Source organism: Burkholderia sp. ABCPW 11 (assembly GCF_001523445.1).
Classification (GTDB): Bacteria; Pseudomonadota; Gammaproteobacteria; order Burkholderiales; family Burkholderiaceae; genus Burkholderia.
In genome coordinates, this window is sequence record NZ_LOVM01000046.1 from 228,114 (window position 1) to 341,793 (window position 113,680).

Here is a 113,680-nt window from a genome sequence, read left to right on the forward strand (position 1 = left end):
CGCTCGACCGTCGAGCGGATCGTCGCCACGCTCACGCAGGACCTGGCGCGCGACGAGCTGGCGCGCGAGCACCGTCAATGGTTGCAGGCGACGCTCGATGCGCTCGCGAGCCATTCGCCGACGATGCTCGCGGTGACGCGCGAAGCGCTGCTGCGCGGCCGGCAGATGACGCTCGCGGAATCGTTCCGGATGGAGCTCGGCATCGTGGCGCGCGCGATCGAGGAAGGCGATTTCTGCGAAGGCGTGCGCGCGCATCTCGTCGACAAGGATCGCAAGCCGCGCTGGGCCCCTGCGTCGCTCGTCGAGCTGCGCCCCGAGCGCGTGCGGCATTTCCTGACGTCGCCGTGGAAGCTGTTCGCACATCCGCTCGCCGATCTCGGCGCGGCGTGATGCGCCGACGCGCCGTGCGGCGCGTCGGCTTTCACGCGTCTCATCGCGCTTCGTCCGCTCGCTCGATCATCGGCGGAACCGCCTGCGCGAGCGCATCGATCACGCAGCGCGTCTTGCGCGGCAAGTAGCGCGTCTTCGGCCAGATCGCGTGAATGTCGCCTTCGCAGACGAAGCAGCGATCCAGCACGACCGCCATCTCCCCGCGCTTCACGTAATGGTCGAGCAGCCAGCTCGGCAGCCACGCGATCCCGAACCCCGACGCACCGGCCGCGGCGATCGCCTGCACGTCGTCGAAACTCAGTTGATGCGGCATGTCGATCCGTACCGTCGAGCCGTCCGGCGCGCGCAAGTCCCACGGCTGCACCACGCCCGAACGCGAATAGGCGATCGTCCGGTGGTGCTTCAGGTCGTCGAGCGTCTTCGGTGTCCCGTAACGCGCGAGATACGACGGCGCCGCGCCGAGGCTGCCGTATTGCGTGCCGAGCCGCCGCACCGCGAGGCTCGTGCTGTCCGCGAGCGTGCCGATCCGCACCGCGAGGTCGATCCCTTCCTCGACGAGATCGACGAAGCGGTCGGTGATCGACACGTCGATCCGCAGGTCAGGGTAATTGCGCGCGAGGTCGAGCACGATCGGCGTCACGCAGTGGTGCCCGAATGCGAGCGGCACGCTCAGCCGCAGCTTGCCGCGCGCCTCGTGGCGGCCGCAGTCGAGATCGGCTTCCGCCGCTTCGAGTTCCGCCAGCGCGCGCACGCAGCGGTCGTAGTACGCCTGGCCGTCGTCGGTCAGGCTCTGGCTGCGCGTCGTGCGTTGCAGCAGCCGTGCGCCGAGCCGCTTCTCGAGCCGCGCGATCGCCTTGCCGACCGCGGAACGCGTCATGTCGAGCCGCTGCGCGGCCAGCGCAAAGCTGCCCGATTCCACGACCTGGACGAAGGTCGTTACGCCGTCGAGTCTGTCGGTCATGGCGAGATTGCGTCGATTGAGTCCTGAGATTCCCCAGTGCATGGAAATGCGTACGCCAATGGGGAGGTGAATTCTCACTATAGTACCGATTCCCGCTCAGCGTGCGTCGCCGGCCGCACGCGGCGAATCCTACTCAACCTGGAGGCGCGCGGCCTGTCGTCGAGCCGCCGCGCAATACGCATGACGCTATCCGACTCTCGCAGGAATGCGGTCGCACTCGCGGCCGTCTGTCTCACGTCGCTGATGTTCGGCCTCGAAATCTCGAGCGTGCCGGTGATCCTGCCGACGCTCGAACACGTGCTGCATGGCGATTTCAACGGCATGCAGTGGATCATGAACGCGTACACGATCGCATGTACGACGGTGCTGATGGCGGCCGGTACGCTCGCGGACCGGTTTGGCCGCAAGCGCGTGTACGTGATCGGCACCGTGCTGTTCGGCGCGACGTCGCTGCTCTGCGGGCTCGCGCCGAACGTGCCGGTGCTCGTGGCGGGCCGGCTGCTGCAAGGCGCGAGCGGCGGCGCGATGCTGATCTGCCAGATCGCCGTGCTGTCACACCAGTTTCGCGAAGGGCGCGAGCGCGGCCGCGCATTCGGGATCTGGGGGATCGTGTTCGGCATCGGCCTCGGGTTCGGGCCGATCGTCGGCGGCGCGATCGTCGCGCTGGCGAGCTGGCCGTGGGTATTCCTCGTTCATGCGCCGCTCGCGGCCGTCGCGCTCGTGCTGATCGGCGGCGCGGTGCAGGAATCGCGCGATCCGCATGCAGGCTCGCTCGACGTCGCGGGCATCGTCACGTTGTCGCTCGCGGTGCTCGGTCTCGCGTTCTACATCACCCAAAGCGCGGAACTCGGATTGACGAGCAGAGCCGGCCTCGGCGTGCTCGGCGCGACCGTGCTCGCGCTGGTGGGCTTCGTTGCCGCGGAGCGCCGCAGCGCGCGGCCGATGTTCGACTTCTCGGTGTTCCGGATTCGCGCGTTCACCGGCGCGATCTTCGGCTCGATGGGGATGAACTTCAGCTTCTGGCCGTTCATGATCTACCTGCCGATCTGGTTCCAGGTCGCGCTCGGCTACGACAGCGTGACGGCCGGCCTCGCGTTGCTCGCGTATACGCTGCCGACGCTGATCGCGCCGCCGTTCGGCGAACGGCTCGCCCTGCGCTACGGGCCGGGTGTCGTGATTCCGGGCGGCCTGTTCACGATCGCGGCCGGTTTCGTGCTGATGCGGTTGGGCAGCGCGGCCGATCATGCGAGCTGGCTGACGATGCTGCCGGGCTGCGTGATCGCCGGCATCGGGCTCGGGCTGACCAACACGCCCGTCACCAACACGACGACGGGTGCGGTGCCGAGCGCGCGCGCCGGGATGGCGTCGGGCATCGACATGAGCGCGCGGATGATCTCGCTCGCGCTGAACATCGCGGCAATGGGCTTCGTGCTGGTGGCGGGGATCGTCGCGAGCCTGAAGCGCGGGCCGGCCGGTGCGATCGGCGACGCGGCGCTGCGCCGGCTCGCGCAGGAAATCGCGTCGGGTCGCACCGACGGGCTGCAGGCCGTCGCGCCGGCGCTCGCGCAGGCCGACCCGACCGGCGCGGCGCTGCACGCGGCGCTGGTGCATGGGTTCGGCTGGGTGATGGTGTACGGAGCGGCGGGCGTGGCCGTGCTCGCGACCGCGAGCATGGTGGCGTTCGCGCCGGCGCGGCGCGGGGCGGCCGTGTGCGAGTGACGCAGCCGGCGTGCGGCATATGGCGGCCGGTCAGGACGTCCCGCCGCCAAGTGCGCGGTAGAGCTTCATCTGGTTGTTGAGCCGGTTCAGGCGCGTCAGTTCGTCGGCGCTCTGCGCGCTCCTCAGGACCTGCTGCTGGTCGAGCCACGGCTGCACGGCGGTCGCGCCGGCCGCGAAGCGCGCGGCGGCCAGCCGCTCGGCGCGCTGCGCCTGGGCGAGCGACAGCGCGCGCTGTTCGGCCTCGCGTTCGAGCTGCACGCGTGCGGACAGCGCGTTCTCGACTTCCGCGAGCGCCGTATGGAGCCGCTGGCGGAACCCGACCACCGCTTCCTCGTACTGCGACTTCGACACCTTGATCTGCAGCTGCATCGTGTTCCACTGGATGAACGGCAGCGCGAGGCCGAGCCCGAGCGTGCCGATCGGGTTCGTCAGCACACGCTCGAGGCTCGTGCTCGTCGTGCCGGCGCTGCCGGTCAGCGTGAAAGTCGGGTAGAAGCTCGTGCGCGTCGCGTCGACCTGAGCGAGCGACTCGCGCAGCCGGAATTCCGCCGCACGCAGGTCGGGACGCCGGCCGAGCAGGCTCGCGGGCAGGCCGGCCGCTACGTCGGGCGGCGCAGCGTCGGGCAGTGCCGCCGGCTCGGCCGCGAACTGCTGCGGCGGCCGGTCGAACAGGATCGCGAGCGCGTGCCGGTTCTCGGTGCGCTGCTGGATCAGTTGCGTTTGCGCCGCGCGTTGCGCGGCGAGGCTCTGTTCGGCCTGCGCGACATCGAGCCCCGACACGGCGCCGGCCGTGTGCCGCGACCGGACGAGCGCGAGCGTGCGCACCGCATACGCGATGTTCGCTTCGCCGAGCGCGATCTGCCGGTTCAGATAGCCGATCTGCCAGTACAGCGCCGCGGTCGTGCCGATCAGCGACAGCCGCGCGGCTTCGAGATCGGCGGCCGTCGCGTCGGCTTCCCAGTGCGCGGCATCGCGCAGCGCGGCCAGCCGGCCCCACAGGTCGATTTCGTAGCTGAGCGAACCGGTGAGGCTGCTCGCTCGGCTCGTTCGGTGGGTATCGAGCGTGCGCGACACGGCGCCGTTCGCGCCCAGCGTCACGTTGGGCGTCAGGTTCGTGTCGACGAGTCCCGCCTGCAATTGCGCGCGATACACGCGGATCGCCGCGATCGCGAGATCGCCGTTGGCGCGTAGCGCGCCGTCGATCAGCGCATCGAGTTGCGGATCGCCGAAGCTGCGCCACCAGTCGCGCGCGGCGGCAGGCGCGTCGGCCGCGACCGGCGCGGCCCAGTTCGCGGGCATCGCGACGGCCGGCAGCGGATCGTGGCGCACGCCCGCGCAGCCGGCGAGCAGCGCGGCCGCGCACGCGAATGCGCCGAGGCGGTGAAGCGGGGAGGATTGCGTGATGGCCATGTTTCGTCAGTCGCGCGCGAGCGCATCGATCGGATCGAGCCGCGACGCGTTGCGCGCAGGCATGAACCCGAAAATCACACCGGTGAGCGTCGAGCACACGAACGCGGTCGCGATCGCGCCGGCCGAGAACACCATCTTCCACTGCGCGACGAACATCGAGAACAGCGCGCCGAGCCCGAACGACAGCGCGATGCCGATCGTGCCGCCGAGCAGGCACACGAGCACGGCCTCGACCAGGAACTGCTGCAGGATGTCGGACTGGCGCGCGCCGACCGCCATCCGGATGCCGATCTCGCGCGTACGCTCGGTAACCGACACCAGCATGATGTTCATCACGCCGATCCCGCCGACCACGAGCGAGATCACCGCGATCAGCGAGAGCAGCAGCGTCAGCGACTGGCCGGTCTTCTCGACGGTCTTGACCACGCTGTCCATGTTGTACGTGAAGAAGTCCTTGCGGCCGTGGCGCTGGATCATCAGTTTCTCGAGGCTTTTCTCGGCGGCGGCGCTCGGCTGCCCGTCGCGCACGCGCACGGTGATGCTGTCGAGATAGCGCTGGCCGAACAGGCGCCCGCTCGCGGTCGTGTACGGCACCCACACGTTCAGGCTCTTCACGCTGCCGAATGCGCTTTTCTTGTCGGCGGTCACGCCGATCACGACGCACGGCACGTTGTCGACGAGGATCGCTTCGCCGACCGGATTGCGCGTCGCGCCGAACAGCTTGCGGCGCGTGTTCTGGTCGATCACGACCACCTGCGCCTGGCGGCGCACCGCGTCGTCGTCGAACGCGACGCCGAGCGCGAAACGCATCCCGCGCGCCTGGAAGTAGCGGTCGCCGACGCCGCTGACGAGCGCATTCACGTTGATGTTGCGATAACGCAGCAGCAGCGTGCGCGACGTCTCGGGTGTCGCGCTGTCGACGTACGGCTGCTCCGCGAGCGCGGCGACGTCGTCGGGCACGAGCGTCTGGATCGTGTCCGCGCGGCTGTCGCCCCAGTCGGTGCCCGGATAGAGGCTGATCGTATTGGTGCCGATGCTGCCGATCTCGTCGAGCATGTAACGCTTCGCGCCTTCGCCGACCGCGACGATCGACACGACCGACGTGATGCCGATGATGATGCCGAGCATCGTCAGCAGCGTGCGCAGCCGGTGCGACACGAGCGCGATCCAGGCCATCCGGCACGCCTCGCCGAAGCGGCCGGTGCCGGCGGCGAAGCGTCGGGCGCGCGGGGCGGGAGCGGTGTCGGTGTCGGCGTCGGCGTCGGCGTCGCCGGCCGGCGGGGCATCCCCGGAAGCCGGTGCGGACCGCCCGTCGGGTGCCGTTTCGGCCGTTGCCGCTGGCCCGACGCCGGATTCCGCGAGCGCTTCCGCGTAGTGGCGGTTCGGCCGGTCGGCGACGATCTCGCCGTCGCTGATTTCGATGATGCGCCGCGCATGGCGCGCCACCGCCTTGTCGTGCGTGACGATCACGATCGTATGGCCGAGCGCGTTCAGTTCGTGCAGGATGCGGATCACGTCCTGGCCGCTTTTCGTGTCGAGCGCGCCGGTCGGTTCGTCCGCGAGGATCACCTGGCCGCCGTTCATCAGCGCGCGTGCAATGCTCACGCGCTGCTGCTGGCCGCCGGACAGTTGCCCGGGCCGGTGATGCGCGCGATCGGCGAGCCCGAGGCGCGCGAGCAACGCGCGGGCGCGGGCGTGCCGCTCGGCGCGCGGGGTGCCTGCGTAGATCGCCGGCATTTCGAGGTTCGCGACCGCGTCGACGTGCGGCAGCAGGTGATAGCGCTGGAACACGAAGCCGAAGTGCTCGCGGCGCAACTGCGCGAGCTCGTCGCTGTCGAGCATCTGCGTGTCGCGTCCGCCGACCGTGTACGTGCCTTCGCTCGGATGATCGAGGCAGCCGAGGATGTTCATCAGCGTCGACTTGCCGGACCCCGACGCGCCGACGATCGCGACGATCTCGCCCGCGTCGATCGACAGGCTGACGTTGTTCAGGACGACGACGTCCTTGTCGCCGGCCGGAAAGCGTCGCGTGACGGCGGCGAGTTTCAGCAGAGGCTGGCTCATCGTTACACCACGTCCGACAATGGCGCGCGCTCGTCCGCCGACGCTTCGCCGATCACGACGCGCTCGCCGTCCTTCAGGCCGGCCAGCACTTCGACGCGCACGTTGTTGTTGATGCCGATGCGGATGTGACGCGTTTCCGTGCTGCCGTCGGCGCGCAGCACGCGTACCGCGACGGTGCCGTCCTTGCGCTTCACGCCGAGCGCGGCGGCCGGAATGATCAGCGCGTTGCGCGCGTTGCCGAGCACGATGTTGACCTGCGCGGTCATCGCGATGCGCAGCCGGTGCTCGGGATTCGGCACGTCGAACAGTGCGTTGTAGAACACCGCGCTGTTGGGCTTCGCGCTGCCGCCTGCGCCGCCGAGCGTGCTTTGCGCGTCGGCGTAGTTCTGCGGTGCCGGTTCGATCGCGCGCAGCTTGCCGTAATGACGCTTGTCCGGTTCGCCGAGGATCGTGAAATAGGCGCTCTGGCCGGCGCTCACGCGGATCACGTCGGCTTCCGATACCTGCGCCTTCACGGTCATCGTGTCGAGATTCGCGAGCTTCAGGATCACCGGCGCCTGCTGCTGAGCGATCACGGTCTGGCCTTCCTGCGTGACGATCGCGACGACCTCGCCGTCGATCGGCGCGACGATGCGCGTGTAGCCGAGGTTGGCCTGTGCGGTCTCGATCTGGATGCGGGCCGAACGGATCTGCGCGGCGAGCGACGCGAGGGTGGCGCGCTGCACGTCGAGCGCCGCGCGCGCGGCCTCGAACGATTCGCGCGACGTCGCATCGTCGGGCAGCATCGCCTGCTGGCGGCGGAACGCGAGTTCGGCCTGTGTCAGTTGCGCGGCGGTCGATTGCTGCTGCGCGCGCAGGCTTTCTTCGCTGGCGCGCGCCTGGCGCAGCGCGTTTTCCGAGATCACGGGATCGATCTCGGCGAGCCACTGGCCCTTCGTGACCTTGTCGCCGAGCTTGACCTTCAGCGTCTTCAACTGCCCCGACACCTGCGCGCCGACGTCCACTTGCTTGAACGCCTGCAGCGCGCCGGTCGCGAGCACCGCATTCTCGAGATCGCCGCGCGTGACCGGTGCGGACAGGTACTGCGGATGCTTGTCGGGCGCGCAGGCCTTCAGCGTGACGCCGGCGGCGATCGCGACGATGGCAAGGGTGGCCAGCACGATGCGCCGGCGGCGATGGGTCTTCTGGATCATGAGAATGCAGCGAGGATGAAGCAGGCGCCGGCAATGCGTGCGGCCGAACGGAACGATCCGGTCGGTGTCGCATGCCGGACGCGTTGTCCGCGACGGGTTCCGCGTACGCATCGCGCGGGTGTGCCGAATCGAATCAGGCGCTCATGGTAAGCGAGGAATTCGCGCCAAATCGTGTGGAAATTGTGCTGAATTGTGTGGATGCCGGACCGACGCGCGGGCCGAACAGTGCAATTGTTTCGATCCGTGAAAAGGCGACGATCCGCCGCGCGACGACAATCGCCATCATCGGCCGGTCGCGTTTTTCGTCGAGCGGGGCAGCGCGTCGACTTGCTCGAGCGCCGGCCCCCATTCGTCGAGGTGCGTGACCGTGAAGCCGCTGCCGATCGGCAGGCTTACGAGCGTGCATTCGCGTTCGTACGAGCGGGGCGAGCGGGGTAGCCCGCGCGATCTCGCGAGCTCACGCGCGGTGTCCGCCCGCGTCGATCCTGCGCTGCGTATCGGCATCGACGATCTCGCGGATCGCGCTGAACAGCGGCGCGGCGTCGGTGTAGCGACGCCCGTAGCCGAGATTGAACGCATAGTCGAAATCGGGCGGATTGCTGCCCTGGTTGTGCTGCAGGATCGTTTCGAGCTTGTCGAGCGCCTTCGCCGCGCGGGCTTCCGGCGAGGCGGCTGCCTCGTATTCATCCCACAGCGCGACGATCTCGTCGCGCACCGCGCGGTCGAGCGGCGCGGTCAGCGTCAGCAGGTCGTCGCGTTCGTGCGCGCGCTTATCGGGGTATGCATCCTGCGCGATCGCGGGGATGTCGCCGTGCAGCGCCTCGCCGAGGTCGTGGACGACGCACAGTTTCAGCAGCTTCAGCGTGTCGACGGCGGGCAGTGCATCGGCGAACACGAGCGCCATCAGGCATAGCCGCCAACTGTGCTCGGCCGTGCTTTCGGGGCGGCCGGCCGACGTATGGCCGCTGCGCAGCACGTCCTTCAGGCGTTCGGCTTCGCGCAGGAAAGCAAGCCGCGCGTGGATCGTATCGGGATTCATGGTCGGCGTTCTTGCGATGAGTCGTCAAGCGTATGCCGGCCAACCGGGCTTCGTCCACGCATGAAATATGCGTGGACCGTCAGTGCACGTCGAGCGTTTCCACGAGCCGCACGGCCGAGCCGTCCGACAAGGTCATCCGTGTCCACCGGCACCGGCTGCCGCGAATCGGCACGACGCGCGACGCATTCGCGCCGGTGTCGAACTCGACGCTCGGCGGCCCTGCGCGTTCGTGCCAGCCGAGCCGGTCGAGCGCCGCTTCCATGCGGACGATCTCCGGCGTCGCGTAGCGCCACAGCGACGTGCCGAGCAGCGTCGAAAGCGGCCGCGAGAACTCGGCCGCGCGCGCCGGCGAGCTGGCAAGCAGACGGTGCGTGAGATCGCAAACGAGATGCATGCGGCCCGCACTGCCGGCGATCAGCCGCGCGAGTGCGTGGTCGCCCGCGGAATCGAGGCGCGCGGCGAGCAGCCGTTCGGCCGTCGCGCGTTCGTCGGGCGACATCTGCTGGAGGCCGGCCTCCCAGCGCGAGATCGTCGATTGCGCGACGCCGAACAGCTCGGCCGCATGGCTTTGCTTCACGCGGTGCAGCGCGCGCCAGCGCTTGAGTTGCGGGCCGAGCGAGGACGGATGAAGCGGTGAGGCATTCATGACGATGCTCCTGTGGCAGCGTTGCCGTGCGCGCCCCGTCGGAATTGTTTTCGCGAGGCTTTCAACCGGTCTCACCATATCTTATTATTCGGCCAGAGCGGTGCGTGCCGGCCGCCATCGATCATGTGAGCGACATGACGCGCTGGCAACGATGACCGCCTTCCGGCCGGCGCGTCGCCCGACGCGCGGTCGCAACGACAGGGAGCGCAAGGCCGCGCGTTTCCCGAAAAAAGATACGAGGGCGCAATGGTACGACTGGTGTTGCTGCTGCTGGGCATCGAATATCTGCGAACCCGCTGGCGCGGGTTGACCGTGCTCGGCTGGCTGTGGGTCGTCGCGGGCGTCGGCATTTTCGTCGATGCGCTCGACGGCGCGCTGCATTTTCCGATCGAACTGTTCGCATGGCTGTTCCTGATCGAGGGGCTCGCGACGCTCGCGGTGGCTGGCAGCGGGGTCGGCGGGCAGCGCATCCTGCGCTACGTGAAGGGCATCGCGGTCGTGGTGGCTGCGGGGCTCGTGTTTGCCGGCCATCATCACGGCCACTTCCTGCTGTCGATGATCTTCGGCACGCTGTTTCTCGTCGACGGGCTGTTGCAATGCACGTCCGCATGGATGGTGCGCTATCGCCGCTGGCACGTCGCGTTCGCGTGGGGCGTCGTCGAGATCCTGCTGGCGATCTTCTTCTTTCAGCCGTACCCGACGCACTACGTGGGCACCGTGCCGTACTGCCTCGGCCTGTTGCTGACGTTCGGCGGGATGCACATGCTGAGCCTTGCCGCACGCGTGCGGCGGCTGACACGCAACCCGGCGTTCGCGACGTCGCCCGCGCCGGCGCTGGCGCCGGATCTCGACGATGCGCCGAACCTGCCGCAGTTCGCGCAATCCGAATGGGACGGCCCGCCGGCCGACGGCGAGCGGGCGCTCACCGTGCACGTGTGGACGCCGACCGGCACGTCGAAGGCCGAAGCGCAGCGTTATCCGGTGATCGACCGCTACATCGCGGCGGTGGACGTCAACGGCGTGATCTCGACCGGCCATGCGGCGCTGGAGTCGCCGGAGGGTATCTACATCAGCCTGTATCCGGGCGTCGAAATCGATCGTTCTCCGGACGAATTCACGCGCATCCTGCGTGCGACGCGCGAGAACGACGTGCCGGGCCTGTTCCAGCCCGACTATGCGACCGAGTCGAAAGCGTGGTGTCCGTCGACGGTGCGCGTGCGCATCCGCAACTACGATCCGGCCAAGCTCGATGCGTTCTGGTCGTCGTACCGGCAGAACACGACGTACAACCTCACGCACCGCAACTGCTCGAGCTCCGTGTCGAATGCGCTCGAAGCCGCGCTCGACGGCGCGGTGTGGCGGCTGAAGGGCGCGCGGGCCGGGTGGGGCGCGTTCGTGCGGCTGCTGCTCACGCCCGAGCTGTGGGTGGCCGCGCAGATCCGCAAGCGTGCGGTGACGATGGCGTGGACGCCCGGGCTCACGCTCGACTATGCGCGCGCGCTCAGCATGCTCGCCGATCCGCGTCCGTTCGCGTGGTGGAAGGTTGCGCGCTCGGCCGTGAGCGCGATCATGGCGTCGCGCCGCGCGTGGCGCGAGCAGGACAGCGCGGCGCTGTCGCCCGGCGGGTCGGAGGCGGCGTCGATGAAGTGAACGCGTGGCGCCGGACGCGGGCCCGACGTCACGAGGGGCGCCTTCGCGCGGCGCCGCGATATTGCCTGCCATCAGCCCCCCACGGACGACGACGATGAATAACACGAGAGCGTTCCGCATCCTGATTCCGGCCGCGCTGACGCTGGCGAGCGCCGGCCTCGCGCAGGCGGACACGGACGAAGTGCCGCGCATGAGCAACGACGTTTACCGGATGTCGGTGTCGTTCTGCTCGAACGTCGCGGCCGCCGAGAAGGTCGCGTGCCAGGGCGACATGATCGCCGCGGGCAGCCGGATCGTCGCGGCGCTGGGCGGCCTGCCGCCGGCGTCCGCCACGGCGATCGACGAAGGCGCGCGCAACAAGCTGCCGCCGGCGGAGCGTAACGGGCTCGCGCCCGTCGAGCCGGCCGCGATCGACAAGGACGACGTTCTGGCCGGCCTCGCCGGCATGGTGCGCCTCTGCGACGTGTACGAGCCCGAACCGGCGTCGCGTGCGCGGCACCACGCGGCGCTGCAGCAGAAGGCGCCCGATGTCGCTCCCCGTGTCGAGGCGTTGCTGGCCGATGCGTCGACGGCGGCGCGCCGGCGCGTCAGCATCGGCGTGTGGCAGATTCTCGCGCTCGAGGGCCCCGAAGCGTCGGCGCGCGCGTGCACGCAGCTCGGCACCTGAGCGATCGCGCATTCTTTCGTCCACCTTCACATTCGTGCCATGTTGCGTCAGCAACAATCGCGGGCAGACATTCGACAACCTTGCGGCGCATCCCGCGACCGCAAGCCCTTTCCGAGGAAACACGCCATGCTCAAGACGCTCGCCCGCGCCGCTGCCGCACTCGCCGTCGCTTCCGTTTCACTGCACGCCGCCGCGCAGACCAGCTACGACTACCTGTTGCTCGCCGCATCGTGGGAGCCGGGCTTCTGCGCGTCGCACGACACGCCGGAATGCACGAACCTCGCCGGCTCGTATGCGGCGACGAGCCTGTCGCTGCACGGGCTGTGGCCGAACCGCTACGACGGCAATCAGCCGTTCTATTGCGGCGTGCCGCAGAGCGACATCGACCTCGACAACGCTCACCAGTGGTGCAGCATGGACGCATACCCGATCAGCAGCGCGACCCGCAACACGCTGTCGACGTACATGCCGGGCGTCGCATCGTGTCTCGACAAGCACGAGTGGTTCAAGCATGGCACGTGTTCGAATTCGGCGACGCCCGATGCTTACTGGAATCAGGCGTCGGGCATGATCAGCCGGTTGGGCAACACGTCGTTCAACGCGTTCCTGCAAGCGAACGCGGGCAAGACGGTCACGCGTAACCAGTTGCTGTCGGCATTCGAAGGCGCGTTCGGCAGCAACACGCGCAGCGCGGTGTCGCTGAAGTGCACGAAGACGAACGGCGTGAGCTACTTCACCGAAGCGTGGATCGCGGTGAAGACGAATGCGACCGCGCAGTTTCCGAGCGCGGCGTCGCTCGTGACGGACGGCAATACGCAGGGCACGTGCCCGACGTCGGGTGTGTTCATCGCGAAGTGACGGGGCGCGGCTGACGTGCGCGATATCGCGCACGTCGCGAACGGTCAGGGTTGCGGCATGACGGGTGGCATGGGCATTCCAGCATGTCGGGCGTGCCGTTGACGGAGCGCATGCGGGTTTGTCCGTCGGCTGCGCTCAACGCGTCGCGGACGGCACGCCGAACCACCGCATGGCCGCATGCGCGACTGCGTCCACGTCCGCATCGTCATTGCAGGCCCATGCGATGAAGCCGTCGGGGCGCACCAGCACCGCGCGCAATCCGAGCCGGTCCTTCGCGTCGCTCGCGAGATACGCGATCCGGTCGTGCCAACGGCTTGCCAGTGCCCGAAGCGACGGGTTCGCATCGAAGTCCAGCAGCATGCCCTTGCCGTGCCTGACGTGTTCGCCGAGCCGCGTGCCGTCGGCCAGTTCGAAGTCGGGAACGCCGTGGCCCACGAGTGGATGGCCGCCGCCGAGATCGTACGCGAGCGACACGCCCCACAGGCGCTCGGCGAAGTACGTCGCGCCGTCGCGCGTGTCGACGAGATCGCGAATGATCGCGGCGAGCGCGCGCGAACTCGGAGACGGTCGCATCAGCGCGACCTGCGCACGCGACCAGTCGAGCACGCGTGCGCCCACCGGATGCCGTTCGTTCGTATAGCTGTCGAGCAGCCCGTCCGGCGCGTCGCCGCGGATCGTCGCGGCCAGCTTCCAGCCGAGATTCATCGCATCGCCGAGCCCGAGATTGAGCCCCTGGCCGCCGAGCGGCGAATGGATGTGCGCGGCATCGCCCGCGAGCAGCACGTGGCCGTTGCGGTACGTCGATGCCTGGTACGCGCGATCGGTCCACGTGGCGGCGAGCCGAAGCGCGGTCAACGTGACGCCGGTGCCGGACACGCGGCGCAGCACGGCCTGCGCATGCTCGAGCGTCACCGGCCCGCCCCGGTGGAATGCGCCGCCGTCGAATTCGACCAGCGCGACGGTTCTGGGCGGCGTGTAGGTGTACATCCCGGCCGCCGTGTGGTGACGGCCCGGCAGCAGCGCGCCCGGATCGGCGAACTCGGCTTCGATCGAGTAGCCGGTGAACTCGGCGTTGGTGCCGGCGAACGCGAAGCCGCCGGCCTTGCGGACCGCGCTGCGCCCGCCGTCGCAGCCGACGAGCCAGCGTGCGTGGAATGTTTCGCCGCCGGCGTGCAGCGTGACACCATCGTCCGACTGATCGAAGCCTTCGACGGCGACGCCGCGCCGGATCTCGACGCCCGTTGCGCGCGCGCGGGCGCTCAGCACGGATTCGACCCGCGCCATGTCCGTCGCCATGTGCGTGCTGGCCGGGCCGGGCAGGTGATATGGCCACTGCGACGTATCGACGTCGTCGTGGAAGAACTGGATGCCGGCGAAATGGCCGGCCGGCCGACGCGATTGCTGCATCCAATGCGCGGTGTCCTTTGCACGGGACGGTAGCGCGATGCCGTCGAGCAAGCCGCGACGATAGAACGCGTCGATGGTCGGCGCGGACAGGCCGCGCATGCCGAACGGGAGATGCTTCAGCGGGGATTCCGGATCGTCCGCCTGTTCGACCACCAGCACGGAGGCGCCGGCGAGGCGTAATTCGCACGCGAGAAACAGGCCGACAGGGCCGGCTCCGGCGATCGCGACATCATGGGTCACGGGCTCGTTCATCGGTGGCTCGGTTTCGGGCCAAGGCGGCCCCGGTGTGATCGAGAGGGCGGTACGCACCGGCATTGCGCTCGCTTCGGGAAAGTAATGGAATGTCGTTCCATTGGCGAGATATTGGAACGATGTTCCAGATGTGTCAAGCTAGCACCCATGAAAACCAGCAACCGGACCGAGCGGCGCGCGGACGCGCTGTCGAAAGAGCGGATCGTCGAGGCCGCGATCGGGATACTCGACCATTCAGGCGAGGGCGCGCTGACGTTTCGCACGCTCGCCGCGCACCTGGCGACCGGAAGCGGCGCGATCTACTGGCATGTCGCCGACAAGCAGGACCTGCTCGCGGCGGCTGCGGATCAAGTGATCGAGGCTGCGCTGACGGACGTGCCGACGGAGCGCGACGGCGATGCGGCGGAAGCGATCCGGCGCGTCGCGCTGCGCCTGTTCGACGCGTTCGGCGCGCATCCGTGGGTGGGGGCGCAGTTGTTCCGGGAGCCGTGGCAGGACGCGGTGCCGAGGATCCTGGAGCGCATCGGCGGGCAGCTTCAGGCGCTGGGTGTGCCCGAGTCCGCGCAATTCAATGCGGCGTCGGCGCTGATGCATTACATCTTCGGGCTGGCCGGCCAATACGCGGCCGGTGCGCGGCTGCATCCGCGCGAGGCGGGGCAGCACGAGATCGTCGCGGCCGTGGCCGAGCGGTGGGCGCAGCTCGAACCGGCGCAGTATCCGTTCGTGCGGAAGGTGGCCGAACAACTGGCCGCGCACGACGAGCGCGCGCAGTTCCTGGCCGGCATCGATCTCATTCTGGCGGGCATCGGCGTGGCGGCTCGGTAAGCCCGCCATCGGATGCATGATTTCGAACGGCGGTGCGACGAGTCCGTCGTCACGCCAGCAGCCGCAGCGCATCCGCGAGCGACAACACCGTCGTGCGCGATTCGAACGCGGTGGCGAACAGATGCTCGTGGACGATCGGGTCCGGGTCGTAGCAGCAATCCTTGACCGTGTAGAGGCCGAAATCGGCGTCGCTCGCGTGGGCGATCGACGACAGCATCACGCCGGTCGACGCGATGCCGACCATGATCAGCGAATCGACGCCCTGCGCGACGAGCCGCGCCTGCAGATCGGTGCCGAAGAATACGCTCGCGCGGTGGGCGACGATCAGCGGTTCGTCGGGCTGCCTGGCCAGTTCGGGACACGGGGCGTCGTCGATGAAGAGGCCGAGCTGCTTGATGCCCTGGCCATTCTTGTTGCGCGGGCTGACTTCCGGATAGCCGGGGCTAAAGCGCAGATTCGCGAACCAGACGCCGATGCCGGCGGCTCGCGCCGCGTCGCAGAGACGGCGCGTGTTGGCGAGCAGCTCGGGCGCGACCGACGGGAAGAGCCCGAGAATATCGGTCTGGTAATGCATGACGAGCAGCGCGGTTTTTGATGGCACGATGGGCGGGATCGGCGAGGAGGAACGGCTGCCGGCGTGCGCGCGGGCGGAGGTTGCAATTTCTGATGCGTTGTCCGGATTCATGCGTGGTGTTCTCCAGTAATCGCTTCGGAATGTCGGAAAATCGGTGGTGCCGACGATGCAGCCCGGCATCGCCCCTTCAAAAAATCGACCGCCCCGTATAAGTCGTCAACCACTCCAGCGCCAGCGTGCCGGCCAACGAATTCCCGTTCGCATCCAGCCCCGGCGCCCACACGCACACCGCCATCTCCCCGGGCAGCACCGCGACGATCCCGCCGCCGACGCCGCTCTTCGCCGGCAGCCCGACCCGGTACACGAAATCGCCGGCCGCATCGTATGTCCCGCAGGTCAGCATCAGCGCCGACAGCCGCTTCGCGGAACTCGAATCGACGATCCGCTCGCCGGTCGCCGGCGCGACGCCGCCGTTCGCCAGAAACAGCGCGGCGCTGGCGAGCTCGACGCAGTTCATCGTGATCGCGCACTGCCGGCAATACGCGTCGATCACCGTGTCGGGCGGCATCTGCATGTTGCCGAAGCTTGCCATGAAGTGCGCCATCGCGCGGTTACGCTCCGCGTGCTGCAACTCCGATGTTGCGACGCGCGAGTCGTAGTCGATGTCGTTCGCGCCGATCAGCCGCCGCACGAATTCGACGAGCGCCGTCTCGGCCTTCACGAAGCGGCGGCACAGCACGTCGGTGACGACCAGTGCGCCCGCGTTGATGAACGGATTGCGCGGCTTGCCGCGCTCGCTTTCGAGCTGGACCAGCGAATTGAACGCGGTGCCGGACGGCTCGCGGCCGACCCGTTCCCACAGCGCGTCGCCCAGCAACTGGAATGCGAGCGTGCACGCGAACAGCTTCGAGATGCTCTGGATCGAGAAGCGCTCGTGCGCATCGCCGACGGTGTAAACGTTTCCGTCGAGCGTCACGACGGCCATCCCGAACTTGTCGGCGGGCACTTTCGCGAGTTCGGGAATGTAGTCGGCCACCCGTCCCTGGCCAATCCAGGGGGCGAGTTCGGTGTGGATGCGTTCGAGGATCGTCGGGTAATTCATCGCGTCAGGCAGGGTAGAGGCAGGCCGGATTCCGGCGAGCCCGTATGGAACCGTCCCGGCGCCGATTCGTCAAGCGCGGCCGAAATCGCGCCCTTATTTTCAAGACCGGCAAACAGGCGAGCGGCGGGCGCAGTATCATGCGGTACGTTTCGGCCGATGGCCGGCGTCCGGCACCGGCCGGCGCCGCCGCGGCTTCTCCGATGATCCGACCGCTGCCCATGTCTTTTCGCATTCTGCTCGTCGAAGACGACACCCGCTTGTCCACGCTGATCGCCGGCTACCTGCGCAAGAACGACTATGAAGTCGACACCGTGCTGCATGGTGACGCCGCGGTGCCGGCGATTCTGTCCATTCGTCCCGATCTCGTCATCCTCGACGTGAACCTGCCGGGCAAGGACGGCTTCGAGATCTGCCGCGAAGCGCGCAAGCAGTACGACGGCGTGATCATCATGGTGACGGCGCGCGACGAGCCGTTCGACGAGCTCCTCGGCCTCGAATTCGGCGCGGACGACTACGTGCACAAGCCGGTCGAGCCGCGCATCCTGCTCGCGCGGATCAAAGCGCAACTGCGCCGCGCGCCCGTGCGCGCGGCCGAGAGCGCCGCGCCGCAGCCGGAGCGCTACGCGTTCGGCAAGTTCTCGATCGACCGCACCGACCGCACCGTCGTGCTGCCCGACGGCAGCACACCCGACCTGACGTCGGCCGAATTCGACCTGCTGTGGGCGCTCGTGTGTCATGCGGGCGAAGTCGTCAGCCGTGACGATCTGATGCTGCAGCTGCGCGGCGTCGAATTCGACGGTCTCGATCGCACGATCGACGGGCGTATCTCGAAGCTGCGCCGCAAGCTGCGCGACGACGCGAGCAACCCGCAGCGGATCAAGACGATCCGCAGCAAGGGTTATCAATTCAGCAAGCACGCGTGGGAATGACGCCGCCGTCGCGCGACGCCGTCACGTTCCGCGCGGGCATTCCGCCCGCGGGCCGGGAGCCGCGATGATCCGACGAACCCGTTCGCACCCCGATGCGCCGCCGCTGCCGCCGCTGCGCTACGTCAAATGGCGCTGGCTGCATTTCCGACGCGCGTGGACCGACACGCGCGCCGATCGCATTCCGAGCTGGTCGCGCCTGTATGTGCGCACCTACGTGCATCTGCTCGGCCTCGTCTTGCTGACCGCGCTGGTGCCCGCGCTCGCGCTGTCCGTCGAATTGTCGCCGCAGGTCGTGTGGCATGCGTTCGACTCGCTGCCGGGCGACATCTGGATCGTGCTGGCGTTCGTGTTCACGGCGCCCGCGCTCGCCGCGTACCGGTGGATGCGGCCGGTGTGGTCGGATCTGGTGATGGTGCGCGAGCGCGCGATCGATTTCACCGGCGGCCGCTTCAACACGCGCGCGCGCGAATCGCACAGCGTGATCATCGGCCCGCTCGCGCGCACGCTGAATGCGCTCGCGATGCGCATGGAGCGGCTGATCGCCGCGCAGCGCGATCTGACGAACGGGATCTCGCATGAACTGCGCACGCCGCTCGCGCGCGTGCGCTTCGCGCTCGAAATGCTGCGCGAACCGGGTTCGGCGGCCGAATACCAGGGCGCGCTCGAGAGCATCGCGCAGGACGTGACCGAGCTCGAGGAGCTGATCGACATGAGCCTCACGTATGCCCGGCTCGAATACAGCTCGCTGCAGTCGAACCTCGAGATGACCGCGCCGGTCGCGTGGTTCGAGCACCAGGTGAACGACGCGCAACTGCTGTATCCGGACCGCACGATCGAGTCGCGCATCGCGATCGGGCCGGATCTGCGCGTGAAGATGGATCGGCGGCTGATGTCGTATGCGATGCGCAACTTGTTGCGCAACGCGAGCAAGTACGCGAAATCGCGGATCGTCGTCGGGATTTCGCTCTTGCACGGCAACATCGGGATCTTCGTCGAGGACGACGGTCCCGGTGTGCCCGAGAACGAGCGCGAACGGATCTTCGACGCGTTCGTGCGCCTCGACCGTCGCACCGGCGGCTACGGGCTCGGCCTGTCGATCACGCGGCAGGTGCTCCACGCGCACAACGGCCGGATCGCTGTCGTCGATCCGGTCGAGCTCGGCGGCGCGCGGTTCGAGATCAGCTGGCCGGTCTAGCGCCACGCTGCGCGCGGGCCGATCGACGGCAATCGCGAAGACGCAGGCCGCCGGCGGGCGCACGCGCGCCACGGATGCCGCCGAAGCGGCATCCGCGCATGCTCAGTAGGTGCGGCCGAGCTGCAGGTAGAAGTTGCGTCGGCCGCTGGGCGCGAGCGCCACGCCGATGTAGACGGGCCCGAACGCGGTCGACAGGCTCGTGAAGAACGTGTAGCTCTGCTTGAGCGAGCCGCCGCCGATCTGCTGGCCGCTGGACCAGACGTTGCCGACTTCCGCACTGGCGCCCACCGACAGCGCCTTGATCGGCGATGCATTGAACGTCATCAACTGGTTCATGTACGTGATCTGCCCGTACGCCAGCTCGTTGCCGTTCAGCTGATCGGCCGCATAGGCGGACAGATGCTGGAAGCCGCCGAGCGTGAAGTTGAACGCGTTGATCAGGTTGGTGCCGCCGATGCTCTTGCCGCCTTCGATCGTCGCGCTGACGCTGTGTCGGCCGAACTGCTGCGCAATCATCGCCTTGCCGTAGATCTCGGTATAGGGCGAGTTGTTGATCCCGTCGTCGAATTCCTGCGCCGAGCCGCCGTTACGCGACACGAGCGAACGGTCGATCCGCAGTTCGCCGAAATAACCCTTGCGCGGGAACATCGGATCGTCTAGCTGATCGATCACGAGCCGCGCCCGCGCGACCAACGCCTGGGACGTGAAGCTCGGCCACAGCAGCGTCTGGCCGCTGCCGTCGTCGAACGGTACGTTGTAGGTCGGCGAGCCGTGCCCGGTCATGTAACCGACGCCGATCCGGAAATCGCCGAGCCGCGCGATCGGCAGGCCCAGATCGATTCCCGCGCGTGCCGTCTGCATCAGGTACTGCGTGACCTTCACGTCGCCGGAGTTGTTGTACAGGTTCGCATAGCGACGCTGGTATTCGGCGTACGGCGACAGGTACACGCCGTACGCGGTCGACAGCGGCTGGCGCAATTCGACGCGTGCCGACTGCAGGTCGCTGCCGATCGTCGTGTCCGCGCGGAATTCTAGCCCCGATTCGGTGAGCCACGGCCGCCGGTAGCCGACGTGCAGGCGGAAGCCGCCTTCGTCGGTCGAACTGCTCGACATGCCGAGCCCGAACAGCAGGAAGTTCGGCCCCCAGTACTTCTCGCGCGCATTGATCTCGAGCACGTTGTCGTCGCCGTGGCTCACGATCTGCTGCGTGACGCTCTCGAAGTTGCCGCCGGTCGTGAGTCCGAGCAGATCCTGGCTGACGGTCTTCGGATCGTAGATGTCGCCGGGTTTCACATGCAGCGCGTTGCTGACGACGCGCTTCGGCACGCCGCCGCTGGTCTTGATGTCGATGCGCGTGATCCGGATCGGCGGCGGCAGCGGCTGCGCGTGCGCGGACCGGTAGGCCGCGTACTGTTCCGGCGTGAGCGCGAAACGCCGCAGTTTCGGCAGCGCCGCGGTCGCGGCGGCCTCGCCGGCGGCAATCGCCTGCTTCGCGTTCTGGAAATCGGTGAACGCGAGCGAGCCGAGGTTCGGCGTGAGCAGCACGTCGTGCGCGTCGAGCTGCTTGCGCTGCGCGGTCACGTTCTGGCGGATCAGGATGCCGACCATCTGCTGCATCACGTCGGCAGGCGACGCGAGCGCGTCGAGCGGGCGCAGTTGCGAGCCGATGTCGACGGCGATCACGATGTTCGCGCCCATCTGCCGCGCGGTGTCGACGGGCAGGTTGCTGACGAGCCCGCCGTCCACCAGCGCGCGTCCGTTGATCTCGGCCGGCGCGAACAGGCCCGGCATCGCCATGCTCGCGCGAATCGCGAGCGGCAGCGAGCCGTGGTCGAGCACGACCATCTGGCCCGTCTGCAGGTCGGTCGCGACCGCGCGGTACGGGATCGGCAGGTGGTCGAACGGCTGGTTGGTCGGCACGGCGGCCGTCCAGTTCGCGAGCAGCGCCTGCAGCCGGTTGCCCTGTACGAGGCCGACCGGCGCCTTGACGCCTTTCTTGCCGAAGCCGAGCGTCAGCCCGTTGATGTACAGGCGTTCGTCTTCCCGGCTGGTTTGAGGCAGGTCCGCGCGGTCGGTCACGTCGAACGCAATATCCGCCAGATTGACCTCCGACAGCCGCTTCTGCATCTCGTCGGCCGCCATCCCGCTCGCGTACAGGCCGCCGACCACGGCGCCCATGCTGGTGCCCGCGATGCAGTCGATCGGAATCCGGTTGTCCTCCAGCACTTTCAGGACACCGAGGTGTGCGTAGCCGCGCGCGCCGCCACCGGACAGCACGAGGCCGATCGACGGCCGGCCGGCCGGGCCGCCGTCGGCCGTGCAGGTGTGCGCCGACGCGGCGGGCGCGGCGGCAGCCGGCGCGTCGGCGGCGGCAACGGGTTGGGCAGCAGCGGCTTCGGTGGCCGGCAGCGGTTGCGCGGCGACCGTGCAGCACCAGAAGGCAACGAGCGTCGTGCAGAGCGGGCGCACCGGCGCCCAGCGGAAGAAAACGGTCGCTGTCATGGCGAACATACCTGGCGTGATCGTGCGTCTGAGGCCTGCCGGGAGCAGGCAAGACCGAGAGATTACCGTGTTTTACAGGCCCGACGCGAGAGGCCGTTGCGTAGCCGGACGTGCCCGAAACGCCACATTCGGCAATTTCGTCGCGAAAAAATCATGGGAATTGCCTAAAGTATCGGAACGATTTGCCGCTAAGCTCGTGATGGGACGGCATGGACGCGTGGCAAAACGTGCGGCGCGGCTGTCCCGGCCCGTTCCCTCACAAAGGTTTTAAATATGTCGACACCGCTGTTCGGAAAGTTGTTTGCGCAACCCGTTGCGATCGACCTGGGAACGGCAAGCACGCGGATCTATACGCACGAACGCGGCGTGGTGCTGAACCAGCCGTCGGTCGTCTGCTTCCGCAAGGGCGGCGCAAGCGACGCGCGGCCGACGCTCGAGGCCGTCGGCGAGCTCGCGAAGGCGTTGCTCGGCCGCGAACCGGGGCATCTCGAATCCGTGCGGCCCATGCAGCACGGCGTGATCGCCGACGCGCACGCGGCCGAGCAGATGATCCGCAGCTTCATCGACATGTCGCGCACCCGCTCGCGCTTCGGCCGCCGCGTCGAGGTCACGTTGTGCGTGCCGTCCGACGCGACGGCCGTCGAGCGCCGCGCGATCCGCGAGGCCGCGTTCGCGGCCGGCGTATCGGAGGTCGAACTGATCGAGGAATCGCTCGCGGCCGGGCTCGGCGCGGGTTTGCCGGTGACCGAGGCGGTCGGCTCGATGGTCATCGACATCGGCGGCGGGACGACCGAAGTCGCCGTCATCGCGCTCGGCGGCATCGTGTACCGCGAGGCGATTCGCGTCGGTGGCAACCAGTTCGACGCGGCGATCGTCAACCATGTCCGCAACCTGTACGGCGTGCTGCTCGGCGAGCAGACGGCGGAGCACGTGAAGAAGACGATCGGCTCGGCCACCAGCGCGGTGCCGCGCACGTCGACCCGCGCCGTCGGCCGCGGCATCGGCGACGGCCTGCCGCGTTCGGTCGAGCTGTCCAATCACGACGTCGCGGACGCGCTGGCCGCGCCGCTCAAGCAGGTGATCGGCGCGGTCAAGTCGGTGCTGGAAAACGCGCCGGCCGAACTCGTGACCGATATCGCGAATCGCGGCGTGGTGCTCACCGGCGGCGGCGCGCTGCTCGCCGGGCTCGAACGCCTGCTGTACGACGAGACCGGGCTGGTTGCGCGGATCGCCGACGAGCCTGCCACCTGTGCGGTGCGCGGCGCCGGTGAGGCGATGGGGCGGCTCGCGATGTGCCCGGCCGATTGAGCCGGGGCGGTGCCGGCCGGGCGCCGCGGTGCAGGCTTCACATTCTTTCGATCTCGCTGTTGTCGGCCCGGCCGGCATCGTCCACTGCATGGACGGGCGCGGGCACTGCGCGCCGGCGGCGAGACGACCCACAGCGGCTTCTCGACGCTCGGCCTGCGCGCGGCGTCGCCGCCCGGTTCGATCGCGAGCGGCACGTTCACCGCGCGCGGCACGGTCGGCTGGCGGCATGCGTTCGGCAACGTGCGGCCGTCGCCGGCGTTCGCGTTCGCGAACGGCGCACGTCGTTCCAGGTGTCGGGCGTGCCGATTGCTCGCGACAGCGCGGTGCTCGAAGCCGGCATCGACGCGAACGTCACGAAGCGCCTGACGCTCGGCCTCACGTTACAGCGGCCGGTATGACACTGGCGTGCGCAACAACGGGATCCTCGGCAACATCCTGCGGAAATTCCGACCGGCAACCGATGTACCCGCACGCGACACGGTGCGACGACGCGACTTCGCATCGCGTCGCGGCCGTTTCGGCGCTGCGCGCGCCCCCCGTTCTGGCCTATCCTGTGCGAAACACGCGACGCGCGCCGCGCGTTGCGCCTCGACACAGGAGCATCGATGCCGAATCACGCCGAAGCCACGACGACGCAGGCGCCGCAAGTCGCGCCGATTGCCCCGACCACCGCGTCGGGTCCCGCTTTCATCGCGCCCGAAGCCGATCCGCAGGCGATCGCGCGCAACAATCAGTACGTGCTGAAATCCGGTGACGCGTTCGTGGTCAGCGACGCGCTCGGCGACATCGGCGGGCATGACGACGGCCTGTTCGTCGACGACATGCGCGTGCTGTCGACCTGGCGCCTGACGTTCGGCGGCCGTGCGCCGTCGTTGCTGTCGGGCGCGACGAGCGCCGACAACGCGTCGTTCACCGCGCACCTGACGAATCGCCCGCTGCCGCCGCTCGGCGGCCACGAGACACCCGAGGGCGTGATCCACATCGAGCGGATGCGCGTGCTCGCGGGCGACGTGCTGTACGAAGCGCTGACGCTGACGAACTACGGCGCGAGCGAAGCCGAAGTGCCGCTGTCGCTGTCGTTCGCGGCCGATTTCAAGGACATGTTCGAAGTGCGCGGCACGCAGCGGCCGAAGCGCGGCACGGTGGGGGCGCCGCGCGTCGACGCGGGCGCGGTGCGGCTGCGCTATGACGGCCTCGACGGCGTGGAGCGCAACGTGACCGTGCATTTCTCGCCGGCGCCCGACGCGCTGTCGGTCGATCGCGCCGACTACACGCTGACGATCGCCGCGCAGGCGTGCGTGTCGATCTACCTGACCGTCGATGCGACGCTCGGGCCCGCGCAGGGCGAAGGGCCCGGATGCGGCCGCGTCGCGCTGCGTACGGCGCTCGTCGGCGTGCATCGCGAGATGCGGGCGCGGCGCGAGTCGATGGCGCGCGTGAACACCGGCAATCCGCTGTTCGACGCATGGCTCGATCGCTCGCTCGCGGATCTCGGGTTGCTCACGACGCAGCTCGACACGGGGCCGTACCCGTATGCGGGCATCCCGTGGTTCTCGACGCCGTTCGGCCGCGACGCGATCATCACGTCGCTGCAGATGCTGTGGCTGCAGCCGTCGCTCGCGCGCGGCGTGCTGCGGTTTCTCGCCGAGCATCAGGCGCGCGAGACCTCCGCGTTCCGCGACGCGGAGCCCGGCAAGATCATGCACGAGTTCCGCCGCAGCGAGATGGCCGCGACGGGCGAGGTGCCGTTCGCGCTGTACTACGGCGGCGTCGATACGACTCCGCTGTTCATCGTGCTCGCGGGCGCCTATGTCGAGCGCACCGGCGACGATGCGCTGATCGACGAGCTGTGGCCCGCGCTCGAGCGTGCCGCGCAATGGGTGATCGACAAGTGCGACCGCAATCCGTACGGGCTGCTCGATTATCAGCGCACGTCGGAGCGCGGCCTCGCGAACCAGGGCTGGAAGGACAGCCACGATTCGGTGTTCCACGCGGACGGACGTTTCCCGGACGGGCCGATCGCGCTCGTCGAAGTGCAGGCCTATGCATGCGCGGCACTCGACGCGATGTCGGCGTGCTCGCACCGGCGCGGCCATGCGGCCGACGCGACGCGCTACGCGTTGCGCGCGAAGACGCTGCGCGAGCAGGTCGACGCGCTGTTCTGGATGCCGGAAGGCAATTTCTACGGGATCGCACTCGACGGCCATGGCGACCTGTGCCGTGTGTTCGCGTCGAACGCGGGCCATCTGCTTGCCTTCGGGCTGCCCGACGCCGAGCGCGGCGCGGCGGTCGCCGGCGTGCTCGGCTCGGCGCTGTTCCAGACCGGCTGGGGCATCCGCACGCTCGCGGCCGGCCAGCCGCGTTTCAATCCGATGGCCTATCACAACGGCTCGGTGTGGCCGCACGACAATGCGCTCATCGCGCGCGGCCTGGCGCGCTACGGCGACAAGACGGCCGCGGTGAATCTGCTGCGCGCGCTGTTCGAGGCGGCGGTGAGCTTCGAGATGCGCTTGCCGGAGCTGTTCTGCGGATTCCCGCGCCGACGCGGCGAACCGCCGACCGCGTATCCGGTGGCCTGCCTGCCGCAGGCGTGGGCGGCCGGCGCGCCGTTCATGATGCTGCAGGCGTGCCTCGGCGTGAGCATCGACGCGGCGCGCCACGAGGTGCGCGTCGAGCGTCCGGCATTGCCGGAAGGCGTCGACTGGCTGCGGATCGATGCGCTGCGCGTCGGCGACGAAACCGTGTCGCTGACGTTCCGCCGCGTCGACGGCCAGGTCATCGCGGCGGCGGAGCAGCCGGGCCGTGTGAAGGTGGTCGCGGTGCTGTAGCGGCGTGCCGCGCGAACGTTGCGCGATGTCGCGCCACGTTCGCGCGCAGCGGCATAGAATCGTGACATGACCCTTGAACGATGGCGGAGGTAGACGATGACGACCGACAATCGGCCCGACGACGGCGAGCACAAGCTCGAGAATCTGGAAGCGGCGGTCGACCACCTGCACAAGTCGATCGAATCGCAGAGCATCGCGGTCGGCGCGGCGAAGGGCATCCTGTTCAGCCTGATCGAAACGCTCGGCGCACTGATCGGCGATCCCGACCTGCCCGAGCATGCGCGTTCGGGCTACGAAGCGTTACGCGACAAGGCGAGCGAATTGCGCGGCGGCCTCGAGCGCCATTGACGCACGGGCGGCGCAGGTGCTGCCCGATTCGGCAGACGCAGCACAAAACCCCGTGTGCTCAATCAGTTAGGTGCCCGATACGCAGGATATCCACAAGCTTGCCAACACAATCTGTGGAGAACCGCCCGGCCATCGGCCGGGTGCGCCACGCGTGCGCGGCGTGCGGTTCGACAATCTTTGCGGTGCCACACCATTGACCGGCCAAGGTCCGTGAACTGAATCCCCTTCTGTATCAAGATGTTACGCGCCCGATGTGGCGGATATCCACAGGCTTGCCAACAAAATCTGTGGACAACTCGCAATCGATTGCGTCGCAGGCGTTGAGGATCCGGCCGGAATGCGACGGGTGCGCGAAGCCCGTGCGCAAAGGCTGCCCGCGCCGCGCATCGGCGCACGAATGTGTGCGCGATCAAAGGCTTAGGCTCCGGATACCCAGGATATCCACATCCTTGCCAACACTTTCTGTGGACAAGCGCGGCCGCGTTATTCGGTGGGCGCCGCGCCGGCCGCTTCCGCCACGATCCAGTCGCGAAAGAGCGTCATCGCGGGCGTCAGCGGTTTCGACTTCAGCGACGTGAGCCAGTAGCCGCCCGCGCGCACGTCGATGTCGAACGGCCGCGCGAGCTGGCCGAGTTGCAGTTCGCGCGCGAACATGCAGGCGGGCGCGAGCGCGACGCCCGCACCTTGTATCGCGGCCTCGACCATCAGCCGGGACGAATCGAATACGGGCCCGTTGACGGCCCACGGTTCGAGTTGCGCGGCGTCGAACCAGCCGAGCCATTCGTCGGTGCGGTACGAGCGCAGCAGCGTTTCGTTCGCGAGGTCAGCCGGCTGCGCGAGACGCCGCGCAATGTCCGGCGTGCACAGCGCGGTGAGCGGCGCATCGAGCAGTTGCTCGTTGCGTGTCGTCGGCCAATTGCCGACGCCGAAGCGGATCGCAAAATCGAGGCCCTCGGCGGCGAGGTCGACGACGTTGTTGTTGGTCCGCAGCCGCAGCTCGACGAACGGGTGTGTGTCGCCGAACTGCTTCAGCCGCGGCATTAGCCAGCCTAGGGCAAAGGTGCCGACGACGCCGAGCGTCAGCACCTCGCGGAAGCGCCCGCCGTCGAACTGCTTGAGCACGGTCTCGATGCGGCTGAACGCGTCGCTCAGCACCGGCAGCAATGCACGCCCCTCGTCGGTCAGCCCGAGGCCGCGCGGCAATCGCGTGAACAACGTGCAGCCGAGCCGCTCCTCCAGCGAGCGCACCTGCTGGCTGACCGCGGCCTGGGTCACGCTCAGCTCGAGGCCGGCGCGCGTGAAGTTCAGGTGGCGCGCCGACGATTCGAATGCGCGCAACGCATTGAGCGGAAGATGAGGGCGGAGTTTGGTCATAAGAATTTCTTTTGTCAGCGCTCAATTATCGTTGCTTGTCGGGCAACCGTAAAGTCTCGATAGTGCTGTCTCGGCGGCCGGCCGTTTTCGGCACGCAACACCAACACGCAATACCGTTTCGCCGCCATTCCACCACGAGACAACCGACATGACCTACTCAACGAAACGTCGAACCCTGTTGCTGGCCGCCGCGACGGCGCCGCTCGTTCTCACCGTCACCGCGTGCGCGTCGCGGCAGGCCGCGGCGCCGGACCCGGCCGCGGCGGCAGCGGCGGCTGCCGCGGACGCCATTGCGCCCGTCGCGGCGGCGACGACGCTCGCCGATCTCGAGCGCGACGCGGGCGGCCGTCTCGGCGTGTGCGCGATCGACACGGCGAGCGGCCGCGTCATCGAGCATCGCGCGGGCGAGCGCTTCCCGTTCTGCAGCACGTTCAAGGCGATGCTGAGTGCGGCGGTGCTCGCGCAGAGCGTCGAGCGGCCGGGCTTGCTGCAACAGCGCGTGACGTACACCAAGGCCGACCTCGTCAACTATTCGCCGGTGTCGGAGAAGCATGTCGGCGCGGGCATGACGGTCGGCGCGCTGTGCGAGGCCACGATTCAGTACAGCGACAACTCGGCCGCGAACCTGCTGATGAAGCTGATCGGCGGCCCGTCGGCGGTAACGGCCTACGCGCGCTCGATCGGCGACGACATGTTCCGTCTCGATCGATGGGAGACCGAACTGAATACCGCGCTGCCGGGCGACCCGCGCGACACGACGACGCCCGCCGCGATGGCCGCCAGCATGCGCGCGCTGACGCTCGGCGACGCCCTGCCGGCCGCGCAGCGTGCGCAGCTCGTCGCGTGGCTGCGCGGCAACAAGGTCGGCGACAAGCGAATTCGCGCGGGCGTGCCCGCCGGATGGACGGTCGGCGACAAGACCGGTACCGGCGATTACGGAACGACCAACGATGCGGGCGTCATCTGGCCGACGTCGCGCGCGCCGATCGTGCTGGCCGTGTACTACACGCAGGCGCAAGCCGATGCACGGGCGAAGGACGACGTGATCGCGTCGGCCGCGCGCATCGTCGCGCGCACGTTCGGTTGAGCAGCGCGGCACGGCGCGCGTGGCGAGCGCCGCGGGCGCGCCTTGCCGCAGTCGTGACCCGCGCGATCAAACGTTGTGCGATCAACGACTTAGGTCGCGCATGCTCAGGATATCCACATGCTTGCCAACAAAAATTGTGGACAAGCCCGCGCGCCGCGGCGTCCGGCGCGACGCGCGCCGGGCGTGCCGCGTTTGAGGCAGCGCGAACAAAGTCTTTCGGATCAAGCGCTTGGTCGCGGTATGCGCAGGCTATCCACACGCTTGCCAACACAATCTGTGGACAAGCACGGCAGCCCGCGCGTCACGTGCCGACGCGGCATGCAACGCGCGATCGGGTGTCGTCGTGCCCTTTTCGAGGCGGCGCGGACAAAGTCTTTCGGATCAAGTGCTTGATCGCGGTATGCGCAGGCTATCCACATGCTTGCCAACACAATCTGTGGACAAGCTCGCGCGCGGCCGCGACCGCAACGCTCAGGGCTGCCGATCGTCGACGGCGGGCCAGCGCGCGAACGCGAACACCCACAACATGATGAAGTTCAGCACCGGGACGAACATCGTCAGGATCCACCAGCCCGAATGCCCGGTGCGCCGCACGATGCGGACGTACGGATAGACGACGATGGCGACGAGCACGAGCGAGACGAGCAATTGCCACGCGGTGAAGTGTTCCATGGTCTTCCTCGGAGTGAGGTGTCGTGATGCGGTGCCGGCGGCACGGCCGGCCCGGGGCGCCGACGCGCATGGCCGACGATGCGCGGCCGCGTGCGGCTTGCGTGATCTTGATGCGCGGCGGGCACGGGCGTCAAGGCAGCGGCAGGGCGCTGCCCGGATGCCCGATCGTCGCGTTCGCGCATGCCGATGCCGCGCGTTGCCGAAACGGTGACGCGCGGCGCGAATCGTAGGCCGATCAACGGGTTAGCGCAGGCTTGCGCAGGATATCCACAAGCTTGCCAACAAAATCTGTGGGTAAGTGGTGCAGCGCCGGTCCGGCATGCGTGCAGCGGTTGCGATGCCCATCGGACGTACATCGTGGACGTACATCGTCGTGGCGTCGTGATGCGATGTGCGGCGAAGCGGTGACGGCGATGGCCGTTGCCCGGGCCTTGTCTGCATCACGCGTGCCAAAGTCCATCGGATCAAGGGTTTAGCGCCGCGGTGCGCAGGATATCCACAAGCTTGCCAACATTTTCTGTGGAGAAGTCCGCATTCGCGATTCGGCCAAATGCCACGCGCTGCCACGCTTCGCACGCCGGCTCACGCCGTGCAGATACCGGCCACGCCGACCTTCTGGAACAGGTGCGGGCTGGTGACGGCGGACGACGGATAGGCCGACAGCTTCGCGACGAATTCCGGATGCGTGAAGGCCGCGCGAAAGGCGTCCGTCGATTCCCGGACCGCGTGGTTCAGGTAGGTCGGGCTGTCGCCGAGCGCGCGATGAAGCTGCGTCGAGATGAATCCCGGCTGGCGCTTCATGAATTCCGCGTCGTCTTTCCAGACGGCGAGAAAGTCGGCTTCGTCGGCGGGCGCCGGCGTAAACATGTTGACGAGCACGACCGGCGCCGCATCGATCGCGATCTGTTGCCGGATTTGCCAACATAATCCGTGGACAAGCCGACCGCCGCGCGCGCGTCAGGCCGGCCGCGGGAAGCGCACCGTGACGGTCAGCCCGCGCCCGCCGCGCGTGGTCCCGAGCGCGACGGTCGCGCGATGCTGTTCGGCGATCCGCTTGACGATCGACAACCCGAGCCCGCTGCCCGACGACGTGGCGGCTTGTGCGCCTTCGCCGCGATAGAAGCGTTCCCATACGTCCGTGCGTTCGGTCTCCGGAATGCCGGGGCCGTCGTCGGCGACTTCGAGCACGGGCGTCGCGCCGTCCATGCGCGCCGACACGTCGACGCGCGCGCCTGCGCCCGCATAGCGGATCGCGTTGTCGACGAGATTGTTCAGCAGCACGCGCAGCGTGTCGGCATTGCCCGCCGTCGTCACGGGCACGTCGACGATCGCACCGAGATCGATCCGGTGCGCGTCGGCGACGCGCGCGCGGTCCGACACCACCGAACGGCACAGCGCGGCGAGATCGACCGGCGCCGACGCGCCGACGGCCGCCTGCGCATCGGGCTCGAGGCGTGCGAGCGTCAGCAACTGTTCGGCGAGGTGGCCGAGGCGCGTCGTGCCCGCATGGATTTGCGCGAGGATGCGCTCGCGTTCCTCGGCAGTCGCCGCGCGTCGCAGCAATTGCGACTGGATCGACAGCCCCATGATCGGCGTGCGCAGCTCGTGCGCGGCATCGGCGATGAAGTGCCGCTGCAACGTGAACGAGCGGTCGAGGCGTGCGAGCAGGTCGTTGATGGCCTCGGCGAGCGGGCGGACCTCGTTCGGCATCGACGCGACGTCGACCGGCTCGAGGTTGTTCGCATTCCTGCGTTTCAGGCCGGACGCGATTGCCCGTAACGGCCGTAACCCCGCGCCGATGCCGAACCACAGGCCGAGCGCGAGCAGCGGCAGCATCGAGAAGACGGGCCACAGCAGGTGGACGGCGATGCCCGCGATCGCTTCCCAGCGCGCATGCCGCGCCTGCGCGAGCCGGATCGTCGTGCCGCCGCGCTCGGTCACATAGGTGCGCCACGGCTGGCCGCCGACGTCGACGCTCGCGATGCCCTGCTGCGCGGGCGGCGGCAGCTTCGAGTCGCGGTCGGTCGAATACACGAGCGTGCCGTTGCGCCATACCTGCAGCAGCACCGCATCGGGGTCGCTCGCTTCGAAGCCGTGCTTGCCTGTGGCGCGGTTGCTGAACGACAGCTCGCCGTTCGGGCCGACGACGATCTGTTTCGACATGCTGCGCATCTGGTCGTCTAGCAGATCGTCGAGTTCGCGCAGCGCGCCCCAGTAGGTGCCGGCGCTCGCGACCAGGCCGATCACGCACGCGGCCGGCAGCAGCCACGTCAGCAGGCGCCGCCGCAACGACGCGTTGCGCCAGCGCGCGACCGCGCGTTGCAGGCGCGTCACGTGCCGTCACCGATCCGGTAGCCGACGCCGCGCACCGTGCGGATCATGTCGTGGCCGAGTTTCTTGCGCAGGTTGTGGATATGCACCTGCACCGCGTTGCTCTCGATTTCCTCGCCCCAGCTATACAGCCGTTCCTCGAACTGTTCGCGCGAAATCACCGCGCCCGGTTCGCGCATCAGCTCGTGCAGCAGCACGAATTCCTTCGGCGACAGCGGCACTTCGTCGTCGTCGAGCCAGACGAGGTGCTTGACGGGATCGAGCCGCAGCGGGCCGATCGCGAGCGTCGTCTGCGCGCGGCCTGCATGGCGGCGGCTGACCGCGCGGATGCGGGCGAGCAGTTCGTCGAGCGCGAACGGCTTGACGAGATAGTCGTCCGCGCCGCTGTCGAGGCCCGCGATGCGGTCGGGCACGCCGTCGCGCGCGGTGATGATGATCGCGGGCAGGTTTTCGTCGCGGCGGCGCAGCGCGGCGAGCACCGACAGGCCGTCGCGATTCGGCAGCCCGAGATCGAGCAGCAGGAGCCCGTAGCCGGTCGCACGCAGCGCGAGCGACGCGGCGTCGCCGTCCTTCACCCAGTCGACCGCGAAGCCTTCCTGCTTGAGGCCCTGTTCGAGCCCGCTGCCGATCAGCGGATCGTCCTCGACGAGCAGTACGCGCATGGATTCGTGTCTCTCCGACAGGGGCGCCGCGGCGCCCGGGGTTCTCATGATAAGCGCACGCGCCTTAGGCCGAGCTTAAATGCACGCCGTGCGCGGCCCGCGTTCGTACCGGTCCAATGCGGCACCGTGTCGCTTCGGCATGCCCTTCAGGTTTGCTTAATCTTACGGTCCGTAAGCTGGCGCCGTCGCGTTCAACGGAGCGCGGCGCCACATCGAAGAAGAGGACCGAGATCATGAAACACCTGGCCAGAATCCTGGCGGTCGCGCTCGTCGCGCTGCCTGCCGCCGTCTACGCGCAATACACGGGGCCGTCCGCGCTGACCACGACGACCGTGAAGGAACTGCTCGCCGACGGCCGCGACGACCAGCACGTGCAGTTGCAGGGGCGCATCGTCAAGCACGTCGGCGGCGAGGATTACGAGTTCGCCGACGCCACAGGCACGATCCGCGTCGAAATCGACCCCAAGCTGTGGGCGGCGGGCCAGCCCGTCAGCGACAAGAACGAAGTGAAGCTGACCGGCGAATTCGAGCGCAAATGGTCGGGCCGCGTGAAGGTCGACGCCGATCACGTCGAAGTGCTGCGCTGACGGTGGGCGCGGGGCCGGTGATACCATGGACGACCGGTTCCCGTTCCCACCAAGATGGCCGCCAATTTCGACGAACTCGCGTCCCGGATCCGGGCGCAATTTTCCGAGCTGAGCCCGCAATTCCAGGCGGGCGCCGCCTTCCTGCTCGATCATCCCGACGAAGTCGCCACGTCGTCGATGCGCAAGGTCGCGCAGCGCGCGCAGGTGCAGCCTGCGTCGCTCGTGCGGCTCGCGCAGCAATTCGGCTTTCCCGGCTGGAACGAGCTGCGCGACCTGTGCGTCGCGCGCGTGCGCACGCGTCCCGAGCCGCTCACGCAGCGTGCGCGCTCGCTCGTGCGGCCCGACGCGAAGGCGTCGCTCGCGCACGATCTGCTCGCCGCGCAGCAGCACAACCTGTCGGCGACCGCCGCGCAGAACGAGCACGCGCTCGCGGATGCGGCGAGGCTGATCCGCAAGGCATCGCACGTGCACGTGGCGGGGTTTCGCTCGTGCTATCCGGTGGCCTTCGGTTTCGTCTACGGCTACCGGCTGTTTCGTCCGACCGTGTCGCTGCTCAACGGCGTCGCCGGTTCCCTCGAAATGGAGTTGCGCACGATCGCGAAGCAGAACGTGACGGTGATCGTCAGCTTCGCGCCGTATTCGGCCGAAGCGACGCGCGTCGCGCAGGCCGCGAAGGCGCAGGGCAGCCGGATCGTTGCGATCACCGACAGCGCGGTGTCGCCGATCGCGCTGCACGCGGACGCGCAACTGATCTTCACGCACGACAGCCCGTCGTTCTTTCCGTCGCTGGTGGCCGCGCATGCGATGGCCGAGGCGCTGGTCGCGCAGTTGCTGGCGCTCGAAGGCAGCGATGCGATCGCGGCGCTCGAGCGGACCGAAGCGGAACTGCACGCGAAGGGCGCATACGTCGTTTGACGGGCGCGGCATGCACGATTTCCGCCCATTTTCATCCACGACCCCGCGCAACCGATGACGTTGACCTATGCCGTGACCGATGCGGGCGACCCGGAGGTGCGCAAGCAGATCGTCGCGCCGCTCATCCGCTTCAACGAAAGCCAGGCCGGCCCGGTCGACTTTCGGCCGCTGGCCGTGATCGTGACCGACGAGGCCGGCGCGGTGGTCGGCGGCCTGTGGGGCGGCACGGCGTTCGGCTGGCTGCATGTCGACCTGCTCGTAGTACCCGAAGCCGCGCGTGGCCAAGGCGCCGGCACGCGCATCATGGATCTGGCCGAACAGGAGGCCGTCGCGCGCGGTTGCCACAGCGCGTGGCTCGATACGTTCGACTTCCAGGCGCGTCCGTTCTACGAGAAGCGCGGCTATGTCCGCTTCGGCGAGCTCCACGATTACCCGGTCGGGCACAGCCGCATTTTCCTGACGAAGAAACTCGCGGGCTGAGCGCCGCCGCGCCGCACGATTGACGACGCCGGCGGCCGTCGCCTACGATACCGGCCAGCGATGCAGGTCGCTTCCGGGTCCGCGGAAAGGGTTCAACCCACCTGTCGCTGCAAATCCAGTCTTCCCCCATCCTTTGTGCTGGCGGTATTGCGGACCTTCGGCCATCCACGCACGAGGATCCGCATGAAAAAGCTGCCTCCCAACGCTCATCCCGATCATCTGAAAAAGCAGGCCAAGGCATTGTTGCGCCTGTACCGGCAGGGCGACGCCGATGCCGTCGCGCGCTTCGTCCAGTCCCTGCCGGCGGCCGCGAATCGCACGCACGACGAAACGCTCGCACTCGGGCTCCGCCTGCACGACGCACAGTCCTGCATCGCGCGCGAGTACGGTTTTGCTTCATGGGCCGATCTCGGCGTGTTCGTCGAAACGCATGCGCTCGCGCGGCAACCGCGGTCGTCGTTGATTCGCCGCTGGCTCGACCTCGCGTACGGCGCCGACGTGACCGGCGGCTTCGACGCGGCCCGGCCGCGCGTCGCCGCGCAATTGCTGCGCGATCGTCCCGATCTCGTATCGGCGGACTCGGCGATCGCATGCGCATCGGGCGATCTCGACGCGGTGAAGGCGGCGCTGGCCGCCGATCCCGGCTGGATCGCGCGCGCCGACGGTGCGCTGAAGTTGCCGCCGCTCGTCGCCGTCACGCATTCGCGGCTCGGCCAGCTTCCCGAATTCGCGGCCCGGCTGCGTGCGTGCGCGCGCTATCTGCTCGATGCGGGCGCCGATCCGAACCAGCGGATCGGCAACCGGACGCCGCCGGCCTCGCTCGCGCAGCCCGACGAGTCGGCGCCGCTGTCGGCGCTGTATGGCGCCGCCGGCGTCAATCGCGATCCGGCGCTCACCGCGATGCTGCTGGAAGCCGGCGCCGATCCGAACGACGGCGAATCGCTGTATCACTCGGTGGAGAATCCGGCATGCACGCGCCTGCTGCTCGAGCACGGCGCCCGGGTGAGCGGGACGAATGCGTTGCGGCGGGCGCTCGATGTGCCGGACGCTACCGCGCTCGAGTGCCTGCTCGCGCATGGCGGCGACCCGAACGAGCCGGCCGGCGACGGGCCGACGAAAATGTGGGGCGCGCCGTTGCTGCGCGCAATCGCCGTGCGTTGCCCGGCGCGCCATGTCGCCGCGCTGCTGGCGGCCGGCGCCGATCCCCGCGCGCGGACCGCCGCGGGCGTCAGCGCGTACCGGCTCGCGATGCAGACCGGGTTGTCCGACGTCGCGGCGTTGTTGCGCGCGGCCGGCGCGGAGGAAGCGCTCGATGCGCAGGACGCATTCGTGGCGGCCTGCGCGCGCGCCGATGCCGACGACGCGCGGCGCATCCAGGCGCGCCATCGCGAGCTGCCCGGTACGTTGCCCGACGACCGGCTGCGGTTGCTGCCGGACGCCGCCGCATGGGGTTCGCGCGATGCGGTGAAGGTGATGGTCGAACTGGGCTGGCCGATCGCCGCGCGCGGCGGCGACTGGGGCGCGAGCGCGCTGAACCACGCGGTGTTCCGCGGCGATGCCGAACTGCTGGCGTTCCTGCTCGCGCACGGCGCAAACTGGCGCGACGTGCACGGCTTCGGCAGCGATGCGCTCGGTACGTTGTCCTGGGCGTCCGTCAACGAGCCGGAGGGCGTCGGCGATCCCGACTGGGAAGCGTGCGCGCGCGTGCTGATCGCGCACGGCGTGCCGCCGGCGGTGCGCGATCCGTCGAATCCGGATGGCGTGCTGATCGACGGTCGCGCGATGCGGTTTTCCGAGGCCGTCACCGACGTGTTGCTCGGCGTCGACGCCGGGCGGCCCGCATCGAAGTGAACCGACGCGGGCGGCCATGCGTGGCGGCCTGCATTCGGCATCGGCGAGTTTGTCCTGTTGCGCCACGACATTTCGGCGAATGCTGAAACGTCGCGTGCACGACCGGCGTAAGCTCACCCGTCAACACTTTCCCCGGAGTTTCGCGATGACCCGTTCCGACCTGCAAGCCCGCCACGCCGAAGCCTTCCGTGCGCTGCACACGCGCCCCGGCGCGTTCATCATCCCGAACCCGTGGGACGCAGGCACCGCGCGCCTGCTCGCGATGGCCGGCTTCGAGGCGCTCGCCACGACGAGCGCCGGTTACGCGTTTTCGAAAGGGCGACCCGACAACGCGATCGACCGCGACGCGATGCTCGCTCACATCGCCGATCTCGTCGCCGCGGGCGGCTTGCCCGTGAGCGCCGATCTCGAGAACGGCTTCGGCGACGCACCCGACACGGTGGCCGAAACGATCCGGCTGGCGGCCGAGGCGGGCGCGGTCGGCGGCTCGATCGAGGACGCGACCGGCCGTGCCGATACGCCGATCTATGCGCGCGACGTGTCGGTCGAGCGGATCGCGGCGGCCGTCGACGCGGCGCGTGCGCTGCCGTTTCCGTTCACGCTGACCGCGCGCTGCGAAAACTACCTGCACGGCCGGCACGACCTCGACGACACGATCGCGCGGCTCGTCGCCTATCGCGACGCCGGCGCCGACGTGCTGTATGCGCCCGGCATCACCGACGCCGACGAGATCGCGGCGGTGACCCAAGCGGTCGGCGCGCCCGTCAATGTCGTCATGGGTCTGCAGGGCGGGTTGCTGAGCGTCGACGAACTGGCGGCGCTCGGCGTGAAGCGCGTCAGCGTCGGCGGCGCGCTGGCGCGGGCCGCGCTCGGCGCATTCCTGCGTGCGGCGACGGAGATGAGGCGCGACGGCACGTTCACCTTTACCCGGGCGGCCGTACCGGGGCGCGATATCAACCGCTGGTTTGCTGCACCGGATAATTCGCCGATTTTGTTCGACGAATGATCCCTAATAAAAACTGGAATCGTTTACGGCGTAACGTTGATTGACGATAATCAACCGATTTCGCGTCCGGATTAATCGTCGATGACGGCGCAAAAATCATCGTATATTCTCCGCATTCCGCCCGATCGGTCGCAGGCGGCGTGTAAGCCACGCCGGGGCTGGCGCCTGGCGGGCCGTCATACGCGACGATCCCGCACATTGTTGCAGGTTCCCGTTCAGAGCGTTTCCGTGCATGGGAGTTGCCGGATGATTTTTTGATTGATAATCTGCGGCACGTTCCAATGACCGGTGAGTGGGCCGCCGGGAATATCAATATATTCAATATATAAAAAGCTGAGAGAGCGATGACGATCCGAGAAAATCACCGCGTCAGGTTTCGCGTGGGCGATGTCGTGACGCTGAAAACGGGCGGGCCGCGCATGACCGTCACGTATGCCGGGCCGGTCGTGTTCGACGACGGCGACTGGTTGATCTGCCAGTGGTTCGACGAAAGCGGCGAGTTCCGGCAGGAAATGTTCCATCACGACACGGTGGTGCCCGAGCCGCGCGCGATTTCGGCCGGGCGGGTACGGCTGCGCATGCAGTCGCACCGCGACCGGTCGGCGGCCTGACGCCGGCCGGCCGCTGCAATGCCGCGGCGCGCGGCGTCCGTGCGACGACATTTCACGTCACCCCGAAACATGCGACGGCGCGCTGCGCCGATACTGGACGCATGAACCCGATCGATCCCATTGCAGCGGTCACGCACCGCGATCCTTATCCCTATTACGCAGCGCTCGTCGACGGCCCGCCGCTCGCGTTCGACGCCGCGCTCGGCCTGTGGGTCGCGAGCCGCGCGGCGGCCGTGACGGCCGTGCTCGGCGATCCGGCCTGCCGTGTGCGCCCGCTGGACGCGCCGGTGCCGCCCGCGTTGCGCGGCACGACGGCCGGCGCGTTGTTCGGCGAGCTGGTGCGCATGAACGATGGCGCGTCGCGACACGATGTGCCGAAGCAGGCGTTGCGCGCGGCGTTCGCGCCGATCGACACGGACGCGCTGCGCGATCGCGCCGACGCGCTTGCCGCGCGGCGATTGCCGGCGCCCGGCGATGCCGACGCGCTGAACGCATGGTGCATGACGGTGCCGGTGTGCGCGGTCGCCGATCTGCTCGGTTTCGACGAAACGCAGCTCGACGACATCGCGGCGCGGGTCGTCGAATTCGTCGCCGCGCTGTCGCCGCTGTCGGATGCCGCGGCGCTGGCGCGCGCGAGCGACGCTGCGCGGCAACTGCTCGACCGGATGACCGAACGCGTCGCGCAGTCGCATGCAGGGGACGGCACGCTGGTCGCCGCGGTGCAGCAGGCGGCCCGGGCGTCGGGCTGGCAGGCGAGCGGCGCGCGGATCGCGAATCTCGTCGGATTGCTGTCGCAGACGTGCGAGGCGAGCGCCGCATGGCTCGGCAATGCGCTCGTGGCATGGAACGGCGAAGCAGGCGCGATGCCGGACGCGGCCGCGCTCGACGCCTTCGTCGCCGAGGTCGGGCGTTTCGATTCACCGGTGCAGAACACGCGCCGCTTCGTCGCGGCACGCACGACGATCGAAGGCGTGAGCGTCGAGGCCGGCGATGCGATCCTCGTCGTGCTGGCTGCGGCGAACCGCGATCCGGCCGTGCATCGCGATCCGCACCGGCTGATGCCTGGCCGCACGACGGGGCCGAATTTCGGCTTCGGCACGGGGCCGCACGGGTGTCCGGGCGAGCGGATCGCACGGGCGGTGACGGCGGGGGCGTTCGCGGCGCGGTTGCGCGCGGGCGGCTGGCCGCCGCGCGATGCACTGAAGTGGGATTACCGCGCGTCGACCAACGTCAGGATGCCGAAGTTCGACGCGATACGGTGAAGGGGGAAGCGGGGCTCAACGACAGCCTTGCTTTTCCGCCCATTGCTCCTGGGCGGCGACGCGGCGTTGCACGCGTTCGACGAGGCCGGCCGAGAAGGTCCGCATGCTGACGCCGCGGCGCTTCGCGAGGATCGTCTGCGCGACGTCGGTGCGCGGGTTCGGCTGGCACGCCCAGTACAGCGTCATCAGCCAGCCGATGCCCGTCCATCCGAACAGTGCGTTGAACATCGCTATCGTCAGCTTGTCGTGCCGGGCACGCCGGTCGGCAATGACGGCCGGCAGGAAATAGAGCGCGATCGCTGCGACTGAACCGGCCACTTGAATCAGGACTGCATCATGCATGGTGCTGCTCCGTCCGAACTGCAATGAGGCTGATTGTCGCGCTTTTTCCGTTTATGTGCCGGCAATTGATTGTTGCGCTTTCGGTGACGATCAGGCGGCTTCGGCGTCCGCCGGCTGCACTTCGTTGCTCAGCGCGAAACCTTCGTCGAGCCAGCCCGTCACGCCGCCGATCATCAGCTTGACGGGGCGGCCCAGGCGCGCGAGCCGGATCGCCGCACGCGCGGCGCCGTTGCAGTGCGGCCCCGCGCAATAGACGACGAAGAGCGTGCCGGCCGGGTAACCGGCGAGCTTGCTTTCGACGATCTTGCGGCGCGGCAGGTTGCGCGCCCCGGGCACGTGGCCGGCGGCGAACTGCTCGGGGCCGCGCACGTCGAGCAGCACGAAATCGGGCGCGCCGGACGCCAGTGCGTCGTGCACGTCCCAGCAATCGGTCTCGAAGCGCAGCGATGCCTCGAAATGCGCGAGGGCGGCGAGGCTGTCGGCGGCGGGGACGTCGGTGACGTAGGACATGGTCAGGCTCTCCTGGTTGAACGGGCGCGGAACGCGCCGCAATGAAGGGCAGTATCGCGGTTCGGCGCATGTCGCGGCAGTGGCGCGATCGACAAGTTCCGGTAACATTGCGCCATGCACAATCATCTCGTCGTCGCACTCGCCTACGATCGCCTCTGCACGTTCGAATTCGGCTGCGTGGTCGAACTGTTCGCGCTCGAGCGCCCCGAGCTGGGCGTCGACTGGTATCGCTTCGCGGTATGCGCGAGCGAGCCGGGGCCCGTGCGGGCGGCGGGCGGCATTACCGTCGCCGCGCCCTACCGGCTCGCGACGCTCGATCGCGCGGATACCATCGTGATTCCCGGCTGGCGCGATCCGGACGAGCTGCCGCCCGAGCCGTTGCTGAAGAAGCTGCGGGCCGCGCACCGGCGCGGCGCACGGCTCTGCTCGATCTGTTCGGGCGTGTTCGTGCTGGCGGCGGCCGGCGTGCTCGACGGGCTCACCGTGACGACGCATTGGCGGTATGCGGAACGCCTGCAGGCGCGTTATCCGGCGCTGCGCGTGAATCCGGATGCGCTGTACGTCGACGAAGGGCAGATCGTCACGTCGGCCGGCTCGGCGGCGGGGCTCGACATGCTGCTGCATCTCGTGCGCCGCGATCATGGCGGCGCGATCGCGAACCGCGTCGCGCAGCGCCTCGTGCTGCCGCCGCATCGCGACGGCGGGCAGGCGCAGTTCGTGCCGCGCCCGGTCGCACCGGGCGGCACCGACCGGCTCGCGAAGCTGATCGACTGGATGCGCGCGCATGCGGCCGAGCCGCACACGCTTGCGTCGCTCGCCGCACAGGCCGCGATGAGCACGCGCACGTTGCAGCGTCGGTTCGCGGACGCGACGGGGATGTCGCCGCTCGCGTGGCTGATCCGCGAACGCGTGAACGTCGCGAAGGACATGCTCGAAGCGCAGCCTGCGTTGTCGCTGGCGCAGGTCGCGGCGCGGGCGGGGTTCGGATCCGAGGAATCGTTGCGCCGGCATTTCCGGCGTGTCGCGGCGACGAGCCCTGCCGCGTACCGGCGCGGGATGGATCGCGGCGGCACGTAGCAGGCGCCGGGCGGAGCGCTCGCGTGCGCGGCGCGTTCGAGCGGCAGGCCTGCGACGGTTTCTCGCCGCTGTGGTCGGGCGAGGCCGCAGCGCTTGCGCGCGAAGAGGACACAGGTGAACCGACGCGGCGCCTGCGGCGCGACGCGTTTCCGACGGCGGTCTGAACGGCGGACAAGGGGGGCGCCGGCAGGGGAGCATCGGCGTATGATCTGGATTTTCGTCAGCCCGATCCAGGCATCCCCACCATGACATCCGTCGACACCACCCCCGTCCTCGACCATGACAAGCTCGTGACCTTCATCGAGCGCAAGTGGAACGATGAAATCCTCCACGCCCTGACCGACTACATCGCGATTCCGGCGAAGAGCCCCGCATTCGACCCCGACTGGGCGAAGCGCGGGTATCTCGAGCGCGTCGTCACCGACGCCGCGCAGTGGGCTGAACGGCAGCCCGTGAAGGGCCTGAAGCTCGAGATCGTGCGCTTGCCCGGCCGCACGCCGGTGATTTTCTTCGAGACGCCCGCGACGCGTTCGGGCAGCACCGACACGATCCTGCTATACGGCCACCTCGACAAGCAACCCGAATTCGACGGCTGGCGCGCGGACCTCGGCCCGTGGACGCCGAAGTTCGAGAACGGCAAGCTGTACGGCCGCGGCGGCGCGGACGACGGCTATGCGATCTACGCGAGCCTCGCGGCGCTCGGCGCGCTCGACGAGCAGGGCATCGAGCGGCCGCGCTGCGTCGGTCTGATCGAGACTTGCGAGGAGTCGGGCAGCTACGACCTGCTGCCGTACGTCGACGCATTGCGCGACCGGCTCGGCCAGGTATCGCTCGTCGTGTGCCTCGATTCGGGCGCAGGCAACTACGACCAGATGTGGCTGACCACGTCGCTGCGCGGCCTCGTGTCCGGCGACCTGCAGGTCGAGGTGCTGGAAGAAGGCGTCCATTCGGGCGTCTACGGCGGCATCGCGCCGTCGAGCTTCCGCGTGATGCGCCAGTTGTTCGAACGCCTCGAAGACGCGAAGAACGGCAACCTGCTGCCGGGCGCGTTTCATTGCGAGATTCCGTCGAGCCGCGTGCGCGAAGCCGAAGCGGCCGCCGCGATTCTCGGCGATACGGTATGGAAAGGGCTGCCGTGGGCGTGCGGCGCGGACGGCAAACCGGTGCTGCCGACCACGACCGATCCGCGCGAGGCGCTGCTGAATTCGACGTGGCGCCCGTCGCTGTCGGTGACCGGGGCGGCCGGCATGCCGGCGCTCGCCGATGCGGGCAACGTGCTGCGCCCGCGCACCGCGTTCAAGCTGTCGCTGCGGCTGCCGCCGCTCGTCGACGCCGCGCAGGCCGTGCAGCAGCTGAAGGCATTGCTCGAACTCGATCCGCCGTACAACGCGAAGGTCACGTTCAAGCCGGACGCGGGCGCCGCGACCGGCTGGAGCGCGCCGGATCTCGCGCCGTGGCTCGCGTCGTCGCTCGACGCCGCGTCGCGCCGCCACTTCGGCGCCGACTGCGCGTACATGGGCCTGGGCGGCACGATCCCGCTGATGAACGTGCTGCAGGAGGGCTTCCCCGCAGCGCAATTCATGGTGTGCGGCGTGCTCGGCCCGAAGTCGAACGCGCACGGCCCGAACGAGTTCCTGCACGTGCCGTACGCGAAGAAGCTCACGGCGGCGGTGGCCGACGTGATCGCGACCGCGCACTGATCGTCGCAATATCCGACGTGCCGATTGCCCGACCCGAACCGACTTGATGGAGTGTTGCCGATGACCGCACTGCCGACGCCCGATACCGAACCGCTGCGCATGCGCGCCGAACCGCTGCATGCGTTCGTCGCGGCACTCTGGGAACGGGCCGGCAGCCACCCGCGCGAGGCGACGCTCGTCGCCGATCACCTGGTCGCCGCGAATCTCGCGGGCCACGATTCGCACGGCGTCGGGATGATCCCGAACTACGTCGCGTCGTGGCGGGAAGGGCAGTTGCAACTGAACGGGCACGCGTCGATCGTCCGCGACGGCGGCGCGGTGCTGACGATCGACGGCGGCCGCGGCTTCGGCCAGGTGATCGCGTTCGAGGCGATGGTCGAAGGCGTCGAGCGTGCGCAGCGCATGGGCATTTGCGCGATCGGGCTGCGCGACGTCCATCACCTCGGCCGCATCGGGCACTGGGCCGAGCAGTGCGCGCGCTCGGGGCTCGTGTCGTTCCATTTCGTCAACGTGCCGGGCGACCTGCTGGTCGCGCCGCTGCACGGCACCGATCCGCGTTTCGGCACGAATCCGTTCTGCGCCGCGTATCCGCGGGCGGGCAAGCCGCCGCTGTTGCTCGATTTCGCGACGAGCGCGATCGCGTACGGCAAGACGCGCGTCGCCTACAACCAGGGTAAGCGCGTGCCGGCCGGTGCGTTGATCGACCATCGCGGCCAGCCGACCGACGATCCGGCCGTGATGCACGAGCAGCCGTTCGGCGCGCTGCTCCCGTTCGGGCTGCATAAGGGGTATGCGCTTGCGGCGATGTGCGAGATCTTCGGCGGCGCGCTCGTGGGCGGGCATACGACGTACGGCGATACGCTGCAGAAGACGAGCGCGATCGTCAACGGGATGCTGTCGGTGCTGATCGATCCGAAAGCGTTCGACGCGGCCGACGCCGAACGCGAAGCCGATGCCTTCGTTGCGTGGGCGAAGGCGTCGCCGCGGGCCGGCGATGCACCGGTGCAGGTGCCCGGCGAGCCGGAAGAGGCGAGCCGCGCCGTGCGCGGCACGGCCGGCATTCCGGTCGACCGCGCGACGTGGCGGCAGATTCGCGAGAGCGCGGCGGCCGTCGGTTTCGACGCGGCCGAGCTCGATGCGTGGACGCAGCGCTGCGAGGCATCCGCATGAGCTGGCAGGCGGAGAAGGCGCACGGCGAGGAAATCGCGTATCGGCTTGCGCCGCTCGGTACGGTCGCCGTCGCGCGGTTCTTCAGCGGTGCGGCCTTGCGGCTCGACGGCGTGATGTTCGGCTTCATGTCGCGCGGGTCGCTGTTCCTGCGCGTCGACGATGTGAACCGCCCGGCGTTCGTCGCGGCGGGGATGGGGCCGTTCTCGTATGCGCGGCCCACGCGCACCGTCGCGCTCGAGGGCTATTACGAAACGCCGGCCGACGTGCTCGAGGATGCGGGCGCGCTGTTCGACTGGTGCCGCAGCGCATATCGCGCGGCGCTGCTGGCCGGGCCGCCGAAGCGCAAGGCGAGGGTGGCGTCGAAGACGGTATCGGGAGCAGGGCCGAAAGCCGCGCCGAAAGCTGCAGCGAAGCCCGCATCGAAACCGGCGCCGAAAAAGGTGTCCGGTCCAGCGGCGAAATCCGCATCGAAACCGGTGTCGGCGCGGAAAGCGGAACCGGCCTCGAAATCGTCACGGGCGCAGGCGGCGAAGCCCGCGACGAAGCGCAAGCAGACGTAGTACCGACCGCGCGGCGCGACCGCCTCGCGATTTTTCGTTTTCCTTTCTTTCGGGCAAACCCGCACGACCCGGCGCACGCATGCATCGAGCTTGACGCACCGCACATCGTGCATGCTTCACAACGGCGGCCTCGGCGTTTATGATCGGCGCGGGTTGCGCCCGTGCCTCGCGCGACCTGCACCGGCCTCGCCGCCGGCCCCGCGAACGGCGCACCGGACGCCGCGCGGAACGCTTCCCCACTCATCATTCCAGACGGAGATAGCCGATGCTCGTCCTGATTCTCGGTTTAGCGATCTTCCTCGGTGTGCATTCGATCCGGATCGTCGCCGACGGCTGGCGGTCCGCGACGATCGGGCGGATCGGCGAGAGGGGCTGGAAGGGCGGTTACGCGATCGCATCGATCGTCGGCTTCGCGTTGATCATCTGGGGGTACGGGATCGCCCGCACGAGCGCGACGTTGCTGTGGATGTCGCCGGTCGGCGTGCGCCACCTGACGGGCATGCTGACCGCGGTCGCGTTCGTGCTGATCGCCGCGTCGTATGTGCCGCGCAACCGGATCAAGACGCTCGTCGGGCATCCGATGCTGGCCGGCGTGATGGTCTGGGCGGTGGCGCACCTGCTCGTGAACGGCACCGTGCACGCGGTCGTGCTGTTCGGTGCGTTCTTCGTGTGGTCGATCGTCGATTTTGTCGTGTCGCGTGCGCGGGATCGCCGCGACGGTGTCCGCTATCCGGCCGGCGGGCTGGCCGGCGACGTCGCGGCCGTTGCCGCCGGGCTCGTCGCCTGGGCCGTGTTCGCGCTGTTCCTGCACGGCCCGCTGATCGGCGTGCGGCCGTTCGGCTGAACGGAACGCGCGCGCCGGTCGGCTTCCCGCTCGTCAGCGGCTCTTCGCGTCGGCTGCCTGCCCGAATGACGGCTGCTTGCGCCGCAAGAAGTACGCCGCGACGATCGCGAGCGCCGTCAGCACCGTGAACCAGAACTGGAAGCGCGAATCCGGATTGAACGCCTGCGACCCCAGCACGGCGACCAGCGCCAGCAACGCGACCCAGTTCGACACCGGATAGAACCACGCGCGGAACGCCGTCGGGTCGCGTTGCTCGTGGCGCGTCTGCCGGCGCATCGCGAAGTGCGCGACGACGATGAAGATCCATACGATCATCACGAACGCGCCGCTGCTCTTCGCGAGCATCAGGAACAGATCGCCGCCGCTCACGAAGTGAATGCCGAGGATCGACACGCAGATGGCGAGGCACAGCACGAGCGCGTTCATCGGCACGCCCTTCGCGTTGGTGCGGCCGAACATCGCGGGCGCGTGGCCGCGCTGGCTCAGCGAGAACAGCATGCGCGAGTTCGAGAACAGGAACGAGTTCATCACGGACATGAACGACACGAACAGCACGATCTTCATCGCGACGGCCGCCCCCGTGAAGCCCGCCATGCCGAACAGCGACACGTACGGCGATTTCAGGTTGACCTTGTCGGTCCACGGCATGCACAGGATCAGGATCGACACCGAGCCGACGTAGAACACCATCACGCGCACGATCACGCTCTTGATCGCGCGGATCACGTTCCTGCGCGGGTTTTCCGATTCGCCCGCGGCCACGGCCGCGATCTCGCTGCCGCCGAGCGAGAAGATCACCACCATCACGCCGGCGAGCACGGGCGAGATGCCGTTCGGCATGAAGCCGCCGTGATCGGTCAGGTTCACGAGCCCCGGTGCGGGAATACGCGGCTGGAAGCCGAGCAGGATCGATGCGCCGAGCGCCATGAACACGATGATCGTCGCGACCTTCGCGAACGACAGCCAGTATTCGGCTTCGCCGAACGAGCGCACCGAGTAGGCGTTGCTCGCGATCAGCGTGACGAGCATGAACAGCGCGCCGCCCCACACAGGCAGCCACGGCAGGAAATCGTGGAGGATCGCGCCGAGCAGGATCGCTTCGACGGTGATCGTCATCATCGATTTGAACCAGTACAGCCAGCCGACCGCGAAGCCGGCCCATTCGCCGAGATAGCTGCTCGCGTACGTGGAGAACGAGCCGCAGTCGGGATGGCGGGACGCCATTTCGCCGAGCATGAACATGACCAGCGTGACGATCACGCCGCCGATCAGGTACGACAGGATCGCCGCGGGGCCGGCCGTTGCGATGATCGCGCCGGAGCCGACGAACAGGCCCGCGCCGATCACGCCGCCCAGCGCGATCATCGTGATGTGCCGTTGCTTGAGGCTTTGCCTCAACGAGTTGTCCTGCATCTCCTACCTCTAATTATTGTTGGCCGGGAACGTATCGGACGGCGCGTCGGCAAGCGTTCTGCCGCCGCACGGGCGCCGATGTCGAGGGAGCGTGGGGTGACGCGATGTGCCGGACCGCCGGCGGCGAATCGAAATGGCGGCCGCAGTGTGCCGGTCGGCGCCCGCGAGAGGGCGCCGATCGCGGCAACCCGGATTGTGGTCGGGCACCGCCGCGACGGCAAACGAGATATGCGAAAGACGTCTTGCGGTTTGCTCATCAATTGCCGCGATCGCGGCAGGGACGAGCGTGAGCTCAGATCGGCTTGACGAACAACCCGACGGTCAGCAGCGCGCCGATGCAGACGATCGCGATCCGCAGCACGCGTTCGTTTACGCGATGCAGCGCCCACGCGCCGAGCAGGCCGCCGACGATCGCGCCGCCGCCGAGCGCGATCGCCGCGCGCCAGTGCAGGTGCGGCGACGTGACGAACAGGACGACCGCCGACGCGTTCATCACGCCCGCCAGCGCGTTCTTGGTCGACGTCGCACGACGTGGCGGCAGGCCGGCCATCGTCAGCGCGGCCATCATCAGGAACCCGATGCCGCCGCCGAAGTAGCCGCCGTAGACCGCGATCAGGAACTGCGAGACCCCGGTCGCGACGGGGCCGAGATGTTGCGCGCCAGCGTCCGGTTTGCGGAAGAAACTGCCCCATGCGAACACGACCGTCGCGAACAGCACGAGCCACGGCACCAGCTGCGAGAAGATCGACGACGGCGTTTTCAGCAGCAGCAGGCCGCCGAGCGCGCCGCCGGCCACGCTGATCGCGAACAGTGCGCGAAACGGCAGCTTGCCCACGCCGCTCACCATGTTCCGGCTTGCCCAGCCCGTCGTGACCTGGCCGGGAAACAGCGCGACCGTCGACGTGATGTTGGCCGCGAGCGGCGACATTCCCGACACGATCAACGCGGGCAGCGTGACGAACGAACCGCCGCCCGCGAGGGCGTTCTGGAGGCCGGCCCACAGGCCGGCGACGATGATGAGAGCGAGCACGATCGATTGATCCGGGATATCCGACCTTGAACCGCCGACGGCCAAGCCCGCCGCGTGAGGATGCACGATGGTAATTCAGGACCGCCGTCCACGCACGCGTGTCCGCGCCATGCCGGCGATGGCCGGTGGCGGACCGCATGCGCGTCGATTATTTGTATCGAGGATTCAATTCCGCCAAAACCCCATTATTTGTTTCCTTTTCGGATTCGCCGGATCGGTTCGGGGAGGCCGGTTTTCGATGTGAATGAATATCGTTACGACGAAGGCTGAATTGGATGCCAGGTGCTCGGCAGAAATAGGTGTCGGGTTCGGAGGCGCCGTGGATGTATACGGGTTTTCCTGAAAATCCTTTTTGCCGACGAGGTTTATAGCTGGATGCGATGCGTCGGGATGCGCGATCTCAATACAGTTGCATACCGAAATCTGCTCTCGCGTTCATTCCGCTGAAGTGGGCGCGGACCCAAGCGGGCCGGGCTTTTCGAGATAACCCTGTCGCGATGAATCATTGTCTTGGCAACGAATTCGTCGAATCAATCCTGAAAATTGTTCATCTTTTTATGGTGAGAGAAAAATATATGCACGAAAGACTGAAAATATTTGTAAAAGCTTCAGCGGAGTGCAATCATGTACGTGAAAGACCGGTGTAATCTAAATGCAGGCACGAGCGGTAACATAAAAGAGAGTGATGGTGCACCGCGACAATTCGCTCTGATCAAGCGAATCGTTGGTTATTCGCGATAAAAGGAAATAACTAATATGGCGAGGGCGGTAGAGATGCAGATCCAATATCAAACAAAAAATCGCCGTACGGAAAAAATCCGCGGCACGAGGGCCATCAAACACCTCCGTCCGGCGGGGTGGCGCACTGTGTCGGGCCGTTGCCTGGCCCGCAGGGCGAACGGCTGTTCCGGCCGTCTGGACTCGCCCCTGATTCCATAGCAGCCCCGGCTCCTTTCTTCCTTTTCCGTTATAGACCGCCTCGGGTGGGCTAGCGGCTCGGCGCGTCCCGCGTGAGCCGGATACCCGATTTGCAGCGGCGCGAAATCGCGTCGTGCCCCGTCGCGCCCGTTTGGTTGAACGTTTGCCCGTCAGCGACGGGCCAGGTTTGTCATCCCTATCTACAAGGAGTCGGGCAATGGTTTCCTCGTCGGTATTGAGCAATCACGTCGATGTTCCGGTCGCCAATGGTTCGCAGGTCGTCGCGTCGCCCGGTGGTCCAGCCAATTTCCTGCTGTCGGCTCACAAGGAGGACGTGGCCAACTACGCGCGTTCCGGGAACGACCTTATCGTCGAATTCAAGGACGGCCGAACGGTGCGCGTGCAGGCGTTCTTCGAAAACGGCGCGGATTATCACAATCTCGTCTTCGTCCAGGACGACGGGCGGTTTCTCGTGCAGTTCGGCCCCGGATTGCAGGCGACCGGCGACGGAATCGTCGATTCGGCGCTCGCCTATGCGCCGATCGGCGACGGGTTGTCGACCGGTGCCCTGCTCGGCATACTCGGCGGCGTCGCCGCGGCCGGCGGCATTGCGGCAGCCGCGGCCAGCGGCGGCGGCGGGGATGGTGGCGGCAGCGGCGGCGGAACGCCGACCGGATCGGCGCGACTGACGATCGATGGGCAGCCGATTGGCGGCAACGGCAATATCGTCACGGGTCGCACGTCGCCGACGATCGCGGGTTCGGGTGCTCAGCCGAACACGACGGTGACGATCCAGGTCGATGGTCAGACGGTCGGTACGGTGACCGCGGACGCGAACGGGCACTGGTCGTACACGCCCGGTACGTTGCCCGACGGCGCCCATCAGATCACGGTGACGCAGACCGACAGTAGCGGCAATACGAGCGAACTGGGCACGGTCGGGATCGTGGTGGATACGGTCGTGCCGGAAGCGCCTGCGATTACGGCCGTCAACGACGATGCGCAACATCCGGTTGCGATCGGCGGTGCGACGAACGATACGACTCCGACGTTGAGCGGTACAGCGGAAGCGGGTAGCAGGGTGAGCGTCTATGACGGCACGACGTTGCTGGGAACGACGACGGCGGATTCGTCCGGGAAGTGGACCTTCACGCCGAGTTCGGGTTTGGGAGAGGGCGCGCACTCGATCACGGTGACTGCAACGGACACGGCAGGCAACGTGAGTGCGCCGAGTGCGGCATTCGGCTTGACGATCGATACGACGGCGCCGGCGGTGCCGACGGTGAACGCGACGGACGGTACGTCGCTGTCGGGTACGGCGGAAGCGGGCGCGACGGTCAACATCGATACGAACGGCGACGGTACGCCGGATGCAACCGTGACGGCCGACCCGAGTGGCGCGTGGATGTACACCCCCTCGACCCCGCTGCCGGTTGGCACGGTGATCGGTGTGACGGTCACCGACGCAGCAGGCAATACGGGGCCGTCTGCATCGGTAACGGTGTCGGGTGACACGACGGCGCCCGCGGTGCCGATCATCGGCACCGTGACGGACGACGTGGGCTCCGTTGTTGGCGCGATCGTTTCAGGCGGCAGTACGGATGATGCGACACCGACACTGAGCGGTACTGCGGAAGCAGGTAGCACGATCAATGTGTACGACGGCACGACGCTGCTGGGCACCACGACGGCAGATTCGTCCGGAAACTGGACATTCACACCGCCGACGGCGCTGGGGGAAGGCGCACATAGCCTGACCGTCACCGCAACCGATGCCGCAGGCAACGTAAGCACGCCAAGCACGGCATTCAACCTGACGATCGATACGACGGCGCCTGCACTGCCGACGGTGAACGCGACGGATGGTACATCGCTGTCGGGTACAGCCGAAGCAGGCGCAACGGTCAACATCGATACCAACGGCGACGGCACGCCGGACGCCACTGTGACGGCCGACCCGAGCGGCGCATGGACGTATACGCCGTCGACCCCGCTGCCAGTTGGCACGGTGATTGGCGTGACGGTCACCGATGCAGCAGGCAATACGGGGCCGTCTGCCTCGGTAACGGTGTCGGGGGATACGACGGCGCCGGCGGCCCCGGTCGTTGTTAGCGTCACGGATGACGTCGGTTCGATCGCCGGCGTGCTGACGATTGGCGCAACGACGGATGACACGACGCCGACGCTTGCCGGTACGGCGGAAGCAGGCAGCACGGTGAGCGTCTATGACGGCGCGACGTTGCTCGGCACGACGACGGCGGACCCGTCCGGAAACTGGACGTTCACGCCGCCGACGGCGCTGGGTGAAGGCGCACATAGCCTGACCGTCACTGCAACCGATGCCGCAGGCAACGTAAGCACGCCAAGCACGGCATTCAACCTGACGATCGATACGACGGCGCCTGCATTGCCGACGGTGAACGCGACGGACGGTACATCGCTGTCGGGTACAGCCGAAGCTGGCGCAACGGTCAACATCGATACCAACGGCGACGGCACGCCGGACGCAACCGTGACGGCGGACCCGAGTGGCGCATGGACGTATACGCCGTCGACCCCGCTGCCGGTTGGCACGGTGATTGGTGTGACGGCCACCGACGCAGCAGGCAATACGGGGCCGTCTGCCTCGGTAACGGTGTCGGGCGATACGACGGCACCGGCCGCACCGATCATCGGCACCGTGACAGACGACGTGGGCTCGGTTGTTGGAGCGATCGTTTCAGGCGGCAGTACGGATGACGCAACACCTACTCTTGCTGGCACGGCAGAGGCAGGTAGCACGGTGAGCGTTTATGACGGCACGACGTTGCTGGGCACGACGACGGCAGACCCGTCCGGAAACTGGACGTTCACGCCGACCACGGCGCTGGGTGAAGGCGCGCACAGCTTGACCGTCACTGCAACGGACACCGCGGGCAACGTCAGCGCACCGAGCGCGTCGTTCGCGATCACGATCGATACGACGGCGCCGGCGGTGCCGACGGTGAACGCGACAGACGGTACGTCGCTGTCGGGCACGGCGGAAGCGGGAGCGACGGTCAATATCGACACGAACGGCGACGGTACGCCGGACGCTACTGTAACGGCCGACCCGAGCGGTGCGTGGACGTATACGCCATCAACCCCGCTGCCGATCGGCACGGTGATCGGCGTGACGGTCACCGATGCGGCAGGCAATACGGGGCCGTCTGCTTCGGTGACGGTGACGGGCGATACGACGGCACCGGCCGCACCGATCATCGGCACCGTGACGGATGACGTGGGCTCCATTGTTGGTGCGATCGTCTCTGGTGGTGCTACTGATGATGCAACGCCGACATTGAGCGGTACTGCGGAAGCGGGTAGCACGATCAATGTGTACGACGGCACGACGCTGCTGGGCACGACGACGGCAGACCCGTCGGGAAACTGGACGTTCACGCCGACCGCTGGTTTGGGAGAGGGCGCACACGCAATCACGGTGACTGCAACGGATACGGCAGGCAACGTGAGTGCGCCGAGTGCGGCATTCAACCTGACAGTCGATACGACGGCGCCTGCACTGCCGACGGTGAACGCAACGGACGGTACATCGCTGTCGGGTACAGCCGAAGCGGGCGCAACGGTCAACATCGATACGAACGGCGACGGCACGCCGGACGCCACTGTGACGGCGGACCCGAGCGGCGCGTGGACGTACACGCCATCGACTCCGCTGCCGATCGGCACGGTGATCGGCGTGACCGCCACGGACGCAGCAGGCAATACGGGTCCGTCTGCCTCGGTAACGGTGACGGGCGACACGACGGCACCTGCCGCACCGGTCGTTGTTAGCGTCACGGATGACGTGGGTTCCGTTGTCGGCGCGATCGTTTCCGGCGGCAGTACGGATGACGCAACGCCTACTCTTGCTGGCACGGCAGAAGCGGGCAGCACGGTGAGCGTCTATGACGGCACGACGCTGCTGGGCACGACGACGGCAGACCCATCCGGAAACTGGACGTTCACGCCGAGCACGGCACTGGGTGAAGGCGCACATAGCCTGACCGTCACCGCAACGGACACCGCAGGCAACGTCAGCGCGCCGAGCACGGCATTCAACCTGACGGTCGACACGACGGCGCCGGCGATTCCGACGGTGAACGCGACGGACGGTACGTCGTTGTCGGGCACGGCGGAAGCGGGTGCAACAGTCAACATCGATACGAATGGCGACGGTACGCCGGATGCCACTGTGACGGCGGACCCGAGCGGCGCATGGACATATACGCCGTCGACCCCGCTGCCGGTTGGCACGGTGATTGGTGTGACGGCCACCGACGCAGCAGGCAATACGGGTCCGTCTGCATCGGTAACGGTGACGGGCGACACGACAGCGCCTGCGGCACCGATCATCGGTACCGTGACGGACGATGTGGGTTCTGTTGTTGGCGCGGTCGTTTCCGGCGGCAGTACGGATGACGCAACGCCTACTTTTGCTGGCACGGCGGAAGCAGGCAGCACGGTGAGCGTCTACGACGGCGCGACGCTGCTGGGTACCACAACAGCGGACCCCTCCGGAAACTGGACCTTCACGCCGAGCACGGGTTTGGGAGAGGGTGCACATGCGATCACGGTGACTGCAACTGATACGGCAGGCAACGTGAGTGCTCCGAGCGCATCGTTCGCGATCACAGTCGATACGACAGCCCCGGCGATTCCGACGGTGAACGCGACGGACGGTACGTCGCTGTCAGGCACGGCGGAAGCGGGTGCAACGGTCAACATCGACACGAATGGCGACGGTACCCCGGACGCCACCGTGACGGCGGACCCGAGCGGCGCGTGGACGTACACGCCATCGACCCCGTTGCCGATCGGCACGGTGATCGGTGTGACGGTCACCGACGCGGCAGGCAACACGGGGCCGTCTGCATCGGTGACGGTGACGGGTGACACGACGGCACCTGCTGCACCGGTCGTTGTAAGCGTCACGGACGACGTGGGTTCCGTTGTTGGTGCGATCGTTTCTGGTGGTGCTACTGATGATGCAACGCCGACATTGAGCGGTACTGCGGAAGCGGGTAGCACGATCAATGTGTACGACGGCACGACGCTGCTGGGCACGACGACGGCAGACCCGTCGGGAAACTGGACGTTCACGCCGACCGCTGGTTTGGGAGAGGGCGCACACGCAATCACGGTGACTGCAACGGATACGGCAGGCAACGTGAGTGCGCCGAGTGCGGCATTCAACCTGACAGTCGATACGACGGCGCCTGCACTGCCGACGGTGAACGCAACGGACGGTACATCGCTGTCGGGTACAGCCGAAGCGGGCGCAACGGTCAACATCGATACGAACGGCGACGGCACGCCGGACGCCACTGTGACGGCGGACCCGAGCGGCGCGTGGACGTACACGCCATCGACTCCGCTGCCGATCGGCACGGTGATCGGCGTGACCGCCACGGACGCGGCAGGTAACACCGGCCCGTCCGCATCGGTAACGGTTGCAGACCTGACGGCACCGGCCGCGCCGATCATCGCCACCGTCACGGACGACGTCGGTTCGATCGTCGGCCTGCTGACGACCGGTGCAACGACCGACGACACGACCCCGACGCTTGCCGGTACGGCCGAAGCAGGCAGCACGGTGAGCGTCTACGACGGCACGACGCTGCTGGGCACCACGACGGCAGACCCATCCGGAAACTGGACGTTCACGCCGACTACGGGTTTGGGAGAGGGCGCACACGCAATCACGGTGACCGCAACGGACACGGCAGGCAACGTCAGTGCACCGAGCGCGTCGTTCGCGATCACGGTCGATACGATCGCCCCGACCGCGACGGCCACGCTCACGACCCTGACCGACAACACCGGCGTGCCCAACGACTGGATCACCGGCGACACGACCCCGACTCTGGGCGGCACGCTGAACGCGGCGCTCGGCGCGGGCGACGTCGTCCAGGTCAGCCTCGACGGCGGTGCACACTGGACCAACGCGACCGTCAACGGCACGAACTGGACGTGGTATGCACCGGGCGTGTTGTCCGCGGCCGACTACACGGCGACGGTGCGCGTCGTCGATGCGGCGGGCAACCTCGGCCCGACGACCTCGCAGCTTTTCACGATCGATCCGAATGTCGCACCGGTCGTATCGGCGCAGTCGTCGGGGAACCTGCTCGGGATCATCGGCGCGAATCTGCTCAACCTGATCGATTTCAGCACGCAGCAGGCGTTCGCCGCATCGGACTACAACAACAACCTCGATCACGTGACGCTGCACTACGGCGGATTGATCGGCCTCGGGGCGCTGCAGTTCAACGCGAACCAAGCGCTGGCGAACGAGTTGGGGCTGCACTTCAACGTCGTCAACAACCCCGGGATCCTCGGCTTGATCGGGCCGTCGTCCGACCTGACGATCACGGCGGCCGACGGCGGCACGATCGACAACCTGAAGCTCAACGAGTTTCTCGGTTCGATCACGCTGAACGGCGGGCTGATCAGCATCAGCGCGCTCGACAGCGTGACGATCTCCGCGACCGACAAGACGGGCCTGTCGGCGTCGGCCACGGCCGGTCAGTTGCTGAATGCGAACCTGCTCGGCTCGACGCAGTCGGCGTCGATCATCGAGGGTACGTCGGGCAGCGACACCGTCACCGGCACGTCGGGCAACGACCGCCTGTACGGCTACGGCGGCGACGACGTGCTGAACGGCGGCGACGGCAACGACCTGCTGCGCGGCGGTGCCGGCAACGACACGCTCAACGGCGGCAACGGCAACGACATCCTGATCGGCGGCGCCGGCAACGACACGTTGACGGGCGGCGCCGGCACCGACGTGTTCCTGTGGGAAGTCGTCGGCGCGGACAACACCGGCGGCAACGGCCAGGACGTCATCACCGACTTCCAACTGGCCAGCGGCCCGAACGATACGAGCGGCGACAAGATCGATCTGTCGAAGCTGCTGGTCGGTTACACGGCCGATGCGGACGGCCCCGCGCACAACGTGGACGGCGTGCCCACGATCGACGCGGGCGACACGATCGGGCAGTTCCTGTCGGTGACGAACGTCGGCGCCGATACGGTGATCAGTATCGACCGCGACGGCGCCGGGACGGCGTTCGGTTCCGAAACCCTCGTCACGCTGAACAACGTGACGACCAACCTGGAGACCCTGCTCGCGAACCAGCAGATCATCGTCTGACCGCAGCGCAACGGGGAGGCCGGCCTGCCTCTCCGACACGGCGAGCCCCGTCGCATCGCGACGCGGGCTTGCCCGACGCATATCCATCCCCGCGGCAAGCGGGGGTTTGCTTTGCCGGACGGCTCGCCGCCGGCGTCCCGATGATGCTCAAGACAACCGCTCGTTCCAGATACACCGTGCGTCGCGCCGTTTGCGCGGCGCGCGCCGTTTTCCATCCAGGCCATGTGTTGTTCGCGATCGCGCTGCTCGACACCGCAGCGGCGGCGTTCGCGTCGTCGTCGCCGCTGCCGAGCGGCCGGCTGACCGATTCGTTCGAGACCGCGGCGCGCGTGCCGGCTGACGCGGTCCACGCGGCCGCGGCGCCGTCAGCGCATTCATCGACGCCCGCGCCGCCCGCTCCCCCCAGGCCGGCCGCTCCGCCAGTGCAGACGGCGATGGCGACGGCGTCGTTCGTGCCGCTGCCTGCCGGCATGCCCGTTGCCGCACCGCGCCGGCACGTGGCGCCGCCGTTGCCGCCCGCGGACCCGGCGCGGCGCATCGTCCTCGCGAACCTGTCCCGCGCGATGGCGCCGATCGATCCGCAAGCGCCGGTTCCGCCGCTGCATGACGGGATGACGGCAGGGGTGACGACGATCACGCCGGACAGACCGGACGCGTTCGATGTCCCCGCTGCCGGCCGCGCCGAGGATGCCGAGGATGCCGCCGGCGACTCGGGCGAAACGCTGCGCATCGCGCTCGATCGTCTGACGCTGCGCGACGCGGTCGGTGTCGCGATCGCGCGCCATCCCGACATCGGCCGCGCCCATGCGGAAGTGGCGCAAAGCGTGTCGGAGGTCGAGGTCGCGAAGGCGGCCTGGTACCCGAAGATCGACTACGGCGTGCGTCCCGGCTATGGCGGCAGCTTCGGCAGCAACGGCAACCGTACCGGCACACGTGCATCGATCGGCGTGTCGCAGTTGCTGTACGACTTCGGCCGCACGTCGGGCCGGATTTCCGCGGCGGACGCGACGCGCAGCCAGAAGCAGTACCAGCTGGCCGACACGATCGAGACGGTCGCGTACCAGACGGCGTCGACGTTCGTCGAACTGGCCGCCAGCCAGGACGTCGTCGCCGCCGCGCGGCGCCAGGTCGCCGCGCTGAGCGACACGCGCACGAAGATCCTCGATCGCGTGCGGGCCGGACTGTCGGTTTCGTCGGACCGCAACCTGGTCGAACTGGCGATCCTGCATGCGCAGGCGGAAGTGCTGAAGGCCAACACGCGTTTCGACGTCGCCGCCGCGAAGCTCACCGAACTGATCGGCGCGCGCCCGCGGCGCGTGGCGAATCTCGGCGGCACGGTGGATTTCGTCGGCGATCTCGGGTATGCCGGCGGCGACATCGAGCGAACGCCGTCGGTGCTTGCCGCGGCGGCGGCCGTCGATGCGGCCGATGCGCGCGTGCGGGTCGCGCAGTCGGAGCGCTTCCCGTCGATCGGGATCGGCGCGAGCCGGTCGATATCGAGCGGCCGCCCCAACGCCACCAACGACACGTGGATCGGTTTCGCGGTGAGCGGCAATTACTCGCTGGGCGGCCTGGCGAAACACCAGATCGCGGCCGCCGAAGCCGAGCTGCGCGCGAACCGCGAAAGCCTCGAGAACCGGCGGCTCGTCACGCGCAGCGCGCTCAAGTCGGCGGAGATCGAAGCGTCGGGCGCCGCGGCGCGCCTGAACAGCTACGAGAAGGTGACCGCGCTGTCGCGGGCGTCGCGCGACCTGTACTGGCAGGAATACATCCTGAACAAGCGTACGTTGACCGATGTCGTGAATCCGGAGCGCGACATCTTCGAATCGGAAGTCGAGTCGATCAACGCGCTGGCCGACGGCGCGATTGCACGCATCAAGGCATACGTGGCAGTCGGCAAGTTCGTCGAATTGCTGCGCGAACACGAAGGGAGTCGTCATGAATGATGCGTTTCGCGCCGGCCGCGATGCCGGCGCCGACATCGCGCGCTGGGCCGACCCGCTGATTTTCGCGGCGCGGCATCTCGGCCTGGCCGTTTCGCCGGAGCAGGTGCGCGGTGCGGCATCGTGGGCGAGCGTCGCGGACCCGGACGCGGCCGTCGTCGAAGTCGCCGCGTCCGCAGGCCTGGCCGCGCAGTTCGTCGCATTGCCGCCGGCGCGGCTCACGCCGGTGATGCTGCCGGCGCTCGCCGTGTTCGACGATGCGCATGTCGGTGTGATCGTGTCGGTTGCGGCGGGGCGTGCGGTCGTTCAATTCGTCTTCGACGGCAAGCCGCTCGAACGCGCGATCGATCTGGACGCGCCGGCGCCGGCGTGGCCGGCCCGCGTACTGATCGTCCACGAGCGGGTCGCGCGGCGTGACGAGCGCGTCGACGGCTACCTGTCCGCCAGACCCGACACCTGGCTGCACGATCTGTTCTCGGCGCAATGGAGGGTGTTGCTCGATCTCGGCGCCGGCTCGCTGTTCGGCAATCTGCTCGCGATCGCGACGTCGCTGTTCGCGATGCAGGTGTGGGACCGCGTGGTCCCGGCGCGGGCGACGCATACGCTGTGGGTGCTGGCCTCGGGTGTCGTGCTCGCGCTCGCGCTGGAACTGCTGCTGCGTACCGCGCGCGTGTCGATTGCCGATCATTTCGGCAAGCAGGCGGACCTCAAGCTGTCCGCGATGTTCTTCGCGCGCGTGCTCGACATCCGCAACGACGCGCGGCCGCGCTCGCCGGGCACGCTGGTCGCCCAGCTTCGGGACCTCGAACAGCTGCGCGAGCTGCTGACGTCGAGCACGATGGGCGTGCTGATCGACATCCCGTTCGTCGTCACGTTCCTGTTCATCATCTGGCTGCTCGGCGGGCCGCTCGCGTTCGTGCCGCTCGCGGCGATCCCGCTGCTGATCCTGCCGGGCGTGCTTGCACAGATCCCGCTGGCGAAGCTGTCGAACCGGGGGCTCGAGGAATCGGCGCTGCGCAACGCGATCCTGATGGAGGCCATCTATCGCGCCGAAGACATCAAGGCGTTGCAGGCGGAGCCGCGATTCCGGCAGCTGTGGGCGCATACGAATCGCGTGAATGCCGATATCGGCTTGCAGCAGCGCCGGCTGGCGGGCCTGCTGGTCAATCTCGCGCAGACGGTGCAGCAGCTTGCCTACGCCGGCGTGCTGGTCGCCGGCGTGTACGGCATCCTGGACTCGAGCCTGTCGTTCGGCGCCGTGCTCGCCTGTTCGATCCTGACGAGCCGCACGATCGCGCCGCTGGGGCAGATTCCCGCCGTGCTGTCGCGCATCCAGAACGTACGGGCGGGCAAGAAGGGGCTCGACAACCTGCTCGCGCTGCCGATCGACCACGATCCGGCGGTCGATGCGTATCACAAGCCGGCGCTCGTCGGCCGATATCGCTTCGAGCAGATCGGATACAGCTTCGATCCGCAGGAAAAGCCGGTGCTCAGTATTCCGAATCTGTCGATCGAGCCCGGCGAGCGGGTTGCGATTCTCGGCCGGGTCGGCGCGGGAAAGTCGACGCTGCTGAGGCTGTTCGGCGGGCTCGCGACGCCGGTGCAGGGGCGCATCCTGTTCAACGACACGCCGATGCCGCTGATCGACGTCGCCGATGTCCGCCGCGACGTCGGGATGCTGCTGCAGGAATCGAGCCTCTTCTACGGCACGCTGCGAGAGAACCTGCTGATCGCGAATCCGCTCGCCAGCGACGACGCGATGCTTGCCGCGATGAAGGTCGCGTGCGCGGACCAGTTGCTGCTGCGGCAGCCGCACGGCCTCGACATGAAGCTGCGCGAAAGCGGCCTTGGCCTGTCCGGCGGCCAGAAGCAGGCGCTGATGCTGGCCCGCGTGATTCTGCGCTCGCCGAACGTGTTGCTGCTCGACGAGCCGACCGCCTCGCTCGACGAGGCGACCGAGCGGGCGATCGTCGAGCGGCTGCAGCAATGGCTGGGCAATCGCACGTTGATCGTGGCGACCCATCGTTATCCGGTGCTGTCGATCGTCGATCGCATCATCGTGCTCGATGGCGGGCGCGTGGTGCGCGACGGTCCGAAAGACGAGGTGCTGGCCGCGTTGCGCGGCGCCGGCACGCCGGCGCCGGCGGCCGGCGGCTCGCGTCCGTTGCCGGCACGGATGGCGGGAGAGATGCAATGAGCGATTTTCCGTGGTCGGCGCACCGCGTGCGCGAAGCGGCACCCGCCCGGCGGATGCTGTGGCTGATCGTCGCCGCGCTGGCGATCTTCCTGGTGTGGTCCGTGTTCGCGAACCTCGACGAAGTCGCGGTCGGCGAAGCCAAGGTCACGCCGGCATCGAAAGGGCAGGTCATCCAGAGTCTCGAAGGCGGCATCCTGCTGGAGCTGGCGGTGCGCGAGGGCGACGTCGTCGACGCGGGCCAGCGGCTCGCGACGCTGGATCCGGTGCTCGCGCGCGCGTCGATGGAGGAAACGCTGGAGCGGATCACCGCATTGCAGGGCCGCGCCGCGCGGCTGTATGCGGAGATGAACGACCTGCCCGGCATCGACTTCCCGGCGGAACTCGCGAACGAGAAGGCCGTGACCGCGCGCGAGCGTCAGCTGTTCGTCGCCAACCGGCGCGCGTTTCGCGAAAACGTCGCCAACCTGCGCGAACAGTTGCGCCTCGCCGAGGACGAGCTCCGGATTGCGTTGCCGCTGCTGAAAACCGGCGCGACCAACGAGGTGGAGGTGCTCCGGCTGCGGCAGAAGGCTGCCGAATTCTCGACGAAGCTCGCGGCGGCGCAGAGCGAGTACTACGTCGCGCTGAAAGCCGACTACTCGAAGACGATGGCCGATCTCGAACCGCTGCTCAAGGTTCGCGAAGGCCGTGCCGATCAATTGCGACGAACCGTGATTCGCGCGCCGGCGCGCGGCATCGTGAAGGACATCCGCGTGTCGACGGTCGGCGGTGTGATTCCGCCGGGCGGCATGCTGATGGAAATCGTGCCGCTCGACGATCAGTTGTTGATCGAGGCGCGCCTCAGCCCTCGCGACATCGCGTTCGTTCATCCGGGGCAGGACGCGACCGTGAAGATCACGGCGTTCGAATCGTCGATCTACGGCTCGCTGCCGGCGAAGGTCGAGCGGATTTCGCCCGACACGATCGAAGACCAGGTCGACCGGCGCGTGTATTACTACCGCGTCTACGTGCTCACGCAGCATGCGTATCTGGAAACCCGCGACGGCAAGCGGCATCCGATCCTGCCGGGCATGGTCGCGACCGCCGAGATCCGCACCGGGCGCCGCACCGTGTTCGACTACCTCGTCAAGCCGCTGAACCGGGCCGCCGAGGCGTTGCGCGAACGCTAGTGCGCCGGCGCGGCACGATCATGCGTGCGGTGCCGAATCGCCGCGTTCGGCATCCGGATAGACGATCGTGCCGTCGTCCCGGATCACGGCGCCGGCCGTGAGCCGCGCGGGTTCCACGCGGTTGCGGCCCATGATGTGCAGCACCGTTTCGCCGCGCGCGATCAGGTAGTCGGACACGATTCGCCGATGGCAGCGCCACCACACGGCTTCCGAGCACATGATCGCGCAGCGCTGCGCGTGCCCCCGTGCGATCAACCGGTCGAGGCCCGCTCGAAACTCCGGCGACAGCGCGTAATCCGCGTAGCGGTGAAAGCTGCGGTTCGTCCAGAAATCGTTGACGTCGTCGGGCACGCCGAGCGACTTGCCGCGCAGGCCGCCGAGTTCGGCTATGTGTTCGTACGCGATGTCGGCGGCGGCGAGTGCGTCTGGCAGCGTCGCTTCGTTGAATTGCGGATGAGTGCGCGAGCGGGGCATCTTGCGGATATCCGCGAGCAGCGCGATCTCGACCGCGTCGAGCAGGTCGACGAATTCGTCGAGCGTGCGGTTCGAATGGCCGATCGTGTAGAACGGGAGCGTCATGCGTCGTCCCTGCCGGCGATGCGTTCGAGCACGCGGCCGCGATGTGCGGCGACGTGGTCGGTGCGGTCGCTCTTGATCTCGTACTGCGGATCGTCGGGCGACGCGCGATGGCGATGGCCCTTGTAGTCGAAGTCGGCGGTGTGGATCGCGACGATCGTGCCGGTCACGTAGCCGGCCTCGGAATTCCAGCGGACGTGGTCGCCCAGTCTGAATGGGGTGGTCATGCCGGGGTGCCTCCTTGTGTCGATGCGTGGCGGGCCGGCCTTCGCGACCGGGGCGGTGCGCGCCGGGAAGCCGCGGGGAAGAGCGCGCATGGATTCATTATCGGCCCGCACGCGGCGAAAGACACGGGCGTCGGCGGCGCCGTGCCGCGTGCGCAATCGGCGTGCCTTTCATTTCCGTGGAGGCCGACGAAACTGGAATTGCTCTTCTCTTTTGGAATGCTTGGGAAGGCCGGTGTATCAAGCTTCGCCGGTGCGACGCAACTCATCGGAGTGCATGTGGACTTCCAAAACTTCCAAACAAACGATTGGAAAAGTCGATGCGTGAACTGGAGTTGCGCGATTTCTGCGACGCAGGCGAATGTGTTTGGACTGGAACCGGATTGTGTTGCGTGAGGACATGTATCGGACGAGGACGCCGGCAATTGCATTCTCCGACGCAGCCCGCTGCGGGTCGCGCACTCCTGTTCAGGCACGGATCGCATTGCTCACCGGTCTCCATGGGCCAGGGGTGGTCGCAACGCTGGCCCCGTTGGCGTGCCCCGGCGCATTGAACCCGAGCGATGCGGCGCTGCCGCCGCTTAGTCATCGCGACCGGCGCCGTACGTGGGCGGTGTCGGCGCCGACACCGGCCGATTACCCAACCGGTCGAGCACCGCCTTCCAGTCGAACGGCAGCAGCGCGTGGTAGTCGAGCCCGTGGGCGGCCATCCTGTCGACGAATCCATCCTGCACGCGAGCGCATGCTTCGCTCATCTCAGGCGCGACGCCGCCTTCGCGCAGCGTGTCGCACACTTCGCGCATCTCGGCCGCGCGCCGGCGGCCATGCTCGGCGACGCGGCCGATCAGGTAGCCGGGCAGATCGGGCCGCGTCGCGAACGTGTCGAAGGTCTGCCGCAGCGACGCGAGCACCAGCGCGTCCGCACCATACGCGCGGGCCGCGCTCAGGCATTCGACGGTGAGCGCCTCGATCCCCTTGATCATCACGCTGCGGCACATTTTCGCGGCCGACGCGGCGCCGACGCGTGTCGACACGGCCCGTGCAGCGAAGCCCAGCGTGGTCAGCTCGCGTGCGACCGCATCGGCCGACGGACCGGCCAGCAGCATCGGCACTGCGAGGCCGTGCGGCGGCACGGGCGCCATCACCGCCGCTTCGACATAACGGCCGCCGGCGGCTTCGATCAACTGCTGGCCGTGCTGCTTCCGCGCCGGCGATACCGAGTTGATGTCGATGAACGTCTGGTCCGCCCGGATGTGCGCGGCGACCACGGCGGCGACTTCCGCGTCGGACGACGCCGTCACGGCCGACACGATCCAGTGCGCGTCGCGGATCGCGGCGGCAACCGTCGACGCGGCTTCGACATGCACGCGCGTAGCCTTGTCGCGCATCGCGCTCGCCGTCCTTGCATCGTCGAGTTGCCGGTCGTACATCGTCACGCGGACGTTGCGCGCGGCGAGTGCGCCGCCGAGCAGGCTGCCCGCTTCGCCGAAGCCGATGAACGCTATCGTCGGGTCGATCATGCGTGTCGCTCCTGATGAAGGTGATGCGCGGGCTGGCCGTCCGGTATCGCGACGCGTGACGGCAGCGTCGCGCTTCGGCCGGCAGCCGCAGCGTATATCGATCGAATTGTGCGGCAACGCATGGGGCGGGCGCGATGCGAATCCGGCGCGGCAGCCATGCGCTTTCGTTATCGCGCAGCGGCTGTAGCGTGCGGCGCGCGCGCGACTTCGGTCGCGACCACACGGATCGCATCGATCAACGCGCGTGCCGCCGGCGACGGTGGGCTGCCGGTGCGTGTCATCAGTCCAATGTCGCGGGCCGTTTCGCGCATCGGCACATCGAGCACGGCCAGCAACCCCGCGTCGCATTCGTAGCGCAGTTGCTGCGCGGACAGCACCGCGAGCATGTCGCTATGCAGCAGCAGGCCGCGAATCACCGCGAGGTCGGCACTTTCGACCGTCGGCATCGGCGGCTTGAGTTTCATGCGCCGGAACAGCGATTCGAACAGCCCGCGCGCGGGCGAGTGGCTGCGCGGCAGGATCCATTGCGCGCCGGCGAGGCTCGCGAGCCCGAGGTTCCGGACGCCGGCGAGCGGATGATCGTGCCGCGCGAGCACGACGAGGTTCTCGGACATCAGCCGCTCGTTTTCGAGGTCGCTCGCCGGATCGCTCGGGCGCAACGCACCGAGGATGAAGTCGACGTCGCCCGCGCGCACGCCGGCCACGAGCGCCTCGTAGGCGCTTTCGTCGGTGATCACGCGCACCTTCGGAAAGCGCGTGACGACGCGCGCGACCGCTTCGGGCAGTATCAGCGTGCGGCCGAGCGGCAGCGCACCGACGGTCACGATGCCCTGGATGCTGCCGTGCAGCGCGGCGACGTCGTCCGCGACGTGCCGCAGTTCGTTCAGCGCGCGCCGCACGTGCAGCAGGAACGTCTCGCCGTCGGCCGTCAGAAGCAGGCCGCGCGGATGTCGATGGAACAGCGCGAAACCCGCGCCGCTCTCGAGAATCCTGATCGCGCTGCTGACGGCCGGCTGCGTGACGCCGAGCGCACGCGCGGCGCTCGGCATGTGCCGGTGCCGCGCGAGCGTCGAGAACAGCTGGAGCCGCCGCGTGTTGAGCAGATACGCGGGCAGGCCGCTGTCGGCTGACGCGCGGCGGCGCGACTGGCGCAGCGCACACCAGTTCGCGAGCGCGCCGAGTTCCGCGATCACGCGTTCGCCGCGCTTGAGCGCAGCACGACCGACCGGCGTTGCGAGCATGCCGGACGGCTTGCGATCGAACAACGCTGCGCCGACGGCCGCTTCGAGTTCCTGCACCGCGCGCGTGACGGCCGACTGCGCGCGAAACAGCCTCGCGGCGGCGCGGCTCACGCTGCCCGTCTCGGCAACGCGCCGCACTGCGTACAGGCAGGCGAGGTTCGGAAGTTCGGTGTTGTCCATGGGCATTCGGGCAGTGTGCGTCGCCGGCGGCGGCACGCGCGACATGCGTGCAGCCGTACGGCCCGCGCCGGCGATGCAGCGGGTTGAACGACTTTACCGGAACGGTGGCCGCGCAGCTTGCGTCGTGCTTGTCGAGCCATCTGTTTTATTTATCGGCGGCGAATCGCCGGGCGACCGGTTGCGGCGCGTGCGCCGCCGAACGCCGACGCGCGCGCGCCATATCCGGCGGGCTTCCGGGCCATCGGAGGCGCGGTTCGCGTGCCGGTTGAAAGCTTGCCGGATAGGCGGTTTCTCCCGAATATAAGGGTTTTCCCGGACTGTGTTGCAGCGCCTGCGGCTGAGTAATTTCAATCCCGGGCGCCGCAAGCACGCGGTTGCCGGCACATCGGACCGCCATCTGATTCATTGTTCGTCCGATCACGAAAAGGGGCTGGCGTGCGACGCGGCCCCTGCAACTACGAGCGAGGCAGCGTAATGGGACGACAGCACATCATTGGAGCCGGCGCATCGGCGGGCGCATCGGCGCGCAGCACGCGGCTGTCGGACACGATCCGCGCGGGCATTCGCGGCGGCTTCGCAGGCGCGGTGCTGATCTGGGTTTACGAGGCGCTCGTGTGGGTCGGCGCGCAGCACCTGATGCCGCTCGCCGGCATCCCGCGCAACGCGACGGGGCTCGTGTTCGGCAAGGCCGCACAGGATGCGCTCGGCATCGGCGCATACTTCATCGGCACGGCGATCCATTTCGTGTTCGCGCTGTCGTGGGGCATCGTGTTCGCGGCGATCTGGCCGTGGTTCCGGCGGCGCGGCTTCGAGGCGACGTTCGTCGCGCTGTTCTTCGCGATCGTCGCATGGATCGTGATGCACGCGCTGATCATGATCGCGTCGAGCAATCATCCGAACTATTTCGACCCGAACGTGATCATCGGCGGGTTCATGTCGCATTTCGTATTCGCCGTTCCGCTCGCGCTGGTCGTCAAGCGCAGCCTTGCGCCGCAGCCGCACGGGCGCGCGTAGCGAGCGAACGCGCACGCATTCAATCGGCAACGGCCGGCACGGCCGGACCGCATCAGAGCACCACGAAGGAGCATTGGCATGGCACGGATTATCGGAGGCATCGCGGCCTCCCACACGCCCACGATCGGGTTCGCGTTCGACAAGAACAAGCGCGACGATCCGGTCTGGGCGCCGATCTTCGAAAACTTCGCGCCGCTGGCCGCGTGGCTCGCCGACAAGCGTCCCGACGTGCTGCTGTTCATCTACAACGACCACGTGACGTCGTTCTTCTTCGATCACTACTCGGCGTTGTCGCTCGGCGTCGGGCCGCAGTGGCATCCGGCGGACGAAGGCGGCGGCGCGCGCGACCTGCCGCCGATCGCCGGCCATCCTGCACTCGCCGCGCATATCGGCCAGTCGCTGATGGCCGACGAGTTCGACATGTCGTTCTTCCAGAACAAGCCGCTCGATCATGGCTGCTTTTCGCCGCTGTCGGTGCTGTGTCCGCACCGCCCCGACTGGCCGGTGCAACTCGTGCCGCTGCAGATGGGCGTGCTGCAGTTGCCGGTGCCGTCCGCGCGCCGCTTCTACCGGCTCGGCCAGGCGCTGCGCCGCGCGATCGAAAGCTTTCCGGAGGACCTGCGCGTCGCGATCGTCGCGACCGGAGGACTGTCGCATCAGGTGCACGGCGAGCGTTCGGGCTTCAACAATCCCGAATGGGACGCGCGTTTCCTCGATCTGCTCGAGCGCGACCCCGAGCGCCTGGCTGGCATGCCGCTCGGCGAATACGCGGCGCTCGGCGGCTTCGAAGGCGCCGAGGTCGTGATGTGGCTCACGATGCGCGGCGCGTTGCCGGCGGGCGTCGTGTGCCGGCACCGCGGCTACTACCTGCCGTCGATGACGGGGATCGCGACGGCCGTCTACGAGCCGGCGGACACCGACGTCGACGAGGCGGCGGCCGAGCGTCACCGGCAGCGGATCGCGGCCGAACTCGCCGGTGTCGAACAACTGCCCGGCACCTATCCGTTCACGATCGAGCGGGCCGTGCGTGCGTACCGGATCAACGACTATCTGCACCGGATGATCGAGCCCGCGCATCGCGCGCAGTTCGTGAGCGACCCAGAAGCGAGCTTTGCCGCGGCGGGCCTCAGCACGGAGGAGCGCGACCTGATCCGCCGGCGCGACTGGCTCGGCCTGCTGCGCTACGGCGTGATCTTCTTCCTGCTCGAAAAGCTCGGCGCGGTGACGGGCGTATCGAACCTGCATATCTACGCGGCGATGCGTGGCGAATCGCTGGAGGATTTCCAGCGCACGCGCAACGCGCCGGGCGCGCTGTACTCGGTGGCCGGCAAGAGCGCCGGGCCGCTCGGCTGGGACGGCGCGGACAAGCCGGGCAACACGTAACGCAGGACGAAGGCGCGCGCGGGATCGCGGCGCCTGCGGGGCCGGAAGGCCGACACGCCGGAAGCGTGCCAAACCCTATAAATAGGATGACGAATCAATAGATCGATCGTCGCCAAGGAGACAGGAGAGTCATGATGGCAAGTGGAAAGACAATCGACATCAAGTCGTTCATCGACGAGCGGCCGGTGTCGCGTTACCAGTGGCTGCTGGTCGTGCTGTGCTGCCTCGTCGTGATCGCCGACGGGATGGACGTCGCGATCATGGGGTTCGTCGCGCCGTCGGTGATTCGCGACTGGGCGATCTCGCGGCCGGAGTTCGGCCTCGTGATGAGCGCGGCGCCGATCGGACTCGTGATCGGCGCGCTGCTGGCCGGCCCGAGCGCCGACCGGTTCGGGCGCAAGCGCGTGCTGATCGCGTCGGTCTTCCTGTTCGGCGTGTTCACGATCTTGACCGCGCACGCGCACTCGCCGTTCGAGATGGCGATGCTGCGGCTACTGACCGGCATCGGTCTGGGCGCGGCGATGCCGAACACGACGACGCTGTTGTCGGAGTACGCACCGCAGCGGATGCGCGCGCTGATGATCACCGTGATGTTTACCGGCTTCAACCTCGGCTCGGCGCTGATCGGTTTCGTCGCCGGCTGGCTGATTCCGCTGCACGGCTGGCGCTCCGTGCTGTTGTTCGGCGGCGCGCTGCCGCTGCTGCTGATTCCGCTTCAGCTTTGGCTGCTGCCCGAATCGGCGCGGCTGCTGGCCGTGCGCGGCGCGCCGTCGCAGCGCATCGGCGCGCTGCTGACCCGGGTGTGTGGCGGTCGATTCAGCGGCAACGAGACGTTCGTGTCGAACGAGCCGCCACTGCCGACGCGCAAGCCGATCGGCGTGCTGTTCTCGCAAGGCTATGGCCGCGTGACGTTGTCGTTGTGGATCACCTATTTCATGGGTCTGCTGGTGATCTACCTGCTGACCGGCTGGCTGCCCACGCTGATCAAGGACGCGGGCCTGTCCGTCAGCACGGCCGCGAACGTGACGGCAATGTTCCAGATTGGCGGCACGATCGGCGCGATCGGGGTGGGCTGGCTGATGGATCGCGTACGGCCGGCGCCGGTGATCGGTATCGCGTATCTCGGCGGCGGGCTGTGCGTGGCCTTGCTCGCATGGGCCGGTGCGTTGTCGTCGTCTCTCGCGCTGCTGGTGTTCGCGGCCGGCTTCTGCATGAGCGGCGCGCAGACCGGGCTGAACGCGTACGCGCCCGGTCGCTATCCGACGGTTGCACGCGCAACTGGCGTGAGCTGGATGCTCGGAATGGGCCGCTTCGGCAGCATCTTCGGCTCGGCGATCGGCGGCGCGCTGCTCGGGTTCGGCTGGAAGTTCGACGCGATCCTGTCGATGCTCGCGGTGCCGGCCGTGCTGGCAGCGATCGCGATCGTGACGACGCAGCGTGAGGCCGTGCCCGAACCGCAGGAACTCGAAAACCCGGCGCACTGACGCACGTCGCACACCGCCGTCCGGCGCGGTCGTCGGCAGGGTGCCGGACACCTCATCAAACGCAGGAGCATCAATGATCATCGACATCCATGGCCACTACACCACCGCGCCGAAAGCGCTGGAAACGTGGCGCAATCGCCAGATCGCCGCGCTCGGCAGTCCGTCGGAGCAACCGAAGGTGGCCGAGCTGAACATCAGCGACGACGAACTGCGCGAATCGATCGAGCACAACCAGTTGCGGCTGATGCGCGAGCGCGGCCTGGACCTGACGATCTTCAGCCCGCGCGCGAGCTTCATGGCGCATCACATCGGCGATTTCGCGGTGTCCAGCACGTGGGCGGCCGTGTGCAACGAGCTGTGCCATCGCGTCCATCGACTGTTTCCCGATCGCTTCGTGCCGGCCGCGATGCTGCCGCAAAGCCCGGGCGTCGATATCGCGACCTGCATTCCGGAGCTCGTGCGTTGCGTCGAGGAATACGGTAACGTCGCGATCAACCTGAATCCGGATCCGTCCGGCGGCCACTGGACGAGCCCGCCGCTGTCGGATCGCTACTGGTACCCGATCTACGAGAAGATGGTCGAGTACGACATTCCCGCGATGATCCACGTGAGCACGAGCTGCAACGCGTGCTTCCACACGACCGGTGCGCACTACCTGAACGCCGACACCACGGCGTTCATGCAGTGCCTGACCTCCGATCTGTTCCGCGATTTTCCGACGCTGCGCTTCGTGATCCCGCACGGCGGCGGGGCGGTGCCGTATCACTGGGGACGGTTCCGCGGGCTCGCGCAGGAGCTGAAGAAGCCGCTGCTGAACGACCATCTGCTGAACAACGTGTTCTTCGATACATGCGTGTATCACCAGCCCGGCATCGACCTGCTGACCGGCGTGATTCCGGTCGACAACATCCTGTTTGCGAGCGAGATGATCGGCGCGGTGCGCGGCATCGACCCGGAGACCGGTCACTACTACGACGACACGAAGCGCTACATCGAAGCGTCGTCGCTCGATGCTCGAGCGCGTCACAAGATCTACGAAGGCAATGCGCGGCGCGTGTATCCGCGTCTCGATGCGCAACTGAAAGCGAAGGGGCTTTGATCATGACCGAACTCGGCGTGGTGTATCGCACGATCCAGCGTGCGGATCAGGATGTGGCGGCGCGGCTCGGCGCGCTCGGCTCGGCAACGGTGCACGAGGCGATGGGCCGCACGGGGCTGCTGAAGCCCTACATGCGGCCGATCTATCCGCGTGCGCAGGCGTCGGGCACGGCCGTCACGGTGCTGCTGCATCCGGGCGACAACTGGATGATGCACGTGGCAGCCGAACAGATCCGGCCCGGCGACGTGGTCGTCGCGGCAATCACCGCGGATTGCACGGACGGCTATTTCGGCGACCTGCTCGCGACGAGCTTCAAGGCACGCGGCGCGCACGCGCTGATCATCGATGCCGGCGTGCGCGACGTCGCGGTGCTCGAGGCGATGCAGTTCCCGGTCTGGAGCAAGGCGATTTCGGCGAAAGGCACGATCAAGGCGACGCTCGGTTCGGTGAACGTGCCCGTCGTTTGTGCGGGTGCGCTGGTTCATCCTGGCGACGTGATCGTCGCGGACGACGACGGCGTGGCCGTGGTGCCGGGCGTGCGCGCGGCGCAGGTGCTCGAGAAGGCGGCGGCCCGGGAAGCGAACGAAGCGGCGAAGCGCGCGAAGCTCGCGTCCGGCGTGCTCGGCCTCGACATGTACGACATGCGCGAGCCGCTGCGGCAGGCCGGCCTGCGCTACATCGACTGATGCGGGCGGACGCGATGATGCAGGCACCGGAAGCGGCCGTGGCCGTCACGGGCATTTCGTCGATGGCGACGCGGCCGGTGCTCGCGCGGCTGGCCGCCGCTTACGAGCGCGACACGGGCACGCGCGTCGCGATTACGTCGGTCGGCGGCGTCGACGCCGCCCGACGCGTGCGCGACGGCGAGCCGTTCGATGTCGTCGTGCTCGCGTCCGATGCGATCGAGCGACTCGCGGCGGATGGCCACGTCGAGCCGGGCAGCCGCGTGGACGTCGCGCGATCGGGCATCGCGGTCGCGGTCGCGAGCGGCGCGCCACGGCCGGACATCGCTACCGAAGCTGCGTTGCGCGATGCGATCCTGCGCGCCGGACGGATCGGTTATTCGACCGGGCCGAGCGGCACGCACCTGATGCGCCTGTTCGCCCGCTGGGGCATCGCCGACGCGATCGCGCCGCGCATCGTACAGGCCTCGCCGGGCGTGCCGGTCGGCGCGTCGATCGCATCCGGCGACGTCGAGCTCGGCTTTCAGCAGATGAGCGAGCTGATGCACGTACCGGGCGTCGCCCTTGTCGGCGCGCTGCCCGCCGCGGTGCAGGCGGTGACGGTGTTCGCCGCCGCGGTCTTGGCCGTCACGCACGATCGCGCGGCCGCGACGCGGTTCCTCGCGTATCTGGCGTCGCCGCAAGTCGAACACATCAAGCGGGAACACGGGATGGAGCCTGCATAACGCCGATGCGGCCGGATCGATAAACGAATCGGATGGGATTCACCGTTCTTCGCAACGGGTTCTCGCGACGAGATTAGTTATGCTGATGAAGTGGTGAGTGGCAGTCCGGATCGCGCGATCTATCGAAGAATCAATACAACTCGCCGCGCAGCCCGGCCCGGGCGAGCGGCATATCCAGCAGAAAGACAGGAGACAGGCATGCAGACGAACTGCAGGGCAGGGTGGATGAGGCGCGCATGGCATCGCGCGAAACGCGCAACGTGCGATGCACTGACCAGGGCGCTGGCGATCGGCCTCGTATGGCTGTGTGCTGCGTTGACGGGCTGGCCGAATGCGGCGAATGCAGCGAGCACCGCCGGGCTCGCGAATCTTCCCGCGGTGATGCCCGCGATGTCGTGCCCGTCGGTCGCAGCGCTCGACCTGAGCGGCGTGACCGACGGCACCGTCACGATCACGTCGGCGGTGCTGCTGCCGGCCGGCACGGTCGTCGGTAACAATACGTTGCCGGCGCCGGTGTGCGACGTGAAGGGGACGATCGGCCCGGGCGCGTCGCTGTTCGAACTGCAACTGCCGACGCGGGGCTGGACGCAGCGTTACCTGCAGACGGGTTGCGGCGGCCTGTGCGGCAACCTGTCCGTCAACGCGCCGATGGCATCGACGTGCGTGCCGGTGACGAACGGGACGATCGCGATGGCTGCGACCGACATGGGCCACGAAGGGGGCAACGACGGCTCCTGGGCACTCGACCCGAAGGCGAAGCTCGACTTCGCCTATCGCGCCGAACACGCGACGGCTCAGGTCGCGAAGGCAATCATCGGCAAGTTCTATGCACGGCCCGCGCGCTATGCGTACTTCGACGGCTGCTCGGACGGCGGCCGCGAGGCGCTGATGGAGGCGCAGCGCTTTCCCGACGATTTCGATGGCATCGCCGCCGGTGCGCCGGCGAACGACCTGATCGTGCAGAACACGTTCCACCATGCATGGCCGAACGCGGTCAACACCGACCCGAAGACGGGCAACACGATCCTGCTCGCCGGCAAGCTGCCGATGCTGCACGCGGCCGTGCTGAAGGCGTGCGACGGGCTGGATGGCGTGATCGACGGCGTGATCGATAACCCGCGCGCGTGCCGGTTCGATCCCGCGACGATCATCTGCGCGCAAGGCCAGTCCACCGCGACCTGCCTGACGCCGCAGGAAGCCGACGTCGTTCGCCGGATTCACGACGGCGCGACGACCGCGGACGGCACGCGGCTCGAGCCGCTCGTCTCGCGCGAATGGGGCTCCGAGCTGAACTGGACGCTGTTCGTGCCGGCGACTGCTACCGCACAGAGCGGCACGATCGGCTTCGTGCTGCCGTTCCTGCGCTATCTCGACTACTACAACGCATCGTATCCGTCCGCCGCGATCGGCGATTTGAAGTTCACGCTCGACGGGTTCGCGAAGACGGTACCGGTGTCGAACTACCTGGCCGCGACCGATCCTGACCTGAGCCGGTTCGCCGGGCGCGGCAGCAAGCTGCTGATGTGGCACGGCCTGGAAGACCAGCACATCTCGCCGCGATCGAGCATCGAGTACTACGAAGCGATGAAGCGCTACATGGGCGACGCAAGAGTCGACCGCTTCGCGCGCTTCTACTTGTTCCCGGGCGTTGCGCACTGCGGCGGCGGGCAGGGGCCGAACGTGTTCGACATCCTGTCGCCGCTGATGGCGTGGACCGAGACGGGCGCGACGCCGGGCCAGATCGTGGCATCGATCGTCGACGGGAACGGTAATGCGACGCGCACGCGTCCGGTGTTCCCGTATCCGGCTACCGCGCGCTACACGGGCACGGGCAGCACCGACGACGCGGCGAACTTCGTCGCCGATACGCCGAAGGCCGACCCGTTCGTCGACCTGCATTGGGCCGGCGAATGGCTGTACTCGCCGGGTTACGAAGCGCAATGTCAGGCCCAGGGTTCGCAACTCGTTTGCAAGGGCGGAAACGGCTGGCATGCGTATCGTCCGTGACCCGACGGCGGTACGCGCTGATCACGACAACTCATACATTCAACAAGGCAAGGAAGGAGACGGATCGATGAAGAAGCAGGCATCACGGGTCGCGCTGACCGCCATCGCGATGGCGGCGGCCGCACCGGCGTTCGCGCAGAGCAGCGTCACGCTGTACGGGATCGTCGACAACGGGATCGGCTACCAGAGCAACGCGACGGCGCTCGGCTCGACGAGCGGCGGGAAGTCGGTGGTCAGGATGAACCAGGGCGTGTGGGCCGGCAGCCGTTTCGGCTTGAAGGGTGCGGAGGATCTCGGCGGCGGCACGAAGGCGATCTTCACGCTCGAATCGGGTTTCAACTCGGGCACCGGCGCGACGCAGTACACCGATGCGATGTTCGGGCGGCAGGCGTGGGTCGGCCTGACCCATGCGACCTACGGCACGCTGAGCGCGGGACGGCAGTACGCGTCGTACTACCAGACGATGTCGGCGTTCAGCCCGACGACGTGGATCACCGGCTACTACGGCGCGCACCCGGGCGACGTCGACGGGCTCGACACGATCTACCGCGCGAACAACACGCTCGAATACACGTCGCCGAAATGGTACGGGCTGACGCTGAGCGGCTCGTATTCGCTCGGCGGCGTGGCCGGCAGCACCAATGCCGGCTCGACATGGGCAGCCGGCATCCAGTACGCGGCCGGCCCGCTCGGCGTCGGCGTCGCGTTCGAGCGCGTGAACAATTCGAATACGGCCGGCGGCACGTGGGGCGCGAATTCGACGACGTCGAACGGCGGCGCGCAGGTAGGTGTGTCGGCGCTCACGAACGGCTACCAGACCGCGAAGGCGCAGCAGCGGTTCGCGGTGGGCCTGAGCTACCGGATCAGCGACGCGTGGGATGCGACGGCCACATACACCAACACCGAATACATCCCGGGCACGGCGTCGAAGTTCGTCAACACCGCGATTTTCAACACGGCCGGCGCGGTGCTGCACTGGAAGCCGTCGGCTGTGTGGGATTTCGGCGCAGGTTATGCGTACACGCGTGCGACCGAGGCGAACGGCATCACGGACAGCGCGCAGTATCACCAGTTCAACCTGTCGCAGTATTACTCGCTGTCGAAGCGCACGGGGCTGTACCTGCTTGAAGCATATCAGCACGCGAAGGGCAAGACGCTCGGCACGAGCGGCGCGGGCAGCATCGTCGACGCGACCGCGACGCTGGGTGACGGGTTCAACTCCGCGCCGTCGTCGACCGGGAACCAGTTCGCGTTCGGTGCGGGCATCATTCACCGGTTTTAGACGCGCCGCGCGCGTTCCGGCGCTGGACAATGGCGGCTATACGTACGCGCGGCATAGACACGCGCCTGGCGTTGCGCAGCAAGCGTGTGGCCCGCCCGGCGTTTTCAAGCCGGTCCCAGGGTTGGCGGCGGAGGTGCTTTACCTCGCCGCCGGCTTGGGCGTGACGCTGCTGATGTCGATGACGGCGACGGCGATCAATCTGGGGGCGGCTTCGGTAAGGGCCTGGAGCGGAGTCGCTCCTTCCAGTCTCGAACTCGCCTGAACAGAGTGCAACTTTAGTTCGTCGGACTATTTCCTCCGACGACATGGACGTCGATCCCCCGCTTGCCTGCATGAAATTTCATGGCGAAATTTTCACGGGAGCCCGCATGTTCGTGCAGTCCGACCGTCACGTCGCAAGCTACTACGCCGGTACCTATCCGGCGCCGATCCCGCATCGGCCGGCGCTGGACGAACGCATCGACGCCGACGTGCTGATCGTGGGGGCGGGCTTCAGCGGGCTGCATACGGCGCTGCGGCTCGCGCTTGCCGGCAAGCGCGTCGTCGTGCTCGAAGCCAGCCGCGTCGCGTGGGCCGCATCGGGCCGCAACGGCGGACAGGCGTTGCTCGGCTGGTCGTGCGACATGCAGCCGCTCGAGGATGCGCTCGGCCGCGACGGCGCGCGCCTGCTGTGGGACAGCATGCGCTGGGCAGCGGCCGAGGTGCGCGAACTGCCGGCGCGGCACGGTTTCGACATCGACTACCGGCCCGGCAGCCTGTGGGCCGCGGTGCGGCCGCGGCGCGTCGCGATGCTGGCGCAGGCGCGCGACGAGGCGGCCGAGCGGTGGGGCTACGATCGGCTGCGCGTGATCGGGCGCGACGAGATGCCTGAATGGATCGGCGGCACGCGCTATCTCGCCGCGCTCCACGATCCGGAGGCCGGCCACCTGAATCCGCTGAAGCTCGCGCTCGGCCTCGCGCGGACGATCGAGCGCGCGGGCGGCCGCATCTTCGAACGGAGCCGCGTGCTCGACTGTCGCGAGACGGCGGGCGGCCACGTCGCCCGCACGGCGTGTGGCGAAGTGCGTGCAGACGTGCTGGTGCTCGCCTGCAATGCGTACGTCGACCGGCTCGATCGCGACCTCGCGCGCCGGCTGCTGCCGGTCGGCACGTACCGGGTCGCGACGGCGCCGCTCGCGCCCGACGTCGCGCGTGCGCTGCTGCCGCGCAACAGCTGCGTGATCGACAACCAGTTCGTGCCCGACTATTTCCGCCTGAGCCCCGACAACCGGCTGCTGTTCGGCGGCGGCTGCACGTATCTCGGCGGCATCCCGGCCGATATCGCGGCGGCGACGCGCCCGCACCTCGAACGCGTGTTCCCGCAACTGGCCGGCGTGCCGCTCGACTACGCGTGGGGCGGTCACATCGACATCAGCATGCGCCGCACGCCGGACATCGGCCGCCACGGGCAACGCTTCTGGCTGCAGGGCTTTTCAGGGCACGGCGTGCTGCCGACGCTCGCCGGCGCGCGCGCGGTGGCCGACGCCGTGCTCGGCGACGCCCGCCTGCTCGCGCAGTACCAGCGCATCCGCAACCCGCGCTTCCCCGGCGGCGACCGGCTGGCCGCACCGCTCGAAGCGATCGGCAAGGCCTGGTACCGTCTGCGCGATACCGTTTGATTGCACCGGAATCCATCATGAACGAACAGGAAGAGATAGAAAGTCTGGCGATCCTGATCCGCGACCTGCGCAAGCATCGCAAGGTCACGCTGAACGATCTCGCCGAACGGATCGGCCGCTCGGTCGGCTTTCTGTCGCAGGTCGAGCGCGGGCTGTCGCGTCCGACAGTCGCGGATCTCACCGCGATCGGCGAGGCGCTCGATGTACCGACCACGTATTTCTACAGCCTGAGCAAGCCGCGCAGCGTGCCGTGGGTCACGCGGCCCGACGAACGCCGCACCGTGTATTACGCGGCCGGCATTACCGACATCCTCGTGTCGCCGAACATGCGTTCGCGCTTCTCGATCCTCGAAAGCCATCTCGCGCCGGGCGCGAGCAGCGGCGAGCGGCCGGTCGACGACAGCGACGAGCAGGGCGGCTTCGTGCTCGAAGGAGAACTGACGATCTGGCTCGACGGCGACGACACGCCGGTCACGCTCGGCCCGAACGATGCATTTCAGCTTCTCGCGCACAAGCGCTTCCGGTATGCGAACCTGACCGATGCGCCGACCCGCGTGATCTGGGTGTTCACCTGAGTGGCCGGCGGGGCGGGCGATGTCGGAGGCCGCCGCGCCACGCAGCCTGTTTGCAGTACTGATCGACCTGCGGCATGCGTTGCAACGTGCGCCGCATGAACCCGGTTCGCCGCGCTGCGGCGCCGCCATACGAGACATGGAAAGGATGAGACATGGCTGACGTCGTTCCCGCGCTGGTCGGTGAAGTCCGCGCATTCCGGCAGGCGCATCCCGAGATCCGTTATGTCGACCTGATCTGCCTCGATCTCCCCGGGCATTTCTACGGCAAGCGCTATCCGATCGACGCGCTCGAGAAAATCGCGTCGGGCGCGCTGCTGAAGCTGCCGCAGAACTGCGTGCTGCTCGGCACGCAGGGCGGCCTCTACAAGATCGGCGATTACTGCTTCAACGACGGCGATCCCGATGCGCCGCGCCGCCTGATCCCCGGCACGCTGAAGCCGGTGCGCTGGGAGCGGCAGCCGCTCGCGCAGATGCTGATCAGCTCCGACGGCACCGATTCCCCGATCGAATTCGAGCCGCGCGAGGTGCTCGCGCGCGTGCTGCGACGGTTCGCGGCGCGCGGCATCCGGCCGGTCGTCGCCTTCGAGCTCGAGTTCTACCTGTTTGCCGCGCAGCTCGAGCAAGGCATGCCGCAGTATCCGCGCGACCGCCTGAGCGACGACCGCGACGATCAGCCGAACATGCATATCGAACGCCTGTCGCGCTTCTCCGACGTGCTGCACGAGATGGTCGACGCCGCGCGCGAGCAGGGCGTCGATGCGACGGTGATCACCGCGGAGCTCGGCCCCGGTCAGTTCGAGATCAATTTCGGGCATACCGACGACGCGCTGCGCGCGGCCGACTGGTCGGCGCTGTTCTGCCGCAGCACGCGCGGCGTCGCGTTGCGGCATGGCTATCGCGCGAGCTTCATGGGCAAGCCGTACCTGCACGCGCCGGGCAGCGGGATGCACGTGCACGTGAGCCTGTACGACGAGCCGGGGCGCAACCTGCTGGCGGCGGACGGACAGCGGCCGTTGCGGCATGCGGTGGCCGGTTGCCTCGCGCTGCTGCCGCATTGCATGCCCGTGTTCGCGCCGAATCACAATGCGTTCCGGCGCTACGGGTCGATGGTGAACGCGGCGAGCCGCGCGAGCTGGGGTTTCGAGGATCGCGACGCCTGCATCCGGGTTCCTGAGTCGGACGCACGCAATCTGCGGATCGAGCACCGGCTCGCGAGCGCGGATGCGAACCCGTACCTGGTGCTTGCTGCGATCCTCAGCGGGATGGAGTACGGGCTCGATGCGCGGCTCGAGCCGATCGCGCCGCTCAACGAGGATCGCGGCAGCGGCATCGATTTTCCGAAGGAGATGCTGTCGTCGGTCGCCGCGATGCAGGATCATCCGGCCGTGCGCGACAGGCTCGGCAGCGAGTTCGTGATGGTGTACTGCGAGAACAAGCGGCAAGAGGAGCTGGATTTTCGCAACGAGATTGGCGCGCGGGAGTATCGGTGGTTTCTGTGAGTGCCGCGTGTGTCGACGAAGCCGGTCAAGGAAGTGCGCGCCAGTAGCGCACTTCTTCGATCGGCGTTCCGTCGATCTCGAAGGTCTTGACGTCGTCTTCGGAGACGAAGCCCTCCCGTTCATAGAATGCTCTTGCACGACGGTTTTCGACGAGTACCCAGAGCGATACCCATGCGTGACCCGCGGCGTGCAGCGATCGGCATGCATGCTCGACCAGCGCCGCGCCGATGCCTTGCCCGCAATGCGACGGATGCAGATAGATCGCTTCGATTTCACCCCACGCATGATCCTTGTCGGCATCGCGCGTCGGACCATAGGCGATCCAGCCTGCCGCGTCGTCGCCTGTGAACGCGAGCGCGACACGCGGGCGACCGGCGTCGAGCGCGCCGCGCCACAAGATCGTGCGTTTTTCGACCGAGAGACCGGCGAGGAACGGGGCCGGCATGATACCCGTGTAGGTGGCCTGCCACGACGCGACGTGGATGTCGGCGATGGTCGGTGCGTCGGCGGATGTGGCCGCGCGGATGTCGATCGTCGTCGTGTTCGGTGCCATGCGTGCCCCGTGTGATCGGTTGCAGTATGCCGTGTGACTGCCCGACCTTACTCGCCGAGCTTCGACGTCACGCACCCGGTGCTCGAGCATTCGCGCTCACGCTCGCGCAGGAACGACAGCCGCGACTGCGTCATGTCGTTCGCGCACTGGATATCGACGAGGTAGCTGCTGCCGCGCGCCTCGCTGCACTGCGCGTCGCGTTGTTTCAGCCACGCGAGCTGGCCGGCCTTCAGCGTCGCCTGTTGATCGCCGCTCAACTGCTTGCGCAGCCGGCCGTATTCGTCGTTGAGATCTCGGTCGGACTGCGAGAACTGCGTGCTCGTGCAATACACCTGGTCGAACGCGCTGCGCGGCTTCCCGCAGCCGGCCGCGTGCGCGGCGAACGGAACGGCGAGCGCGAGCAATGCGGAGGAGGCGAGCAGATTCTTCTTCATGGTGATGCTCCTGGCTGGGTGAAAACCGTCGAATCCGACGGGCGATGACGTCGTTCATTCGGGCGTCGTACATGCGTCGATGCCGCCCGCGATCGCGGCGGACAGGCGCTGGATCGTCTCGCGCCGCGCGAGCCGTGCTTCTTCGTCCGGATTGACGATCACGCCGGCTTCGACGAGCACGGCCGGAATCGGCGCGGTACGCAGCACGACGAGATCGTCGAAGCGATGGATGCCGAGCGACGGATCGATCAGCGGGCGGTTCTCGCCGCGGATCGGCTGCGCGTGATACAGCGAAGGCCGTTCGCCGGCCGCGACCAGCCGCTGGGCGATCGCCTTCGCGCAACGCAGGCTCTGCGCGTAGTGCGGATTGCGCGCCGACACGAACACCGAGAAGCCGCGGAATTCGCGTTGCCGGCCCGCGTCGATGAACTGCTGCTGCATCGAGTCGTGATGGATCGACACGAACAGGTTCGCATCGGGCGCCTGCGTCGAGCGCCGATCGAGCGCGATCTCGCGGCCGTCCGCCGACGTGCGCAGCACGCGGTCGCCATGCGCGGCGAGTTTGTCGGCGACCGCGCCGGACAGGTCGAGGTTGTACAGGTATTCGACGCGGCCGCTCGCACCGGTGGAGCCCGGATGCGCCGGCGTATGACCGGTGTCGACGACGATATAGCGCCCGGTCGCGGGCCCGGTAACCGGCGTGCCGGCGGTGTCGGCCGCGTGCAGCGCCAGCGGTGCGCCGAGCAGCGGGGCGCACGCGAGCACGCGCGCGGCGGCGCGCACGAGCGGGCGAAGGCGTCGGAGGGTTCGATGCGTCATTGTTGTTGTCGAGAGGGGCGTACGGCGCGTCGATCGGCGCGCCATCGTCGGCCTGCTCAATGCAGTCGGAATGTCGCGCGATTATAGCGGGTGGCGGCGCTGCAATGACGAAACGGCTGTCGTCGCACCGGCCGAAAGCCCACGCTCAGGCCGCCCGCGCCGGGCCGCGCGCATGGCGTCAAGGGCGCCGTGCGCATGTCGGGATGGCGCGCGCGCAGCGTACGGCCGCGGTGCGCCGGTCAGCGCGGCAGCGCTTCGGCTTCGGCCCAGCGCTTGAACGAATCGAGGCGCCGGCGCGTTTGCACGAGATAGAACGCACCGATCAGCGGTTCGAGCAGCCAGCGCAGCCAGGATGGCTGCGCACGGAAGTGGTACGTGAATTTCACCTCGGTCGACCCGGGCGTGTGCTCGGTGAAGTTCCAACTGCCGCTGAAGCGTTCGAGCACCTTCGGCCCTTCGACCATTTCGACGGCGGCGACCTGCGGCGGACGGTACGAGATGTAGCGCGACACCATCGTCGCGCCCGACTGGCTGCGACAGAACGCGTCGACGCCGACATCGGCGGTCGTTCCGTCGAGCAGATACGCATCGATGAGAAAGTTGTCCCACACGAGCCGCCGTCCGTAATCCTGCGACCACGTGAACAGGCGCCTGCGATCGACCCCGACGGTTCGGCTGACTGAGATCCTCATGAGGGCGGGCGCCAGCGGCGCGGATTGGGATGCGATCGAGTGTACTGCGTCAAAAACGCGTGTTTCGTCAGACTTCGTCAAGTCGAGCGTGTGCTCGAATACGCCCGATTGACGCACCTCGGGAATTACCCTAGGATTCATTCCAACCCTTCGGGACAGACCCGGAGCGTTTCAATCTCTTGAGGGAGCCTCATGAGTACGCAACAGAACCGGCGCTTCGACGCGCTCGTTTTCATTGGTCGTTTCCAGCCTCCGCATCGCGGTCACCTGAACGTGCTGAAGTCGGCACTGAGCCGGGCCGAGCGCGTGTGCGTGCTGATCGGGTCGACCGACAAGCCCCGCACCATCAAGGATCCGTTCTCGTTCGACGAGCGCCGCCAGATGCTGGCTTCGCTGCTCGACGCGTCCGAGTGCGATCGCGTGACGATCGCGCCGCTGCAGGATTCGACCTACAACGACGGCGACTGGGTGCGCTGGGTGCAGGAGGCCGTCGCGTCCACGCTCGGCGACATCGCGCAGCGCAAGGTCGGGCTCATCGGCCACGAGAAGGACGCCACGTCGTATTACCTGCGGATGTTCCCGCAATGGGAGCTCGTCGACGTCGACGCGACGGAAGACATTTCCGCCACCGAGATCCGCGACCAGTATTTCGCCGAACGAACCAACAGCTTCGTGCAGTGGGCCGTGCCGGAACCCGTGTTCGGCTGGCTCGAGCGTTTCCGTACGCAGCCGGAGTTCGCGCAACTGAAGTCCGAGGCGGAATTCATCGCCGCGTACCGCAAGGCCTGGGCCGCTGCGCCGTATCCCGTCACGTTCGTGACGGTCGATGCGGTGGTCGTGCACTCCGGGCATATCCTGCTCGTGCGCCGCCGCAGCGAACCGGGCCGCGGCCTGTGGGCGCTGCCGGGCGGATTCGTGAACCAGGACGAGCGGCTCGATGCCGCATGCATCCGCGAGCTACGCGAGGAAACCGGCCTCAAGCTGCCGGAGCCCGTGCTGCGTGGCTCGATCAAGGATCGGCAGGTGTTCGATCACCCGACGCGGTCGCTGCGTGGCCGCACGATCACGCATGCGTGCCTGTTCAACTTTCCGACCGGCGAGCTGCCGCGCGTGAAGGGCAGCGACGACGCCGACAAGGCGCGCTGGGTTCCGCTCAACGAATTCGCGCAGATGCGCAACGTGATGTTCGAGGATCACTTCGACATCGCGTATCACTTCCTGGGGAAGCTGTGACCCGCTGATTCCCCGCATTCGGTCCGCCGCGACAGACGCGGCGGCACTTCAACGGCCTAGAGGAGCTCTAGCCATGCAAAACGATCCCGGCGGCTTTGCCTCGGTTCTTTCCAATCCGATTCTCAATACGGATTCGTACAAGGCTTCCCACTTCCTGCAATATCCGCCGGACGCATCGGCGATGTTCTCGTACGTCGAATCGCGCGGCGGCCGATACGACCGCACGCTGTTCTTCGGCCTCCAGATGCTGCTGAAGGAATATCTGTGCAAGCCGGTCACGCACGCGATGATCGACGACGCGCGCGATTTCTTCGCCGTGCACGGCGAGCCGTTCGACGAAGCAGGATGGCGCCATATCGTCGAGCACTACGACGGCTACCTGCCGGTGAAGATCCGCGCGGTGCCGGAGGGTTCGATCGTGCCGGTGCACAACGTGCTGATGACGGTCGAATGCGAGGACCCGCAGGTGTTCTGGCTCGCGTCGTATCTCGAGACGATGCTGTTGCGCATCTGGTATCCGGTGACGGTGGCGACCCGCAGCTGGCATGTGCGCCAAACGATTCGCCGCTTCCTCGAAAGGACCGACGACGATCTCGCGCAACTGCCGTTCAAGCTGCACGACTTCGGCGCGCGCGGCGTGTCGAGCGCGGAATCGGCCGCGATCGGCGGCGCCGCGCACCTCGTGAGCTTCATGGGTTCGGACACGGTGCTCGGCGTGCTGGCCGCGAACCGCTTCTATCGCGAGCCGATGGCCGCCTATTCGGTGCCGGCGGCCGAGCACAGCACGATCACGTCTTGGGGGCGCGAAGGCGAGGCCGATGCGTACCGCAACATGATCGGCCGCTTCGGGTTGCCGGGCGCGATCGTATCGGTCGTGTCGGACTCCTACGATCTGTTTGCCGCACTCGATCTGTGGGGCGGCGAACTTCGGCAGTCGGTGATCGATTCGGGCGCGACGCTCGTCGTGCGCCCCGATTCCGGCGACCCGGTGACGATCGTGCTGCAGACGGTGCGGGCGCTCGATGCGTCGTTCGGTTCGACCGTGAACGGCAAGGGGCGGCGCGTGCTGAACCGCGTGCGCGTGATCCAGGGCGACGGCGTCGACGAGCAGTCGATCGAAGCGATCCTCGTCGCGCTCGACGAGGCGGGCTACGCGGCCGGCAACGTCGTATTCGGCATGGGCGGCGCGTTGTTGCAGCGAGTGAACCGCGATACGCAGCGCTTTGCGATGAAGTGTTCGGCCGTGCGGCGCGGCGGTGTGTGGCACGACGTCCGCAAGGACCCGGTCACCGATCGGGGCAAGCGCTCCAAGGCGGGGCAGCTCACGCTGCTGCGCAATCGCCGCACCGGCGAGTATCGGACGGTGACGCTGCCGGTTGCGTGGGACGATCGTGCGCTGGAAGGCGAATGGGACGAGGCGCTCGAGACGGTGTTCGACACCGGGCGTTTGCTCGTCGATACGTCGTTCGCCGAGGTGCGGGCGAGGGCGCACGCGGGGGAAGCGTGACGCAGGCGGCGGGGCATCCCGCCGCGGCACGGCCGGTTCGCGTCACTTGCCGGCCAGCACCCGGCCGCCGGCATCCGCCGGCGTGCCGCCGCGTTCCACCCCACGCGCCGCGTCCATTGCCCGCGCAAGCGCATCGAACACGGCGGGCCCCTTGCAGCGCGACACGTTGAAGCGCATGTACGACGTCGCGCTGCGCGACACGCTGAATACGTCGCCGGGCGCGAGCACCACGTCGCGGTCCAGCGCGTGGCGCGCGACGCGCGCGGCGTCGAGCCCGTCCGGCAATTGCGCCCACACGAACAACCCGCCGCGCGGCTCCGTCCAGATCGCGAGGCCGGCTCGCGCGAGGCGCCGGATCGTTTCGCCCATCGCATCCGCGAGACGCGCGCGCAGGCTGTCGAGATGGCGTCGGTACGTGCCGTCGATCAGCAGCCGGTGCACGACGTTCGCGCCGATCTGCGCGTTGCCGAACGATGTCGCGAGTTTCAGGTCGACGAGCGCGTCGATCCATTCCGGGCGCGCGGCGACATAGCCGCAGCGGATCGCGGCCGACAGCGTCTTCGAGAAGCTGCCGATCGACACGACGCGCGACAGTCCGTCGAACGCCGCGAGGCGCGGCGCGGGCGTGCTCTCGAAATCCGCGAAGATGTCGTCCTCGACGATCAGCAGCCCGTGCTCGGCCGCGAGCGTCAGCAGCCGGTGCGCGACGGGCGGCGCGAGCGTCGCGCCGGTGGGGTTGTGCAGTGCCGCGTTGGTGATGTACAGGCGCGGCCGGTGCTCGGCGAGTACTTTCTCGAAGCGCACGAGATCGGGGCCGTTCGGCGTGAACGGTACGCTGACGATCCGCGCGCGGTGCGCGCGCAGCAGCGCCTGGAAGTTGAAGTAGCACGGATCGTCGAGCACGACGGTATCGCCGGGTTCCAGCAGCAGGCGGCACACGAGGTCGAGCGCGTGCGTGCCGCCGTCGGTCAGCATGATCTGCGCGGGTTCCGCGTGCACGCCGTGCTGCGCGAGCCGCCATGCAAGCTGCTGGCGCAGCGCGGGCAGGCCGAGCGGCGTCGCATAGTCGGTCAGCGCATCGGATTCGTCGCGCGACACGGCGCGCAGCGCGCGACGCAGGCTTTCGTCGGGCAGCCACGACGACGGCAACCATCCGCAGCCGGGCTTCACCGACGTCGGCGCCGCTTCGAGCGACTGGCGCGACAGCCACAGCGGATCGAGCTCGCGATCGAGGCGCGGGCCCAGCTCGGCGAGCGCGAGCGGCGGGGCGTGGCCCGACACGTAGAAGCCCGAACCGCGCCGCGCGACGAGCACGCCTTCGCTCGCGAGCCGCTCATACGCATCGACGACCGTCGATTTCGACACGCCGAGGGCGTCGGCCATCATCCGGATCGACGGCACGCGCGCACCGGGCATCAGCGCGCGGCTCGCGATCCGCGCGCGCAGGGTATCCATGACGGTTTCCACACGCGTGCGCGACGGCGCGGGCGGAGCGGGAATCGGGGTGGAATGGCTCATGGCGAACGATGAACTGTACGGCCGGTTGTTCAGTACAGTTTGTCTGAATTGTATTGGGCTGTAGCTTACGCCGTTTTTGCCGACGGCGGATCATCGGTCATCCATCTTCCATTCAGGGTTGACCGTGCAAAAGACGACCGACGGATGGCTCAGCGGCATGCTGGGCGTCATCATCTTCAGTGGCTCGCTGCCCGCGACGCGTGTCGCGGTGCAGGGGCTCGACCCGCTGTTCCTCACGTTCGCGCGCGCGACGATCGCCGGTGCGCTCGGCCTGCTGCTGCTCGTCGTGCTGAAGCAGAAGCGGCCGTCGCGTGCCGAGGCCGTGTCGCTGGCCGTCGTCGCGCTCGGTGTCGTGGTCGGATTCCCGTTGCTGACGGCGCTTGCGCTGAAGCACGTGACGTCGGCGCATGCGATCGTGTTCGTCGGGTTGCTGCCGCTTGCGACCGCGCTGTTCGGCGTGTGGCGCGGCGGCGAACGGCCGCGGCTGCCGTTCTGGATCTTCTCGATCGTCGGCAGCGGTGCGGTGGCCGCGTTCGCGCTGCGCAACGGCGGGCAGGCGTCGGTGCTCGGCGATGCGCTGATGCTGGCCGCGATCGTCGCGTGCGGGCTCGGTTATGCGGAAGGCGCGCGGCTGTCGCGCCAGCTCGGCGGCTGGCAGGTGATCTCGTGGGCGCTGGTGCTGTCGCTGCCGCTGATGTTGCCGCTCACGTGGCTGACCTGGCCCGCGTCGTTCGACGGCGTCGACGCCGCCGCGCTGTGGGGGCTCGCGTACGTGTCGCTGTTCAGCATGTTGATCGGCTTCGTGTTCTGGTATCGCGGGCTTGCACTCGGCGGGATCGCGGGCGTCGGCCAGTTGCAGTTGCTGCAGCCGTTCTTCGGCTTGCTGCTCGCGGCGGGGCTGCTGCACGAGACGGTGCCGCCGTCGATGGTCGTCGTGACGGTCGTGGTGGTCGGCTGCGTGGCGGGTGCGAAGTACTTCTCGAAGATGGCGCCCGTGCAGCGCGCGGGATGAGGCAGGCGCCGCGGCGTGCCGCGCATCGGGCCGACGTTACCCGATGCGAGGCCGACGGCAACGCGATGGCTGCCGATGCGCACGATCGCGATCGTGAACCCGGCCCGAAGCAAAACGGCCAGGCTGCCGGTAGCGGCAAACCTGGCCGTTGGCGTTCGTCACGCCGTCCGCGTGTTACTCGAACGTCTCCAGCGCGAGCAATTCGCCGATCGTCTGCCGGCGGCGGATCAGTCGCGGCGTACCGCGATCGACCAGCACTTCCGGCGCGAGCGGCCGGCTGTTGTAGTTCGAGGACATCGACGCGCCATACGCACCCGCGTCGTGCAGGAACAGCAGGTCGCCGATCTGCGGCTGCGCGAGCTTGCGGTGCGTGACCACCCCGCCGGCATCCTGCGTGAACACGTCGCCCGATTCGCACAGCGGCCCGGCGATCGCGAGATCGACGAGCGGCCGGCCGGCGGGCAGCGCGCCGTCGTGCGCGTGCACCGATACCGCGTGATAGCTGCCGTACATCGACGGGCGCATCAGGTCGTTGAAGCCCGCGTCGATCAGCACGAAATCGTGTTTCGGCCGACGGTTGACGGCCTGTACTTCGGTGACGAGCGTGCCGGCTTCGGCGACGAGAAAGCGGCCCGGTTCGATCTCGATGCGCACCGGATGGCCGAGATGCCGTTCGATCCGCTTGCGCGCGGCGTCCCACTGGCTGAAGTAGTGATCGACGTCGACACGCGGCTCGCCGTCGCGATACGGAATCGACAGGCCGCCGCCGGCCGAGATCGCGTCGATGTCGTGGCCGAGCGACGTGACGAGATCGACCATCGCGTCGCACACCTGCGACAGGTGGCCATAGTCGACGCCCGAACCGATGTGCATGTGGATGCCGACCAGCTTCAGCCCGTACTGGCGCACGATCTCGATCGCGCGCGGCACGTCGTCGATCCAGATGCCGTGCTTGCTCTGCGGGCCGCCGGTGTTGGTCTTGTTGCTGTGGCCGTGGCCGAAACCGGGATTGACGCGCAGCCACACGCGGTGGCCGGGCGCATGCTCGCCGATGCGCGCGAGCATGTCGAGCGAACCGGCGTTCACGGTCACGCCATGCTTGAGCACCGCCGCGAGCGTCGGGCGATCGATCAGGTCGGCCGTGAACACGACGCCTTCCGGCTCGCCGCCCGGGCTGAAACCGGCCGCGAGGCTGCGTTCGATCTCGCCGAGCGACACGGCGTCGACACACGCGCCTTCCTCGCGCATCAGCTTCAGGATATGGACGTTCGAATTCGCCTTCTGCGCATAGCGGATCACGTCGAACTGGCGCAATTGGGCAATGCGGTTGCGGATGACGTCGGCGTCGTACACCCACAGCGGGGTGCCGTATTGCTGCGCGAGCGTCGCGAGCTGGCGGGAATCGAGGGACATGGCGGATGAATCGGATCGAATGAACGGATAACCGGATGATGCGCCTGATTGGCTATACAGTAAAATGCCTATCTATCGATATTCGATTCATTTTTGATATATACGATCATGCTGACGCACCGTCATATCGAGGTTTTTCGCGCGCTGATGGTCACCGGCAGCACGACGCGCGCAGCCGAAATGCTGTACACGTCGCAGCCGACCGTCAGCCGCGAGCTGGCGCGGATGGAGCAGGTCGTCGGCTTTACGTTGTTCGAGCGCGCGCACGGCCGGTTGCGGCCGACGATGGCCGCGCTCACGCTGTTCGACGACGTGCGGCTCGCGTATGTGGGGCTCGAACGCGTCGCGGCGACGGCCGCGCGCCTGCGCGAGTTTCGCGACGGGCAACTGTCGGTGATCGCGTTGCCGGCGTTCTCGCACGCGATCCTGCCCGGTGCGTGCCGGCGCTTTCACGGGGCGCATGCGGGCGTCAGCGTGTCGGTCGCGACGCAGGAGTCGCCGGTGCTGGAGGAGTGGCTCACGGCCCAACGTTACGACCTCGGGTTGACCGAGCGCGACGTCGCGCCGGCCGGCACCGTACTCACGCCGCTGCTCGAAGTCGACGAGGTGTGCGTGCTGCCCGACGGCCACCCGCTGCTCGCGCAGGACGCGATCGACCTGCCGGATCTCGCCGACCGCCCGTTCGTGAGCTTGTCGCTGAACGATCCGTACCGCATCCTGATCGACGAGGCATTCGCGCAGCTCGGCGTCGCGCCGCGTTCGGTGGTCGACACCCCGTCGGCGGTGTCGGTGTGTGCGTTCGTGCGGCAAGGGCTCGGGGCTGCGATCGTCAACCCGCTCACGGCGCTCGATTTCGTCGGGCGCGACCTGCACGTGCGGCCGCTGACGCGCTCGTTTCCGTACCGGGTCAGCGTGGTCGTGCCCGAGCACCGGCCGAAGAGCCTGCTCGTCGATGCGTTCGCCGATGCGCTGCGCGGCGAAGCGAAGGCGATCCGCCGCCGGCTGGCCGCACTCCTCGGCTAGCGGCGCCGCCGTATGATGGTCGTTTCGCCGCCATCGTCCTCGTTTTCCGGAATCCCGTCATGACCGACGCATCGTCTTTCCTCGAGCAACCGACCCTCGCCGGTGAGCGTGTCGTCCTCCGCCCGCTCGTCGTATCCGACCGGCAGGCGCTGCTGGACGCCGCGGCCGACGGCGAGTTGTGGAATCTCACGGTCACGGTCGTGCCGGGCGCGCAGACGGTCGACGCGTACATCGACACGGCGTTGCAGGGGAGAGCGGCCGGCACCGTGATGCCGTTCGTGATCGTCGATCGCGCGTCGGGCCGTGCAATCGGCAGTACGCGCTTCTGGAAAATCGATCGCAAGAATCGCAAGCTCGAGATCGGTCATACGTGGCTGAGCGAATCGGCGCAGCGTACGCGCGCGAATACCGAAGCGAAGTGGTTGCTGCTGGCTTATGCGTTCGACACGCTGCAATGCGTGCGCGTGCAGTTCACGACGGACGAGCTGAACGAGAAATCGCGCGCGGCGATCCTGCGGCTCGGTGCGAAACAGGAGGGCATCGTGCGCCACGAACGGATCATGCCGGATGGCCGCAAGCGCAACTCGGTGCGCTTCAGCATCATCGACGACGAATGGCCGGAAGTGCGTGCGCGACTCGAGGCGAAGCTGACGACGTAACCCGTGACGCGGGACGCTCGACGTGCGTCGCGCCGCCGGCAGGGGAGGCGGCAGCGCGACGGCGGAGGAAACGGTGCGCCGCGCACGATGCGCGGCGCTGCATCGCCTTACTGCGCCGATGCGAGGTGATGACGCTGCGCGAGCTTCTGCGCGTCCGCGTAGTGCGCCTGCAGGATCGGCAGCGCCTGGCGTGCGACTTCCTTCAGCTTGGTGTCGCGGCCCGACGCGATTTCGGCCTGGAACGCCGAGATCGCCTTCTGCTGGCCGGCGAGCGCGACCTGTTCGATATAGGCCTTGTCGAACTCGGCGCCGCGCAGGCTCTTGATGCTGTTCAGCACGGTCGTGTCCGGGTCGTTGGCCGGCACGTCGACGCCGCGCGGGCTTGCCGCGCGCATCGCCTGGATGATCTTTGCATCGTCGGTCGACACGCGTTGCGCGAACGCCTTGACCTGGCTGTCCGACGTGCGCGAATCGGCGATGCGTGCCGCGTCGTGCTGGGTCGACACGGTCTTCGTGCCGTCCGTGATGAAGGCCTGGTCGGCTTCGTGAATGCGCGTCGCGGTCGCGGCCGGCGCAGCGGACGCGCCGGGCGCCGGTTGCGCGGTTTGCGCGGTCGCCGTCACGGCGACGAGAAGCAGGCCAGCGGCAGACAAGGCAAGGCGCGAAATATGGGGAAAGCGGTTCATGGGACCTCCTTTCGATCGGGGCTCTGGTTGAAAAACGGATCGTGCGATCCGTCGCTGTGCGAGAGACCGGGCGCGCCCGGGCCGGAGTCGACCGCCGCTCTGCCGCGGCGCCGGTCGAAGTGGGTTGTCCGGCCCGACTGATTCTAGGAGAGCGCTCGGGTAGCAGGTGCAACCGTGCTGTGGTTTGTGTAACGGTTGGTAAGACGAATCGAGGGGCATGCGTGCAGCCCGGTAGCGAGTACCTGATGCGCATGCGGCGATGGCAATTTTTGCGCGCGCGTGGCGCATGCAATGCATGAGATGCGCGTGCGTGTCATCTGCAATTCATCGGCGTGATGGCGTCGCAGCCGTGGCCGTCGCGATGGCCGCGCATCGGGCGAGTGGGCTGCGTGAGGGCGTGGCGTGCGTGAAGCGTTACACGCGATCGAGCAGCGCATCGAGGCGCGGCAGCAACGGCGTCGCGCAATGTGCCTGCAACGCGTCGGGTGCCGTGTAGCCCCACGCGACACCCTGAAAGGCGATACGTGCATGCCGTGCCGCGTCTGCGTCGCGGATTTCGTCGCCGACGTACAGCACTTCGTCGGCGCGCACGCCGGCCTCGCGAACGAGCGCGCGCAGACGGCGCGCCTTGCCGAACAGCGGAATGCCGCAGGCGAAATGGTCGACGCGCGCGCCGGCGCGCGGGCCGAGCCGGTCACGCACGATCTCCTCGGTATTCGACGTGGCGATCGCGATGCGGATGCCGCGCGCGGCGAGCGCGTCGAACGTTTCGTCGACCCCGGGGAACAGCCGCACGTGCGCGACGCGCGACCGCATCAGGCGGCGCATGTCGATCGTCACGCGCGGCACTTTCCACATCGGCACCTCGAGCGCGCGGACGATGTCGCGCGCCGACATGCCGCGCAGCGCCGGGCGCAGTTCGGGCGTGGCGTCGCGAAAGCCGTGCAGGCGCGACGCCTCCGACAGCGCGGCGAGAAAACTGTCGAGCGAATCGGCGAGCGTGCCGTCGAAGTCGAAGGCGACGAGGCGGTAGGTCATGAAGCAGCGTCTCGGTTTATCGGCGGATGCCATTGTCGCCGAATCGAGGATGAGCAGTGCGGCTGTTCGTCCACGGCGGACACTGGTGCCCCTTGTTCCGCACCCCACGGCGCGGTATCGTCGATGCTCCGCCTTCCGCCCCTCGCACCGGAGAACAGACGTGCCCGCTGCCACTCCCGCCACGCTCAGATTTTCCACCGACAAGCGCGAACTCGACATCGACGCGATCTTCGAATTCCTGCATCGCGACGCGTACTGGTCGCAGGGCATTCCGCGCGACGTGGTCGAGCGGGCGATCGAGGGCTCGCTGTGCTTCGGCGCGTACGTCGGCGACCGGCTCGTCGGGTTCGCGCGGCTCGTCACCGATCACGCGACGTTCGCGTATCTGTGCGACGTGTTCGTGTTGCCGGCCGAACGCGGCAACGGCTACGGCCGCGCACTGATCGACCATGTATTCGCGCAGGAGATGGTGCAGCGGCTGCGCCGCATCATGCTCGTCACGACCGACGCGCACGAACTCTATCGGCCGGTCGGTTTCGGTCCGCCCGCGAATCCCGAGCGGCTGATGGAGATCCGCCGCCCCGACATCTACACGAAACGCTGACGGGCGGCGCAGCGCATACAATACGCGCTTTCCGTTTTTGCCGAAGAGAAGCCACCATGACCGAACAGGAAGCCGAACAGCTCGCGACGCACCGCCACTACAAGGGCGGCCTGTACCGCTACATCGGCGTTGCGCGCCACTCCGAAACCGAGGAATCGGTGGTCGTCTACGAGCATCTGTGGCCGCATGCGCGCGGGCTGTGGGTGCGGCCGGAGGCGATGTTCAACGGCAATCTCGAAGACGGCACGCCGCGTTTTCGCAAGCTGCGCGACTGATCCGCGGCCGGCGGCGCGCGCCGCAAGGTAGGCCGGTTGCGTGAGCGAGCGTACGCGCGTTACGTACCGGCGAGGGCCTTCACCAGTTCCGGCGGTGCATGCCTGACCGTCACCTCCGGCGTGCCGTGCCACGCCGCGAGTTTCTTCACGGCCTTTGCAACATCGGTCGCGAGCCCGGTGCCGAACCGCACGCCCGGCTCGACGTGCACGGCTTTCAGCTCGAACGTGCCGAGCGTGCGGTGCGCTTTCGCGTCGACGCGGCCCACCAGCCGGCCGCGATGCAGCACGGGCAGGCAGAAATAGCCGTAGCGCCGCTTGTGCGCGGGCGTATAGCACTCGATCGTGTAATCGAAACCGAACAGCGTCGACGCGCGCCGGCGATCCCACACGACCGGGTCGAACGGCGACAGCAGCGTCGTAACCGTCGAGCGCAGCGTATCGGCCGCCGCCGCCGGCAGCAGCGCATCGAGCGAGCGATGTACGTAGGCCGGCTCCTTCCAGTCGTCGATCTGCACCGGAATCAGGTCGCCGGCCTCGGCGAGCCGCTCGAGTTCCGCGCGGTACGAACGGCGCGGCAGCCGATAGTAGTCGGCCACCCAGTCCGCGCGCACGACGCCGAGCGCGCGACACGTGTAGTCGAGCAGCGCGGGCAGTACGGCCTCGCGCGGCGGCAGGTCGCGCGTATCGTCCCAGTCCGGCAGCACGCGTTCGCGCACGTCGTACACGCGCTGGAAATTGCGGCGCTCCGACACCATCAGCTCGCCCGTCGTGAACAGCACTTCCAGGTGACGCTTTTCCGGCTTGCGATCCCACCAGCCGTTGCCCTTCACGCCGTCCTCGCGCGCGAAATCGGCTGACCGCACCGGGCCTTCCTCGCGAATCCGCGCAAGCAGCCGTTCGATCTCCGGACGATTCTGCGCGTGCCATTCGGCCGCATATTTCCAGCCCATCCCCGACGGATCGAGCATCTTGTAGCGCATCAGCCCGAATTGCTCGATCGGCAGGAAACACGCTTCGTGCGACCAGTATTCGAACAGGCGCGCCTCGGCGAGATGTTCGTCGAGCCAGTGCGGCGAGAAATCGCCGAGACGGCTGAACAGCACGAGATAAGGGCTGCGCGCGACGACGTGGATGGTGTCGATCTGCAACTGCGCCATCCGGCGGATCGTATCGAGCACGTCGGACTTGGTCGCCTTGCGGCGCGGCGGCGTGAGCAGGCCCTGGGCGGCGAGATGCAGTGCGCGGGCGGCGGCGGGCGAGAGCGTGAGCATCGGAAGGACGGTCGAGGGTGGCGATCGGGAACCACTTTAGCGCGAAAGCGGCGCGCGCGTGCGACGCGCGGCCGCAACGCGTCTGACAATGGTTGACAGATGCGTTTTGCAAGTTTCCCTATAGTGCAGTTCATGGCGCGACGACAAATGCGCGCAACGATTCCGCTTCCGACGCACATATGTCCATGGCACGCAGGAAGCGAATCCGGGATTCCCAACCCCCATCGGGAGCCCCGGAGCCCTGAGCGGACATCCATGCGGCTGTGCACCGGCCCCGTGTGGATGTCCGCTGATTTTTTTGTTTTTCCGGTTTGGCGTCCGTTGCTGCGCGACAGGTCATGCCGCCGCGCCGGCCGCTTGATGCCGCTCATTGCCGCTTGCCGCGCGCGACTTCGTCGCCGGCGCCGGGCGGCAGCCGCCGCGTGATCGGAATCGACGCGAACGAGCACAGCCCGACCACCAGGAACGCGGGCCAGAAATCCGACCACACCATCGCCTGATGGCCCTGGAGCCAGTGCGACACGTGCAGTACGAGGCCGGCCACCGTCACGCCGAGGCCCAGCGACATCTGCTGCACGACGCTGCCGAGGCTCGTCGCGCGGCCCGCGTCGCGCGGCGAGATGTCCGCGTAGATCATCGAATTCAGGCTCGTGAACTGCAGCGCGGGGAAGATGCCGCCGACGAGCACGATCAGCCAGATCGCCCACGTCGCCATGCCGGGATGGAACACGCCGTACGCGGCGATCGCCAGGCCCGCGAATGCCGCGTTGTAGATCAGCACCGTGCGAAAACCGAAGCGGCGCAGCGTATGCGTGGCGGTCGAGCGGCTGACCGCGCCGCCGAGCGCGGACGCGCACGTGATGAGCCCCGAGTGGAACGCGCTCATGCCGAGCCCTTCCTGCAGCGCGAGCGGCAGCAGGAACGGCACCGCGCCGAGCCCGATGCGGAACAGCGAGCCGCCCACGACGCTCGCGTGATACGTCGGGATCTTCAGGAAACTGAGGTCGAGCACCGGGCGCTCCTTGCGGCGCGCGTACGGCACGTACAGCGCGAGCATCGCGGCGCCGGCCGCGCACATGGCGATGGCGTTCGAGCGCGACGTGAGCGAACCGTCGATCAACGTGAGGCCCATCAGCAGCAGCGCGGCGCCGCTCGCCGACAGCAGGAAGCCGAACCAGTCGAGCGGGCCCGGGTCGGGCTCGTGCGTGTTCGCGATGTGCTTGCTCGCGAGGTAGATCCCGTAGAGGCCGATCGGCACGTTGATGAAGAAGATCATCCGCCAGTGCAGGTAGGTCGTGATGAAGCCGCCGACGAGCGGCCCGACCGTGGGCCCGAACAGCGCGGGAATCGCGAGGTAGTTCATCGCGCGCACGAGATCGGAGCGCGGCACCGCGCGGAAGATGATGATGCGGCCGACCGGCACCATCATCGCGCCGCCGACGCCCTGTATGAAGCGTGCGAACGTGAGCACGCCGAGGGAGTTGGACGCCGCGCACATCAGCGAGCCGACGACGAAGATGCCGATCGCGGTGCGGAACACGGCGCGCGCGCTGAAGCGGTCGGCGAGCCAGCCGCAGATCGGAATGAACACGCCGAGACCGACCACGTAGGCCGTGATCGCGATGTTCAGGGTGACGGGGTTGTGCCCGAAGTCCCTCGCCATCGCAGGCAGTGCGGTGACGATGATGTTCGCGTCGACGCTTTCCATGAACAACGCACAGGCAACGATGAGCGGTGCTAGAAAGACGGGCGACATGGGCTGGGCGCGCGGTAAAGGCGTCATTATGCCCACAATGTGACCGTTGCGTCACGTGCGACAACAGTTGTTCCGCATGTTGCAACAGTCGTCTTTTCCGGAGGATGGCGGCGAAGGGACGACTGCGCATGTGCGAGCGATGCGCTGCCTGGCACGAACAACGCAGTGTCGCCGCAGCGGAGCGTGGGCGCGTTTTCGATGCCGGGCTGGACGTCGACGCAGTGATCGCCGAACGGTGTGTCGCACGGCGCGTCGACCGCGCGTTGGCGCTCGAATGCGACGAGTGGATCGACGTTGGCCGGCCGGATCGATGCCTTTTGACGGAGCGGCAGGACGTTCATAAAATATGAGCGATTGCTCATATTCAAGCCCGCCTCCCGCCATGTCCGAATCGTCGTCGCGCATTCCGCTTTCGCCGCGCAAGGCGCCGCGCCAGCGCCGCTCGGTGGCCACCGTCGATGCGATCGTCGAGGCTGCCGCTCGCATTCTCGAGCGCGACGGCTTCGACGGTTACACGACGAACGCCGTCGCCGCGCTGGCCGGCGTGAGTATCGGCTCGCTCTACCAATATTTCCCGAACCGCGATGCGCTGACCGCTGCGCTCGTCGAGCGCGAGAGCGCGCATCTGCTCGACGACGTCGAGCGGGCGGCCGCGCTGTCGTCCTGCGACGACGTGCTGCGCACGCTGGTGCGCGGGGCCGTCGCGCACCAGATGCGCCGGCCGGCGCTCGCGCGGCTGATCGATTTCGAGGAGGCGCGGTTGCCGCTCGGCGCGCGCACCGCGCGCGTCGCGGACCGCATCCACGCGACGTTGCTGCATGCGCTCGGGTTGCGGGATGCGCCGCGCGTCGCCGCGCCCGACGTCGTCGCGCACGATCTGCTCGCGATCGTGAAAGGCATCGTCGACGCGGCGGGCGCGCGCGGCGAGACCGATGCGGATGCGCTCGACGCGCGCGCGTGGCGGGCGGTGCGCGGCTATCTCCGGGAGTCGCGCGAATCGAAACTTGCTTGATATGCATGTTTCGTGCGACAGTCGCACCCATTCGCTCCACAACATGACGCGTATCGATCGAAGGCCATCGAGACGAACGCGCGCGCGAACGAGACCTCGTGCCGATCCACTCACCATCGAAAGGAGGGGACACGCCATGACGTCACGTCGTGCCGCACCGCTTGCATCTCGCTTCCCGTCGCGCCAGTCACCGCCCGCGCCGCGTCTGCGCTGGGCTGCCGCACTGGCCATCGCCTATCTCGCCGTCGCCGGTTGCGCCGCGCAGGCCGACAATGCGAACCAGGCCGCCGCGCAAGCGGCCAGCCAGTCCGCGATGCCTGCCACCACCGCAGCCGCTCCCGCTCCCGCGTCGGGCACGCTGCTGCCGCCGCCGAGCCAGCTCTACGGCGACCTGTTCGTCGCGGTGCAGACCGCGCAGCTCTACCCCGACCAGAAGACCTTCGTCGACGCCACGCCCGATACCGATCCCGCGACGATCGTGCAGTTGTATCAGCAACAGAAATCGCAGCCGGGCTTCTCGCTGAAGGCGTTCGTCGACCAGCATTTCACGCCGCCCCCGGAAGGCGGCGTGACGCCGCCGCCGAATCAGACGCTGCGCCAGCATATCGACTGGTTGTGGCCGCAGCTCACGCGCACGAGCGTCACGGCGCCCCCGTACAGTTCGCTGATTCCCATGCCGAAGCCGTACGTCGTGCCGGGTGGCCGTTTCCGCGAAGGCTACTACTGGGATACCTATTTCACGATGCTCGGGCTGCAGGTGTCGGGGCGCGAGGATCTCGTCGACGACATGCTCGACAACTTCGCATACCTGATCGATACGATCGGGCACATCCCGAACGGCAACCGCACGTACTACGCGAGCCGTTCGCAGCCGCCGTTCTTCGCTTACATGGTCACGCTCGCCGCGCAGGCCGAAGGCGACAAGGTCTACCAGAAATACCTGCCGGCGCTGCGCAAGGAGCATGCGTACTGGATGCAGGGGGAAACCACGACGCCGCGCGGGCAGGCGGCGCGCAACGTGGTCGCGATGCCCGACGGCGCCGTGCTGAACCGCTACTGGGATGCGAGCGACACGCCGCGCGACGAGTCGTATCTCGAGGACGTGACCACCGCGAAATCGGTGCCGTCCCGTCCGGCGAACGAGGTGTACCGCGACCTGCGCGCGGGCGCCGAAAGCGGCTGGGACTACAGCTCGCGCTGGTTCGGCGACGGCAAGACGCTCGCGACGATCCGCACGACCTCGATCGTTCCGGTCGACCTGAACAGCCTGATGTTCCATCTCGAGACGACGATCGTGAAGGGCTGCGCGATCACGCGCGACATCGCCTGCGTGGCCGATTTTTCAGGGCGCGCGGCGCGGCGTGCGGCCGCGATCAATCATTACCTGTGGAACCGTCGCGGCTATTACGGCGACTATGACTGGCAGTTGCGCAAGCCGCGCGACGGGGTGACGGCGGCCGCGCTGTATCCGCTGTTCGCGGGCGTCGCGTGGCCGGAGCGCGCGAAGGCGACCGCGCGCGAAGTGCGCAAGACGCTGCTGCAGCCGGGCGGCCTCGCGACGACGACCGAGAACACGGGCCAGCAGTGGGATGCGCCGAACGGCTGGGCGCCGCTGCAGTGGATCGCGATCGACGGGCTGCGCCGTTACGGCGAGCCGGCGCTCGCGAAGGACATCGGCACGCGTTTCCTGTCCGACGTGAAGCACGTGTACGCGACCGAAGGCAAGCTCGTCGAGAAATACGTGGTCGAGGGCACCGGCACGGGCGGCGGCGGGGGCGGCGAATATCCGTTGCAGGACGGCTTCGGCTGGACCAACGGCGTCACGCTGAAGCTGCTGGGGCTGTACGGCGAGTAATGCACCGCGGGTAAGCCGCGGGCGGGCCGTGTGCTTGCACGGCAGGCAACCGCACGGGCCGGACCGTCGCGCAAGCGGCCGTCCGGCCCGTGTTTTCATGCGGCGGGCGTCAGAATGTGATCGTCGTGCGCACGCCGACCACCGTTTCGTCGCCGATGCGCGCGCCGGCCGCGTTCGGGTTCGGGATGCCGCCGCCCGGGCGGAAGAAGTGCTGCAGGTCGGCCTGCACTTGCCACCATGGAGCGACCTGGTACTGATAGGTCGCCTCGACGACCGTCTCCGCGCGGCGCACCGGATAGCCGGGCGTCGTGTACGCGCCGGTGTCGCCGTCGAGGCCACGCGCATGCGAGCCGATCTTCGCGTAGCCGATCGCGATGCCGGCGACGTCGTTGTCGCGTCCGGCGAACGGCGCCTTCAGCGTCACGCCGGCATTGGCGGCGAAATCGACGACATTGCGATCGCCCGGCGAGCCCATCACGCGCGCGAACACGCCGACCGAGCGCGGGCTGTCGGCGGACGGCCGCCACACCATCTGATCCGCGACCGCATAAAAGCCGTAGTTGCCGCGATGCGTGGCAGGGGTGCCGTTGCTCGCCGGATCGGCGAGCGACAACCCGTCGGCGCCGTAGCGCGGATCGTTCGCATGCTGCGAGTGATACCAGAAGCCGAGTTTGTACGTGCCGGGCAGGCCCGCCGGTTGCGGGGCCTTCGGATCGGCGGGCGGCGCGTTCAGCGCGTACTGCACTTCGCCGATCACGAATGCGCCGCTGCGCAGGTTGAAGTTGGTGCCATGCGCGTTCAGCACCTGCGCGTCGCCGTCGGCGCGGCCGGCCGGGTTGCCGTCGAACACGCCGACCATCGCGGTCCACGCGTCGGCCGGTTTCATGCGCAGCCGCACGCCGAGCGACGACAGCGGATACGCGGGGCCGCCGGACGGCAGGTCGGTGGACGGCAGCACGGGCCAGCCGAACGTCGCGTTCATGAATGTCGCCGCATTCTGGCTTACCATGAATTCCTGGTCGACGCTCTGCTGGCCGACTTTCACGTCGACCTTGCCGTCGAGCAGCGACTGCTGGTACCAGAGTTCCCACAGGCGGGTGGTCGAATTGGCCTCGATGCCGGTCGCGGTCTGCAACGTCTGCAGGTAGCGCTGCGTGAGGTTGGTGCCGTGGATCTGCAGCCCCGACACGTTGAACGTGCCGCCCGGCAGGCCGATCGCCTTGCCGGTATCGACGTCGAAACCGAATTGCGTGAGCCCCTGGTACGCGCCGCCGCGACCCGTGCCGCCGGACGTGTTGTACAGATACTCGCTGGTTTCCTGCAGGCTCAGCGTGACGCCGTGCTCGTCGAGCACGTCACGCAGGCCGCCCATGTTGCCGAGCAGGTTCGAGCGTTCCCAGAGGCCGGTGGGCGCGGGCGCGGCAGCATCGGCGGCCTGTTGCGTGGGGGCGGTAGCGTCGCCCGCGCCGGCCGCCGGTTCGGCGGCGGCGGACGCTGCTTGTGCGAATGCGGAGGTGGCGGCGAGCGACAGCAGCAGCGCAGCGAGCGCATCGGCGCGAAGCTTGCGCGGGATGGGTGAGAGCGGGTTCTTCATTTGGGTTCCGTTGGCAGTTTGATTAGTTAAGCTGAGGAAACGGGAACGGGATGCGGGGGCATGCGACGAGACGGCCCGCGCGGAGAAGGGCTTACGGCAGCCAGCCGCCGACGCGCCACACGTGCGCGAAGCCGACGCGGGGCGCGACCGAGCACAGCAGCGCGGCGAGCGCGACCGCGGTCGCCGTCGCGGCGATGAGCAGGCAGTCGAGCGGGCGCGGCGCCGGTGTATGGGCGAGCGCCCGGCCGCGCCAGTGGCCGAATGCCCGGGCGAACGATGCGCGGCCGGAAAACGAGCGGTTGCACGCGACGCGCACGATGCGCTTGAGTCTGACCGCGAACGATTGAAAGAACATGACGCTGCCTCCGTTGCGTCCGGCGAACGCCGGGCGACGTGATCGAGCGCGGGTGCGTGACGCGGCCTGCGATCGGAGGATGGAACATGGCGGAGCGTGCGACTGACGAACCGGCGATGGCCGGCCCGGCTGGAGGCGCGCTAACCCGACGAGTGCGAGCTAGCGGCAAAAGACATGCGTCTGGCTGCTATCTCGCGATGGCTTGGCCGGCCTGGACCGGCATCGAACTACAACTAGAGCATGTGTCCACGGAGGGTCTCCCGTGATGAATTGGGGCGGATTGTAGTCGCGACTTTTGCTGCGGCGCAAGTAAAAAACGCACGAAAGATGCGCTGTGTGGTGCGAGCGTGGCGGCGCAGCGGCGCCGCCGCGCGGCCGCCCGCCGATGGCGAAAAGGATGCGCGGCGGGGTGCCGGGCCGTTGCTCGCACGCATCGGCGCGTGGCCGCCTCATGACGGCACTGAAAGGTTTCGGAACGTTATTTCAGGACGAAATCTTTCAATCGCGGCGGGCGGGAAATTTATTTCGAAAAATGGGGTTTCGAGGGGTTGACTTCACTTTCGGGCGGTCCATAGAATCCGCCATCTTCACTCTTGGGGCCGCCGCCTTGGACGCCTGCAGTAGTCGATCTTCGAACGAAATTTCCGCCTGAGCGACCGACGTCCGCGCCTCATCGAAGCCGCCGTTTGTCTCCCGGGCAAACGGTGCGCGCAGCAGTACTTCGCAGCCACTCCCTACGTGCACCCTGATTCGCGCCGGTTAGCGTGATGCGTTTTCGCATGCGTTGCCCGGTTTCACCGCCGCCCGGCAGGCGGCCGCGTTCGCGCATCCGTTCTCCGGGCGCGCGAATGCCGGCCCGCAAGCCGGACGGCGGTCAACCGTGTTCCCCGGAACACCGCACAGGAGCCGCCATGAACGACAGTGACAGTTGTCCCTTATGCCCGTTGCATACGCAGACCCTTTCGAACCCGGGTCGCGGGGACAATCCGGCCGACTAGCCTGACACGTCGTTCAGGCCCCGGACTGGCCCCGCGCCCACGACGCGGCCGGCACGCCTGCCGTCGCCGCACGGAGCCAGACCATGAACTTCGGCCTTCTGCTGTCGAACTTTCCGCACGTCACGGAATCGCGCCACCACTACGACGCGATGCTGACGCTCGATGCCCGTCCGCGGGTGTTCGCCCGCCTGCTGAACCAGCTGAAATCGTTGATCCACTGAGAAGAAACGCCGAGCGCGCCTCGGCATGCGCACGCGCAGCCGCCCGAGGGCGGACGCCGCGTGCGCATTCCAAGGTCACACGCTTATCGAACAACCCTTAGCCGTACGGAATACATCATGTCCACGCCATCCAACGTCTCTCCACCGATCGCGGCCGATCGCGGCGCCGTGCTCGACGAAGCCCATCTGGGCGACATTCGCGGTGCGCTCGGCACGATCGCGCACCACGACACCGGCGCGCGCGGCACGTGGTGGGCGCGCCTGCGCACGCTGCTCGCGATCATCGGCCCGGGCCTGATCGTGATGGTCGGCGACAACGACGCCGGCGCATTCGGCACCTATACGCAGGCCGGCCAGAACTACGGCACGACGCTGCTGTGGACCCTGCTGCTGCTCGTGCCGGTGCTCTACGTGAACCAGGAAATGGTGCTGCGCCTCGGCGCGGTCACGGGCGTTGGCCATGCGCGCCTGATCTTCGAGCGCTTCGGCAAGTTCTGGGGCGCGTTCAGCGTGATCGACCTGTTCCTGCTCAACGCGCTGACCATCGTCACCGAGTTCATCGGCATCACGTTCGTGCTGGATTTCTTCGGATTGCCGAAGGTGGCCGGCGTGTGTGTCGCCGCCGCGCTGACGATGGCCGCGGTCAGTACCGGCGATTTCCGGCGCTTCGAGCGGTTCGCGATCGGGCTGTGCGTGCTGAGCCTGCTGCTCGTGCCGGTGCTCGTCTCGATCCACCCGCCCGTCGCGCAGATGACGCGCGATTTCTTCGTGCCGAACTGGCCCGCGCACGCGAAGCTGTCCGACGTGATGCTGCTCGTGATCGGCATCGTCGGCACGACGGTCGCGCCATGGCAATTGTTCTTCCAGCAGAGCTACGTGATCGACAAGCGCATCACGCCGCGCTTCATGAAATATGAAAAGGCCGACTTGTGGATCGGCATCGCGTTCGTGCTGGTGGGCGCGGTCGCGATGATCGGCTTCAGCTCGGCGCTGTTCGGCGGCCATCCGGAAGCCGGCAACTTCACCGACGCGGGCGGCGTCATCGCGGGCCTCGAGAAGTATGCGGGCCGCACGAGCGCGACGCTGTTCGCGGTCGCCTTGCTCGACGCATGCATCATCGGCGCGGCGGCCGTGTCGCTGTCGACCGCGTACGCGATCGGCGACGTGTTCAAGATCCGCCACTCGCTGCACCGCGGCGTGACCGACGCGAAGGGCTTCTATCTCGTCTATTTCGGCATCGTCGCGGCCGCGGCCACGCTCGTGCTGATCCCGGGCAGCCCGCTCGGGCTGCTGACCGAAGCCGTGCAGACGCTGGCCGGTGTGTTGCTGCCGAGCGCGACGGTGTTCCTGCTGGTGCTGTGCAACGATCGCCAGGTGCTGGGGCCGTGGGTCAACTCGACGAAGCTCAACGTGTTCACGGGCGCGGTGATCTGGGTGCTGGTGCTGCTGTCGATCATCCTGACCGCGTCGGTGATGTATCCGGACATCAGCGGGGAGGCGATCGTCGACGTGCTGGTGGGCGGCACCGTGCTCGCCATCGCCGGCTATCTCGCGACGGTGCTGATTCGCCGCCACAAGCGCGTCGTCGAGCCGGCCGTCGACCGTTCGCTGCGCGACACGTGGCGCATGCCGCCGCTCGACACGCTCGAGCCGCAGAACATGACGCTCGTGACGCGGATCTGGATGGCCGTGCTGCGCGGCTATCTGGTGATCGCGGTCGGTCTCGTGATCGTGAAGGTCGTTCAGATGACGTTGCTGAAGTAATGCAGCCCGTCTGACAGGACGCGGCGCCGGACCCGGCGCCGCAACCCATGCATGCCGGCCCGCGAGGCCGGCATGTGCGTATGCGCGCCCGGTTGCGCGAAGCGGCGCCCGCGCCGCGCCCGTGCTCAGATCAGCTCGAGCTTCGACGTCAGGTACGTGAGCTGGATCCGGTTCGCGACGCCGAAGCGCTTGCGCAGCTTGCGCAGGTGATAGTCGACGTTGTGCGCGCTGGTGTCGAGACGCCGGCCGATTTCCTTGTCGGACGCACCTTCGGCGATGCCGAGCAGCAGCTCCTGCTCGAACGGCGTGAGCCCGTTGACCGCGCGCTCGCGCGACGTCGAGATCAGTTGAGGCGACGCGAACTTGTGTACCGACAGCCCGATCGACAGTGCCTGCTCGATCGTCGCCGGCGTGATCCATTCGCGCGTGCGGCGCGGCGCGGTGAAGCTCATGAACGCGTGCAGCCGCGTGCCCGGCACGGCCATCGAATACATGATGCCGCTGCACATCCCGTCGTCCTGCATCGTCTGCAGGAAGCCGTCGAGCGCGGCCGGGCTCACGCAGGGCGCGTCGTCGCGCTCGCGGTGTTCGCGGCGCAATTGCTGCAGGTCCCACACGATCGGCATGTTGCACACGCGCGCGCCGAGCGTGCGCGGATCGACGTCGTGATGGTTGTGACGCACGTAGTCGCCGCGATAGGTGGCCGGCGTGAACGCTTCGTGCAGGTAAAGACTTTCGACGCGCTCGCGCGTGAATTCGAGCGCGAAGTACGCGAACGTCGAGAAGCCCGTCAGATGCAGCAGGCTCGCGACGATCCGGTTGCGCTCGGCCGTGCTCTGCGCGTGCGCGAGCGTATCGGCGACGCCGAGCTTCGGCGCGTGCGGCTGCGCGACGTCGCCGCCTTTCACGTCGTCGCACCAGACGACCTGCACGGGGCGCTCGCGCAGCGCGTCCGCGCTTGCGTGCGATCCGCGCGACGAGCGGGACAAGGTGGTTGGGGCGACCGCTTCTTCATGCAATGCAATATCGGACATGAGCCATCCCTCGGAATCGACGCGCATCGCCTGGCGGCGGCCGTATCGTGTACGGCATTCGCGGCGGTGCGACCGAGCATCGTTGTGATATGCGCCGATCGTCATCCCTGACGAAACGCGGGGGCATTGTACAAAAATGCCGGTGTGTGCGTAATATGCCGTAATACGAATGGCGGCGAAAGGTTCATATTCGCACGCCTATGGCGACGACCAGAAAATCATAAAGAAAAGACCAGATCGTGACGGGGCGCAGTTTCACATATTGGGAAAGGGGCGGGCTCCTCATGACATATGCTGACGGCGCACCACGCGTCGAGTGGTTCTCACAAGCCGATATAGCGGCCGCTGCCGCTTATTCGAACGAATATCATGCAATCGAGCGCGACGTTTTTACCGGTATTCAAATAACGTCCGGTAAAAGCGACCTCGCGTCATTCGATTTCGCGCAATGCCATGCGCGATTGCGGCAAATCGGATTCAGTACGCTCGGTTACGGCGCGTACGAAATGATCGGGCGGCGCATTCTGCGCGCGCATCTGCTGCGCGACCTCGCGCCGGCGACGTTCATGCAGCCGTTCATCGAGGGGATGCTGTACGAAAGCGATCCGCGCTTCGCGCAGGTGCGGCAGAGCGGCTTCCCGGTCGCGTGGCGGCTCGACGAGATCGAAGCAGCCGCGCAGGGCAGCGGCGACCGCAAGGTGCTCGCGCTCGCCGGCCATCTGCGCGCGCATGCGATGAACAGCGGCGTGATCTTCAGCCTGTCGGCGCCGCACCTCGACCTGCGCGTCGCGGTGAACGTGACGTCGGAAACGCACGGCACCGACTGGATCGACGATCGCGTGATCGGCGGCGCGCTGTCGGTCAGTCTTGCCGTGCATCGCGTCGCGCTGCCGTTCCTCGAGGCGCGGGTCGCGCGCATGCGCGGCTTCGCGCTCGGCGACGAGCAGCAGCAGGTGCTCGACCGGCTCGTGCACGGGCTGTCCGACCAGGAGATCGCGAGCGCGCTGCGTACGTCGCTGCACAAGGTCGGGCACCACATTCGCTCGCTGGAAAAGCTCTTCAACGTGCAGAACCGCGCGCAGCTCGCGTACCTCGCCGCGCGGCGGCTGCCGTCCTGATCCGACGCCCGTCGCAGGCGCGCGCCGGCCCCCGGCGCGCGATGGAAGCGGTTCCGGCGGCACGTGCCCGAGCGGGCCGCCGGGTTTCGTAGTCCGATTCGATCGTCTGAGGAAAACGCGCTTTCGCGCTACGAGGCGCGCTTCTTTTTCCGCCGTTTCCCGTCGCTACACTCGTCCCATTCAACGGTCCGCGCAGCACGGGGAAGGGTTGCCCGTGCCAGCCGGCGACAACGACAGGACAACGGCACGATGGCTGAACCGAAGGCGCTCTCCCGCGACTGGCAGCGGTGGTTTTCCGCCGGCCGCGGCGTGTCCGGACGGCGCCTCGGAGGCGCCTCGCCGCGCGCCGACCTGTTTCTCGCGACCTTCATCGTCGCGGTCGTCGCGCTGTTCATCCTGCCGCTGCCGCAGGCCGCGCTCGACGGGATGATCTCGCTGAATCTCGCGGCGAGCGTCGTGTTGCTGACGGTGTCGACCTACGTGCCGTCCGCGGTCAGCTTCTCGTCGTTTCCCGCGCTGCTGCTGTTTACGACGCTGTTCCGGCTCGCGCTGAACATCGCGTCGTGCAAGCTGATCCTGCTGCACGCGAACGCCGGCCACGTGATCGATGCGTTCGGGCGGCTGGTGGTCGGCAACAACGTGGTGGTGGGCGGCGTGGTGTTCCTCGTGATCGCGGTCGTGCAGTTCATCGTGATCGCGAAAGGGTCGGAGCGGGTGGCCGAAGTCGGCGCGCGCTTCTCGCTCGACGCGATGCCGGGCAAGCAGATGAGCATCGACGCCGACCTGCGCGCGGGCATCATCAGCGCCGACGAAGCCCGTGAGCGCCGCGAGAAGCTGGAGCAGGAATCGCAGATGCACGGCGCGATGGACGGCGCGATGAAGTTCGTGAAGGGCGACGCGATCGCGGGCCTCGTGATCGCGTTCATCAACATCGTCGCGGGGATCGCGGTCGGTACGCTGATGCACGGGATGGACATCGGCGAGGCGCTGCAGCGTTACGCGATCCTGACGGTCGGCGACGGGATGGCGTCGCAGATTCCGTCGCTGCTCGTGTCGATCGCGGCGGGCATCGTGACGACGCGCGTCGCGACGCGCGATGCGCGGCAGCGCCAGCTCGGCGAACAGCTCGGCGAGCAATTGGGCGCGCACCCGCGTGCGTTGCTGATCGCCGCGTTCGTGCTGACCGGTTTTCTCGTCGTGCCCGGTTTTCCGAAATGGTCGTTCGCGCTGATCGCGCTCGGCCTCGGCGTCTTCGCGTTCTCGCAGCTCAAGCGCAAGACGTCCTCGCCGAGCTTCAACCTGATTCACGTCGCGGGGCGCGTCGGCGCGGCCGACGACGGCCAGCCCGCGAAGGTGTCGCATGCGGCGGGTGTCACGTCGCTGATCGCGGTGTCGCTGTCCGACGACCTGCGCACGGGCCTGAACCTCGCGCAACTGCAGGCGGCGTTGTCGAGCGCGAAAGCGCGCGTCGACGCGGACATCGGCACGGTGTTTCCGCGCATCACGCTGAACGACGACGAGGGGGCGCCGGCCGGCACGTACCGGATCTACCTGCAGGACGTGCTCGTCGCGCACGGCGCGCTGAAGCCGGGCTGGCTGCTGTGGGACGGCGTCGCGCCGCTGCCCGAGCGCGCGGAGCGCCAGCCGGCTGAGGCGTTCGGCCCGTTCGCGACCGCGCTGTGGATCAAGCCGGACGGCGCGGCGCCGGACGGCAAGTGGCTGTCGAGCGAGGGCGCGCTGGCCGCGCACGTCGAGCAGATCGTGCGCCAGCATGCGGACGAACTGCTCGGCATCCAGGAGACGCAGGCGCTCGTGCATCTGGTGCGCCGCGATCATCCGGAACTCGTGGGCGAACTGACGCGGCTCGTGCCGCTGCAACGCGTGACCGAGGTGCTGCGCCGGCTGCTCGCCGAGCAGGTGCCGATCCGCAATTTGCGCGTGATTTTCGAGAGCCTGATCACGTGGGCGCCGAACGAGCCCGACGACGTGATCGCGCTGGTCGAACTCGTGCGCGTCGACCTGCGCCGGATGATCACCGATCGTCACGCGGGCACGGCGCGCCAGTTGCGGGTCGTGCTGTTCGAGCAGAACCTGCAGGAACGGATCGAGAGCGCGGTGATGCGCACCAAGCAGGGTAATTTCCTCGCGCTGTCGAGCGCGGTCAAGCAGGACATCGGCGAGCAGGTGCGCGCGATCGTGCAGGCCGCGCAGGCGGCCGGCCCCGGCAGCCACGGCAACGCGCCGGGCGCCGCGCGGCTCGCGGTGATGGTCGCGCTCGGCGCGCGCCGCTACGTGAAGACGATCCTGCAGCCGGTGCTGCCCGAACTCGCGGTGCTGTCGTACCAGGAAGTCGAGGAGGACGTGCAGTTGCATACGGTCGGCTGGGTGAAGAACCCGCCGGACGACGGCACGGTCGGCGCGGGCGCCGACGTGCGCGCGCCGGGGGCCGTGCAATGACGAGCTCGACGATCCTCGACCTGACGCGCCAGGCGCTGATGCTGGTGCTGCTGCTGTCGCTGCCGATCGTGCTGATCGCGACCGTCACGGGCCTCGTCGTCGCGATCCTGCAGGCCGTCACGCAGGTGCAGGACGCCAATATCGGCATCGCGGTGCGGCTGATCGCCGTGATGGTCGCGCTCGTGCTGCTGTCGGGCTGGCTCGGCGGCGAAGTGCTGCGCTTCGCGCAGCAGGCGCTGGAACGCATGTTCGTTTCTTCCACAGGAGTCCTTTGATGCGTCGACGCGTCGCCTCGATCCGGTTTCAACCGCGCAGCCTGCAACGGGCCGCGCTCGCCGTGTGCGCGACCGCGCTGCTCACGGCGTCGCTGTGCATGGCGCCCGCGCAGCATGCGCGCGCCGCGGACCTGCGCTGGCGCAACAAGCCGTTCACGATCGTCGCGAACGGCAAGAAGATCGGCGACTTCATCCGCGAGCTCGCGTCGTCGCAGGGGGTGACGGCGGTGGTCGACCCGAAGGTCGACGGCGTGATCAGCGGCCGCTTCTCCGGCACGCCGCAGCAGACGCTCGACACGATCTGCTCGACCTACGGGCTCACGTGGTACTACGACGGCTCGTTCCTGTACGTCGATCCGGCCGACCAGTCGCAGACGCAGATGATCCCGATCCCGCCGAACGCATCCGGCGAAATCGGCCGCGCGCTGCAGGCGATGCAGATTCCGGACAAGCGCTACACGCTGGTGATCAACGACCGTGCGAACAGCGTGTACGTGGCCGGCCCGCGCCGCTATGTCGAGCTGGTGCGACAGGCGGTCGGCTCGGTCGGCGATCCGTCGGCGAACGGCGCGCATGCGGACATTCGCGCGTTCCGGCTGAAATACGGCTGGGCGTCGGACTTCACGATCAACCGCTCGGGCAAGGAGGTGACGGTGCCGGGCGTCGCGACGATCCTGCGCAGGCTGTTCGGCAAGGGCGGCGGCACGACCGCGGCGCCGTCGAGCACGCCGCTCGGGCAGGCTGCGCGGCAGGTGAAGCTCGGCTCGGGGCTGACGATCGCGGTGCCGCGGCTCGATTTCCCCGATATTTCCGGCGGCCCGCGGCAGGGCGGTTACGGCGGTGCGGACAGCAGCCTGGGCGGCGGATTCTCGCCGTTCTCGAACAACGGCGGCGGCGACACGCTGCCGCAGATCGTCGCCGATCCGGCGATCAACGCGGTGATCGTGCGCGACCTGCCGGAGAACATGTACCGCTACCAGTCGCTGATCGGCCAGCTCGACGAGCGGCCGCGCATCGTCGAGATCAACGTGACGATCATCGACATCAACGAGGATTCGCTCGACAGCCTCGGGATCGACTGGCGCCTGCATACGACGCACGGCGACGTGCAGATCGGCAACGGCGCGAACCCGTTGAACGGCAACACGCAGTACAACGGCGCCGGCAATCCGCCGCTCACGTTCGGCGTCGGCGCGTCCGAAACCGGGTCGACCGGCACCTTCATGCCGACCGGCATCGCGCTGACCGCGTCGATCGGCGGCTCGCTGCGCAATTACCTGCTCACGCGCGTGAACGCGCTCGCGCAGAAAGGCCAGGCGCAGCTGCGTTCGAAGCCGAAGGTGCTCGCGCTCGACAACACCGAGGCGATCCTCGAGAACCTCACGCAGTTCTACGTGCAGGTGCCGGGCTACCAGGATTCGTCGCTGTACAGCGTGACGACCGGCACGAGCATCAAGGTGACGCCGATGATCGTCGACGAGGCGATCCGCAATGCGGCGGCCGTCTCGGGCAATCCGCAGAGCGTGATGATGTCGATCGACATCCAGGACGGCAATATCGTGCCGGGACAGGCGGTGTCGAACGTGCCGGTGATCCAGCAGCGCAACATCGTCACCAAGACGATGATCGACGAAGGCAAGAGCCTCTTGATCGCCGGTTTCAACGACGACGAGGTGCGGCTGAACAAGAGCGGCGTGCCGTGGCTGTCCGACATCCCGCTGATCGGCAACCTGTTCAAGTACACCGACAAGTCGGGCAATCACATGGAGCGGTTCTATCTGCTGACGCCGCGCGTGGTGACGACCGCATCGATGTATGCACCGGACGGCGCGCCCGTGAACCCCGGCGTCGACGGTCCGGCGAACCAGGAAGGGATGTCGATGTATCGCCCGCCGGACAACGACATCGCCGTCCCGCTGACGCCGAAGCCGCTGCCCGGCACGAAGTTCGGTCCGCCCGCTTTGCCGCCGCCGCCGGATGCGGCGGCGCAGCCGGCGACGACCGCAGGAGTGGTCACGCATGTCGACGAGCATCATTGAACCGCACGGCGAAGGCGCATTGCCCGGCGGCGCGGGAGGCGCAGGGGCCGGCTCGGCCGCGCTCGCGTCGCCGTGGAACCTGTGCTTCCTGAGCGGGCCGATGTACGGCCGCACGATGTCGCTCGCGCGCGGCGCGAACTGGGTCGGCACGGCGGCCGATTGCGAAGTGATCCTGCCCGATCGCGAGATCGGCGCGAAACAGGTGTGCCTGCAGGTCGGCGCGCTCGCGGTGACGGTGCAGAACCATGGCGGCGACACGGGCGCGCCGGTGCTGTTCAACGACGAGCCGCTCGGCACCGGGCGCCGCTCGCTGACGCCGAACGACGTCGTGACGGTCGGCTCGATCCGGCTCGGCATCGCGCGGCATGCGCAGGCGAGCGTCGCGGTGCCCGACGAAACCGATGCGCCGGACGCCGCGCGCGAGGCCGCGTGGCTCGGCTGGCTCACGGGCGGGCTGCGCCGCCTCGGCAGCAGGCGGCTCGTGATCGCGCTGGTCGCGCTGTGGCTGGGCGTGCTGCTCGGCGCGCTCGGCTACGGCTTCGTCGCGTGGTCGGGGCGGCTGCCGTGGCAGCACGAATCGGTGCTCGCGCGCACGCACCGGCTGCAGCAGTTGCTGCACGCGTATCCGGAGCTGGCCGTCGCGCCGCGCGACGACGGCGTGATCGTGTCGGGCTACGTGAGCGACCCGGCCGCGCGCGAGCGCGTCGCGCAGATCGTCGCGGGCGTCGACAACGCGGCGCTGGGCAACATCTACGTGGTCAGCGATCTCGTGGCGACCGCGCAGACCTATTTCAGCGACACGGCGCTGACGGTCACGTATCTCGGCCGCGGGCGGATCGAGCTGACGGGCACGGCCGCGCGCGCGCAGATCGAGCCGCGCATCCGCAACTACATGAAGGACGCCCGCCCGGCGCTCGAGGTGGTCGATCACGTGCGCGATGCCGATGCGGCCGCGCCGCGCACGGCGACGACGCTCGGCGGCACGGCCGGCATTCCGGAGATCACGACCGTGTTCGCCGGCGACGGCGACCAGCGCTACATCGAGACGGTCGACGGCAGCCGCTATTTCGAAGGCGCACGGCTGAAGGAGGGGGCGACCGTCGTATCGATCGGGCCGGACGCCGTGGTGTTCGAGCGCAACGGCCAGCGCATCACGATGCCGCTCGGCGGCGCGTCGGCGAGCGCGCCCGAGCAGGCGCCGGCGCCGCCCGTCGCACCGCTCGCGAGCGGCGCGGCGGCGGGCGTCGCGCAGCCGGTGCCGGGGCCGACGCTGTTGCCCGATGCGCCGGCGACGGCGGCCGGCGCATCGAACGGCGCGACGCACTAGGGTCGCGACAGGATCGGCGCATCGCGTCGCGCGATGCGCGCATTACGCGACACGCCGCGCGCATGCGGCGCGTCACGTCGCCGGCGGGGCATGGGGCCGCCGCCGGAATGTGGAGTGTGGTTCACGTAAAGGAGCGAAGCATGGGTACCTCGGCAGCAGGTGGTGTGACCAACACGGGCGACGTGCAGAAGCAGGCCGACGACCTGACCAAGACGCAGCTCGAACTGACGAAGATCAACTTCCAGGTTCAGCAATCGACTGCGACGTTCGAAACCAGCAACGCAGTGACCGCGCAGGAGGGGACGGCGAATGCCCAGGTTGCGCAACACCTGAGTTCCGCCGGCCGCGCGTGACGCCGGTCGCCGGCCGTGCCGCGCGACGCCGGATGCCGGGGCCGCCCGTGACGGGCGCCCGGTGTGGCGTGGGCGCGTGCCGGCCGGCCCGTTCCCGGCTCTGCCGGTCAAGGAGGACACGATCATGTCGGTAACAGGCGTAGGCGCGGCGCCGCCGGGCGCAGCCGCGCTCGCGAGTGCCGCGCAGCAAACGGGTGCGACGTCCGATCCGGCGCAGGTGCGCCAGTTCGATGCGCTGATGCAGCCGGGCGCGTCACCGGCCGCTCCGCCGTCTTCGTCGGGCGTCGCGATGTCGCGCGCGCCGGTGGATGCGGCGCCGGCCGTGCAGATGACGCCCGCGCAGGCGGACCAGTCGTCGCTCGTCGAGCGGTTGCGCACGTACGGCAACGATCTCGACGCGCGGTACGCGAACATCGACAAGCACCGCAGCGAGATGCTGACGTCGATGGCGGACAGCCGCAGCGATCCGCTGATGACGATGGTGAAGGCGATGGATTTCCAGTGGACGGCAACCACCACGATTTCGGAATACCAGTTGAGCCTGTCGGTTGCGCAGGCGGCGAACGGCTTCACGCATACGGTGCTGAAGACGCAGGAGTGAAAGCGCGCGTGGCGGCCATGCGCCTCCACGCGCCCTGAAGCGGACAAACGATGACGACGATCGATTCGACGCCGCGCACGCATGCGTGGCGCAGCCGGGCGGCGCGCGCGCTGCTCGCGGGGCTGCTCGTGCTGTTGGCCGGGTGCCAGAAGGAGCTGTACTCGGGCCTGTCGGAGCGCGACGCGAACCAGATGGTCGCGGTGCTCGGCGACGCGGGCATCAGCGCGTCGAAGGACAACGACGCGCGCGACACGTCGGACCGCAACGCGTGGCTCGTGAGCGTCGCGGACGGCGACATGCAGGCGGCGCTCACGGTATTGCAGGCGAACGGGCTGCCGAAGCCGAGCTACGCGAGCCTCGGCGAGCTGTTCCAGAAGCAGGGCCTCGTATCGACGCCGGCCGAGGAGCGCGTGCGCTACCTGTACGGCGTGTCGCAGGATCTGTCGCGCACGCTGCAGGACATCGAGGGCGTGGTGGTCGCGCGCGTGCAGGTCGTGATTCCGGAGAACGATCCGCTCGCGGACAAGATCAAGCCGTCGTCGGCCGCGGTGTACATCCGTTACCGGCAGGGCGTCGACCTGCGCGCGATGGCGCCGATGGTCAAGGATCTCGTCGCGCACAGCATCGAGGGGCTGCAGTACGACAACGTGTCGCTGTTCCTGCAGCCGGCCGCCGCACGGGCGACGCGCGTGGACGGAATCGGCAGCGCGGTGTCGGACATCCTGCGATTGCGCTCGCCGCTCGGCTGGCTCGTGTTCGCGCTGATCCTGCTGACCTGCGCGGTGATCGCGCTGTCGGCCGCCCGGCGCGGGATGTTCGGTGCGCGGCTCGCGGGCCTGCTCGGCGCGCCGCGCGGCGCGAACGGGGGCGGCGGCGCGGCCGCGCAGCAGGCAGGCGGCGGGCTGCGTACGCCGGACGGCGCGCGCGACGGCGCATGAGCGATCCGCACGCGCCGGCGTCAGGCGATGCGGCCGAGGCGGCGCTGCTGCCGTGGCTGCAGCCGCTTGCGCCGCCGCCCGCCGCGCGCGCTGCCGCGTTTCATGCGCTGGTCTGCGACTTCAACCTGCGGCCCGACCGCTATCTGCACGTGACGCGCGTGCCGGCCGAGTGGCCCGCGCGCTACCGTTCGCCGGACGCGTTCGGCGCGGCCGGCCGCAAGCTGCTGGCGCGCCATCTGCTCGACGTCAACGGCGTGGCCGACCGCCACGACTTCGCCGTGGCGAATCCGTGCGCGCGGCTCGCGCTGCTGCCGGGCGCGGCGCTCGAGCAACTGGCCGCGTATGCGGGGCTGCTGCTGCACCGCGCATGGCTGCGCGACGCGCTGGCCGGGCGGCGCATCCGCGCGGAAGTCGCGGCGCGGCTCGGCGGCGATGCGCTCGAACTCGCGCTCGAACGCGCGCCGGAATTCGGCGCGCTCGCCGAAACGCTCGAACCGTGGCGTGCCGATCCCGCCGCGCTGCCGGCCGTGATCCGCGCGCGCGGCGGCCGGCTGCTCGCGGATTTCATCGGCGTGGCCGGCGACGCGGTGGCGCGGCGCGTACGCCTGAAATTCAACCGCGCGATCGACGACGAAGCGCCGTACTGGCTGAACCGCGCGCAGCGCGACCAGTTCGGCGAACTGATGTTCCTGTTTCTGATTCCCGAGAGGCTCGCGTCATGGGACTGGCTTTTCTGATCACGAGCGACAACCTGCAACTGCTGTCGGAGCGCAAGGTGCTCAAGGAGCGCGAATACGCGGCGCTGCTCGACGCGTCGGCGGTGATCGCGACCGCGCATGAAGAGGCGGCGCGCATCGTCGCCGACGCGCAGCGCGAATTCGACAAGCGCCAGGCAGCCGGCTACGACGAAGGCATGCGCCGCGCGCAGCGCGAGCAGGCCGCGCAGGCGTACACGCAGGCGCTCGCCGCCACGCGCACGATGGAGACGATGAAGGACGCGATGGCCGATATCGTCGTGAAAGCCGTGCGCGCGATCGTCGGCGAGATGAGCACGCAGAAGCTGTACGAGGCCGCGCTCGCGCGGATCGCGCCGCTCGTGCGCGACGAGGCGTTCCTGATCGTGCGCGTCGCGCCCGGCCGCACGGAGGAGATGCGCGACGCGCTCGGCGGCGCATTCGCGGGGCAGTCGAACCGGCAGAAGATCCGCATCGTCGAGGACGCGCAGCTCGAACGCCACGCATGCACGGTCGAGACGCCGTCCGGGCGCATCGACGCGAGCCTCGACCTGCAGATCGACGCGTTGCGTCAGGCGATCCGCCGCGACGCGCTGAAGGGCGCCGCGCGATG

At 68.1% G+C, this 113,680-nt stretch carries 100 protein-coding genes and 1 pseudogene (3 of these 101 cut by a window edge); 63 read left to right on the forward strand and 38 right to left on the reverse strand.

All coding sequences use genetic code 11. The features are described 5' to 3' along the window. Window positions 1-390, forward strand: partial view of an enoyl-CoA hydratase/isomerase family protein gene (locus WS61_RS19280; RefSeq protein WP_059502452.1) — the 3' portion only. Its footprint begins 750 nt before the window's first position; 390 of the gene's 1,140 nt are visible here — the last part of the coding sequence; its start codon lies off the left edge, out of view; it ends in the stop codon at window positions 388-390. 40 nt (window positions 391-430) lie between these two features. On the opposite strand, the gene WS61_RS19285 is transcribed toward WS61_RS19280, so the two are convergent. Then, a complete protein-coding gene (locus WS61_RS19285; RefSeq protein WP_059502454.1) occupies window positions 431-1,351 on the reverse strand; it encodes a LysR family transcriptional regulator in 921 nt (306 codons plus the stop codon). 180 nt (window positions 1,352-1,531) lie between these two features. Between WS61_RS19285 and WS61_RS19290 the strand changes: the two genes are divergently transcribed. Continuing rightward, window positions 1,532-3,070: an MFS transporter gene (locus WS61_RS19290; protein ID WP_059502456.1), complete on the forward strand. Its 1,539-nt coding sequence runs from the start codon at window positions 1,532-1,534 to the stop codon at window positions 3,068-3,070. A gap of 30 nt (window positions 3,071-3,100) precedes the next feature. Here the strand turns inward: WS61_RS19290 and WS61_RS19295 are convergent, their stop codons facing one another. From WS61_RS19295 to WS61_RS19320, 6 genes are all read right to left on the reverse strand, one after another. After that, window positions 3,101-4,480 carry an efflux transporter outer membrane subunit gene (locus WS61_RS19295; RefSeq protein ID WP_059502458.1) on the reverse strand — a complete coding sequence of 460 codons (1,380 nt, stop codon included), beginning with the start codon at window positions 4,478-4,480 and terminating at the stop codon, window positions 3,101-3,103. 6 nt (window positions 4,481-4,486) lie between these two features. Beyond that, entirely contained in the window at window positions 4,487-6,544 is a 2,058-nt protein-coding gene (locus tag WS61_RS19300; protein WP_059502460.1) for a MacB family efflux pump subunit, read from the reverse strand. A gap of 2 nt (window positions 6,545-6,546) precedes the next feature. Further along, window positions 6,547-7,737, reverse strand: a complete 1,191-nt coding sequence (locus tag WS61_RS19305; RefSeq protein WP_059502779.1) for an efflux RND transporter periplasmic adaptor subunit — start codon at window positions 7,735-7,737, stop codon at window positions 6,547-6,549. A gap of 133 nt (window positions 7,738-7,870) precedes the next feature. Further along, the gene (locus WS61_RS35255) at window positions 7,871-8,023 is read right to left on the reverse strand and encodes a hypothetical protein (RefSeq protein ID WP_179949687.1); all 153 of its coding nucleotides are present in this window, start codon (window positions 8,021-8,023) and stop codon (window positions 7,871-7,873) included. A gap of 171 nt (window positions 8,024-8,194) precedes the next feature. Next, window positions 8,195-8,776 (reverse strand): HD domain-containing protein, encoded by a 582-nt coding sequence (locus tag WS61_RS19315; RefSeq protein ID WP_059502463.1) that lies wholly within the window; start codon window positions 8,774-8,776, stop codon window positions 8,195-8,197. Window positions 8,777-8,855: 79 nt separating this feature from the next. Further along, complete coding sequence (locus WS61_RS19320; RefSeq protein ID WP_059502465.1) at window positions 8,856-9,422, reverse strand: helix-turn-helix transcriptional regulator; 567 nt, start codon at window positions 9,420-9,422, stop codon at window positions 8,856-8,858. Between the two features lie 246 nt (window positions 9,423-9,668). Between WS61_RS19320 and WS61_RS19325 the strand changes: the two genes are divergently transcribed. The 3 genes from WS61_RS19325 (at window position 9,669) to WS61_RS19335 (ending at window position 12,597) form a co-directional block, all read left to right on the forward strand. Beyond that, the gene (locus WS61_RS19325) at window positions 9,669-11,072 is read left to right on the forward strand and encodes an HdeD family acid-resistance protein (protein WP_059502468.1); all 1,404 of its coding nucleotides are present in this window, start codon (window positions 9,669-9,671) and stop codon (window positions 11,070-11,072) included. Between the two features lie 94 nt (window positions 11,073-11,166). Further along, window positions 11,167-11,739 carry a hypothetical protein gene (locus tag WS61_RS19330; protein WP_059502470.1) on the forward strand — a complete coding sequence of 191 codons (573 nt, stop codon included), beginning with the start codon at window positions 11,167-11,169 and terminating at the stop codon, window positions 11,737-11,739. Between the two features lie 126 nt (window positions 11,740-11,865). Beyond that, a complete protein-coding gene (locus WS61_RS19335; protein WP_034204357.1) occupies window positions 11,866-12,597 on the forward strand; it encodes a ribonuclease T2 in 732 nt (243 codons plus the stop codon). A gap of 135 nt (window positions 12,598-12,732) precedes the next feature. On the opposite strand, the gene WS61_RS19340 is transcribed toward WS61_RS19335, so the two are convergent. Further along, window positions 12,733-14,256 (reverse strand): FAD-dependent monooxygenase, encoded by a 1,524-nt coding sequence (locus tag WS61_RS19340; RefSeq protein WP_059502472.1) that lies wholly within the window; start codon window positions 14,254-14,256, stop codon window positions 12,733-12,735. A 147-nt stretch (window positions 14,257-14,403) separates the two neighbouring features. Between WS61_RS19340 and WS61_RS19345 the strand changes: the two genes are divergently transcribed. Further along, window positions 14,404-15,081 carry a TetR/AcrR family transcriptional regulator gene (locus WS61_RS19345; RefSeq protein ID WP_059502474.1) on the forward strand — a complete coding sequence of 226 codons (678 nt, stop codon included), beginning with the start codon at window positions 14,404-14,406 and terminating at the stop codon, window positions 15,079-15,081. Between the two features lie 49 nt (window positions 15,082-15,130). On the opposite strand, the gene WS61_RS19350 is transcribed toward WS61_RS19345, so the two are convergent. Together WS61_RS19350 and WS61_RS19355 are read right to left on the reverse strand one after the other, a co-directional pair. Continuing rightward, complete coding sequence (locus WS61_RS19350; RefSeq protein WP_059502476.1) at window positions 15,131-15,766, reverse strand: isochorismatase family cysteine hydrolase; 636 nt, start codon at window positions 15,764-15,766, stop codon at window positions 15,131-15,133. A 76-nt stretch (window positions 15,767-15,842) separates the two neighbouring features. After that, a complete protein-coding gene (locus WS61_RS19355) occupies window positions 15,843-16,757 on the reverse strand; it encodes a glutaminase (RefSeq protein WP_059502478.1) in 915 nt (304 codons plus the stop codon). Between the two features lie 218 nt (window positions 16,758-16,975). On the opposite strand from WS61_RS19355, the gene WS61_RS19360 reads away from it, so the two are divergent. Further along, window positions 16,976-17,686, forward strand: coding sequence for a response regulator (locus tag WS61_RS19360; RefSeq protein WP_034204362.1), 711 nt, complete (start codon window positions 16,976-16,978; stop codon window positions 17,684-17,686). Between the two features lie 64 nt (window positions 17,687-17,750). Continuing rightward, complete coding sequence (locus tag WS61_RS19365; protein WP_059502480.1) at window positions 17,751-18,881, forward strand: ATP-binding protein; 1,131 nt, start codon at window positions 17,751-17,753, stop codon at window positions 18,879-18,881. 102 nt (window positions 18,882-18,983) lie between these two features. On the opposite strand, the gene WS61_RS19370 is transcribed toward WS61_RS19365, so the two are convergent. Then, window positions 18,984-21,383: a patatin-like phospholipase family protein gene (locus WS61_RS19370; RefSeq protein ID WP_059502782.1), complete on the reverse strand. Its 2,400-nt coding sequence runs from the start codon at window positions 21,381-21,383 to the stop codon at window positions 18,984-18,986. A gap of 273 nt (window positions 21,384-21,656) precedes the next feature. Between WS61_RS19370 and WS61_RS19375 the strand changes: the two genes are divergently transcribed. From WS61_RS19375 to WS61_RS19390, 4 genes and pseudogenes are all read left to right on the forward strand, one after another. Continuing rightward, on the forward strand, window positions 21,657-22,691 hold the full coding sequence (locus tag WS61_RS19375) for a rod shape-determining protein (RefSeq protein WP_059502482.1): 1,035 nt from the start codon (window positions 21,657-21,659) through the stop codon (window positions 22,689-22,691). A 90-nt stretch (window positions 22,692-22,781) separates the two neighbouring features. Next, window positions 22,782-23,138, forward strand: a pseudogene (locus tag WS61_RS19380) (autotransporter outer membrane beta-barrel domain-containing protein); the annotation flags it as partial. Window positions 23,139-23,296: 158 nt separating this feature from the next. Continuing rightward, window positions 23,297-25,519 carry an amylo-alpha-1,6-glucosidase gene (locus tag WS61_RS19385; RefSeq protein ID WP_059502784.1) on the forward strand — a complete coding sequence of 741 codons (2,223 nt, stop codon included), beginning with the start codon at window positions 23,297-23,299 and terminating at the stop codon, window positions 25,517-25,519. 96 nt (window positions 25,520-25,615) lie between these two features. After that, window positions 25,616-25,867 carry a hypothetical protein gene (locus WS61_RS19390; RefSeq protein ID WP_009694579.1) on the forward strand — a complete coding sequence of 84 codons (252 nt, stop codon included), beginning with the start codon at window positions 25,616-25,618 and terminating at the stop codon, window positions 25,865-25,867. Between the two features lie 483 nt (window positions 25,868-26,350). On the opposite strand, the gene penR is transcribed toward WS61_RS19390, so the two are convergent. Continuing rightward, window positions 26,351-27,241: a beta-lactamase transcriptional regulator PenR gene (gene penR / locus WS61_RS19395; RefSeq protein ID WP_059502486.1), complete on the reverse strand. Its 891-nt coding sequence runs from the start codon at window positions 27,239-27,241 to the stop codon at window positions 26,351-26,353. A 148-nt stretch (window positions 27,242-27,389) separates the two neighbouring features. Here penR and blaPEN-bcc point away from each other — a divergent pair, with 148 nt between their 5' ends. Continuing rightward, complete coding sequence (gene blaPEN-bcc / locus WS61_RS19400; protein WP_059502487.1) at window positions 27,390-28,328, forward strand: PEN family class A beta-lactamase, Bcc-type; 939 nt, start codon at window positions 27,390-27,392, stop codon at window positions 28,326-28,328. A 471-nt stretch (window positions 28,329-28,799) separates the two neighbouring features. On the opposite strand, the gene WS61_RS19405 is transcribed toward blaPEN-bcc, so the two are convergent. The 4 genes from WS61_RS19405 to WS61_RS19425 form a co-directional block, all read right to left on the reverse strand. After that, window positions 28,800-29,000, reverse strand: a complete 201-nt coding sequence (locus WS61_RS19405; RefSeq protein ID WP_059502489.1) for a hypothetical protein — start codon at window positions 28,998-29,000, stop codon at window positions 28,800-28,802. Between the two features lie 582 nt (window positions 29,001-29,582). Next, window positions 29,583-29,915 carry an antibiotic biosynthesis monooxygenase gene (locus WS61_RS19415; RefSeq protein ID WP_059502493.1) on the reverse strand — a complete coding sequence of 111 codons (333 nt, stop codon included), beginning with the start codon at window positions 29,913-29,915 and terminating at the stop codon, window positions 29,583-29,585. Window positions 29,916-29,957: 42 nt separating this feature from the next. Then, window positions 29,958-31,334, reverse strand: a complete 1,377-nt coding sequence (locus tag WS61_RS19420) for an ATP-binding protein (protein ID WP_059502495.1) — start codon at window positions 31,332-31,334, stop codon at window positions 29,958-29,960. Further along, window positions 31,331-31,993 (reverse strand): response regulator, encoded by a 663-nt coding sequence (locus WS61_RS19425; RefSeq protein WP_034204371.1) that lies wholly within the window; start codon window positions 31,991-31,993, stop codon window positions 31,331-31,333. Before WS61_RS19425 ends, WS61_RS19420 begins: the two co-directional genes overlap by 4 nt. Window positions 31,994-32,226: 233 nt before the next feature. Here WS61_RS19425 and WS61_RS19430 point away from each other — a divergent pair, with 233 nt between their 5' ends. From WS61_RS19430 to WS61_RS19460, 7 genes are all read left to right on the forward strand, one after another. Beyond that, a complete protein-coding gene (locus tag WS61_RS19430; RefSeq protein WP_059502497.1) occupies window positions 32,227-32,580 on the forward strand; it encodes a YgiW/YdeI family stress tolerance OB fold protein in 354 nt (117 codons plus the stop codon). A gap of 54 nt (window positions 32,581-32,634) precedes the next feature. Then, window positions 32,635-33,495 (forward strand): MurR/RpiR family transcriptional regulator, encoded by an 861-nt coding sequence (locus WS61_RS19435; protein WP_034204373.1) that lies wholly within the window; start codon window positions 32,635-32,637, stop codon window positions 33,493-33,495. 54 nt (window positions 33,496-33,549) lie between these two features. Next, window positions 33,550-33,975, forward strand: a complete 426-nt coding sequence (locus WS61_RS19440; protein ID WP_059502499.1) for an N-acetyltransferase — start codon at window positions 33,550-33,552, stop codon at window positions 33,973-33,975. 183 nt (window positions 33,976-34,158) lie between these two features. Then, on the forward strand, window positions 34,159-35,826 hold the full coding sequence (locus tag WS61_RS19445) for an ankyrin repeat domain-containing protein (RefSeq protein ID WP_059502501.1): 1,668 nt from the start codon (window positions 34,159-34,161) through the stop codon (window positions 35,824-35,826). Window positions 35,827-35,971: 145 nt separating this feature from the next. Further along, complete coding sequence (locus tag WS61_RS19450) at window positions 35,972-36,832, forward strand: oxaloacetate decarboxylase (protein ID WP_059502504.1); 861 nt, start codon at window positions 35,972-35,974, stop codon at window positions 36,830-36,832. Between the two features lie 344 nt (window positions 36,833-37,176). Further along, a complete protein-coding gene (locus tag WS61_RS19455; protein WP_034204377.1) occupies window positions 37,177-37,443 on the forward strand; it encodes a YodC family protein in 267 nt (88 codons plus the stop codon). Window positions 37,444-37,544: 101 nt separating this feature from the next. Then, complete coding sequence (locus tag WS61_RS19460) at window positions 37,545-38,705, forward strand: cytochrome P450 (protein WP_059502506.1); 1,161 nt, start codon at window positions 37,545-37,547, stop codon at window positions 38,703-38,705. A 15-nt stretch (window positions 38,706-38,720) separates the two neighbouring features. Here the strand turns inward: WS61_RS19460 and WS61_RS19465 are convergent, their stop codons facing one another. Both WS61_RS19465 and WS61_RS19470 read right to left on the reverse strand, forming a co-directional pair. Beyond that, window positions 38,721-39,047 (reverse strand): superinfection immunity protein, encoded by a 327-nt coding sequence (locus WS61_RS19465; protein ID WP_059502508.1) that lies wholly within the window; start codon window positions 39,045-39,047, stop codon window positions 38,721-38,723. Between the two features lie 90 nt (window positions 39,048-39,137). Further along, complete coding sequence (locus WS61_RS19470) at window positions 39,138-39,557, reverse strand: rhodanese-like domain-containing protein (RefSeq protein WP_059502509.1); 420 nt, start codon at window positions 39,555-39,557, stop codon at window positions 39,138-39,140. A 114-nt stretch (window positions 39,558-39,671) separates the two neighbouring features. On the opposite strand from WS61_RS19470, the gene ftrA reads away from it, so the two are divergent. The 6 genes from ftrA (at window position 39,672) to WS61_RS19495 (ending at window position 44,908) form a co-directional block, all read left to right on the forward strand. Further along, window positions 39,672-40,634 (forward strand): transcriptional regulator FtrA, encoded by a 963-nt coding sequence (ftrA, locus tag WS61_RS19475; protein ID WP_059502511.1) that lies wholly within the window; start codon window positions 39,672-39,674, stop codon window positions 40,632-40,634. Between the two features lie 23 nt (window positions 40,635-40,657). Next, a complete protein-coding gene (locus WS61_RS33820; RefSeq protein ID WP_257127295.1) occupies window positions 40,658-40,798 on the forward strand; it encodes a hypothetical protein in 141 nt (46 codons plus the stop codon). Window positions 40,799-40,879: 81 nt separating this feature from the next. Next, a complete protein-coding gene (locus tag WS61_RS19480; RefSeq protein WP_059502513.1) occupies window positions 40,880-42,334 on the forward strand; it encodes a M20 family metallopeptidase in 1,455 nt (484 codons plus the stop codon). A 60-nt stretch (window positions 42,335-42,394) separates the two neighbouring features. After that, complete coding sequence (locus tag WS61_RS19485) at window positions 42,395-43,504, forward strand: malate/lactate/ureidoglycolate dehydrogenase (RefSeq protein WP_059502515.1); 1,110 nt, start codon at window positions 42,395-42,397, stop codon at window positions 43,502-43,504. After that, entirely contained in the window at window positions 43,501-44,064 is a 564-nt protein-coding gene (locus WS61_RS19490; protein WP_059502786.1) for a TfoX/Sxy family protein, read from the forward strand. Before WS61_RS19485 ends, WS61_RS19490 begins: the two co-directional genes overlap by 4 nt. Before the next feature lie 265 nt (window positions 44,065-44,329). Then, window positions 44,330-44,908, forward strand: a complete 579-nt coding sequence (locus WS61_RS19495; RefSeq protein WP_059502517.1) for an NnrU family protein — start codon at window positions 44,330-44,332, stop codon at window positions 44,906-44,908. Window positions 44,909-44,941: 33 nt separating this feature from the next. Here WS61_RS19495 and WS61_RS19500 read toward each other — a convergent pair whose 3' ends face one another. Both WS61_RS19500 and WS61_RS19505 read right to left on the reverse strand, forming a co-directional pair. After that, window positions 44,942-46,321 (reverse strand): amino acid permease, encoded by a 1,380-nt coding sequence (locus WS61_RS19500; protein ID WP_059502519.1) that lies wholly within the window; start codon window positions 46,319-46,321, stop codon window positions 44,942-44,944. Window positions 46,322-46,613: 292 nt separating this feature from the next. Further along, window positions 46,614-47,351, reverse strand: coding sequence for a sulfite exporter TauE/SafE family protein (locus tag WS61_RS19505; protein WP_059502521.1), 738 nt, complete (start codon window positions 47,349-47,351; stop codon window positions 46,614-46,616). Window positions 47,352-48,486: 1,135 nt separating this feature from the next. Here WS61_RS19505 and WS61_RS19510 point away from each other — a divergent pair. From WS61_RS19510 to WS61_RS19525, 4 genes are all read left to right on the forward strand, one after another. Further along, the gene (locus WS61_RS19510) at window positions 48,487-55,440 is read left to right on the forward strand and encodes an Ig-like domain-containing protein (RefSeq protein ID WP_059502523.1); all 6,954 of its coding nucleotides are present in this window, start codon (window positions 48,487-48,489) and stop codon (window positions 55,438-55,440) included. A 434-nt stretch (window positions 55,441-55,874) separates the two neighbouring features. Next, entirely contained in the window at window positions 55,875-57,386 is a 1,512-nt protein-coding gene (locus tag WS61_RS19515) for a TolC family protein (RefSeq protein ID WP_257127305.1), read from the forward strand. Beyond that, a complete protein-coding gene (locus WS61_RS19520) occupies window positions 57,379-59,580 on the forward strand; it encodes a type I secretion system permease/ATPase (protein ID WP_059502525.1) in 2,202 nt (733 codons plus the stop codon). The genes WS61_RS19515 and WS61_RS19520 overlap by 8 nt, the downstream gene beginning before the upstream one ends. Then, window positions 59,577-60,749: an HlyD family efflux transporter periplasmic adaptor subunit gene (locus tag WS61_RS19525; RefSeq protein WP_059502527.1), complete on the forward strand. Its 1,173-nt coding sequence runs from the start codon at window positions 59,577-59,579 to the stop codon at window positions 60,747-60,749. The genes WS61_RS19520 and WS61_RS19525 overlap by 4 nt, the downstream gene beginning before the upstream one ends. Window positions 60,750-60,767: 18 nt before the next feature. Here the strand turns inward: WS61_RS19525 and WS61_RS19530 are convergent, their stop codons facing one another. From WS61_RS19530 to WS61_RS19545, 4 genes are all read right to left on the reverse strand, one after another. Further along, complete coding sequence (locus tag WS61_RS19530) at window positions 60,768-61,328, reverse strand: DUF488 family protein (RefSeq protein ID WP_059502529.1); 561 nt, start codon at window positions 61,326-61,328, stop codon at window positions 60,768-60,770. After that, the gene (locus WS61_RS19535) at window positions 61,325-61,552 is read right to left on the reverse strand and encodes a DUF2945 domain-containing protein (RefSeq protein WP_059502531.1); all 228 of its coding nucleotides are present in this window, start codon (window positions 61,550-61,552) and stop codon (window positions 61,325-61,327) included. The genes WS61_RS19530 and WS61_RS19535 overlap by 4 nt, the downstream gene beginning before the upstream one ends. A gap of 578 nt (window positions 61,553-62,130) precedes the next feature. After that, window positions 62,131-63,069 (reverse strand): NAD(P)-dependent oxidoreductase, encoded by a 939-nt coding sequence (locus tag WS61_RS19540; RefSeq protein ID WP_059502533.1) that lies wholly within the window; start codon window positions 63,067-63,069, stop codon window positions 62,131-62,133. Between the two features lie 167 nt (window positions 63,070-63,236). Continuing rightward, window positions 63,237-64,490: a LysR family transcriptional regulator gene (locus tag WS61_RS19545; RefSeq protein ID WP_059502790.1), complete on the reverse strand. Its 1,254-nt coding sequence runs from the start codon at window positions 64,488-64,490 to the stop codon at window positions 63,237-63,239. Between the two features lie 474 nt (window positions 64,491-64,964). Here WS61_RS19545 and WS61_RS19550 point away from each other — a divergent pair, with 474 nt between their 5' ends. The 11 genes from WS61_RS19550 (at window position 64,965) to WS61_RS19600 (ending at window position 77,899) form a co-directional block, all read left to right on the forward strand. Further along, a complete protein-coding gene (locus WS61_RS19550) occupies window positions 64,965-65,504 on the forward strand; it encodes a hypothetical protein (protein WP_095211781.1) in 540 nt (179 codons plus the stop codon). Window positions 65,505-65,582: 78 nt separating this feature from the next. Next, window positions 65,583-66,887 carry a gallate dioxygenase gene (locus WS61_RS19555; RefSeq protein ID WP_059502536.1) on the forward strand — a complete coding sequence of 435 codons (1,305 nt, stop codon included), beginning with the start codon at window positions 65,583-65,585 and terminating at the stop codon, window positions 66,885-66,887. A 134-nt stretch (window positions 66,888-67,021) separates the two neighbouring features. Further along, window positions 67,022-68,371 (forward strand): aromatic acid/H+ symport family MFS transporter, encoded by a 1,350-nt coding sequence (locus WS61_RS19560; RefSeq protein WP_059502794.1) that lies wholly within the window; start codon window positions 67,022-67,024, stop codon window positions 68,369-68,371. Between the two features lie 73 nt (window positions 68,372-68,444). Beyond that, window positions 68,445-69,470, forward strand: a complete 1,026-nt coding sequence (locus tag WS61_RS19565) for an amidohydrolase family protein (RefSeq protein WP_059502538.1) — start codon at window positions 68,445-68,447, stop codon at window positions 69,468-69,470. A gap of 2 nt (window positions 69,471-69,472) precedes the next feature. Continuing rightward, the gene (gene ligK / locus WS61_RS19570) at window positions 69,473-70,156 is read left to right on the forward strand and encodes a 4-carboxy-4-hydroxy-2-oxoadipate aldolase/oxaloacetate decarboxylase (protein WP_059502540.1); all 684 of its coding nucleotides are present in this window, start codon (window positions 69,473-69,475) and stop codon (window positions 70,154-70,156) included. Between the two features lie 14 nt (window positions 70,157-70,170). Continuing rightward, the gene (locus WS61_RS19575; RefSeq protein ID WP_179949691.1) at window positions 70,171-70,878 is read left to right on the forward strand and encodes a substrate-binding domain-containing protein; all 708 of its coding nucleotides are present in this window, start codon (window positions 70,171-70,173) and stop codon (window positions 70,876-70,878) included. A 198-nt stretch (window positions 70,879-71,076) separates the two neighbouring features. Continuing rightward, a complete protein-coding gene (locus WS61_RS19580; protein WP_059502542.1) occupies window positions 71,077-72,885 on the forward strand; it encodes a tannase/feruloyl esterase family alpha/beta hydrolase in 1,809 nt (602 codons plus the stop codon). A 67-nt stretch (window positions 72,886-72,952) separates the two neighbouring features. Further along, window positions 72,953-74,167, forward strand: a complete 1,215-nt coding sequence (locus tag WS61_RS19585; protein WP_059502544.1) for a porin — start codon at window positions 72,953-72,955, stop codon at window positions 74,165-74,167. A gap of 368 nt (window positions 74,168-74,535) precedes the next feature. Further along, window positions 74,536-75,825, forward strand: coding sequence for an FAD-binding oxidoreductase (locus WS61_RS19590; protein WP_059502546.1), 1,290 nt, complete (start codon window positions 74,536-74,538; stop codon window positions 75,823-75,825). Window positions 75,826-75,842: 17 nt separating this feature from the next. Further along, on the forward strand, window positions 75,843-76,400 hold the full coding sequence (locus tag WS61_RS19595; protein WP_059502548.1) for a helix-turn-helix domain-containing protein: 558 nt from the start codon (window positions 75,843-75,845) through the stop codon (window positions 76,398-76,400). A 152-nt stretch (window positions 76,401-76,552) separates the two neighbouring features. Further along, window positions 76,553-77,899: a glutamine synthetase family protein gene (locus tag WS61_RS19600; protein WP_059502550.1), complete on the forward strand. Its 1,347-nt coding sequence runs from the start codon at window positions 76,553-76,555 to the stop codon at window positions 77,897-77,899. 25 nt (window positions 77,900-77,924) lie between these two features. On the opposite strand, the gene WS61_RS19605 is transcribed toward WS61_RS19600, so the two are convergent. The 4 genes from WS61_RS19605 to WS61_RS19620 all read right to left on the reverse strand — a co-directional run bounded on the left by WS61_RS19605 (window position 77,925) and on the right by WS61_RS19620 (window position 80,397). Continuing rightward, window positions 77,925-78,452, reverse strand: a complete 528-nt coding sequence (locus tag WS61_RS19605) for a GNAT family N-acetyltransferase (RefSeq protein WP_059502552.1) — start codon at window positions 78,450-78,452, stop codon at window positions 77,925-77,927. 47 nt (window positions 78,453-78,499) lie between these two features. Further along, window positions 78,500-78,886, reverse strand: a complete 387-nt coding sequence (locus WS61_RS19610; RefSeq protein WP_059502554.1) for a lysozyme inhibitor LprI family protein — start codon at window positions 78,884-78,886, stop codon at window positions 78,500-78,502. A 54-nt stretch (window positions 78,887-78,940) separates the two neighbouring features. Next, window positions 78,941-79,705 carry an N-acetylmuramoyl-L-alanine amidase gene (locus tag WS61_RS19615; protein ID WP_059502556.1) on the reverse strand — a complete coding sequence of 255 codons (765 nt, stop codon included), beginning with the start codon at window positions 79,703-79,705 and terminating at the stop codon, window positions 78,941-78,943. A 239-nt stretch (window positions 79,706-79,944) separates the two neighbouring features. Beyond that, complete coding sequence (locus WS61_RS19620) at window positions 79,945-80,397, reverse strand: type II toxin-antitoxin system RatA family toxin (RefSeq protein ID WP_059502557.1); 453 nt, start codon at window positions 80,395-80,397, stop codon at window positions 79,945-79,947. 192 nt (window positions 80,398-80,589) lie between these two features. Between WS61_RS19620 and WS61_RS19625 the strand changes: the two genes are divergently transcribed. Both WS61_RS19625 and WS61_RS19630 read left to right on the forward strand, forming a co-directional pair. Next, on the forward strand, window positions 80,590-81,630 hold the full coding sequence (locus WS61_RS19625) for a bifunctional nicotinamide-nucleotide adenylyltransferase/Nudix hydroxylase (RefSeq protein WP_059502558.1): 1,041 nt from the start codon (window positions 80,590-80,592) through the stop codon (window positions 81,628-81,630). Between the two features lie 73 nt (window positions 81,631-81,703). Then, window positions 81,704-83,137 carry a nicotinate phosphoribosyltransferase gene (locus WS61_RS19630; RefSeq protein WP_059502560.1) on the forward strand — a complete coding sequence of 478 codons (1,434 nt, stop codon included), beginning with the start codon at window positions 81,704-81,706 and terminating at the stop codon, window positions 83,135-83,137. Between the two features lie 42 nt (window positions 83,138-83,179). On the opposite strand, the gene WS61_RS19635 is transcribed toward WS61_RS19630, so the two are convergent. After that, entirely contained in the window at window positions 83,180-84,655 is a 1,476-nt protein-coding gene (locus WS61_RS19635; protein ID WP_059502562.1) for a PLP-dependent aminotransferase family protein, read from the reverse strand. 124 nt (window positions 84,656-84,779) lie between these two features. Here WS61_RS19635 and WS61_RS19640 point away from each other — a divergent pair, with 124 nt between their 5' ends. Beyond that, on the forward strand, window positions 84,780-85,667 hold the full coding sequence (locus WS61_RS19640; protein ID WP_059502798.1) for a DMT family transporter: 888 nt from the start codon (window positions 84,780-84,782) through the stop codon (window positions 85,665-85,667). A 174-nt stretch (window positions 85,668-85,841) separates the two neighbouring features. On the opposite strand, the gene lysA is transcribed toward WS61_RS19640, so the two are convergent. Continuing rightward, entirely contained in the window at window positions 85,842-87,080 is a 1,239-nt protein-coding gene (gene lysA, locus WS61_RS19645; protein WP_059502564.1) for a diaminopimelate decarboxylase, read from the reverse strand. A 108-nt stretch (window positions 87,081-87,188) separates the two neighbouring features. Between lysA and WS61_RS19650 the strand changes: the two genes are divergently transcribed. Together WS61_RS19650 and WS61_RS19655 are read left to right on the forward strand one after the other, a co-directional pair. Continuing rightward, window positions 87,189-88,103, forward strand: a complete 915-nt coding sequence (locus WS61_RS19650) for a LysR family transcriptional regulator (protein ID WP_059502566.1) — start codon at window positions 87,189-87,191, stop codon at window positions 88,101-88,103. A gap of 59 nt (window positions 88,104-88,162) precedes the next feature. Further along, window positions 88,163-88,762 carry a GNAT family N-acetyltransferase gene (locus tag WS61_RS19655; protein ID WP_059502568.1) on the forward strand — a complete coding sequence of 200 codons (600 nt, stop codon included), beginning with the start codon at window positions 88,163-88,165 and terminating at the stop codon, window positions 88,760-88,762. A 107-nt stretch (window positions 88,763-88,869) separates the two neighbouring features. On the opposite strand, the gene WS61_RS19660 is transcribed toward WS61_RS19655, so the two are convergent. Both WS61_RS19660 and WS61_RS19665 read right to left on the reverse strand, forming a co-directional pair. Continuing rightward, window positions 88,870-89,448: a DUF4142 domain-containing protein gene (locus WS61_RS19660; protein WP_027781136.1), complete on the reverse strand. Its 579-nt coding sequence runs from the start codon at window positions 89,446-89,448 to the stop codon at window positions 88,870-88,872. A 414-nt stretch (window positions 89,449-89,862) separates the two neighbouring features. Next, window positions 89,863-90,486, reverse strand: a complete 624-nt coding sequence (locus WS61_RS19665; RefSeq protein WP_059502571.1) for an HAD hydrolase-like protein — start codon at window positions 90,484-90,486, stop codon at window positions 89,863-89,865. A gap of 160 nt (window positions 90,487-90,646) precedes the next feature. Between WS61_RS19665 and WS61_RS19670 the strand changes: the two genes are divergently transcribed. Both WS61_RS19670 and WS61_RS19675 read left to right on the forward strand, forming a co-directional pair. After that, on the forward strand, window positions 90,647-91,090 hold the full coding sequence (locus WS61_RS19670) for a GNAT family N-acetyltransferase (protein WP_059502573.1): 444 nt from the start codon (window positions 90,647-90,649) through the stop codon (window positions 91,088-91,090). Between the two features lie 56 nt (window positions 91,091-91,146). Beyond that, window positions 91,147-91,365 (forward strand): DUF1653 domain-containing protein, encoded by a 219-nt coding sequence (locus WS61_RS19675; protein ID WP_006480837.1) that lies wholly within the window; start codon window positions 91,147-91,149, stop codon window positions 91,363-91,365. Window positions 91,366-91,424: 59 nt separating this feature from the next. Here the strand turns inward: WS61_RS19675 and WS61_RS19680 are convergent, their stop codons facing one another. From WS61_RS19680 to WS61_RS19690, 3 genes are all read right to left on the reverse strand, one after another. Beyond that, window positions 91,425-92,636, reverse strand: a complete 1,212-nt coding sequence (locus tag WS61_RS19680; RefSeq protein ID WP_059502575.1) for a winged helix-turn-helix domain-containing protein — start codon at window positions 92,634-92,636, stop codon at window positions 91,425-91,427. A gap of 367 nt (window positions 92,637-93,003) precedes the next feature. Beyond that, window positions 93,004-94,392, reverse strand: a complete 1,389-nt coding sequence (locus WS61_RS19685; protein WP_059502578.1) for an MFS transporter — start codon at window positions 94,390-94,392, stop codon at window positions 93,004-93,006. Window positions 94,393-94,418: 26 nt separating this feature from the next. Beyond that, window positions 94,419-94,760, reverse strand: a complete 342-nt coding sequence (locus tag WS61_RS19690) for a hypothetical protein (RefSeq protein WP_157692756.1) — start codon at window positions 94,758-94,760, stop codon at window positions 94,419-94,421. A gap of 14 nt (window positions 94,761-94,774) precedes the next feature. On the opposite strand from WS61_RS19690, the gene WS61_RS19695 reads away from it, so the two are divergent. Continuing rightward, window positions 94,775-95,404 carry a TetR/AcrR family transcriptional regulator gene (locus tag WS61_RS19695; RefSeq protein ID WP_059502580.1) on the forward strand — a complete coding sequence of 210 codons (630 nt, stop codon included), beginning with the start codon at window positions 94,775-94,777 and terminating at the stop codon, window positions 95,402-95,404. A gap of 136 nt (window positions 95,405-95,540) precedes the next feature. After that, window positions 95,541-97,259, forward strand: coding sequence for an alpha,alpha-trehalase TreA (gene treA / locus WS61_RS19700; RefSeq protein ID WP_059502582.1), 1,719 nt, complete (start codon window positions 95,541-95,543; stop codon window positions 97,257-97,259). Window positions 97,260-97,368: 109 nt separating this feature from the next. On the opposite strand, the gene WS61_RS19705 is transcribed toward treA, so the two are convergent. Further along, window positions 97,369-98,853, reverse strand: coding sequence for a carbohydrate porin (locus tag WS61_RS19705; RefSeq protein ID WP_059502584.1), 1,485 nt, complete (start codon window positions 98,851-98,853; stop codon window positions 97,369-97,371). Window positions 98,854-98,944: 91 nt separating this feature from the next. Further along, window positions 98,945-99,208 (reverse strand): hypothetical protein, encoded by a 264-nt coding sequence (locus WS61_RS19710; RefSeq protein ID WP_059502586.1) that lies wholly within the window; start codon window positions 99,206-99,208, stop codon window positions 98,945-98,947. Window positions 99,209-100,289: 1,081 nt separating this feature from the next. Between WS61_RS19710 and WS61_RS35260 the strand changes: the two genes are divergently transcribed. Further along, complete coding sequence (locus WS61_RS35260) at window positions 100,290-100,427, forward strand: hypothetical protein (RefSeq protein WP_179949692.1); 138 nt, start codon at window positions 100,290-100,292, stop codon at window positions 100,425-100,427. A 117-nt stretch (window positions 100,428-100,544) separates the two neighbouring features. Next, the gene (locus WS61_RS19715) at window positions 100,545-102,191 is read left to right on the forward strand and encodes an Nramp family divalent metal transporter (protein ID WP_059502588.1); all 1,647 of its coding nucleotides are present in this window, start codon (window positions 100,545-100,547) and stop codon (window positions 102,189-102,191) included. A gap of 125 nt (window positions 102,192-102,316) precedes the next feature. On the opposite strand, the gene WS61_RS19720 is transcribed toward WS61_RS19715, so the two are convergent. Further along, complete coding sequence (locus tag WS61_RS19720; RefSeq protein WP_059502801.1) at window positions 102,317-103,225, reverse strand: LuxR family transcriptional regulator; 909 nt, start codon at window positions 103,223-103,225, stop codon at window positions 102,317-102,319. 284 nt (window positions 103,226-103,509) lie between these two features. On the opposite strand from WS61_RS19720, the gene WS61_RS19725 reads away from it, so the two are divergent. Further along, entirely contained in the window at window positions 103,510-104,343 is an 834-nt protein-coding gene (locus tag WS61_RS19725) for an autoinducer binding domain-containing protein (RefSeq protein WP_059502591.1), read from the forward strand. 249 nt (window positions 104,344-104,592) lie between these two features. Continuing rightward, entirely contained in the window at window positions 104,593-106,800 is a 2,208-nt protein-coding gene (sctV, locus tag WS61_RS19730) for a type III secretion system export apparatus subunit SctV (RefSeq protein ID WP_059502593.1), read from the forward strand. Further along, window positions 106,797-107,075: a type III secretion system export apparatus subunit SctS gene (gene sctS, locus WS61_RS19735; RefSeq protein WP_006480854.1), complete on the forward strand. Its 279-nt coding sequence runs from the start codon at window positions 106,797-106,799 to the stop codon at window positions 107,073-107,075. The genes sctV and sctS overlap by 4 nt, the downstream gene beginning before the upstream one ends. Next, entirely contained in the window at window positions 107,075-109,114 is a 2,040-nt protein-coding gene (gene sctC, locus WS61_RS19740; protein WP_059502595.1) for a type III secretion system outer membrane ring subunit SctC, read from the forward strand. Before sctS ends, sctC begins: the two co-directional genes overlap by 1 nt. Beyond that, on the forward strand, window positions 109,095-110,441 hold the full coding sequence (sctD, locus tag WS61_RS19745; RefSeq protein WP_059502597.1) for a type III secretion system inner membrane ring subunit SctD: 1,347 nt from the start codon (window positions 109,095-109,097) through the stop codon (window positions 110,439-110,441). The genes sctC and sctD overlap by 20 nt, the downstream gene beginning before the upstream one ends. A gap of 140 nt (window positions 110,442-110,581) precedes the next feature. After that, on the forward strand, window positions 110,582-110,794 hold the full coding sequence (locus WS61_RS19750; RefSeq protein WP_006480857.1) for a hypothetical protein: 213 nt from the start codon (window positions 110,582-110,584) through the stop codon (window positions 110,792-110,794). A 124-nt stretch (window positions 110,795-110,918) separates the two neighbouring features. Then, entirely contained in the window at window positions 110,919-111,395 is a 477-nt protein-coding gene (locus WS61_RS19755) for a hypothetical protein (protein ID WP_059502599.1), read from the forward strand. Window positions 111,396-111,445: 50 nt separating this feature from the next. Further along, entirely contained in the window at window positions 111,446-112,333 is an 888-nt protein-coding gene (sctJ, locus tag WS61_RS19760) for a type III secretion system inner membrane ring lipoprotein SctJ (RefSeq protein ID WP_034204428.1), read from the forward strand. Further along, window positions 112,330-113,070 carry a SctK family type III secretion system sorting platform protein gene (locus WS61_RS19765; protein ID WP_059502601.1) on the forward strand — a complete coding sequence of 247 codons (741 nt, stop codon included), beginning with the start codon at window positions 112,330-112,332 and terminating at the stop codon, window positions 113,068-113,070. Before sctJ ends, WS61_RS19765 begins: the two co-directional genes overlap by 4 nt. Then, window positions 113,052-113,680: the 5' portion of a type III secretion system stator protein SctL gene (sctL, locus tag WS61_RS19770; protein WP_059502604.1), read on the forward strand. It continues 1 nt past the right edge of the window; only the first 629 of its 630 coding nucleotides appear in the window; it begins with the start codon at window positions 113,052-113,054; the stop codon is cut by the window's right edge — 2 of its three bases fall inside, at window positions 113,679-113,680. Before WS61_RS19765 ends, sctL begins: the two co-directional genes overlap by 19 nt. After that, window positions 113,678-113,680: the 5' end (the start) of a type III secretion system ATPase SctN gene (gene sctN, locus WS61_RS19775; protein ID WP_059502605.1), read on the forward strand. 1,380 nt of this gene lie beyond the right edge of the window; the window shows 3 of its 1,383 coding nt (coding positions 1-3); it begins with the start codon at window positions 113,678-113,680; its stop codon lies off the right edge, out of view. Before sctL ends, sctN begins: the two co-directional genes overlap by 4 nt.

What these genes read in the sequence shown, in the direction of transcription:
- WS61_RS19405 (WP_059502489.1), bottom strand. Translation starts at nt 29,000, where the DNA reads ATGGAACACTTCACCGCGTGGCAATTGCTCGTCTCGCTCGTGCTCGTC.
- WS61_RS19485 (WP_059502515.1), top strand. Translation starts at nt 42,395, where the DNA reads ATGACCGCACTGCCGACGCCCGATACCGAACCGCTGCGCATGCGCGCC.
- WS61_RS19715 (WP_059502588.1), top strand. Translation starts at nt 100,545, where the DNA reads ATGTCCACGCCATCCAACGTCTCTCCACCGATCGCGGCCGATCGCGGC.
- WS61_RS19450 (WP_059502504.1), top strand. Translation starts at nt 35,972, where the DNA reads ATGACCCGTTCCGACCTGCAAGCCCGCCACGCCGAAGCCTTCCGTGCG.
- WS61_RS19440 (WP_059502499.1), top strand. Translation starts at nt 33,550, where the DNA reads ATGACGTTGACCTATGCCGTGACCGATGCGGGCGACCCGGAGGTGCGC.
- ftrA (WP_059502511.1), top strand. Translation starts at nt 39,672, where the DNA reads ATGCACAATCATCTCGTCGTCGCACTCGCCTACGATCGCCTCTGCACG.
- WS61_RS19675 (WP_006480837.1), top strand. Translation starts at nt 91,147, where the DNA reads ATGACCGAACAGGAAGCCGAACAGCTCGCGACGCACCGCCACTACAAG.
- WS61_RS19375 (WP_059502482.1), top strand. Translation starts at nt 21,657, where the DNA reads ATGTCGACACCGCTGTTCGGAAAGTTGTTTGCGCAACCCGTTGCGATC.
- WS61_RS19300 (WP_059502460.1), bottom strand. Translation starts at nt 6,544, where the DNA reads ATGAGCCAGCCTCTGCTGAAACTCGCCGCCGTCACGCGACGCTTTCCG.
- WS61_RS19330 (WP_059502470.1), top strand. Translation starts at nt 11,167, where the DNA reads ATGAATAACACGAGAGCGTTCCGCATCCTGATTCCGGCCGCGCTGACG.
- WS61_RS19430 (WP_059502497.1), top strand. Translation starts at nt 32,227, where the DNA reads ATGAAACACCTGGCCAGAATCCTGGCGGTCGCGCTCGTCGCGCTGCCT.
- WS61_RS19435 (WP_034204373.1), top strand. Translation starts at nt 32,635, where the DNA reads ATGGCCGCCAATTTCGACGAACTCGCGTCCCGGATCCGGGCGCAATTT.
- WS61_RS19285 (WP_059502454.1), bottom strand. Translation starts at nt 1,351, where the DNA reads ATGACCGACAGACTCGACGGCGTAACGACCTTCGTCCAGGTCGTGGAA.
- WS61_RS19600 (WP_059502550.1), top strand. Translation starts at nt 76,553, where the DNA reads ATGGCTGACGTCGTTCCCGCGCTGGTCGGTGAAGTCCGCGCATTCCGG.
- WS61_RS19615 (WP_059502556.1), bottom strand. Translation starts at nt 79,705, where the DNA reads ATGACGCATCGAACCCTCCGACGCCTTCGCCCGCTCGTGCGCGCCGCC.
- WS61_RS35260 (WP_179949692.1), top strand. Translation starts at nt 100,290, where the DNA reads ATGAACTTCGGCCTTCTGCTGTCGAACTTTCCGCACGTCACGGAATCG.
- lysA (WP_059502564.1), bottom strand. Translation starts at nt 87,080, where the DNA reads ATGTCCCTCGATTCCCGCCAGCTCGCGACGCTCGCGCAGCAATACGGC.
- WS61_RS19650 (WP_059502566.1), top strand. Translation starts at nt 87,189, where the DNA reads ATGCTGACGCACCGTCATATCGAGGTTTTTCGCGCGCTGATGGTCACC.
- WS61_RS19370 (WP_059502782.1), bottom strand. Translation starts at nt 21,383, where the DNA reads ATGACAGCGACCGTTTTCTTCCGCTGGGCGCCGGTGCGCCCGCTCTGC.
- WS61_RS19445 (WP_059502501.1), top strand. Translation starts at nt 34,159, where the DNA reads ATGAAAAAGCTGCCTCCCAACGCTCATCCCGATCATCTGAAAAAGCAG.
- WS61_RS19705 (WP_059502584.1), bottom strand. Translation starts at nt 98,853, where the DNA reads ATGAAGAACCCGCTCTCACCCATCCCGCGCAAGCTTCGCGCCGATGCG.
- sctV (WP_059502593.1), top strand. Translation starts at nt 104,593, where the DNA reads ATGGCTGAACCGAAGGCGCTCTCCCGCGACTGGCAGCGGTGGTTTTCC.
- WS61_RS19490 (WP_059502786.1), top strand. Translation starts at nt 43,501, where the DNA reads ATGAGCTGGCAGGCGGAGAAGGCGCACGGCGAGGAAATCGCGTATCGG.
- WS61_RS19365 (WP_059502480.1), top strand. Translation starts at nt 17,751, where the DNA reads ATGATCCGACGAACCCGTTCGCACCCCGATGCGCCGCCGCTGCCGCCG.
- WS61_RS19625 (WP_059502558.1), top strand. Translation starts at nt 80,590, where the DNA reads ATGAGTACGCAACAGAACCGGCGCTTCGACGCGCTCGTTTTCATTGGT.
- WS61_RS35255 (WP_179949687.1), bottom strand. Translation starts at nt 8,023, where the DNA reads ATGATGGCGATTGTCGTCGCGCGGCGGATCGTCGCCTTTTCACGGATC.
- WS61_RS19290 (WP_059502456.1), top strand. Translation starts at nt 1,532, where the DNA reads ATGACGCTATCCGACTCTCGCAGGAATGCGGTCGCACTCGCGGCCGTC.
- WS61_RS19335 (WP_034204357.1), top strand. Translation starts at nt 11,866, where the DNA reads ATGCTCAAGACGCTCGCCCGCGCCGCTGCCGCACTCGCCGTCGCTTCC.
- WS61_RS19500 (WP_059502519.1), bottom strand. Translation starts at nt 46,321, where the DNA reads ATGCAGGACAACTCGTTGAGGCAAAGCCTCAAGCAACGGCACATCACG.
- WS61_RS19325 (WP_059502468.1), top strand. Translation starts at nt 9,669, where the DNA reads ATGGTACGACTGGTGTTGCTGCTGCTGGGCATCGAATATCTGCGAACC.
- WS61_RS19665 (WP_059502571.1), bottom strand. Translation starts at nt 90,486, where the DNA reads ATGACCTACCGCCTCGTCGCCTTCGACTTCGACGGCACGCTCGCCGAT.
- penR (WP_059502486.1), bottom strand. Translation starts at nt 27,241, where the DNA reads ATGACCAAACTCCGCCCTCATCTTCCGCTCAATGCGTTGCGCGCATTC.
- WS61_RS19350 (WP_059502476.1), bottom strand. Translation starts at nt 15,766, where the DNA reads ATGAATCCGGACAACGCATCAGAAATTGCAACCTCCGCCCGCGCGCAC.
- WS61_RS19315 (WP_059502463.1), bottom strand. Translation starts at nt 8,776, where the DNA reads ATGAATCCCGATACGATCCACGCGCGGCTTGCTTTCCTGCGCGAAGCC.
- WS61_RS19755 (WP_059502599.1), top strand. Translation starts at nt 110,919, where the DNA reads ATGTCGGTAACAGGCGTAGGCGCGGCGCCGCCGGGCGCAGCCGCGCTC.
- WS61_RS19680 (WP_059502575.1), bottom strand. Translation starts at nt 92,636, where the DNA reads ATGCTCACGCTCTCGCCCGCCGCCGCCCGCGCACTGCATCTCGCCGCC.
- WS61_RS19575 (WP_179949691.1), top strand. Translation starts at nt 70,171, where the DNA reads ATGATGCAGGCACCGGAAGCGGCCGTGGCCGTCACGGGCATTTCGTCG.
- WS61_RS19495 (WP_059502517.1), top strand. Translation starts at nt 44,330, where the DNA reads ATGCTCGTCCTGATTCTCGGTTTAGCGATCTTCCTCGGTGTGCATTCG.
- sctS (WP_006480854.1), top strand. Translation starts at nt 106,797, where the DNA reads ATGACGAGCTCGACGATCCTCGACCTGACGCGCCAGGCGCTGATGCTG.
- WS61_RS19725 (WP_059502591.1), top strand. Translation starts at nt 103,510, where the DNA reads ATGACATATGCTGACGGCGCACCACGCGTCGAGTGGTTCTCACAAGCC.
- WS61_RS19455 (WP_034204377.1), top strand. Translation starts at nt 37,177, where the DNA reads ATGACGATCCGAGAAAATCACCGCGTCAGGTTTCGCGTGGGCGATGTC.
- WS61_RS19465 (WP_059502508.1), bottom strand. Translation starts at nt 39,047, where the DNA reads ATGCATGATGCAGTCCTGATTCAAGTGGCCGGTTCAGTCGCAGCGATC.
- WS61_RS19555 (WP_059502536.1), top strand. Translation starts at nt 65,583, where the DNA reads ATGGCACGGATTATCGGAGGCATCGCGGCCTCCCACACGCCCACGATC.
- WS61_RS19620 (WP_059502557.1), bottom strand. Translation starts at nt 80,397, where the DNA reads ATGAGGATCTCAGTCAGCCGAACCGTCGGGGTCGATCGCAGGCGCCTG.
- WS61_RS19295 (WP_059502458.1), bottom strand. Translation starts at nt 4,480, where the DNA reads ATGGCCATCACGCAATCCTCCCCGCTTCACCGCCTCGGCGCATTCGCG.
- WS61_RS19550 (WP_095211781.1), top strand. Translation starts at nt 64,965, where the DNA reads ATGGGACGACAGCACATCATTGGAGCCGGCGCATCGGCGGGCGCATCG.
- WS61_RS19425 (WP_034204371.1), bottom strand. Translation starts at nt 31,993, where the DNA reads ATGCGCGTACTGCTCGTCGAGGACGATCCGCTGATCGGCAGCGGGCTC.
- WS61_RS19685 (WP_059502578.1), bottom strand. Translation starts at nt 94,392, where the DNA reads ATGTCGCCCGTCTTTCTAGCACCGCTCATCGTTGCCTGTGCGTTGTTC.
- WS61_RS19540 (WP_059502533.1), bottom strand. Translation starts at nt 63,069, where the DNA reads ATGATCGACCCGACGATAGCGTTCATCGGCTTCGGCGAAGCGGGCAGC.
- WS61_RS19565 (WP_059502538.1), top strand. Translation starts at nt 68,445, where the DNA reads ATGATCATCGACATCCATGGCCACTACACCACCGCGCCGAAAGCGCTG.
- WS61_RS19595 (WP_059502548.1), top strand. Translation starts at nt 75,843, where the DNA reads ATGAACGAACAGGAAGAGATAGAAAGTCTGGCGATCCTGATCCGCGAC.
- WS61_RS19360 (WP_034204362.1), top strand. Translation starts at nt 16,976, where the DNA reads ATGTCTTTTCGCATTCTGCTCGTCGAAGACGACACCCGCTTGTCCACG.
- WS61_RS19515 (WP_257127305.1), top strand. Translation starts at nt 55,875, where the DNA reads ATGGCGACGGCGTCGTTCGTGCCGCTGCCTGCCGGCATGCCCGTTGCC.
- WS61_RS19720 (WP_059502801.1), bottom strand. Translation starts at nt 103,225, where the DNA reads ATGTCCGATATTGCATTGCATGAAGAAGCGGTCGCCCCAACCACCTTG.
- WS61_RS19590 (WP_059502546.1), top strand. Translation starts at nt 74,536, where the DNA reads ATGTTCGTGCAGTCCGACCGTCACGTCGCAAGCTACTACGCCGGTACC.
- WS61_RS19610 (WP_059502554.1), bottom strand. Translation starts at nt 78,886, where the DNA reads ATGAAGAAGAATCTGCTCGCCTCCTCCGCATTGCTCGCGCTCGCCGTT.
- WS61_RS19585 (WP_059502544.1), top strand. Translation starts at nt 72,953, where the DNA reads ATGAAGAAGCAGGCATCACGGGTCGCGCTGACCGCCATCGCGATGGCG.
- WS61_RS19305 (WP_059502779.1), bottom strand. Translation starts at nt 7,737, where the DNA reads ATGATCCAGAAGACCCATCGCCGCCGGCGCATCGTGCTGGCCACCCTT.
- WS61_RS19520 (WP_059502525.1), top strand. Translation starts at nt 57,379, where the DNA reads ATGAATGATGCGTTTCGCGCCGGCCGCGATGCCGGCGCCGACATCGCG.
- WS61_RS19510 (WP_059502523.1), top strand. Translation starts at nt 48,487, where the DNA reads ATGGTTTCCTCGTCGGTATTGAGCAATCACGTCGATGTTCCGGTCGCC.
- WS61_RS19655 (WP_059502568.1), top strand. Translation starts at nt 88,163, where the DNA reads ATGACCGACGCATCGTCTTTCCTCGAGCAACCGACCCTCGCCGGTGAG.
- WS61_RS19560 (WP_059502794.1), top strand. Translation starts at nt 67,022, where the DNA reads ATGGCAAGTGGAAAGACAATCGACATCAAGTCGTTCATCGACGAGCGG.
- WS61_RS19460 (WP_059502506.1), top strand. Translation starts at nt 37,545, where the DNA reads ATGAACCCGATCGATCCCATTGCAGCGGTCACGCACCGCGATCCTTAT.
- WS61_RS19340 (WP_059502472.1), bottom strand. Translation starts at nt 14,256, where the DNA reads ATGAACGAGCCCGTGACCCATGATGTCGCGATCGCCGGAGCCGGCCCT.
- WS61_RS19345 (WP_059502474.1), top strand. Translation starts at nt 14,404, where the DNA reads ATGAAAACCAGCAACCGGACCGAGCGGCGCGCGGACGCGCTGTCGAAA.
- WS61_RS19385 (WP_059502784.1), top strand. Translation starts at nt 23,297, where the DNA reads ATGCCGAATCACGCCGAAGCCACGACGACGCAGGCGCCGCAAGTCGCG.
- WS61_RS19580 (WP_059502542.1), top strand. Translation starts at nt 71,077, where the DNA reads ATGCAGACGAACTGCAGGGCAGGGTGGATGAGGCGCGCATGGCATCGC.
- WS61_RS19525 (WP_059502527.1), top strand. Translation starts at nt 59,577, where the DNA reads ATGAGCGATTTTCCGTGGTCGGCGCACCGCGTGCGCGAAGCGGCACCC.
- WS61_RS19635 (WP_059502562.1), bottom strand. Translation starts at nt 84,655, where the DNA reads ATGAGCCATTCCACCCCGATTCCCGCTCCGCCCGCGCCGTCGCGCACG.
- WS61_RS19390 (WP_009694579.1), top strand. Translation starts at nt 25,616, where the DNA reads ATGACGACCGACAATCGGCCCGACGACGGCGAGCACAAGCTCGAGAAT.
- WS61_RS19710 (WP_059502586.1), bottom strand. Translation starts at nt 99,208, where the DNA reads ATGTTCTTTCAATCGTTCGCGGTCAGACTCAAGCGCATCGTGCGCGTC.
- WS61_RS19660 (WP_027781136.1), bottom strand. Translation starts at nt 89,448, where the DNA reads ATGAACCGCTTTCCCCATATTTCGCGCCTTGCCTTGTCTGCCGCTGGC.
- WS61_RS19695 (WP_059502580.1), top strand. Translation starts at nt 94,775, where the DNA reads ATGTCCGAATCGTCGTCGCGCATTCCGCTTTCGCCGCGCAAGGCGCCG.
- sctD (WP_059502597.1), top strand. Translation starts at nt 109,095, where the DNA reads ATGTCGACGAGCATCATTGAACCGCACGGCGAAGGCGCATTGCCCGGC.
- blaPEN-bcc (WP_059502487.1), top strand. Translation starts at nt 27,390, where the DNA reads ATGACCTACTCAACGAAACGTCGAACCCTGTTGCTGGCCGCCGCGACG.
- treA (WP_059502582.1), top strand. Translation starts at nt 95,541, where the DNA reads ATGACGTCACGTCGTGCCGCACCGCTTGCATCTCGCTTCCCGTCGCGC.
- sctJ (WP_034204428.1), top strand. Translation starts at nt 111,446, where the DNA reads ATGACGACGATCGATTCGACGCCGCGCACGCATGCGTGGCGCAGCCGG.
- WS61_RS19470 (WP_059502509.1), bottom strand. Translation starts at nt 39,557, where the DNA reads ATGTCCTACGTCACCGACGTCCCCGCCGCCGACAGCCTCGCCGCCCTC.
- WS61_RS19535 (WP_059502531.1), bottom strand. Translation starts at nt 61,552, where the DNA reads ATGACCACCCCATTCAGACTGGGCGACCACGTCCGCTGGAATTCCGAG.
- WS61_RS19765 (WP_059502601.1), top strand. Translation starts at nt 112,330, where the DNA reads ATGAGCGATCCGCACGCGCCGGCGTCAGGCGATGCGGCCGAGGCGGCG.
- WS61_RS19605 (WP_059502552.1), bottom strand. Translation starts at nt 78,452, where the DNA reads ATGGCACCGAACACGACGACGATCGACATCCGCGCGGCCACATCCGCC.
- WS61_RS19545 (WP_059502790.1), bottom strand. Translation starts at nt 64,490, where the DNA reads ATGGACAACACCGAACTTCCGAACCTCGCCTGCCTGTACGCAGTGCGG.
- sctC (WP_059502595.1), top strand. Translation starts at nt 107,075, where the DNA reads ATGCGTCGACGCGTCGCCTCGATCCGGTTTCAACCGCGCAGCCTGCAA.
- WS61_RS19355 (WP_059502478.1), bottom strand. Translation starts at nt 16,757, where the DNA reads ATGAATTACCCGACGATCCTCGAACGCATCCACACCGAACTCGCCCCC.
- WS61_RS19750 (WP_006480857.1), top strand. Translation starts at nt 110,582, where the DNA reads ATGGGTACCTCGGCAGCAGGTGGTGTGACCAACACGGGCGACGTGCAG.
- WS61_RS19320 (WP_059502465.1), bottom strand. Translation starts at nt 9,422, where the DNA reads ATGAATGCCTCACCGCTTCATCCGTCCTCGCTCGGCCCGCAACTCAAG.
- WS61_RS19530 (WP_059502529.1), bottom strand. Translation starts at nt 61,328, where the DNA reads ATGACGCTCCCGTTCTACACGATCGGCCATTCGAACCGCACGCTCGAC.
- WS61_RS19630 (WP_059502560.1), top strand. Translation starts at nt 81,704, where the DNA reads ATGCAAAACGATCCCGGCGGCTTTGCCTCGGTTCTTTCCAATCCGATT.
- ligK (WP_059502540.1), top strand. Translation starts at nt 69,473, where the DNA reads ATGACCGAACTCGGCGTGGTGTATCGCACGATCCAGCGTGCGGATCAG.
- WS61_RS19480 (WP_059502513.1), top strand. Translation starts at nt 40,880, where the DNA reads ATGACATCCGTCGACACCACCCCCGTCCTCGACCATGACAAGCTCGTG.